106 protein-coding genes and 1 riboswitch (2 of these 107 only partly in view) are annotated in these 114,558 nt (G+C 70.1%); of the genes, 54 read left to right on the top strand and 52 right to left on the bottom strand.

All coding sequences use genetic code 11. From position 1 onward, the window contains the following. Positions 1–523 carry the 3' portion of a serine hydrolase gene (locus ACQVFL_RS01060; protein ID WP_396692081.1) on the top strand. It extends 416 nt beyond the left edge of the window, so 523 of the gene's 939 nt are visible here — the last part of the coding sequence; the start codon falls outside the window, past its left edge; it ends in the stop codon at positions 521–523. Between the two features lie 13 nt (positions 524–536). Here ACQVFL_RS01060 and ACQVFL_RS01055 read toward each other — a convergent pair whose 3' ends face one another. Next, positions 537–1,388, bottom strand: a complete 852-nt coding sequence (locus tag ACQVFL_RS01055; RefSeq protein ID WP_431728375.1) for a menaquinone biosynthetic enzyme MqnA/MqnD family protein — start codon at positions 1,386–1,388, stop codon at positions 537–539. Positions 1,389–1,665: 277 nt separating this feature from the next. On the opposite strand from ACQVFL_RS01055, the gene ACQVFL_RS01050 reads away from it, so the two are divergent. The 3 genes from ACQVFL_RS01050 (at position 1,666) to ACQVFL_RS01040 (ending at position 4,904) form a co-directional block, all read left to right on the top strand. After that, a complete protein-coding gene (locus ACQVFL_RS01050) occupies positions 1,666–3,720 on the top strand; it encodes a HelD family protein (RefSeq protein ID WP_431728374.1) in 2,055 nt (684 codons plus the stop codon). A gap of 54 nt (positions 3,721–3,774) precedes the next feature. After that, complete coding sequence (locus ACQVFL_RS01045) at positions 3,775–4,044, top strand: hypothetical protein (RefSeq protein WP_431728373.1); 270 nt, start codon at positions 3,775–3,777, stop codon at positions 4,042–4,044. A gap of 95 nt (positions 4,045–4,139) precedes the next feature. Next, positions 4,140–4,904 (top strand): VOC family protein, encoded by a 765-nt coding sequence (locus ACQVFL_RS01040; RefSeq protein WP_396692077.1) that lies wholly within the window; start codon positions 4,140–4,142, stop codon positions 4,902–4,904. Between the two features lie 23 nt (positions 4,905–4,927). Here the strand turns inward: ACQVFL_RS01040 and ACQVFL_RS01035 are convergent, their stop codons facing one another. The 7 genes from ACQVFL_RS01035 to mqnE all read right to left on the bottom strand — a co-directional run bounded on the left by ACQVFL_RS01035 (position 4,928) and on the right by mqnE (position 12,195). Next, the gene (locus ACQVFL_RS01035; protein WP_396692076.1) at positions 4,928–5,746 is read right to left on the bottom strand and encodes an ABC transporter ATP-binding protein; all 819 of its coding nucleotides are present in this window, start codon (positions 5,744–5,746) and stop codon (positions 4,928–4,930) included. Beyond that, positions 5,743–6,831, bottom strand: coding sequence for a FecCD family ABC transporter permease (locus ACQVFL_RS01030; RefSeq protein WP_431728372.1), 1,089 nt, complete (start codon positions 6,829–6,831; stop codon positions 5,743–5,745). Before ACQVFL_RS01030 ends, ACQVFL_RS01035 begins: the two co-directional genes overlap by 4 nt. Before the next feature lie 35 nt (positions 6,832–6,866). Then, entirely contained in the window at positions 6,867–7,802 is a 936-nt protein-coding gene (locus ACQVFL_RS01025; RefSeq protein WP_396692074.1) for an ABC transporter substrate-binding protein, read from the bottom strand. Positions 7,803–7,909: 107 nt separating this feature from the next. Continuing rightward, a riboswitch (cobalamin riboswitch) is annotated at positions 7,910–7,971 on the bottom strand. Positions 7,972–8,142: 171 nt separating this feature from the next. Then, complete coding sequence (locus ACQVFL_RS01020; RefSeq protein WP_431728371.1) at positions 8,143–10,020, bottom strand: M14 family zinc carboxypeptidase; 1,878 nt, start codon at positions 10,018–10,020, stop codon at positions 8,143–8,145. Between the two features lie 142 nt (positions 10,021–10,162). Continuing rightward, the gene (locus tag ACQVFL_RS01015) at positions 10,163–10,504 is read right to left on the bottom strand and encodes a DUF4229 domain-containing protein (RefSeq protein WP_396692072.1); all 342 of its coding nucleotides are present in this window, start codon (positions 10,502–10,504) and stop codon (positions 10,163–10,165) included. Between the two features lie 74 nt (positions 10,505–10,578). Continuing rightward, positions 10,579–11,001, bottom strand: coding sequence for a hypothetical protein (locus ACQVFL_RS01010; protein WP_396692071.1), 423 nt, complete (start codon positions 10,999–11,001; stop codon positions 10,579–10,581). Between the two features lie 24 nt (positions 11,002–11,025). After that, positions 11,026–12,195 carry an aminofutalosine synthase MqnE gene (gene mqnE, locus ACQVFL_RS01005; RefSeq protein ID WP_396692070.1) on the bottom strand — a complete coding sequence of 390 codons (1,170 nt, stop codon included), beginning with the start codon at positions 12,193–12,195 and terminating at the stop codon, positions 11,026–11,028. Positions 12,196–12,484: 289 nt separating this feature from the next. Between mqnE and ACQVFL_RS01000 the strand changes: the two genes are divergently transcribed. Beyond that, positions 12,485–14,038, top strand: a complete 1,554-nt coding sequence (locus ACQVFL_RS01000) for an NlpC/P60 family protein (protein ID WP_431728370.1) — start codon at positions 12,485–12,487, stop codon at positions 14,036–14,038. A gap of 782 nt (positions 14,039–14,820) precedes the next feature. On the opposite strand, the gene ACQVFL_RS00995 is transcribed toward ACQVFL_RS01000, so the two are convergent. Further along, positions 14,821–15,615, bottom strand: coding sequence for a hypothetical protein (locus tag ACQVFL_RS00995; RefSeq protein WP_431728369.1), 795 nt, complete (start codon positions 15,613–15,615; stop codon positions 14,821–14,823). Here ACQVFL_RS00995 and ACQVFL_RS00990 point away from each other — a divergent pair. The 3 genes from ACQVFL_RS00990 to ACQVFL_RS00980 all read left to right on the top strand — a co-directional run bounded on the left by ACQVFL_RS00990 (position 15,590) and on the right by ACQVFL_RS00980 (position 18,468). Beyond that, complete coding sequence (locus ACQVFL_RS00990) at positions 15,590–15,982, top strand: hypothetical protein (protein WP_431728368.1); 393 nt, start codon at positions 15,590–15,592, stop codon at positions 15,980–15,982. The genes ACQVFL_RS00995 and ACQVFL_RS00990 overlap by 26 nt on opposite strands. 211 nt (positions 15,983–16,193) lie before the next feature. Further along, positions 16,194–17,783 carry a DEAD/DEAH box helicase gene (locus tag ACQVFL_RS00985; protein WP_431728367.1) on the top strand — a complete coding sequence of 530 codons (1,590 nt, stop codon included), beginning with the start codon at positions 16,194–16,196 and terminating at the stop codon, positions 17,781–17,783. Positions 17,784–17,838: 55 nt separating this feature from the next. After that, the gene (locus ACQVFL_RS00980; protein ID WP_431728366.1) at positions 17,839–18,468 is read left to right on the top strand and encodes a putative glycolipid-binding domain-containing protein; all 630 of its coding nucleotides are present in this window, start codon (positions 17,839–17,841) and stop codon (positions 18,466–18,468) included. Between the two features lie 13 nt (positions 18,469–18,481). Here ACQVFL_RS00980 and ACQVFL_RS00975 read toward each other — a convergent pair whose 3' ends face one another. Continuing rightward, positions 18,482–19,573, bottom strand: a complete 1,092-nt coding sequence (locus ACQVFL_RS00975; RefSeq protein ID WP_431728365.1) for a PLP-dependent cysteine synthase family protein — start codon at positions 19,571–19,573, stop codon at positions 18,482–18,484. 22 nt (positions 19,574–19,595) lie between these two features. Continuing rightward, a complete protein-coding gene (locus tag ACQVFL_RS00970) occupies positions 19,596–20,054 on the bottom strand; it encodes an Lrp/AsnC family transcriptional regulator (protein ID WP_387258362.1) in 459 nt (152 codons plus the stop codon). A gap of 268 nt (positions 20,055–20,322) precedes the next feature. Between ACQVFL_RS00970 and ACQVFL_RS00965 the strand changes: the two genes are divergently transcribed. Next, positions 20,323–20,589 (top strand): BldC family transcriptional regulator, encoded by a 267-nt coding sequence (locus ACQVFL_RS00965; RefSeq protein WP_396692063.1) that lies wholly within the window; start codon positions 20,323–20,325, stop codon positions 20,587–20,589. Between the two features lie 29 nt (positions 20,590–20,618). Here ACQVFL_RS00965 and ACQVFL_RS00960 read toward each other — a convergent pair whose 3' ends face one another. Further along, positions 20,619–21,248, bottom strand: coding sequence for a UbiX family flavin prenyltransferase (locus tag ACQVFL_RS00960; protein WP_431728364.1), 630 nt, complete (start codon positions 21,246–21,248; stop codon positions 20,619–20,621). A gap of 175 nt (positions 21,249–21,423) precedes the next feature. Here ACQVFL_RS00960 and ACQVFL_RS00955 point away from each other — a divergent pair, with 175 nt between their 5' ends. Then, on the top strand, positions 21,424–22,410 hold the full coding sequence (locus tag ACQVFL_RS00955; protein ID WP_431728363.1) for a terpene synthase family protein: 987 nt from the start codon (positions 21,424–21,426) through the stop codon (positions 22,408–22,410). A gap of 94 nt (positions 22,411–22,504) precedes the next feature. Here ACQVFL_RS00955 and mqnP read toward each other — a convergent pair whose 3' ends face one another. Together mqnP and ACQVFL_RS00945 are read right to left on the bottom strand one after the other, a co-directional pair. Further along, positions 22,505–23,419, bottom strand: a complete 915-nt coding sequence (mqnP, locus tag ACQVFL_RS00950; protein WP_431728362.1) for a menaquinone biosynthesis prenyltransferase MqnP — start codon at positions 23,417–23,419, stop codon at positions 22,505–22,507. Continuing rightward, positions 23,419–24,879, bottom strand: coding sequence for a menaquinone biosynthesis decarboxylase (locus ACQVFL_RS00945; protein ID WP_431728361.1), 1,461 nt, complete (start codon positions 24,877–24,879; stop codon positions 23,419–23,421). Before ACQVFL_RS00945 ends, mqnP begins: the two co-directional genes overlap by 1 nt. 191 nt (positions 24,880–25,070) lie before the next feature. On the opposite strand from ACQVFL_RS00945, the gene ACQVFL_RS00940 reads away from it, so the two are divergent. After that, on the top strand, positions 25,071–25,943 hold the full coding sequence (locus tag ACQVFL_RS00940) for an alpha/beta fold hydrolase (protein WP_431728360.1): 873 nt from the start codon (positions 25,071–25,073) through the stop codon (positions 25,941–25,943). Between the two features lie 30 nt (positions 25,944–25,973). Here the strand turns inward: ACQVFL_RS00940 and ACQVFL_RS00935 are convergent, their stop codons facing one another. Together ACQVFL_RS00935 and ACQVFL_RS00930 are read right to left on the bottom strand one after the other, a co-directional pair. Continuing rightward, the gene (locus ACQVFL_RS00935) at positions 25,974–26,165 is read right to left on the bottom strand and encodes a DUF397 domain-containing protein (protein ID WP_431728359.1); all 192 of its coding nucleotides are present in this window, start codon (positions 26,163–26,165) and stop codon (positions 25,974–25,976) included. Then, on the bottom strand, positions 26,153–26,944 hold the full coding sequence (locus ACQVFL_RS00930; protein ID WP_431728358.1) for a helix-turn-helix domain-containing protein: 792 nt from the start codon (positions 26,942–26,944) through the stop codon (positions 26,153–26,155). The genes ACQVFL_RS00935 and ACQVFL_RS00930 overlap by 13 nt, the downstream gene beginning before the upstream one ends. Positions 26,945–27,298: 354 nt before the next feature. On the opposite strand from ACQVFL_RS00930, the gene ACQVFL_RS00925 reads away from it, so the two are divergent. Continuing rightward, positions 27,299–27,583 carry a hypothetical protein gene (locus tag ACQVFL_RS00925; protein ID WP_396692055.1) on the top strand — a complete coding sequence of 95 codons (285 nt, stop codon included), beginning with the start codon at positions 27,299–27,301 and terminating at the stop codon, positions 27,581–27,583. Positions 27,584–27,730: 147 nt separating this feature from the next. Beyond that, positions 27,731–27,931, top strand: coding sequence for a hypothetical protein (locus ACQVFL_RS00920; RefSeq protein ID WP_396692054.1), 201 nt, complete (start codon positions 27,731–27,733; stop codon positions 27,929–27,931). 34 nt (positions 27,932–27,965) lie between these two features. Here the strand turns inward: ACQVFL_RS00920 and ccsB are convergent, their stop codons facing one another. The 6 genes from ccsB to hemL form a co-directional block, all read right to left on the bottom strand. Then, positions 27,966–28,985: a c-type cytochrome biogenesis protein CcsB gene (ccsB, locus tag ACQVFL_RS00915; protein ID WP_396692053.1), complete on the bottom strand. Its 1,020-nt coding sequence runs from the start codon at positions 28,983–28,985 to the stop codon at positions 27,966–27,968. Then, entirely contained in the window at positions 28,985–30,679 is a 1,695-nt protein-coding gene (locus ACQVFL_RS00910; protein ID WP_431728357.1) for a cytochrome c biogenesis protein ResB, read from the bottom strand. Before ACQVFL_RS00910 ends, ccsB begins: the two co-directional genes overlap by 1 nt. Then, a complete protein-coding gene (locus ACQVFL_RS00905) occupies positions 30,679–31,539 on the bottom strand; it encodes a cytochrome c biogenesis CcdA family protein (RefSeq protein WP_396692051.1) in 861 nt (286 codons plus the stop codon). The genes ACQVFL_RS00910 and ACQVFL_RS00905 overlap by 1 nt, the downstream gene beginning before the upstream one ends. Continuing rightward, entirely contained in the window at positions 31,539–32,063 is a 525-nt protein-coding gene (locus ACQVFL_RS00900) for a TlpA family protein disulfide reductase (protein WP_396692712.1), read from the bottom strand. Before ACQVFL_RS00900 ends, ACQVFL_RS00905 begins: the two co-directional genes overlap by 1 nt. Before the next feature lie 55 nt (positions 32,064–32,118). Next, on the bottom strand, positions 32,119–32,766 hold the full coding sequence (locus tag ACQVFL_RS00895) for a histidine phosphatase family protein (RefSeq protein WP_396692050.1): 648 nt from the start codon (positions 32,764–32,766) through the stop codon (positions 32,119–32,121). A 66-nt stretch (positions 32,767–32,832) separates the two neighbouring features. After that, positions 32,833–34,167 (bottom strand): glutamate-1-semialdehyde 2,1-aminomutase, encoded by a 1,335-nt coding sequence (gene hemL, locus ACQVFL_RS00890; protein WP_431728356.1) that lies wholly within the window; start codon positions 34,165–34,167, stop codon positions 32,833–32,835. Between the two features lie 139 nt (positions 34,168–34,306). Between hemL and ACQVFL_RS00885 the strand changes: the two genes are divergently transcribed. Further along, positions 34,307–34,642: an STAS domain-containing protein gene (locus tag ACQVFL_RS00885; RefSeq protein WP_131053680.1), complete on the top strand. Its 336-nt coding sequence runs from the start codon at positions 34,307–34,309 to the stop codon at positions 34,640–34,642. 115 nt (positions 34,643–34,757) lie between these two features. On the opposite strand, the gene ACQVFL_RS00880 is transcribed toward ACQVFL_RS00885, so the two are convergent. Both ACQVFL_RS00880 and ACQVFL_RS00875 read right to left on the bottom strand, forming a co-directional pair. Beyond that, a complete protein-coding gene (locus ACQVFL_RS00880) occupies positions 34,758–35,318 on the bottom strand; it encodes a two-component system response regulator (protein ID WP_396692048.1) in 561 nt (186 codons plus the stop codon). Then, positions 35,315–39,685 (bottom strand): HAMP domain-containing protein, encoded by a 4,371-nt coding sequence (locus ACQVFL_RS00875; RefSeq protein WP_431729926.1) that lies wholly within the window; start codon positions 39,683–39,685, stop codon positions 35,315–35,317. Before ACQVFL_RS00875 ends, ACQVFL_RS00880 begins: the two co-directional genes overlap by 4 nt. 156 nt (positions 39,686–39,841) lie before the next feature. Here ACQVFL_RS00875 and ACQVFL_RS00870 point away from each other — a divergent pair, with 156 nt between their 5' ends. Continuing rightward, positions 39,842–41,920: a SpoIIE family protein phosphatase gene (locus ACQVFL_RS00870; RefSeq protein ID WP_431728355.1), complete on the top strand. Its 2,079-nt coding sequence runs from the start codon at positions 39,842–39,844 to the stop codon at positions 41,918–41,920. Between the two features lie 58 nt (positions 41,921–41,978). Here ACQVFL_RS00870 and ACQVFL_RS00865 read toward each other — a convergent pair whose 3' ends face one another. Beyond that, a complete protein-coding gene (locus ACQVFL_RS00865) occupies positions 41,979–43,322 on the bottom strand; it encodes an FAD-binding oxidoreductase (protein ID WP_396692045.1) in 1,344 nt (447 codons plus the stop codon). Positions 43,323–43,404: 82 nt separating this feature from the next. Here ACQVFL_RS00865 and ACQVFL_RS00860 point away from each other — a divergent pair, with 82 nt between their 5' ends. Then, positions 43,405–45,501 carry a S9 family peptidase gene (locus ACQVFL_RS00860; protein ID WP_431728354.1) on the top strand — a complete coding sequence of 699 codons (2,097 nt, stop codon included), beginning with the start codon at positions 43,405–43,407 and terminating at the stop codon, positions 45,499–45,501. Between the two features lie 72 nt (positions 45,502–45,573). Here the strand turns inward: ACQVFL_RS00860 and ACQVFL_RS00855 are convergent, their stop codons facing one another. From ACQVFL_RS00855 to ACQVFL_RS00845, 3 genes are read right to left on the bottom strand one after another with little or no spacing between them, the layout of a single operon-like run. Continuing rightward, the gene (locus tag ACQVFL_RS00855) at positions 45,574–47,097 is read right to left on the bottom strand and encodes an FtsX-like permease family protein (RefSeq protein ID WP_431728353.1); all 1,524 of its coding nucleotides are present in this window, start codon (positions 47,095–47,097) and stop codon (positions 45,574–45,576) included. Then, a complete protein-coding gene (locus ACQVFL_RS00850) occupies positions 47,094–47,795 on the bottom strand; it encodes an ABC transporter ATP-binding protein (protein WP_431728352.1) in 702 nt (233 codons plus the stop codon). Before ACQVFL_RS00850 ends, ACQVFL_RS00855 begins: the two co-directional genes overlap by 4 nt. Further along, on the bottom strand, positions 47,792–48,328 hold the full coding sequence (locus tag ACQVFL_RS00845) for a PadR family transcriptional regulator (RefSeq protein WP_396692041.1): 537 nt from the start codon (positions 48,326–48,328) through the stop codon (positions 47,792–47,794). Before ACQVFL_RS00845 ends, ACQVFL_RS00850 begins: the two co-directional genes overlap by 4 nt. A gap of 660 nt (positions 48,329–48,988) precedes the next feature. Between ACQVFL_RS00845 and ACQVFL_RS00840 the strand changes: the two genes are divergently transcribed. Beyond that, positions 48,989–49,255: a hypothetical protein gene (locus ACQVFL_RS00840; protein ID WP_396692040.1), complete on the top strand. Its 267-nt coding sequence runs from the start codon at positions 48,989–48,991 to the stop codon at positions 49,253–49,255. 60 nt (positions 49,256–49,315) lie between these two features. Here the strand turns inward: ACQVFL_RS00840 and ACQVFL_RS00835 are convergent, their stop codons facing one another. Genes ACQVFL_RS00835 through ACQVFL_RS00810 form a run of 6 tightly spaced genes read right to left on the bottom strand, consistent with a single transcriptional unit; the run spans position 49,316 to position 54,904 of the window. Further along, positions 49,316–50,851: a SpoIIE family protein phosphatase gene (locus tag ACQVFL_RS00835; RefSeq protein ID WP_396692039.1), complete on the bottom strand. Its 1,536-nt coding sequence runs from the start codon at positions 50,849–50,851 to the stop codon at positions 49,316–49,318. A 1-nt stretch (position 50,852) separates the two neighbouring features. Continuing rightward, positions 50,853–52,202, bottom strand: coding sequence for an ATP-binding protein (locus tag ACQVFL_RS00830; protein WP_396692038.1), 1,350 nt, complete (start codon positions 52,200–52,202; stop codon positions 50,853–50,855). Continuing rightward, a complete protein-coding gene (locus ACQVFL_RS00825) occupies positions 52,199–53,221 on the bottom strand; it encodes a SpoIIE family protein phosphatase (RefSeq protein WP_431728351.1) in 1,023 nt (340 codons plus the stop codon). The genes ACQVFL_RS00830 and ACQVFL_RS00825 overlap by 4 nt, the downstream gene beginning before the upstream one ends. Next, a complete protein-coding gene (locus ACQVFL_RS00820; RefSeq protein ID WP_396692036.1) occupies positions 53,209–53,628 on the bottom strand; it encodes an ATP-binding protein in 420 nt (139 codons plus the stop codon). Before ACQVFL_RS00820 ends, ACQVFL_RS00825 begins: the two co-directional genes overlap by 13 nt. Then, entirely contained in the window at positions 53,625–54,044 is a 420-nt protein-coding gene (locus tag ACQVFL_RS00815; RefSeq protein ID WP_396692035.1) for an STAS domain-containing protein, read from the bottom strand. Before ACQVFL_RS00815 ends, ACQVFL_RS00820 begins: the two co-directional genes overlap by 4 nt. Further along, a complete protein-coding gene (locus ACQVFL_RS00810; RefSeq protein ID WP_396692034.1) occupies positions 54,044–54,904 on the bottom strand; it encodes an STAS domain-containing protein in 861 nt (286 codons plus the stop codon). The genes ACQVFL_RS00815 and ACQVFL_RS00810 overlap by 1 nt, the downstream gene beginning before the upstream one ends. Positions 54,905–55,069: 165 nt before the next feature. On the opposite strand from ACQVFL_RS00810, the gene ACQVFL_RS00805 reads away from it, so the two are divergent. Continuing rightward, a complete protein-coding gene (locus ACQVFL_RS00805) occupies positions 55,070–55,426 on the top strand; it encodes an STAS domain-containing protein (protein WP_396692033.1) in 357 nt (118 codons plus the stop codon). A gap of 10 nt (positions 55,427–55,436) precedes the next feature. Here the strand turns inward: ACQVFL_RS00805 and ACQVFL_RS00800 are convergent, their stop codons facing one another. Further along, a complete protein-coding gene (locus tag ACQVFL_RS00800; protein ID WP_431728350.1) occupies positions 55,437–56,783 on the bottom strand; it encodes an MFS transporter in 1,347 nt (448 codons plus the stop codon). Between the two features lie 50 nt (positions 56,784–56,833). Here ACQVFL_RS00800 and ACQVFL_RS00795 point away from each other — a divergent pair, with 50 nt between their 5' ends. From ACQVFL_RS00795 to ACQVFL_RS00780, 4 genes are all read left to right on the top strand, one after another. Further along, positions 56,834–57,514 carry a FadR/GntR family transcriptional regulator gene (locus ACQVFL_RS00795; protein WP_431728349.1) on the top strand — a complete coding sequence of 227 codons (681 nt, stop codon included), beginning with the start codon at positions 56,834–56,836 and terminating at the stop codon, positions 57,512–57,514. Positions 57,515–57,553: 39 nt separating this feature from the next. Beyond that, positions 57,554–58,027 (top strand): large conductance mechanosensitive channel protein MscL, encoded by a 474-nt coding sequence (gene mscL, locus ACQVFL_RS00790; protein WP_396692030.1) that lies wholly within the window; start codon positions 57,554–57,556, stop codon positions 58,025–58,027. Between the two features lie 81 nt (positions 58,028–58,108). Further along, the gene (locus ACQVFL_RS00785) at positions 58,109–58,357 is read left to right on the top strand and encodes a hypothetical protein (RefSeq protein ID WP_396692029.1); all 249 of its coding nucleotides are present in this window, start codon (positions 58,109–58,111) and stop codon (positions 58,355–58,357) included. A gap of 224 nt (positions 58,358–58,581) precedes the next feature. After that, complete coding sequence (locus ACQVFL_RS00780) at positions 58,582–58,956, top strand: hypothetical protein (RefSeq protein ID WP_396692028.1); 375 nt, start codon at positions 58,582–58,584, stop codon at positions 58,954–58,956. 78 nt (positions 58,957–59,034) lie between these two features. On the opposite strand, the gene ACQVFL_RS00775 is transcribed toward ACQVFL_RS00780, so the two are convergent. After that, positions 59,035–60,354, bottom strand: coding sequence for a benzoate/H(+) symporter BenE family transporter (locus tag ACQVFL_RS00775; protein WP_431728348.1), 1,320 nt, complete (start codon positions 60,352–60,354; stop codon positions 59,035–59,037). A gap of 60 nt (positions 60,355–60,414) precedes the next feature. On the opposite strand from ACQVFL_RS00775, the gene ACQVFL_RS00770 reads away from it, so the two are divergent. Next, positions 60,415–60,957 (top strand): helix-turn-helix domain-containing protein, encoded by a 543-nt coding sequence (locus ACQVFL_RS00770; RefSeq protein ID WP_431728347.1) that lies wholly within the window; start codon positions 60,415–60,417, stop codon positions 60,955–60,957. A 56-nt stretch (positions 60,958–61,013) separates the two neighbouring features. Here the strand turns inward: ACQVFL_RS00770 and ACQVFL_RS00765 are convergent, their stop codons facing one another. After that, on the bottom strand, positions 61,014–62,126 hold the full coding sequence (locus tag ACQVFL_RS00765) for a LuxR C-terminal-related transcriptional regulator (RefSeq protein WP_431728346.1): 1,113 nt from the start codon (positions 62,124–62,126) through the stop codon (positions 61,014–61,016). Between the two features lie 62 nt (positions 62,127–62,188). Between ACQVFL_RS00765 and ACQVFL_RS00760 the strand changes: the two genes are divergently transcribed. The 5 genes from ACQVFL_RS00760 (at position 62,189) to ACQVFL_RS00740 (ending at position 66,111) form a co-directional block, all read left to right on the top strand. Further along, positions 62,189–62,908 (top strand): PP2C family protein-serine/threonine phosphatase, encoded by a 720-nt coding sequence (locus ACQVFL_RS00760; protein WP_396692024.1) that lies wholly within the window; start codon positions 62,189–62,191, stop codon positions 62,906–62,908. A gap of 92 nt (positions 62,909–63,000) precedes the next feature. Then, positions 63,001–63,339: a PadR family transcriptional regulator gene (locus tag ACQVFL_RS00755; protein WP_396692023.1), complete on the top strand. Its 339-nt coding sequence runs from the start codon at positions 63,001–63,003 to the stop codon at positions 63,337–63,339. Next, positions 63,336–64,154, top strand: coding sequence for an ATP-binding cassette domain-containing protein (locus ACQVFL_RS00750; RefSeq protein WP_431728345.1), 819 nt, complete (start codon positions 63,336–63,338; stop codon positions 64,152–64,154). Before ACQVFL_RS00755 ends, ACQVFL_RS00750 begins: the two co-directional genes overlap by 4 nt. After that, the gene (locus ACQVFL_RS00745) at positions 64,151–64,843 is read left to right on the top strand and encodes an ABC transporter permease (protein WP_396692021.1); all 693 of its coding nucleotides are present in this window, start codon (positions 64,151–64,153) and stop codon (positions 64,841–64,843) included. Before ACQVFL_RS00750 ends, ACQVFL_RS00745 begins: the two co-directional genes overlap by 4 nt. 38 nt (positions 64,844–64,881) lie before the next feature. Beyond that, positions 64,882–66,111 (top strand): hypothetical protein, encoded by a 1,230-nt coding sequence (locus tag ACQVFL_RS00740; protein ID WP_431728344.1) that lies wholly within the window; start codon positions 64,882–64,884, stop codon positions 66,109–66,111. A 1-nt stretch (position 66,112) separates the two neighbouring features. On the opposite strand, the gene ACQVFL_RS00735 is transcribed toward ACQVFL_RS00740, so the two are convergent. Further along, complete coding sequence (locus ACQVFL_RS00735; RefSeq protein WP_431728343.1) at positions 66,113–67,195, bottom strand: NAD-dependent epimerase/dehydratase family protein; 1,083 nt, start codon at positions 67,193–67,195, stop codon at positions 66,113–66,115. Between the two features lie 79 nt (positions 67,196–67,274). Beyond that, on the bottom strand, positions 67,275–67,760 hold the full coding sequence (locus tag ACQVFL_RS00730) for a DUF1772 domain-containing protein (RefSeq protein ID WP_396692019.1): 486 nt from the start codon (positions 67,758–67,760) through the stop codon (positions 67,275–67,277). Between the two features lie 138 nt (positions 67,761–67,898). Between ACQVFL_RS00730 and ACQVFL_RS00725 the strand changes: the two genes are divergently transcribed. The 9 genes from ACQVFL_RS00725 (at position 67,899) to ACQVFL_RS00685 (ending at position 77,136) form a co-directional block, all read left to right on the top strand. Further along, positions 67,899–68,981 (top strand): helix-turn-helix domain-containing protein, encoded by a 1,083-nt coding sequence (locus ACQVFL_RS00725; RefSeq protein ID WP_396692018.1) that lies wholly within the window; start codon positions 67,899–67,901, stop codon positions 68,979–68,981. 261 nt (positions 68,982–69,242) lie between these two features. After that, a complete protein-coding gene (locus tag ACQVFL_RS00720; RefSeq protein WP_431729925.1) occupies positions 69,243–70,580 on the top strand; it encodes a cytochrome P450 in 1,338 nt (445 codons plus the stop codon). A gap of 8 nt (positions 70,581–70,588) precedes the next feature. Further along, entirely contained in the window at positions 70,589–71,497 is a 909-nt protein-coding gene (locus ACQVFL_RS00715) for a terpene synthase family protein (RefSeq protein ID WP_431728342.1), read from the top strand. Between the two features lie 172 nt (positions 71,498–71,669). Next, the gene (locus ACQVFL_RS00710) at positions 71,670–74,015 is read left to right on the top strand and encodes a sensor histidine kinase (RefSeq protein ID WP_431728341.1); all 2,346 of its coding nucleotides are present in this window, start codon (positions 71,670–71,672) and stop codon (positions 74,013–74,015) included. Between the two features lie 17 nt (positions 74,016–74,032). Beyond that, positions 74,033–74,443, top strand: coding sequence for a roadblock/LC7 domain-containing protein (locus ACQVFL_RS00705; protein WP_396692015.1), 411 nt, complete (start codon positions 74,033–74,035; stop codon positions 74,441–74,443). A gap of 8 nt (positions 74,444–74,451) precedes the next feature. Continuing rightward, positions 74,452–74,823: a DUF742 domain-containing protein gene (locus ACQVFL_RS00700; RefSeq protein ID WP_396692014.1), complete on the top strand. Its 372-nt coding sequence runs from the start codon at positions 74,452–74,454 to the stop codon at positions 74,821–74,823. After that, positions 74,804–75,415, top strand: a complete 612-nt coding sequence (locus ACQVFL_RS00695; protein WP_396692013.1) for a GTP-binding protein — start codon at positions 74,804–74,806, stop codon at positions 75,413–75,415. The genes ACQVFL_RS00700 and ACQVFL_RS00695 overlap by 20 nt, the downstream gene beginning before the upstream one ends. Before the next feature lie 610 nt (positions 75,416–76,025). Further along, complete coding sequence (locus tag ACQVFL_RS00690) at positions 76,026–76,418, top strand: hypothetical protein (protein ID WP_431728340.1); 393 nt, start codon at positions 76,026–76,028, stop codon at positions 76,416–76,418. Positions 76,419–76,563: 145 nt separating this feature from the next. After that, entirely contained in the window at positions 76,564–77,136 is a 573-nt protein-coding gene (locus ACQVFL_RS00685; RefSeq protein ID WP_431728339.1) for a DUF2637 domain-containing protein, read from the top strand. A gap of 97 nt (positions 77,137–77,233) precedes the next feature. Here the strand turns inward: ACQVFL_RS00685 and ACQVFL_RS00680 are convergent, their stop codons facing one another. The 4 genes from ACQVFL_RS00680 to ACQVFL_RS00665 all read right to left on the bottom strand — a co-directional run bounded on the left by ACQVFL_RS00680 (position 77,234) and on the right by ACQVFL_RS00665 (position 84,671). Then, positions 77,234–79,078 (bottom strand): hypothetical protein, encoded by a 1,845-nt coding sequence (locus ACQVFL_RS00680; RefSeq protein ID WP_431728338.1) that lies wholly within the window; start codon positions 79,076–79,078, stop codon positions 77,234–77,236. 209 nt (positions 79,079–79,287) lie between these two features. Then, positions 79,288–80,124, bottom strand: coding sequence for a hypothetical protein (locus ACQVFL_RS00675; protein WP_431728337.1), 837 nt, complete (start codon positions 80,122–80,124; stop codon positions 79,288–79,290). Beyond that, positions 80,124–84,179, bottom strand: coding sequence for an AAA domain-containing protein (locus tag ACQVFL_RS00670; protein ID WP_431728336.1), 4,056 nt, complete (start codon positions 84,177–84,179; stop codon positions 80,124–80,126). The genes ACQVFL_RS00675 and ACQVFL_RS00670 overlap by 1 nt, the downstream gene beginning before the upstream one ends. A 342-nt stretch (positions 84,180–84,521) precedes the next feature. After that, complete coding sequence (locus tag ACQVFL_RS00665; protein WP_431728335.1) at positions 84,522–84,671, bottom strand: hypothetical protein; 150 nt, start codon at positions 84,669–84,671, stop codon at positions 84,522–84,524. Between the two features lie 140 nt (positions 84,672–84,811). Between ACQVFL_RS00665 and ACQVFL_RS00660 the strand changes: the two genes are divergently transcribed. Then, entirely contained in the window at positions 84,812–84,955 is a 144-nt protein-coding gene (locus ACQVFL_RS00660) for a hypothetical protein (protein ID WP_431728334.1), read from the top strand. A gap of 61 nt (positions 84,956–85,016) precedes the next feature. On the opposite strand, the gene ACQVFL_RS00655 is transcribed toward ACQVFL_RS00660, so the two are convergent. Both ACQVFL_RS00655 and ACQVFL_RS00650 read right to left on the bottom strand, forming a co-directional pair. Then, positions 85,017–85,391 carry a hypothetical protein gene (locus ACQVFL_RS00655; RefSeq protein WP_431728333.1) on the bottom strand — a complete coding sequence of 125 codons (375 nt, stop codon included), beginning with the start codon at positions 85,389–85,391 and terminating at the stop codon, positions 85,017–85,019. Then, the gene (locus tag ACQVFL_RS00650; protein WP_431728332.1) at positions 85,388–87,796 is read right to left on the bottom strand and encodes an AAA family ATPase; all 2,409 of its coding nucleotides are present in this window, start codon (positions 87,794–87,796) and stop codon (positions 85,388–85,390) included. The genes ACQVFL_RS00655 and ACQVFL_RS00650 overlap by 4 nt, the downstream gene beginning before the upstream one ends. Before the next feature lie 149 nt (positions 87,797–87,945). Here ACQVFL_RS00650 and ACQVFL_RS00645 point away from each other — a divergent pair, with 149 nt between their 5' ends. Genes ACQVFL_RS00645 through ACQVFL_RS00630 form a run of 4 tightly spaced genes read left to right on the top strand, consistent with a single transcriptional unit; the run spans position 87,946 to position 96,064 of the window. Continuing rightward, entirely contained in the window at positions 87,946–89,982 is a 2,037-nt protein-coding gene (locus ACQVFL_RS00645; protein ID WP_431728331.1) for an SAM-dependent DNA methyltransferase, read from the top strand. 20 nt (positions 89,983–90,002) lie between these two features. Further along, positions 90,003–91,619 carry a type I restriction-modification system subunit M gene (locus ACQVFL_RS00640; protein WP_431728330.1) on the top strand — a complete coding sequence of 539 codons (1,617 nt, stop codon included), beginning with the start codon at positions 90,003–90,005 and terminating at the stop codon, positions 91,617–91,619. Next, entirely contained in the window at positions 91,612–92,823 is a 1,212-nt protein-coding gene (locus tag ACQVFL_RS00635) for a restriction endonuclease subunit S (protein ID WP_431728329.1), read from the top strand. Before ACQVFL_RS00640 ends, ACQVFL_RS00635 begins: the two co-directional genes overlap by 8 nt. A gap of 31 nt (positions 92,824–92,854) precedes the next feature. Continuing rightward, on the top strand, positions 92,855–96,064 hold the full coding sequence (locus tag ACQVFL_RS00630; RefSeq protein ID WP_431728328.1) for a type I restriction endonuclease subunit R: 3,210 nt from the start codon (positions 92,855–92,857) through the stop codon (positions 96,062–96,064). A gap of 145 nt (positions 96,065–96,209) precedes the next feature. Here ACQVFL_RS00630 and ACQVFL_RS00625 read toward each other — a convergent pair whose 3' ends face one another. Beyond that, positions 96,210–97,160 (bottom strand): FAD-dependent oxidoreductase, encoded by a 951-nt coding sequence (locus ACQVFL_RS00625; RefSeq protein WP_431728327.1) that lies wholly within the window; start codon positions 97,158–97,160, stop codon positions 96,210–96,212. A gap of 15 nt (positions 97,161–97,175) precedes the next feature. After that, entirely contained in the window at positions 97,176–98,597 is a 1,422-nt protein-coding gene (locus ACQVFL_RS00620) for a carph-isopro domain-containing protein (protein ID WP_431728326.1), read from the bottom strand. 200 nt (positions 98,598–98,797) lie between these two features. Here ACQVFL_RS00620 and ACQVFL_RS00615 point away from each other — a divergent pair, with 200 nt between their 5' ends. Genes ACQVFL_RS00615 through ACQVFL_RS00585 form a run of 7 tightly spaced genes read left to right on the top strand, consistent with a single transcriptional unit; the run spans position 98,798 to position 105,351 of the window. Continuing rightward, on the top strand, positions 98,798–99,706 hold the full coding sequence (locus tag ACQVFL_RS00615) for a radical SAM protein (protein WP_431728325.1): 909 nt from the start codon (positions 98,798–98,800) through the stop codon (positions 99,704–99,706). Between the two features lie 19 nt (positions 99,707–99,725). Further along, positions 99,726–100,976, top strand: a complete 1,251-nt coding sequence (locus ACQVFL_RS00610; RefSeq protein ID WP_431728324.1) for a methionine adenosyltransferase — start codon at positions 99,726–99,728, stop codon at positions 100,974–100,976. Further along, positions 100,973–101,626 carry a class I SAM-dependent methyltransferase gene (locus ACQVFL_RS00605; protein WP_431728323.1) on the top strand — a complete coding sequence of 218 codons (654 nt, stop codon included), beginning with the start codon at positions 100,973–100,975 and terminating at the stop codon, positions 101,624–101,626. Before ACQVFL_RS00610 ends, ACQVFL_RS00605 begins: the two co-directional genes overlap by 4 nt. Then, positions 101,623–102,378: a phytanoyl-CoA dioxygenase family protein gene (locus tag ACQVFL_RS00600; RefSeq protein ID WP_431728322.1), complete on the top strand. Its 756-nt coding sequence runs from the start codon at positions 101,623–101,625 to the stop codon at positions 102,376–102,378. The genes ACQVFL_RS00605 and ACQVFL_RS00600 overlap by 4 nt, the downstream gene beginning before the upstream one ends. After that, entirely contained in the window at positions 102,375–103,361 is a 987-nt protein-coding gene (locus ACQVFL_RS00595; protein WP_431728321.1) for an NAD-dependent epimerase/dehydratase family protein, read from the top strand. The genes ACQVFL_RS00600 and ACQVFL_RS00595 overlap by 4 nt, the downstream gene beginning before the upstream one ends. 5 nt (positions 103,362–103,366) lie before the next feature. Next, the gene (locus tag ACQVFL_RS00590; RefSeq protein ID WP_431728320.1) at positions 103,367–103,990 is read left to right on the top strand and encodes an FkbM family methyltransferase; all 624 of its coding nucleotides are present in this window, start codon (positions 103,367–103,369) and stop codon (positions 103,988–103,990) included. Then, complete coding sequence (locus ACQVFL_RS00585) at positions 103,987–105,351, top strand: hypothetical protein (RefSeq protein WP_431728319.1); 1,365 nt, start codon at positions 103,987–103,989, stop codon at positions 105,349–105,351. The genes ACQVFL_RS00590 and ACQVFL_RS00585 overlap by 4 nt, the downstream gene beginning before the upstream one ends. A 47-nt stretch (positions 105,352–105,398) precedes the next feature. Here the strand turns inward: ACQVFL_RS00585 and gltX are convergent, their stop codons facing one another. Further along, positions 105,399–106,802 (bottom strand): glutamate--tRNA ligase, encoded by a 1,404-nt coding sequence (gene gltX / locus ACQVFL_RS00580; RefSeq protein WP_431728318.1) that lies wholly within the window; start codon positions 106,800–106,802, stop codon positions 105,399–105,401. A 288-nt stretch (positions 106,803–107,090) separates the two neighbouring features. Here gltX and ACQVFL_RS00575 point away from each other — a divergent pair, with 288 nt between their 5' ends. Next, the gene (locus ACQVFL_RS00575; protein ID WP_431728317.1) at positions 107,091–107,570 is read left to right on the top strand and encodes a GNAT family N-acetyltransferase; all 480 of its coding nucleotides are present in this window, start codon (positions 107,091–107,093) and stop codon (positions 107,568–107,570) included. Between the two features lie 75 nt (positions 107,571–107,645). Here ACQVFL_RS00575 and ACQVFL_RS00570 read toward each other — a convergent pair whose 3' ends face one another. Beyond that, positions 107,646–108,320 carry a hypothetical protein gene (locus ACQVFL_RS00570; protein ID WP_431728316.1) on the bottom strand — a complete coding sequence of 225 codons (675 nt, stop codon included), beginning with the start codon at positions 108,318–108,320 and terminating at the stop codon, positions 107,646–107,648. 41 nt (positions 108,321–108,361) lie between these two features. Here ACQVFL_RS00570 and ACQVFL_RS00565 point away from each other — a divergent pair, with 41 nt between their 5' ends. The 4 genes from ACQVFL_RS00565 to ACQVFL_RS00550 all read left to right on the top strand — a co-directional run bounded on the left by ACQVFL_RS00565 (position 108,362) and on the right by ACQVFL_RS00550 (position 112,006). Then, positions 108,362–108,913, top strand: a complete 552-nt coding sequence (locus tag ACQVFL_RS00565) for a hypothetical protein (RefSeq protein ID WP_431728315.1) — start codon at positions 108,362–108,364, stop codon at positions 108,911–108,913. A 1,243-nt stretch (positions 108,914–110,156) separates the two neighbouring features. After that, on the top strand, positions 110,157–111,050 hold the full coding sequence (locus ACQVFL_RS00560; RefSeq protein WP_431728314.1) for a DUF2637 domain-containing protein: 894 nt from the start codon (positions 110,157–110,159) through the stop codon (positions 111,048–111,050). Positions 111,051–111,212: 162 nt separating this feature from the next. After that, positions 111,213–111,596, top strand: coding sequence for an AAA family ATPase (locus ACQVFL_RS00555; protein ID WP_431728313.1), 384 nt, complete (start codon positions 111,213–111,215; stop codon positions 111,594–111,596). A gap of 23 nt (positions 111,597–111,619) precedes the next feature. Beyond that, positions 111,620–112,006, top strand: a complete 387-nt coding sequence (locus ACQVFL_RS00550; RefSeq protein ID WP_396699817.1) for a RidA family protein — start codon at positions 111,620–111,622, stop codon at positions 112,004–112,006. A gap of 9 nt (positions 112,007–112,015) precedes the next feature. Here ACQVFL_RS00550 and ACQVFL_RS00545 read toward each other — a convergent pair whose 3' ends face one another. The 3 genes from ACQVFL_RS00545 to ACQVFL_RS00535 form a co-directional block, all read right to left on the bottom strand. Further along, the gene (locus ACQVFL_RS00545) at positions 112,016–112,399 is read right to left on the bottom strand and encodes a winged helix-turn-helix transcriptional regulator (protein WP_396699819.1); all 384 of its coding nucleotides are present in this window, start codon (positions 112,397–112,399) and stop codon (positions 112,016–112,018) included. A 254-nt stretch (positions 112,400–112,653) separates the two neighbouring features. Further along, positions 112,654–113,562 carry an SDR family NAD(P)-dependent oxidoreductase gene (locus ACQVFL_RS00540; RefSeq protein ID WP_431728312.1) on the bottom strand — a complete coding sequence of 303 codons (909 nt, stop codon included), beginning with the start codon at positions 113,560–113,562 and terminating at the stop codon, positions 112,654–112,656. A 621-nt stretch (positions 113,563–114,183) separates the two neighbouring features. Continuing rightward, positions 114,184–114,558, bottom strand: partial view of a TetR/AcrR family transcriptional regulator gene (locus tag ACQVFL_RS00535; protein ID WP_431728311.1) — the 3' portion only. 369 nt of this gene lie beyond the right edge of the window; the window shows 375 of its 744 coding nt (coding positions 370–744); its start codon lies beyond the right edge, outside the window; the stop codon is at positions 114,184–114,186.

The following is a 114,558-nucleotide window of genomic DNA, read 5'->3' as shown; positions in this document are numbered from 1 at the left end:
GGGACAGACGCCGAGCGACGCGAAGCTCGACGACCTGACCAGGATCATCCGGGACAGCGACAACACCCGTACCGAGCAGCTCTACACCCAGATCGGGCGGGCCGCGTCGATCAAGCGGCTGCTGTCGGTCTGTGACCTGACCGACAGCAAGGTCTCCAGCGACCTCGGCTGGAGCCGCACCGAGCTGTCCCCCCGCGACACCGCACGGCTGGGCAACTGCATCGCCGACGGTCGGGCCGCCGGCCCCGAGTGGACCAAGTGGCTGCTCAAGGAGATGCGCCTGGTACGCGGTGCCGGCGACTTCGGTATCCGCAAGGCGTTCCCGGCCGACGAGGCGAAGCAGATCGCCATCAAGAACGGCTGGGTGGACCGCACCCGCGAGCAGGAGATCCACGTCAACTGCCTGGCGGTCGGCGATACCTGGACGATGGGCGTGATGCTCCGCTACCCCATCAGCAGGGGCTACGAGTACGGCATGGACAACTGCCAGGAGATCACCGAGGCGCTGCTGACGCGTACCTGATGGTGCGGAACGGTCAGCGGGTGAAGAAGGCCGGTCCACCGGCCGGCAGCGCGGGCGTCTCGCCGATCTCGGCGGCCCGACGGGCGAACTCCCGGAGCCCGGCGACCTGACGCTCGCCGAGCGAGAAGTCCAGGGCCCGGAAGTACTCGGCGAGGGTGGTCGCGTCGAACGGCTCCCAACGGGCCGCCGACTCGGCGACCTGGTCCAGCTCGGCCAGGCACAGGTCACGCGAGCGCAGGAACGCCTCGTGCACCTCCTTGACCAGGCCGGGATGAGCGGCGGCGAAGTCACGACGGACCGCCCAGACGGCGAACACCATCGGCAGCCCGGTCCACTCCCGCCAGGCCGACCCCAGGTCGGTCACGGTCAGCCCCTGCCGGGGCGCTTCGTACATGGCCCGCAGCGCCACGTCGCCGATCAACACTGCGGCGTCGGCCTCCAGCAGCATCTGCGTCAGGTCCGGCGGGCAGCGGAAGTACTCCGGGTCGACGCCGTACCGCTCACGCAGCAGCAGCCGGGCGAGCAGCACGCCGGTCCGCGAGGTGGACCCGAGCGCGATCCGCGCCCCGTCGAGATCGGCCAGCGGGCGGGTGCTGACCAGGTTGACCGACAGCACCGGCCCGTCGCTGCCGACCGCCAGGTCCGGCAGGAGCAGCAGTTCGTCGGCGTGCCGCAGGTACTCGACCAGGGTGATCGGCCCGATGTCCAGGTCACTGGCGACCAGCGCCGCGCTGAGCCGATCCGGCGAGTCCTTGTGCAGGTCGACGTCGAGCAGCGCTCCCGAACGCATCAGCCCCCAGTAGATGGGGAGGCAGTTGAGGAACTGGATGTGCCCGACCCGGGGGCGGGCGACGCGCTCGACCATGCCCCGACCGTATCGCCGCCCGACCCGATCGGCTCAGCGAGCCGCCCCGGAAGTGGCCAACCCCGCACCCGTCGGTAAGGAAGGGCCCCCTGCTATCGCCTGGTGTCGTACAGGGGACCCTTCCTTACATAAACCGGTTGCTGGCCGGCGGGCGGGGAGTAGGCTGTCCGCTTCCGCCTGACGGCCGAGGTGAGTAGCACCGGAGCGGACGTCCCGCGCCGACCCGTGGTCGGAAACGCGAGCGGCAGCCTTCTTCCCCGCGTCAAGGAGCACGTGGATGAGCCTGCACGCCCCACAGACCCCGCACCCGCCGACGTCCGGCCTCGACGACGAGCTGACCGCCGAGCGGGCCCACCTGACCCGGTCCCGAGCCGCCCTGCACCGGATGCGCGAACGCGCCGAGGCACTCTTCGCCACCGGCGACACGGTGGCCGGTGACTCGTACACCGCCGAGCAGCTCGGGCGGCACCTCGCCCGTCGGGTGGCCGAACTGGCCGACGACCCACGGACGCCGCTGTTCTTCGGCCGCCTCGACTTCGGCGACGCCGACGCCGAGCACTCCGGGCGGCGCTACCACGTCGGCCGCCGGCACGTCACCGACGAGCAGGGCGAACCGCTGGTGCTGGACTGGCGGGCACCGGTGTCGCGGTCGTTCTACCGGGCCAGCGCCCGCGACCCGCAGGGGCTCGCGGTGCGCCGCCGGTTCGGTTTCGGCGACGGCGTGCTGACCAGCTTCGAGGACGAACGCCTCGACCGTGGCGAGGAACTCGGCACCGCCAGCCGGATCCTCACCGCCGAGATCGAACGCCCCCGGATCGGGCCGATGCGCGACATCGTCGCCACCATCCAGCCCGAGCAGGACGAGCTGGTCCGCGCCGACCTGACCGACTCGATCTGCGTACAGGGCGCGCCCGGCACCGGGAAGACGGCGGTCGGGTTGCACCGCGCCGCATACCTGCTCTATCTGCACCGGGAGCGGCTACGTCGGTCGAAGGTGCTGGTCGTCGGGCCGAACCGGGCGTTCCTCGGGTACATCGCGGCGGTGCTGCCCGCCCTCGGTGAGGTGGAGGTCGCGCAGGCCACCGTCGAGGACCTGGTCGACCGGGTCGCGGTGCGGGCGACGGAACCGTCCGAGGTGGCGAGGATCAAGCACGACGCCCGGATGGCCGAGGTGCTGCGCCGGGCCGTCGACGCGTACGTGGGCGAGCCGACCGAGGCGATGACCGTCTCCGACGGCTCGTACCGCTGGCGGATCGGGTTGGAGCCGCTGCACCGGCTGGTCCACGAGACCCGCGCGGCGGAGCTGCCGTACGCCGTCGGCCGGGAACGGATCCGGGCGCGGGTGGTCGGGCTGCTGCAACGGCAGGCCGAGGCCCGGCGGGCGGAGTCGCCGAGCGACGCCTGGCTGCGCCGAACGGGCCGTTCGACGCCGGTCACCACCTTCCTGGACGCGGTCTGGCCCGCGCTCACCCCGGAGGGGCTGGTGCACGCCCTGCTCGGCGACCCCGCCCGGCTCGCGGCGGCGGCTGAGGACCTGCTCACCGCCGACGAGCAGGCCCTGCTCACCGCCGGGAAGGTGGCCCGTACGCCGAAGGCCACCCGGTGGACCGCCGCCGACGCCGTCCTGATCGACGAGGCGGCCGGGCTGATCGAGCGGCCGACCGGCTTCGGGCACGTCGTGGTCGACGAGGCCCAGGACCTCTCCGCGATGCAGTGCCGGGTGATCGCCCGGCGCAGCGAGCACGGCTCGCTCACCCTCCTCGGTGACCTGGCCCAGGCGACCGCGCCCTGGGCCGCCACCGACTGGCGGGACACCCTGCGCCACCTGGGCAAGCCGGACGCGGCGGTGGTGCCGTTGACGGTCGGCTTCCGGGTGCCGGCGGAGGTGCTCGCCTTCGCCAACCGGCTGCTGCCGGCGCTCGCCGTCGACGTGCCGCCGGCCGAGTCGCTGCGCCACGACGGCACCCTCACGGTGCGTACCGTGACCGACCTGTTCGAGGCGACGGTGGACGAGGTGCGCGCGGCGCTCACGCACGAGGGATCGATCGCGGTGGTCGCCGCCGACGACGCGGTGCCCGGGCTCCGCGCGGCGCTGGCGGCGGCGGGCATCGAGACGGCGACGGTGGACGAGCCGACGGAGGGTACGCGGGTCTCCGTCATGCCGGCCACCAGCGTGAAGGGCCTGGAGTACGACCACGTGGTCGTCGCCGAACCGGCCGCCATCGTGGCCGCCGAACCACGCGGCCTGCACCGCCTGTACGTGGTGCTCACCCGGGCGGTGTCCCGGCTGTCGGTGGTGCACGTCGCGCCGCTTCCCGCCCCGCTCGGCTGAGCGCGCGGTCGCGCCGACGCGTCAGACCGTCAAGGGAGCAACCCGGAAGGAGCCGTGATCCCGCTGGTGGTGATCGCCGCGACGCTGACCGCGGCCGAGATCACCCCGCTCCGGTTCCTGCTGGCGCTGGCCACCGTGTCCGTGGTCGCGGTGCCGTTCACCCTGCTGGGGCTCGCCATCGGATGCTCACTGCCGAGCATGGCGGTGACCGTGGTGGCCCAGGTCGTCTTCTTGTCGCCGGTCATGCTCGGCGTTTGGGTGGTGGCGCTGGCCGCGGTCGGCGGATGGGCGTACCGACGGGACGAGGGTCGCCGGTTCAGTTGACGTTCCGGCCGTTTCCCTCGGGCGGCGGCCGGGCGGTGCCACGATGCCGGTGAGGGTGGTCGAACGGCGGGCGCCCCGAGCCGAGAGGGGTGGCCGTGGTCGACATTCCGCCCGGCACCCCCTGCTGGGCCGATCTGGCCACCCCGGGGCTGGACGCGGCGCGACGGTTCTATCCCGAGCTGTTCGGCTGGACCGGCCGGGTCGATCCCGAACCGGAGGCGGGCGGTTACACGGTCTTCCTGCTGGGTGGGCGACCGGTGGCCGGAGTGGGGCCGCCGGCCGTACCGGACCAGGTGCCGATCTGGTCGACGTACGTCGCCACCGACGACGCCGACCTGGTCGCCGGCCGGGTGGAACGGGCCGGTGGGCAGGTGGTGGTGCCACCGTTCGAGGTGTTCGACCGGGGCCGGATGGCGGTGTTCAGCGACCCGGCCGGTGCCGCGTTCAGCGTGTGGCAGCCGATGACCTTCGGCGGTGCCGACGTCTTCGACGTACCCGGCGCGATGTGCTGGACCGAACTGGTCACTCCCGACCCGGACGGGGCACGGGTCTTCTACGAGCTGGTCTTCGGGTGGCAGCCCGAGGAGGAGCCGATGGGGCAGGTCGCCTACACCGGCTGGCGGCTGGGTGACCGCCTGGTGGCCGGGATGATGCCGCCACTGGGTGCCGAGTTCCCGGCCGACTCACCGGCGTACTGGACGCTCTACTTCTCGGTCGCCGACGCCGATGCCACCGCCGCCCGCGCCGCCGAACTGGGCGGCACCATCCTCGTGCCGCCCCGGGACATCCCCGCCGGCCGCGTCACCGCTCTACGCGACCCGCACGGCGCACTCTTCTCCCTCATCGCCCTGACCTCCTGACCGCCTCACCCCGTCGTCACCCGTCAACGGGGACGGGTGGGGAGGACCAGGGGGCCGTGCGGGCCGGGGACGACCGTGACGTGGGCCCGGTAGTAGCGGGCGAGCATCTCCTCGGTGAGCACCTCGGTCGGGGTGCCCTCGGCGACGATCCGGCCGTCGGCCAGCAGCACCATGCGGTCGGCGTACTCACCGGCGATGGAGAGGTCGTGCATGGTGGCCAGCACGGTCAGGCCGTGCGTCCGGCGTAACTGGTCGACGAGTTCGAGCACCTCCTGCTGGTGACCGATGTCCAGCGCGCTGGTCGGCTCGTCGAGCAACAGCAGGGTCGCGCCCTGGGCCAGCGCGCGGGCCAGGAAGACCCGCTGCCGCTCCCCGCCGGAGAGGGTGGCCAGTTCCCGGCCCTGGAAGCCGGCCAGGTCCAGCCGGCCGAGCACCTCGTGCACCACGGCCAGGTCGGCGGCGGACTCCCGGCCCAGCGGCGGGATGTACGGGGTACGCCCGAGCAGGACGTAGTCCAGCACCGCCATGCCGGGCGGTACGACCGGGGACTGGGCCACGGTCGCCACCACCCGGGCCCGTTCGCGGCGGCGCAGGGCGCTCGACGGCGTACCGAAGAGGTGCACGGCGCCCGGCGCGGCGAGCAGGCCGCCGACGGCCCGCAACAGGGTCGACTTGCCGGCGCCGTTGGGTCCGATCACGGTGACCCACTCGCCGGGCCGGACGGTCAGGTCGACACCGGCCAGGATCGGCGTGCCGTCCAGGCTGATCCGCAGATCACGCACCTGCACGGCGTCGGCACCGGACGCGGCCCGGTCGCCACCTGACGACTCGGGCGCGGTCATGTCAGCACCCGCCGGGCGGTCCGCAGCACCAGGACGAAGAAGGGACCGCCGAGCAGCGCGGTGACCACCCCGATCGGGATCTCCTGCGGCGCGGCGGCGGTCCGGGCCACCACGTCGGTCAACGCCAGGAAGGCGCCGCCGAACAGCAGCGACAGCGGCAGGATGACGCGGTAGCTCGATCCGGCGAGCAGTCGCACGGTGTGCGGCACGATGATCCCGACGAACCCGATCAGGCCGGAGGCGGACACCGCGGCGGCGGTGCCCAGCGAGGCGGCGGCGATCAGCAGGTACCGGGAGCGCTGCGGGTGCAGGCCCAGCCCGGCCGCCTCGTCGTCACCCACCGAGAGCACGTCCAGCTCCCGCCGGTGCAGCAGGATGACCAGGCTGGTGAGCAGGAAGTACGGCAGCACCAGCCGGACGTCGTGCCAACCGGCGGTGGCCAGCCGCCCGAGCAGCCAGGAGTACACCTCCTGGATGCTGTCCGCGTTGCGTTGCAGCAGGTACGTCTGCCCGGCGGAGAGGAACGCGGAGACGGCCACCCCGGCCAGGATCAGCGTGGCCGGGGAACGGCTGCGTCCACCGGCCACTCCGAGCAGGTACGTCATGGCGACCGCACCGAGCGAGCCGACGAAGGCGGCCAGCGGGATGGTGAGGGGGAGCCCGCTGAGCGCCCCGCCGGTGGCGGTGCCGAGGGTCAGTACGACGGTGACCGCCAGGCCCGCCCCGGCGGCCACGCCGAGCAGGTACGGGTCGGCCAGCGGGTTGCGGAACACGCCCTGGTAGGCGCCACCGGCCAGGGCGAGCAGTCCACCGACCAGCAGGCCCAGCACCACCCGGGGCAGCCGCAGCTCGGTGACGATGGCGATCTCGCGCTCGGTCAGCCCGCTCTCCAGGCGTACCCCGGGCAGCAGGTTGAGCAGTTCGATCGCGACGCTGCCGGGCGGCAGGCTGACCGGCCCCAGCGAGACGCCGGCCACCAGGGCGACGAAGACGGCGAGCACGCCGATGGCGAGCCAGCGTTTCCGCAGGCCCGCCGGACGGCTGACGGCCGGTAAGGAAGGGCCCCTTGCTAACGCCTGGTGCATAGGAAGGGTCCCCTGCTAACGCCTGACGACGTCGGTCACTCGGCAGCCTTGCTGGTGGCGTCCACGATGGTGCGGAGCAGGTCCACCACACGCGGGCCCCAGCGCGAGGCGATGTCGTCGTCCAGCTCGACGATCTGGTCGCTCTTGACCGCCTCGATGCCGGACCAGCCGCTGCGCGCCTTGACCGTGGCGGCGCTCTGCTGGCAGCACTTCACGTCGGAGAGGAAGACGAAGTCCGGGTTGGCCTGGACGATCACTTCCTGGGAGAGCTGCGGGTAGCCGCCGTTCTTGCCGTCGGCGTCCGCCGCGTCGGCGATGTTCTCCAGGCCGGCGAGGGCGTAGATCGAGCCGATGAAGGTCTTGCTGGTGGCGGTGTACAGCTCCGGCCCCAGCTCGTGGAAGTAGGTCGGCGCCTGGACCCGCTGCGGCACCTCGGCGACGATCTTGGTGATGTCGTCCTTCATCCGCTGCACCACGTCGGCCGCCGCGTCGGCGTTGCCGGTGAGCGTGCCCAGCTCGGTGATCTGCCGGTACGAGTCGTCCAGGGTCTGCGCCGCCGGGGTCAGGTACACCGGGATCTTGAGCGTGGTGAGCTGGTCGACGATCTTGTTGCGGTCGTCGCTGAGCACCACCAGGTCGGGGTTCTTCGCGGCGACCGCCTCGGCGTTCGGCTGGTAGCCGGAGAGGTCGGTCTTGGGCGCGTCGGCGGGGTGGTTCGACTGGTCGTCGACGGCGGTGACCTGCGGGCCGGCACCGATGGCGAAGAGCATCTCGGTGGCCGTCGCGGAGAGCGAGACGATCTTCTCGGGACGCTGCTCCAGGGTCAACGACCCGACGGTGACGGGGTAGGCGGCGCCACTCGGGCGCTCGCCGGTGCTGGGTGTCTCGCTGCTCGTCTCGGCACAGGCGCCGAGGGCGAGCGCGGCCACCGCGAGAGTGGCGGCGAAGACCCGGGGGGTACGGCTGAACATCGGTCCTCCTGTCGGTCGAGGAGTGCTGCTTCGCCGACAGGAGCCGGGGCGGCCCGTCCGCGAGGCGCCCTTCCTCGAGAGCGCGAATCGCGACGCGCCCCAGGCGACCTGACTCGTCCCCGACATCCGGGGCATCACAGTTGCGGGACAGCGCCGGTTTCGCACCGGCTTCGCTGCGGCGGGTCGGTACGACGGTAGCGCACGGCGGGACCGCGACCCGCTGAGCAGGTCGCGGTCCCGGTCGGGGGCCACCGCCGGCAGCCCGTCGAGTTCACTTTTGTCCGGTTGGTTGCCCGGGACGGGGCCCCGCGCGAGGGGGTGTGGCGGGGCCCCGCCGGTCTCAGGAGGCGGTGATCGTGACGTTGTCCACAGCCGCCTCGACCAGGCTGGCCGTCGACGCGTCGGCGGCCTCCACCAGGATCCGGACGGACTGTCCCGCGTACGGGGTGAGGTTGAGGTTGGCCTGCGTCCAGGCGCCGTTGCGGTTGGTGGCCGCACCGGCCTGGGTCAGCAGGGCCGTGGTGCCGCCGTTGTGCACCACGCTGACCCGTAGGTAGTCGGCCGACGACGAGTTGGATCCGTGTGCCAGGTACCAGGCCAGCGACAGGGTCAACGTACCGCTGGACGGCAGGGTGACCGCCGGGGACCGGGCGCTGGTCACGCCGCCGTCCACGTCGTAGTCCCCGGCGGCGCTGCCGGCCAACCGGCCGGTGACCAGGTCGTTGCTACCGGCGAACGGGGTGAGCTGCTTGGCGCCGCTGGAGTTGGTGGCCTGCGCCGCCCCCCGCTCCCACTGCCCCGAGGTCGCGGTGTCGGTGCCGTTGGGGTTGATCGTCCAGCCGGTCGCGGTCTCGAAGGTGTCCGACCAGACGGTGGTCCCGCTGCTACCGCCGCAGTACTGGGCCTGCTTGCCGATGGCCCGGTACGGGCAGTCGGCGTACTCGGAGAGGATCAGCACCGCCTCCCGGTTGCGCGAGGTCTGCGCCGGGATGACCTCGTCGGGCGGGTAGAAGCCGCCGCCGGAGGCCGAGCCCGGATACAACTCGAAGGTGTACGCCCAGATGCCGTGCGTCGCCCACATCCAGTCGATGCTGCTGCCGTCGGTGATGTACAGGTCGCTGGACTGCTGCGGGGTGAAGCCGTTGGTCGCCGCCATCTGCTGGCCGATGGTGGCGAAGGTGTTGTACTGGTCGGCGTTCATCCCGGTGGCGGTGTTGCTGGTCGTGTAGCCGTACGGCCAGAGCACCAGCTCGGAGTAGGTGTGGAAGTCGATGTTGGCCTTGATCTGCTGCACCCCGCCGACCACCCGGCTGTTGACGAAGTTACGCAGCGCCTGCGTCTCCGGAGCGGAGAACGCCGACGGACCCCGGTAGGTGTCCGAGGAGGTGGAGCCGGACGAGCCGCCGCAGCACCCGAAGTTGTAGCTCCAGTTGCGGTTCAGGTCGGTGCCGACGTACGACGAGCCGCTGTTGGGTTGCCGGTTCTTCCGCCAGGACCGGTAGGAGCCGGTGGCGATGTCGTACTCGCTGCCGTCGGGGTTGACGGTCGGCACGATCCAGATCTCCCGGTTGTTGACCAGGCTGGTGATCCGGGAGTCGGAGCCGTAGTTGTCGGTGAAGAGGTTGAGCAGATAGATCGCCATCTCGACGGTCAGGTGCTCACGGGCGTGCTGCTGGGCGTTGAACAGGATCTCCGGCTCGTTCTCGTCGGTGGCGACGTTGTCGGAGATCTTCACCGCCACCAGGTCCCGGCCCTCGTACGAGCTGCCGATACTGATCTTGCGGGCGATCGACGGATGGTCCGCGACGACCTGGTTGACCACGGCGGTCATCTCCGCGTAGTCGTGGTAGTTCGCGTCGGCTGGCGGGAAGGCCAACGCGCCGACCTGCCCGTCTGCGGTGCCCCGATCGGTGGGCAGGGCGGCGATCGCCTCCAGCCGGAACCCGAGGCGGGTGATCGCGGCGGCCTCGGCGCGGGTGGCCGAGACGTGCAGCACGCCGTGTTCGGAGTAGTCGATCGCGGCACCGGTGCCGGCGATCGCGTTGCGGTCGGCGAGCGTCTTCGGGCCCAGTACCCGGTAGGGCACGGCGGCCGGCTGCTCGTCCCGGTTCGGGGCCGGTTCGGCGGACACCGGTGGTGCGGAGACGGTGAGCAGGCCGAGCCCGGCGGCGACGATGAGCGCCAGGGCACGGCGGACGGGGATCGAACGGAAGGCCATGGACAACCTCCTGGAGGCGCGGGGGTTCCCCGCCCGGTAGCGGACAGCCCACCACCGGTCACATGGTCATATCAACATCGATCGCTGTCCGGCCCATCCCAGCCGGATCCTCATGCCGACGACATGGTCCCGTCGCGACTGGTCAGGAGGACGGGCCGCGCCCCGGCTCGGTGGCGGACCCGGGCTGGTCGGTCGTCCCGCCGTCGGCCTGACCGCCGGAGACGGTGTCGGTGTCGGCCTGGTCCTCGCCGGCCAGGGCGGACCGTAGCCGCTCCTTCTCCGACCGGCGCCGCTCGGCGGCGGCGGCCATCTCCTCGGCCATCTGGTCGCGTACGCCCTTGAGGAGGAAGAAGGAGACCGCGGCGGAGAACAGCAGGGCCAGGATCAGCTTGAGGAAGATGTCCATGTCGACCGGCCAGAGGGCCAGCATCACGACCACGAACAGGCCGATCCGGCCGAGGGTGTACTTGGCCGCCGCGCTCACGTCGTACTCCATTCTCCGCCGGGGGCGGCCTCTTCGCTCCTCCGTGCGGCCTCGCCGCACGACGCAGGGCGACCTCAGGTCGTCCGGTCGACCAGCCAGCGGACGCCGGGGAACCAGACCAGCGCGTACACGACGGTGAACGTCACCGCCGCCAGGCCACCGGAGAGCAGCGGCGACAGCCCGGTCACCACGCCCGCCACCAGCAGGCCGGAGACCACCGCCATCGCCAGCGCCACCAACCCGGCCACCACCCGGGGCGCGCCGAACTCCCAGGCCCGGAAGTCCTCCCAGAACAGCCAGACGGCCAGGATCACCGCCAGCCAGCCGTTGGCCTGACCGAAGTCTCCGGCGCCGAACCAGGCGAAAGCGGTGTCGAAGAGCACCAACACCAGCATCCCGATGACCACCCCGGCCAGGCTGACGCCGAGCAGGTCACCCAGGAACCGGATGCGCCCGTCGTCGTCCCGGCGCGGGAACGCGCCCTGCTGCTCGCTCATCGTCGTGCCAGGGTACGCGTCGACTCAGGCCCAGACCTGCTGCGGCTCGGAACGGCGTTCCGCCATGCTCGGCGCGGCGTCGTACTCGCGGACCACCTCGTAGCGGGTGTTCCGCTCGACCGGGCGGAAGCCGGCGTCCCAGATCAGGTGCAACAGGTCGTCCCGGTGCATCGTGTTCGGCGTCCCGTACGAGTCCGCGTCGTGGGTGATCTTGTATTCGACGACCGAGCCGTCCAGGTCGTCCACGCCGAAGTTGAGTGAGAGCTGGGCCACCGAGAGCCCGTGCATCACCCAGAAGCACTTGACGTGCGGCACGTTGTCGAACAGCAGCCGGGAGACCGCGAAGGTCTTCAACGACTCGGCCGGCGAGGCCATCGTGGTGCGTGCCTGGATCCGGTTACGGACCTTGCCGTCCGCCGAGTCCACGAAGTCGTGCTGGTAGCGCAGCGGGATGAAGACCACGAAGCCGCCGGTCTCGTCCTGTAGCTCACGGAGCCGCAGCACGTGGTCGACCCGGTGCCGTGGCTCCTCGATGTGGCCGTAGAGCATGGTCGACGGCGTCTTCATGCCCTTGCTGTGCGCCAGCCGGTGGATCCGCGACCAGTCCTCCCAGTGGCAGGCGTGGTCGACGATGTGCTGGCGGACCTCCCAGTCGAAGATCTCCGCGCCGCCACCGGTCAGCGACTCCAGACCGGCCTCCATCAGCTCGTCGAGGATGGCATCGGCGGTCAGCCCGCTGATCTTCTCGAACCACTGGACCTCGGTCGCGGTGAACGCCTTGAGCTTGACCTTCGGCAGCGCCGCCTTCAGCTCGCGCAGCACCTTCGGGTAGTAGCGCCAGGGCAGCGTCGGGTGCAGGCCGTTGACGATGTGCAACTCGGTGAGCTGCTCGTCCTCCATCTCCTTGGCCTTGCGGACCGCCTCGTCGATGCGCATCGTGTACGCGTCCTTCTCGCCCGGCTTGCGCTGGAAGGAGCAGTACGCACAGGAGGCGGAGCAGACGTTGGTCAGGTTGAGGTGCCGGTTGACGTTGAACATCACCCGGTCGCCGTTGCGCTCGGTGCGCGCGTGGTGGGCCAGCCGCCCCAACCAGGTCAGGTCATCGCTGGAGTAGAGCGCGATGCCGTCCTCACGGGTCAGCCGCTCCCCGGCGTACACCTTCGCTTCGAGCTCGCGCTTGAGTCCGGCGTCCATCGAAAGCCCGTCCCTTTCCCCTGCGTCCGCGACCGCTGCCGGCCGCAGTCAGAGCCTACGTCGCACACCCGGGCTGCTCACACCGTGGTCCTTCGGTGACCAGCGTCTCCCGAACTCACAGTTTTCTTTAACCCGTCCAAACATCGACACCGCGCACCAGGTGAGGTAAGACAGGATGGGGCACGCCACACCTCGCACCGGTGACCGCGATCCGGCGACACCTGGCAGTAGCGTCCCCACGTCCGCGTCCGACCCCCGGCGTGGCGTAGCAGGTCCGGACGGGAGCGCGATGGTCGACAGCACGGACGGACGACGGCGACGGCGACGGAGTCCGGTGGTCTCGCCGGTGCTGCGGCCGATGCTCTGGTCCGCCCTGCTCAGCGCCGTCGCGAGCGCCGTCCTCGCCGCGCCCGCGTACGCCGAGCCGGGCATCCCGGCCACGGTGCCCGACACCGGATCCCGCCCGGCCGTCGCCGGTCAGCTCCAGTTGCCCGGTGCACCGACCGGCGGCACCCCCGGCGTGGTCGCCCCGACCGTCACCCCCGCCGGCAACGCGCTCGAAGCCCAGATCAACGCCGTCGAGGCACGGATCGGCGAACTCGGCACCCAACTGCTCGACCTGCAACAGCAGCGCACCGAGGCCGAGTCGCAGCACACCGCCGCGCAACGCACCCTGGAGTTCGCCCGGGCCGCGGTCCAGCAGGCCCAGCAGCGCGCCGACCAGGTCGCCGCCGAGGCGATCAAGGTCGACGCCGCCCAACCGCCCGGCGACTGGGCGGCCACCCTGCGCGACCTGGAACTGCTGCACCGGGCCAACCGGGGCGAGCGCAGCGAGGGCGCCACCGGCCCGGCCGCCGGCCAGGTCAGTCGCGCCCGGGCCGAGGAGCAGGTGGCCACGCAGGCGTTCACCGCGGCCGAGCAGCGGCTGCGCGGGGTCCAGCAGCAGTACGCCGCCACGCAGCAGTCGCTGCGGGAGGAAGAGGCGAAGCTGGTCAAGCTGCGCGAGGAGAACTCCGCGCAGTTGATCACGCTGGCCCGCCAGCAGGAAGCCGCCGAGCAGCAGCTCGGTGCCGACTACGTCGACCAGTCGGCCGACGGGCTGGTCGCGCACCCCACCGCGCTGGCCGCCCTCGCGTACGCCCGCCGTCAGCTCGGCGACCCGTACGTCTGGGGTGCCACCGGTCCGAACTCGTTCGACTGCTCCGGTCTGGTCTGGTCGGCGTACCGGTCGGCCGGGTACAACAAACTGCCCCGGGTCTCCCGCGACCAGTACTACGCGACCCGGGCCCGTACCGTGCCGCGCAACGCGCTGCTCCCCGGCGACCTGGTCTTCTTCGCCTCCGGCAGTAGCTGGCGGACGATCCACCACATGGGCATGTACGTCGGCGGCGGCAAGATGATCCACGCACCCACCACCGGCGACGTGGTGAAGATCTCGACGGTGCGCTGGTCCCGGTTGTACGCCGCGACCCGGGTGGTCGGCGCGGTCCCGGCGCCCGCCGCCTCGCCCACTCCGTCGCAGCCACCGGCGCCCAAGCCCACGCCGAAGCCGACCCCGAAGCCCACCACCAGCCCGAAGCCGACGCCGACGCCGCGACCGACGTCGCCGTCCCCCACGCCGACGGGCTCGCCCACGCCGACGCCGACCAGCACCCCCTCGCCCTCGGTGACGCCGTCGCCGACCACCTCGCCGTCGGAGAGCCCGTCGACCACGGCCACCCCGAGCACGGAGAACAGCAGCCTCACCCCGACGCGCAGCAGTTCCACCCCGACCACGGCGACGAGCAGCAGGGCTGCCGAGGAGAGCGCCTCGGCCACCCCGTCCACCACCGGCGGTCGCTGACCCGGGCGGGGCCCGCCGAGGGCGTTCCGGCCCGTCCCACGCGTACACGAGGGACACTGTGCGGGCTACGGGTGTGCCATCCGGTCGGGATGTGGCACGGTGTCATCCAGGCACTGCCGGTCCGGTGGTACGGATCCGGGTGCGAGCGTGGCACGGAGGACGAGGATGACCGAACACGAGGTTCCGGCGAAGCCGGCCGACCCTGCGTCCACCGTCACGCCGACCGACGCCGCAGCACCCGCTCCGGCCGCCTCCTCCACACCTGAGCCTGCGTCCCCCACTTCGCAGTCCGATCCGGCCGTCCCGGAGGCCGCTCCGTCCGCCCCGGACCCGGTCGTACCTGCGTCGGTCGGACCTGCGTCGGCGGCACCGGGCGGCGCCGATCGGTCACCGGCACGCGGCCGGGCGGGCGTCGCCCGCGTACCCGTACCCGGGGACTCGGCCGTCGGCGCCGGACCAGCCGCCCCGGCCGCGCCCGGGTCCGGCGCTTCGGCGACGGGCGGCGGGACCACGTACCGGGCTGGCGTCCCGATGGCCCCCGAGACCGACCGACCGCCGGTCGGCACGGGTGTGAGCGGGCTCGTCGGCAACACGGGCATGAACCGGGCCGTCGGCAGCGCGGGCGTGATCGGGGCCGCCAAGGCCGGGACGGCCGGCGTTCCCGGGCAGCGCGAGCCGGTGCCGCCGACGTCGGCCCGAGCCAGCGTCCGGGTCGCCGGGACGGGCCAGGTCAGCGCGGACGAGGCCGCGTCCGCCGGTGGTGGCTCGCGGGCGGCCGGGGTCTACCGGTCGACGCCGATCGCCCCGAAGTCGTCCGAGCCCGCCCCGGATCCGTCCGAGGCCGCCCCGGAGTCGTCCGAGGCCGACCGGCCGGTCGAGCCACCGCAGCCGACGACGCCGGAACCGCAGCCCGTGCCGGAGCCGGTGGAGCCCGCGCCGACGCCGCCCGCACCGGTGCCGGGACCCAATCCGCCCTCGCCGACGCCGCCCGTCCCGGTGCCGGAACCACCCACGCCCGGGCCGTACCCGCCGGGGCCGGTGCCCGCGCCGCCACCCGCTCCCCGACCGGCACCGCCGGTGCCGGGTCCGCCCGCCCCGCCGCCCGGCCCACCCGTGCCGTCGCCACCGCCGCCGCCCGGTCCGATGCCCGCACCACCGTTCCCGCCGCCGCCGGCCACCGCCGCCCCGACCCCGTTCGGGTCGGCCCCAGCAGGGTCGGCCGCAGTCGGGTCAGCCTCCGTCGAGTCGGCCATGGGATCGGCTTCCCTCGGGTCCGCCACGGTCGGGTCGGCCAGGGCAGCAGCGACCCCGGCGGCATCGGCTGCGGCTGCCTCGACCACGGCGGCGTCGGCCCCGCCCTTCTCGGCACCCCCGGTGGTACCGGCTCCGGCGCTGCCGACCTGGCCGCCAACGACCACTGCGAGCGGGCGTCGGGACGAGCCGGTCGGCGACTCGCCGGGGGTCGCAGCCCGCCCCTCGGTACGGCCGGGGCTGTTGCCGTCCGAGCCGCCGACGGCGCCGCTCGGCAGCGACCCGGACCGGACCCGGCCGGTGCCGCTCAACGACCCGGAGATCACCAGGCCGGTCTCCCGGCCGCACCCGCCGTCGGCGGCCGGACCAGCGGCAGCAACCGGTCTCGGACCTCGGCCGGACACCGCCGGGTCGGCCGGGTCGGCGGCGTACCGTCCCGGCGGGTCCGATCTGAGCGCCTACTACGCGGGCGGTTCGGGGGCCAACACCGTGGCCTTCCCGGTCGGCGAGGAGAACTCCGGGTCACTGACCGGTCACATCCTGGCGCAGGGTTGGACGGACACTCCGGCCGAACGGTCCGGGAACACCCTGCGGGTGCTGATCGTGCTGGCGGTCGCGCTGGGCCTGCTGGTGGCGTTCAGCGTGCTCGTCGTGCTGTTGACGAACGACGCGCTGAGCGGTCTGACCGGCTGAACGACAGGTGAGCCCGCCCACTACCCCCATCCGGTCCCCGCGTGGTGACGACTCTCGCCGTACACTTGTGGGCGATCACTGACCTGGCGCGCGAACCGCGCGCCCATGGGCGTTCTTGCGGACGGATCCGGCGGCGCAGTGCCGTGGCGGGACATCGCGAAGGTGCGCCCCGCTCGAAAGGCATTTCTTGACCACCTCCGCTGCCTCTGGCATGCCCCTGTCCGCCTCCGAGGTTCCCACCGATCTGCCGGCCGACGCCGCCGGCCCCGACCAGTCGATCGACTTCGGCGCGCTGGGTCTGCCCCAGCCGCTCGTACGCGCCCTCGCCCGGCAGGGCATCACCGCTCCCTTCGAGATCCAGCGCGCGACCGTGCCGGACGCCCTCGCCGGCCGCGACGTGCTCGGCCGTGGGCAGACCGGCTCGGGCAAGACGCTCGCCTTCGGGCTACCGCTGCTGGCCCGGGTGGCCGAGGGGGGCCGGGCCCGCCCGATGCGGCCACGTGCCCTCGTCCTGGTGCCCACCCGAGAACTCGCCATGCAGGTCAACGACGCGCTCCTGCCGTTGGGCAAGGCGGTCGGCGTCTTCCTGAAGACCGCCGTCGGCGGGGTGCCCTACGACCGCCAGATCGACGCCCTGCGTCGGGGCGTCGAGGTGGTCGTGGCCACCCCGGGTCGGCTCGCCGACCTGATCGACCGTGGCGTCTGCCGCCTGGACGACGTCGAGGTCACCGTGCTCGACGAGGCGGACCAGATGGCCGACATGGGCTTCCTCCCCGAGGTCACCGAGCTGCTGGCGAAGACGCCCGCGAACGCCCAGCGGCTGCTCTTCTCGGCCACTCTGGACACCGACGTGGACGCGTTGGTCCAGCGGTTCATGACCGACCCGGTGACGCACTCCACCGCGCCCGCGACCGCTGCGGTCTCCACGATGGACCATCACCTGCTGCTGATCCCGCCGCAGGAGAAGTTCCCGGTGACCGCGTCGATCGCGGCACGGTCCGGCCGGACCATTGTCTTCGCCCGTACCCAGCTCGGCGTGGACCGGCTGGTCACGCAGCTCGCCGCAGTCGGCGTACGCGCGGGTGGGCTGCACGGCGGCAAGACCCAGCGGATGCGTACCCGCACCCTGGCCGAGTTCCGCGAGGGTCGGACCAACGTGTTGGTGGCGACCGACGTGGCGGCCCGGGGCATCCACGTGGACGGGGTCTCGCTGGTGCTGCACGTCGACCCGCCGAAGGATCCGAAGGACTACCTGCACCGGGCCGGACGTACCGCCCGGGCCGGTGAGGCGGGCGCGGTGGCCACCCTGGTGCTGCCGAAGCAGCGCCGTACCACGCTGGCGATGCTGGAGAAGGCCGGTGTGGAGCCGGAGCAGACCCGGGTACGCGTCGGTGACGCCGCATTGGCCGAGCTGACCGGAGCCCGCGAGCCGAGCGGGGTGCCGGTGCGCGAGGAGCGGGACGAGCCGCGTCGACCCGGCCGCCCGACCGGAGGCCCGCGTCGGTTCGGCGACCGGCCCGGTGGCGACCGTCGCTTCGGTGACCGCCCCGCCGGGGAGCGCCGCTACGGCGACCGCAGCTACGGGGACCGCTCCTACGGGGACCAGCCGCGTGGCGAGCGCCGCTACGGGGACCGCAGCTACGGCGACCAGCCGCGCGGGGAACGCCACTTCGGCGACCGTTCCTACGGTGACCAGCCGCGCGGGGAGCGCCGCTTCGGTGCCGACCGGGGCGGGCGCTCCGAGGTGCGGGGCGACGAGCGGCGCGGGTCGGTCGGGCGTCCCCGGGCGCACACCTACTGATCGTCCTTCGGCGCATGGCCTGCCGGGCCGGGCGCGGTGGCGTAACGTCCGAAACATGTCGACCATGCGGAAGTCGCTGCTGTGGACCCGGTCCGACACGGCCGGTGCCGAACACGCCGTGGTCGACGACGGTTCCGGACTGACCGCCCACGGCACCCAGATCGCCGCCGACCCGGTGCCCTACACCTGCCGCTACCAGGTGGCCACCGACTCCGAGTGGGTCAGTGTCCGCCTGGAGGTCGAGGTCGAGGGGGCCGGGTGGCGGCGGAGCGTACGCCTGGAACGGGCGACCGAGCGGTGGCGGGTGACCGCGGCCGAGCAGGGTGATCTGGACGCGGTCCTGACCGCCGCCGGGCGGGCCCCTGCCGGGCTGCCCGGCCTGGAGGATCCGGACCGCCTGGTCGACGCCCTCGACGTCGACCTGGGTGGCTCACCGCTGTTCAACACGCTGCCGGTGCGGCGACTCGGCCTGACCACCGCGCCCGCCGACACCACGCACCGGATCGACGTGGCCTGGGTGCTGCTGCCGAGCCTGACCGTGCTTCCCGCCGAACAGGTCTACACCGGGCTGGGCCCGCACCGGTTCCGGTACGCCAGCGACGGCTTCAGCGCCGAGGTCGACGTGGACCGGGACGGCTACGTGCAGCACTACCCCGGTCTGGCGGAACGCTCGACGCCCCGCTGAGGCGTCGGCCGGTTCAGCCCGGCCAGGAACCGTCTGCCAGGAACCGTTCCACCGTCGCCAGGTGCGGGGCCAGGTCGAGACCCTGCCCGGCCACCCACTCGTCGGCGTAGTACGTGTCGGCGTACCGGTCACCGGCGTCGCAGATCAGGGTGACCACCGAGCCGGTGCGCCCGGCGGCGCGCATCTCGGCGATCAGCCCGAAGGCGCCCCACAGGTTGGTGCCGGTCGACCCGCCGACCCGTCGGCCGAGGACGGCCGACCCGGCCCGCATCGCGGCCAGGGAGGCGGCGTCCGGCACCTGCACCATCCGGTCCACCACGCCGGGCAGGAAGGACGCCTCCACGGTGGGTCGGCCGATCCCCTCGATGCGCGATCCCCTCCCGGTGCGGACCGACCAGTCGGCCGCCTGCCAGGCCGGATAGAACGCGGAGTTCTCCGGGTCCACCACGCAGAGCTTGGTGGGCAGCCGCCGATAGCGGGCGTACCGGCCGATGGTGGCGCTGGTGCCGCCGGTGCCGGCGCCGACCACCACCCAGGCGGGTATGGGATGCCGTTCCAGGGCGAGCTGCGCGTAGATCGACTCGGCGATGTTGTTGTTGCCCCGCCAGTCGGTGGCCCGTTCGGCGTAGGTGAACTGGTCCATGAAGTGCCCGCCGGAGTCCTCGGCGAGCCAGCGTGCCTCGATGACCACCTTGGCCGGGTCCTGCACCAGGTGGCACCGGCCGCCCTGGAACTCGATCTGGGCGATCTTCTCCGGCGATGTCGAGGCGGGCATCACCGCGATGAACGGCAACCCCAGCATCCGCGCGAAGTACGCCTCGGAGACCGCCGTGGAGCCCGACGACGCCTCGACGATCGTGGTCTCCGGCCCGATCCGGCCGTTGCAGAGCCCGTACAGGAACAGCGAGCGGGCCAGCCGGTGCTTGAGCGAGCCGGTCGGGTGCACCGACTCGTCCTTGAGATAGAGGTCGATCCCCCACGACCGGGGCAGCGGGAAGGGCAGCAGGTGGGTGTCGGCGGACCGGTTGGCGTCCGCCTCGACGGCGGCGATCGCCTCGGTCACCCACCGCCGGCCCGCCTCGTCGCAGCGGTCGAGATGAGTCACGCTCGGAAAGGTAGCAAGCCGTTCAGGAGGAGGTCTGCGCCACCGGCTGGGGGCGGTTCTCCCACTTGGTCGACAGCGCGATGCCGGTGCGGGTGGAGGCCACCCCGGGGGTCCGGTTCAGCCGTACGATCAGCCGCTCCAACTCGACGATGGTGCTCACTCTGGCCTTGAGCAGGAAGGACTCGACTCCGGCCATGAAGTAGCAGGACTCGATCTCCGGTATCGCCCGGAACGCCTCCAGCACGTCGTCGGTGTCCGCGCCGGAGTCCTCGACGATGCCGATCAGGGCGGTGACGCCCAGCCCGACGGCCTCCGGCTCGACGTCGGCCCGGTATGCCCGGATGACCCCGCCGGACTCCAGTTTGCCGACCCGTTCGTGCACTGCCGGCGCGGATAGGCCGACCTGGCGGGCGAGTTCGGCGTACGACAGGCGGGCGTTGCCCCGGAGCAGGTCCACGAGGCTACGGTCGATGGCGTCCACGGACTGTGACCCTAGTCGGCGGCGCGTGACACCGGGACTCCGGTATCCGTTGGGCATGGCAGTGGGTGACAGTTCGCATACCCAGGGTCGGAAGGGCGCGCCGCCGGTACCATTTACTAACTTCTCACTCAGTGCGTTTTTCGCGTTTGGCGGACAGGCCAGTTCGCTGGTGCTGTAATTGCCATACGTCCCTCATGACGGCTCTGGGCTCGCACCGGCCGGGGGCAGTGTGTTCAGCCGGGGGCTTCGTCGACGCGAGGAGGGGGCTGTGGACACTGGAGATCGCCTGCTGACACCGGGTGAGGTCGCCGCGCTGTTTCGGGTTGACCCGAAGACTGTGACGCGATGGGCGGCAGCCGGCCGGATCGGCAGTATCCGGACTCCAGGAGGGCACCGCCGGTTTCGGGAATCCGAGGTGCGGGCCCTGCTTGAAGGGGAGGGCATGCTGGAAGAGGCGGACGAGATGGGCAGACCACGCAACAACGGCCCAGCCGCCTCGACCGGCCCGGGTCCGGCCAACGCCGGCATGTACTGAGTGGTGCGGGTCGGGACGCGGACCGGTCGTCAGGTCCGGTCCGCGTTCAACATCCCCGCCCACCTGCGGAACAGGGTGTGCGGTACGCCGAGGGCGTCGAGCACCTTGCCGGCCACGAAGTCCACGAGCTGAGCCGCCGAGGCGGCGGCTCCCGCGCCGTAGAAGCCGGGACTGGCCGGCAGGACCACCGCACCCGCGTCGTGCAACGCGATCAGGTGTTCCAGGTGGCTACGGGTCACCGGGGTCTCCCGAGGCACCACCACGACCCGTCGACGCTCCTTGAGGTTGACCTCGGCGGCGCGCTGCAACAGGTCCTTGGACAGCCCGATGGCGATGCCGGCGCAGGCCGCCGTGCTGGCCGGTACCACCGCCATGCCACGCACCGGGTACGAGCCGCTGCTCGGCCCGGCCGCCAGGTCACCCGCCGGCCAGTGCCGTACGTCGGCGCCGACCAGGTCGCGGCCGAGCCAGGCGCCCAGGTCGTCCGCCCAGTGGGCGTCCCGGAACGACCTGCCGGTCTCGTCCAGCACGGTCAGCCGGGCGGCCCGGGAGACGATCAGATCCACCGACTCCCCGGCGTCGAGCAGTCCGCGGACGACTGCGGCCGCGTACGGCGTCCCGGAGGCCCCGGAGACGCCGACCACCCATGGTTCACGCATCCCCCAAGCCTGCCTGGTCACCGTCGACACCGGTGCGGCACCCCCGGGACCTGCCCCGATCCGGCGGCAGTGCGTCGTTACGCCATCGATGTCCGATCAGCGTGCGAGGGTCATCGCGACCTGGCATGCTGCCTGGTGCCGCACGCGGTACGGCACCTCAGGGGGAGGGATCGGGATGAGTCAGGACGTCCTGCCCTCGCTGCGGGACGCCTGTCCGATCCCGTCCCGGCTGTCGCCGTACGCCGACGACGTGCAGGAGTGGTTGATCGACTGGTTGCCGCAGACCGGGCTGACGGTGGACACGGGGACCGTCGGGCTGCTGGCCGGTGCCCGCTTCGCCCGCTACGCCGGTCGGCTCTACCCGGACGCCGACGAGCCCGACCTGCGCGTACTCACCGCGCTGTTCACCTGGTTCTTTCTGGTCGACGACGCCTGTGACAAGCCCGGCCGGTTCGGCCTCGCCGAGATCCGTGGGCTGCGCGACGGCGTACCCGCGTTGCTTCTCGGACGGGCCCGGTCAACGCAGACCGGGCTGGTCGGGCCGATGCGCCGGCTGCTGGTGACCGCGTGGCGAGAGCCGCGCCGCCGGATGCCGGCCCCCTGGCGGGCCCGGTTCGCCGACGCGGTCGCCCACCACCTCGACGGCACGTGGCGGGAGGCGGCCAACAAGGCCGACGGTCACCGGCCCGGCGTCGACGAGTACGTCGAACTGCGCCGCGCCACCTCGGCCGCGTACGTGTCGTACCCGCTGGTGGAGTTCGTCACCGGTCGGCCGCTGCCCGACGCGGTCTACCACCATCCGGTGCTGAGCCGGTTCCGGGACCTCGGCAACGACCTGCTCTCCTGGTACAACGACCTCGCCTCGTTGGAGCGCGACGAGGCGACCGCAGGCGGGCACAACCTGGTGCTGGCGACCGCCACCGAACACCGGCTGTCCCGGACGGCCGCGATCGAGTCGGTGACCCGGCGCTGGCACACCACGATGCGGGAGTTCGTCGACCAACGGTCCCGGGTGCCGTCGTTCGGTCCGGCGCTGGACGAGGCCGTCACCGCCCACCTCGACGGGGTGTCCCGGGCCGTGCGCGGCACCATCGACTGGACGTTGGAGAGCACCCGCTACGCGGGTAAGGAAGGGCACCTTCCTAACGCCTCCGGTAGATAAGGGGTCCCTTCCTAACGCCCGAACCCCGCACCCGACCCCGCACCCGAACCCAGCCGGCACCTACGCACGGCAGGGCGCCGGACGCGCACGGGGTTCAGGGGCGCAGGCCGAGCCGGACGACCAGGTCGAGCACGGCGAAGGCGAACAGGGCGATGCCGACGAAGCCGTTGGCGGTGAAGAACGCCCGGTTGACCCGGCTCAGGTCGGTCGGCGTGACCACCAGGTGCTGGTAGCCGAAGGCGACTGCGGTCATCAGCAGACCGATCCACCAGAGCCAGCCGAAGCCGACCAGCACGCCGAACCATCCGAACAGCGCGAAGGTCACCACGTGCGCGACCGTGGAGGCGTGCAACGCGAAGCGCAGGCCGTACCGGGCCGGCACGCTGTGCACCCCGATCTCACGGTCCACCTCGGCGTCCTGGCACGCGTAGATCAGGTCGAAACCGCCGATCCACAGGCCGACGGCCGCACCGAGCAGCCAGGCCGGTCCGGAGCCGGCGAAGGTGCCGGTGACCGCCAGCCAGGCGCCGATCGGCCCGACCGCCTGGGCCACCGCCAGGATCGCGTGCGGCCAGTTGGTGAACCGCTTGCCGTACGGGTAGACCACCAGCGGCACCACGGCCAGCGGCGCGAGCACCAGACAGAGCGGGTTGAGCAGGGCGGCGGCGGCCAGGAAGACCACCAGGGCGACGCCCGCGCCGGTCCAGGCCGTGCGCAGGCTCACCGCCCCGGTGACCAGTTCCCGGTTGGCGGTACGCGGGTTCCGCGCGTCGATCCGGCGGTCCAGGATGCGGTTCGCGGCCATCGCGAACGTCCGTGCCCCGACCATCGCCACGGTGATCAGCAGCAGGTCGAGCCAGCGCACCCGACCACCGTTGACCTGCATCGCGGTCAACGCCGACAGGTACGCGAACGGCAGTGCGAACACCGAGTGCTCGATCGCCACGAGCTTGAGGAAGGACTTCACGCGCCCGGGATGTTCGGCCGGCTCCACTGCGGCGGTCGCCATCAGATGCCGTACTCCTTCCACCGCTTGTCGACCAGCGAGACGACCTCGGGCGACATGGTCATCTCCTCCGGCCAACCCCGGGTGTAGCCCTCGGTGGGCAGCTTGCGGGTGGCGTCGATGCCTGCCTTGCCGCCCCAGAACTGCTGGTAGGAGGAGTGGTCCAGGTGGTCCACCGGCCCCTCGGTGAGCAGCAGGTCGCGGGCGTAGTCGACGTTGCCGAAGGCGCGGAACGCCACCTCGCGGTAGTCGTGCACGTCGCAGTCCTCGTCGACGATCACGATCAGCTTGGTCAGCGACATCATGTGCGCGCCCCAGATCGCGTTCATCACCTTCTGGGCGTGCTTCGGGTAGCGCTTACGGATCGACACGATCGCGCAGTTGTGGAAGACCCCGGCGGCGGGCAGGTCGTAGTCGACGATGTCCGGGATGAGGAAGCGCAGCAGCGGCGCGAAGATCCGCTCGGTGGCCTTGCCGAGACCGTGGTCCTCCTGCGGCGGCTTCGAGGTGACGATGGTGTGGTAGACCGGGTCGCGCTGCATGGTCATCGCCTCGACGTGCAGCACCGGGAACGGCTCGACCGGGGTGTAGAAGCCGGTGTGGTCGCCGAACGGGCCCTCCGGCAGGCGCTCGCCCGGCTCCAGGTAGCCCTCCAGCACCACCTGGGCGTGCGCCGGCACCTGCAACGGCACGGTCAGGCAGTCGACCATCTCCACCCGCTCGCCGCGCAGGAACCCGGCGAACAGGTACTCGTCGATGTCAGCGGGGAGCGGCGCGCTGGACGCGTAGCTGACCACCGGGTCGCAGCCGATGGCGATGGCGACCGGCAGCCGCTGGCCCAGCCGCTCGGCGACGGCGTGGTGCGCGGTGGAGTTCTTGTGGATCTGCCAGTGCATGCCGAGCGTGTTGTGGCTGTGCTGCTGGAGCCGGTAGAGGCCGAGGTTGCGCTTGCCGGACTCCGGGTGCTTGGTGTGGGTCAGCCCGAAGTTGTGGAAGATCCCGCCGTCGCCCGGCCACACCTGCAGGCCCGGCAGCCGGTTCAGGTCGACGTCGTCACCCCGGTAGACCACCTGCTGACACGGCGCGGTCTTGACCTTCTTGGGCGGCATCGACTTGAGCTGCATCACCTTGCCCAGGCCGCCCATCATGCCGGAGAAGCCCATCGGCAGTTCCGGCTTGAGCATCTCGCCGATCCGGTTGCCGATCTCGTCCAGCGACTCGACACCGAGCGCCATCGCGGTGCGCTTCTCGGTGCCGAACAGGTTGATCGCCACCGGCATCTCGCCCCGGGTGGGCCGCTCGAAGAGCAACGCCGGGCCGTCGTCCCGTACGGTCCGCGTGACGACTTCGCTGATCTCCAGCGTCGGGTCGACCGGTACGCCGACGCGCCGTAGTTCGCCCGCGCGCTCCAGCGCCGCCAGGAAGTCCTTCAGATCGGTGTACGGGAACCCACGAGCCGCCATGCAGCAAGTCTGTCCTACGCACCTGCGAAGTGCCCACGCCGGGTGCTGTGATGTGAAAGGAAGGGCCCCTTATTAACGCCTCCGGTAGAGCACGGGTCCCCTGCTAACACACGGCGGCACGGAAATTACACACCGCGGCATAGAAAGGAGCCGGCGGGGTAGTCGAGCACCCGACGAGAGCGGAGTCGATCATGGCTGACGAACGGGTTCCGGCGGGGTTCACGGAGCAGCGAGCGAAGGTCGGCGACATCGCTGTCAACTACGTCCGAGGCGGTAGCGGCCCCACACTGGTGCTGCTGCACGGGTATCCGCAGTGCTGGTACATGTGGCGGCACGTACTGCCGGATTTGGGGCGGTCGTTCGAGGTGATCGCACCGGACCTACGGGGCTTCGGCGGCAGCGACGCCCCGCCGGGCGGGTACGACAAGAAGACCCTCGCTGGTGACCTGCACGGGCTGCTCACCAGCCTGGGCCTGAACCGCGACCTCCGGCTCGTCGGCCACGACATCGGGACCATGGTCGCGTACGCGTACGCCGCGGCCCACCCGGACCGGGTACAGCGGCTGGTACTCAGCGAGGCACCGATCCCCGACGAGGGCATCTACACCTTCCCGGCGCTCACCGCCGCCGGCCCGGGGGTGTGGAACTTCGGCTTCTTCAGCCTCACCAACGGGCTACCGGAACAGCTCGTCGCCGGTAGGGAGACGCTCTGGATCGACCGGTTCACCGACTCGCTGATGCTGCGCAAGGGCAGCCTGGACGCGACGGACATCGAGGAGTACGCCCGGCACCTACGTGACCCGGCCCACCTACGCGCAAGCTTCGAGTGCTTCCGCGCGTTCGGGCAGGACATCGCGGACAACGCCGAATACCGGAAGTCGATGCTGGCAATGCCGGTGCTCGCCATCGGCGCGCAGGCGAGCCTCGGCCGCCAGGTCGCCGAGCAGGTCCACCGGTACGCCAGTTCGGTGACCGGCGAGGTCGTCGAGGACAGCGGCCACTGGCTCTTCGAGGAACAGCCGACGGAACTCACCGCCCTGCTGCTGCGCTTCCTCCGAGCCTGACCGCCTCGCATGCGCTGCCTGCCTGGCAGGTCAGCGGCGGGCGGCCAGCGCCACGAACGCGCGCCAGGCGGCCGGGCCGAAGATCAGCACGTCGCCGTCCCGGTCCTTGCTGTCGCGTACGGCGACCACGCCGGTCAGGTTGTCGGCCACCTCGACGCAGTTGCCGCCGTTGGTGCTGCTCCTGGTGCTGGTGCGCCACCGGGCACCGGTCAGCTCCGCCATGACTCCGCCACCTCCGTCAACAACTCGATCGACTGCCGGGGCGGCAGCGCCTCGCCCTGGATCGCCTCCCAGGACGCCCGGATCGCCAGTACGTCCTCGGTGTCGTCGATGACCTGACCCTTGAGTTGGTCATCCAGGTAGGCGACGTCCTCCCCACCGGGAAGGGTAGCCAGCACGAAGGCCCCGGCGACACCTGGATACGCGCCGACCGAGGCGGGCACCACGTGCAGTCGTACCCGGGGCTGTTCGGTGGCCAGCTTGACCAGTCGGCCCAACTGCTCCCGCATCACCAGCGGGCCACCGACCGGGCGACGCAGCACGTGTTCGTCCAGCACCGCGACGAGCTGCGGCGGTCGCTCGCCGGTCAGCACCGCCTGCCGCTCCAGCCGGGCCGACGCCCGCTGCTCCACCTCCTCCTCGTCGTAGAGGCCGACGCTGCGGAACAACGCGCGGGCGTACGCCGAGGTCTGCAACAGTCCCGGCACCACCGTGTTCTCGAACGAGCGCAGCACGGTCGCCTGCCGCTCGTTGGCCTCCCACTCCCGCATCCACTGCGGCGACCCGAGCCGGACCAGCATCCGGGCGAACGCGCCGCCGGTGTCGAGGGCGGTGTCCGCCAGCTCCCAGAAGTCCGGCGGCGGTTTGCGCGCCTCCGTCTCGACCATGGCCACCGTCGACGGCGAATAGTTGATCGCCCGGGCGAGGTCCTCCTGGGTCATCTTCCGTGCCGCCCGCATGTGCCGCAGCTCGTCGATCAATACGCGCGACCGCTCGTCCATCCCCACGTCTCCTCACCAGCGCGTTCCGCGATCCTCACGCCTCTCACCGGCGACCCCGCCCGACGCACAGGGCGATCGGATGCCTTCCGACAGTAGTCGTCTCCTCACCAGACTGTCCCCATCGGAACCGTCCGGATCCGACCCGAAAGGACGGGCGGAACCGAGGCGGGGCCGTCCGGCACGTCGGCGACGGACGGCCCCGCTTCCACCCGCGACCGGCGGACCTGCGTCCTCGACGGAGCCGGTCCCGCGTCCACCCGTCACGGACCGGTCCCGCTTCTGCCATTCCGCCGCCGGCAAGCCGGAACGCGGCAGCCCGCCCCCCCGACGTGACACCCGTGAAGGGAGACGCAGATGAGTTCGGTGCCGCACGTCCACGTACCGCTCCGGCCGCTCTGGCTGTGCCGGGCCTGCGGTATGCCGTGGCCCTGCGCGACCGCCCGGCTCACCCTGCTGGCCGACTACCGGGAGAGCCGCGTCGCCCTGTCGATCTACCTGGCCGGGATGCTGTACGACGCCGTGGACGACCTGTATCGGCTCGATCCACACAACGTGCCGAAGCCCGCGTCGCTACACGAACGCTTCCTCGGCTGGGCCGCCCCGCGCACACCCCGTCCACCCGAGGCCCCAGCCCCTTGAGCCCGGAACGCGTCGACGTTTGATCTTGGCCAGTTGCCGTTCATCGATAACGAGAACTGTCCAAGATCTCCTCGGCGGAGGCAGAGCAGGGGCGGGACATCTCACAGGTGCTGGGGCGTCGGGCGTCGGAAACGGCAGGCTTGGCGCATGTCGGACGCGTACGTCGTCGGCGATCCGGACGGGTTGTCGCCGCTGCTCACCAGTCTCCGCGACGCGATCGCCCGCGAGCTGCACGCGCAGTTGGCGATGCGTGCCGAGCGCATCGACCTGGCCGACGTGCCGGAGATCGCCTACCAGATCACGTTGCGCGTCGACGAGGCCCTGAGCCGCCTCGGCAGGGACTGGTGACTACGGCCCGACCAGGGCGGGCAGGGTTCTGTCCTCACAGACCGCCGTAGGAGTGCAGGCCCTCGAAGAAGATGTTCACGCCGAAGAGGTTCATCAGCACCGTCAGGAAGCCGAGGATGGCCAGCCAGGCGGCCACGTTGCGCTTCACGCTCGGCGTCGCGCGGGCGTGCAGGTAACCGGCGTAGATCACCCAGGAGATGAACGACCAGGTCTCCTTCGGGTCCCAGCCCCACGGCCGACCCCAGGCCGCCTCGGCCCAGATCGCCCCGGCGATCACCGCGAAGGTGAACAGCGGAAACGCGAAGGCGTGCAGGACGAAGGTGAGCCGTTCCAGGCTGGCCGCCGCCGGCAGCTTCTTCGCCAGCGTGTACGGGAAACTGCGCTTGCCACGTTCGTAACCGGCCCGCATCAGGTACGTCGCGGCCGGTACCGAGCCCAGCAGGAACAGTCCCGAGGCGAAGACGACGGTCGACACGTGCACGATGAACCAGTACGAGTTGAGCGCCGGCACCAGCGGCACGATCGGGGTGTAGAGCACCAGCTCGGCGGTGGCCACCAGGAGCACCATGACCAGGGTCAGGAACAGCCCGAGGCGACGCAGCGACGGCACCTTCCAGAGCACCACCAGCCAGGCGGTGACCCCGATGAACGAAACCGTGAGCACGAACTCGTACATGTTGCCCCAGGGCATCCGCTCGGCGGCGATGCCCCGGGTGACCAGCCCGACCAGGTGCAGGGCCGCGCCCAGCGCGGTGAGGGCCACCGCGATCCACCCGGCGACTGCGGCCCGCTTCGCGGTGCGTTCGGCCGGAGTCCGTACCGCCCCGCCGCCGGTCCCGGTGGCGCCTTCGGCGTCGGCCGTGCCCGTCGTACCGCCGTCCCCGGCCGTGCCCGCCGCGCCGGAGCCGACCGCCGCGCCGACCAGCTCGCGGGCCGGGGCTGCCGCCACCTTGACCCGCGAGTTGCCGAGGGCGTACTCGACCGCGTGACTGATCATGGCCAGCAGGTACACCAGGGTGGCGATCGACACCACCTGGTCGGAGAGTGCGGACATCACTCGGCTCCTTCTCGCGCCCCGGCCCGCTCGTCCGGGTCGATGGCCTCGCCGGTCCGCCGGTCGTCGCCGATCGCGGCGACCAGTTGGCTGAACTCGGCGGCGAACCCCGGATGTTCGGTCCGGGGCAGGCCAGCCACCTCGACCAAGCTACTACCGCCCGTCGGAGATCTACTGTCGGGGGGGCCGGAACCGGCGGGCGCGGCACCGGCGGGCACGGCACCGGGGGGCACGGCACCGGCGGGCAGCAGCCGGACGAAGATCCGGCGTCGCCGGACGAACAGCGAGCCCATCAGCCCGAGCACCAGCCCGACGGAGCTGATCAGCAGCAACATGGTGCCCGGGTCGTGCCGGACCGACAGCACGATGTAACGCTCGGTGCCCACGAACTCGACCGTGGTGCCGTCGTCCAGCGTCCAGCTCTCGCCCTTGCGCAGCTCCTTGGAGCCGACCTCGGTCAGCCGGCCGTTGCGGATCTGCCGCTGGTCGAGCTGGTAGACCGAGCCGGGGATGCCGCCGTCGAGGCCCAGGTTGCCCCGATAGGCGATCAGGCCGAGCAGCGGATTCTGCTCCGTCGGGTACTCGGAGCGGGTGAACGGCGGCTCCTGCGGCGCGGTCGGGAGGTAGAGGCCGGAGAAGGCCATCTGGAGGTCCGCGTTCCGCTCGCCGGTCGCCGGGTCGACGTTGGCGTCCGGGAAGGCCGCCAGACCCTCGCCGGTCAGACCCATGTCGCCGGTGGTCAGGAAGGGCACCACGCTGGTCTGCGTACCGCCGAACCGGTCGGTGTAGCGGATCACCGGAGCGTAGCCGTGGCCCAGCAGGTAGACGTTCGCGCCGTCGAGACGCAGCGGCGAGTTGACCGAGAACTCGGCCGCCCGGGGTGCGCCGCCGTCCTCGTCCACGGTGACCTTGGCGTTGAAGTGCGAGGGCTGGCCGCTGGGCAGGAACTCGGCCTCGAACTCGTCGAGCTGCATGCAGAACCGGGGCAGGTCGTCGCCGACGCGCGGACCGAGTTTCGCCTCGGCGTACTGCTGGCGGGTGTTGCAGAAGACGCCGTCCGGGCCGGAGACGAGCAGGCGGTTGCCGTGCCAGCCGTACCAGGAGCCGAGGGCGACACCGATCAGCACCAGCACCATCGAGGAGTGGAAGATCAGGTTGCCGGTCTCCTTGAGGTAGCCCTTCTCGGCGGAGATCTCGTCACCGCGTACCGCCACCCGCCACCGGCGGCGTCGCAGCGTCTCGGCGACCGCCGCCGCGCCACCGGCGGGCACCGGCACCACCGCGTGCTGCGGCAACCGCTCCAACCGCTTCGGTACGGCCGGCGGCCTGGCCCGCAGCGCCCGGACGTGATCGCGCAGCCGGGGCGTGATGCACCCGATCAGCGAGGTGAACAGCAGCAGATAGATCGCCGAGAACCACACCGAGCTGAACGCCTCGAACGCGCCGATGCGGTCCAGCACCGGAGCGAGCTGCGGGTTCGCGGTGTAGAAGTCCCGGACGTCCTCCGGGTTGACGCCGCGCTGCGGCAGCACCGAACCCGGGATCGCGGCGACCGCGAGCAGGAAGAGCAACACCAACGCGGTACGCATGCTGGTGAGCTGCCGCCACGAGTTGCGCAGCAGCGCGAGCAGCGCGTGGGGGCGGCGTCGGGGTGACTCGGCCGGGGCGGCCGGCCGGTCGTCCACCGCGGTCATCAGATGCTCACCTCGAAATCGCCCACCCCGACGGTGGTCTGCAACCAGATCACGACGTTGGTCCACCCGCCGGTGAGCAGGGCCAGCCCGATCAGGATCAGCAGTACGCCACCGACCCGGGTGACCCAGCGGCTGTGCCGACGGATCGTGCGGAAGACCCCGAGCAGGCGGTTGAAGCCGAGCCCGAAGATGATGAACGGTATGCCCAGCCCGAGGCAGTACGCCACGGCGAGCACCACCGCGCGGTCGGTCTGCCCGCTGGTGGTGGCCATGCCGAGCACCGCGGCCAGTGTCGGGCCGGTGCACGGGACCCAGCTCAGGGCGAACACCGCGCCGAGGACGGGTGCGCCGAGCAGGCCGGCGTTCGGCAGGCGGTTGATCCGGAACTCGCGTTGGAAACCGGGCAGCGCCCCGAGGTAGCCCAGCCCGAGCACCACGATCAGCGCGCCGACGACGATCTCCAGCGCCCGTTCGTAGTCGAAGAAGACCCGGCCGATGCTGCTGAACAGAATCGCGGTGGCGGTGAACACCACGGTGAAGCCGGCGATGAAGAGCAGCGTCCCGGCGAGTACGCGCCCCTTGACCGCCGGGCTGACCCGGGTGCGTTCCCGCAGCGCCGTACCCCCGCCGGAGGTGTAAGGAGGGGACCCCTCCTCTACACCAGGCGTTAGTACGGGGCCCTTCCTTTCATCTCGGCCCTCCAGGTCCGCGCCCGCCAGGCCGGTCACGTACGACAGGTAGCCCGGCATCAGGGGCAGCACGCACGGGGAGAGGAAGCTGACCAGCCCGGCCAGCGCCGCCGCGCCGATCGCCAGCAGCAGCGGCCCCGAGACGGCGAGCTGACCGAAGGTCTCGCCCATCAGCGTGGGCCGGACGCCGCAGCGGACTCCGCGGCGATCCGCTCGACGATGGGTTGCAGGCCCTCCTGGCGTACCGCCGCCCGGATCACGGTCGCGATCCGGCCCTCCCGGTCCAGGACCACGGTCGCGGGGATGGTGTTCGGCGGGATGTCCAGGTCGAGAGCCAGGCGGCTGCCCGGGTCGAAGATGCTCGGGTAGCTGATCCCGAAGCCCTCCTCGAAGGCGATCGCCTTGTCCCGGCTGTCCTGCACGTTGATGCCGAGGAAGGTCACCCCGGAATCCTTGGTCGCCTGGTAGGTGTTCTCCAGGTCGTCGGCCTCGGCCCGGCACGGCGCGCACCAGGAGCCCCAGAAGTTGACCACGACGACCTGGCCCCGCTGCTGCGTCACGTCGTAGGAACCGCCGTCGAGCAGCTCACCGGCGAGACTCGGCGCGTCGGAACGCTGGTCCGGGGCGCATTCCACGATGCCGCCGGTGTTGTCGCAGGCCGCCTCCCGGCCACCGCCGGTGCAGCCGCTCAGCACCGTCGTGGCGGTGACGGCGGCGAGCAGACCCACGGCCCACCTGCGGAGCGCCACGTCAGGCTCCCTTGGCCGTCCGCGCGGTCGGCGAGATCGCCACCAGGTGCGCGGCCGGCTCTGAATAGCCGATCCCGACGATCTTGGCGCCGTCGAAGTGGAACGTGGTCAGCGAGGCCAGTCCGCACTGCCGGCGGCGCGGGTCGTGCCAGAGCCGCTTGCGTTCGACGTGCCGGCGCAGCGTCCAGATCGGGAGCTGGTGCGAGACCAGGACGGCCTCCCGCCCCTCGGCGGCGACCCGGGCGGCGTGCAGCGCGGCGAACATCCGCTCGGCGATCACCCGGTACGCCTCGCCCCAGGAGGGGGTCACCGGGTCGCGCAGCACCCACCAGTTACGGGGGTCGCGGAAGGAGCCGTCACCGGGCGAGACCTTCTTGCCCTCGAACCAGTTGGCGCTCTCGATGAGCCGTTCGTCGACTCCGACGGGGAGCCCGAACTGGGCGGCGATCGGTTCGGCGGTCTGCTGGGCACGTTCCAGCGGGCTGGCGACCACGTGCACGACCTCGCGTTCGGCGAGCCCCTGCGCGGCGGCCTTGGCCATCTGGACACCCAGTTCGCTGAGGCGGAAACCGGGCAGTCGGCCATAGAGAATGCCGTCCGGGTTGTGTACCTCGCCGTGCCGAAGCACGTGGACCACCGTCTTGCTCACTGTTGTGTCCCCTTCGTTCGCGACTGCGGGGCTCGCAACACCGGCTCACTCCTCGCGATCACTGCTCTACACCCCTGTCGTCGCTGCCGCCGCCTTGGCCGCCACCGGCAGAGCGGCGGCGATCTGTTCGAGAGCGGCGTCGTCGATCGCCGCCGAGACGAACCAGGACTCGAACGCGCTCGGCGGCAGATAGACCCCGGCCGCCAGCATCGCGTGGAAGAACGCCTTGAACGCGGGCACCTGCTGGGTGCGGGCGCTGTCGTAGTCGACCACGTCGGCGTCGGTGAAGAAGATCGAGAACATGTTGCCCGCGTACGACAGCCGGTGCGGGACCCCGGCGGCGGCCAGCGCGTCGGCGGCGAGCTTGCCCACCACGGCGGCGGTGTCGTCCAGCCGCCGGTACAGCGCCTCGTCGGCCAGCCGCAGCGTGGTCAGGCCGGCGGCGCAGGCCAGCGGGTTACCGGAGAGGGTGCCGGCCTGGTAGACCGGCCCGGCCGGGGCCAGTCGCGACATGATCTCCGTCCGCCCGCCGAACGCCGCGGCGGGCAGCCCACCACCCATGACCTTGCCGTACGTCCACAGGTCCGCGTCGACCGGATCGAGGCCGTACCAGCCGGAGCGGGAGACCCGGAACCCGGTCATCACCTCGTCCACGATGAGCAGCGCGCCGTTGGCGTGCGCGATCCGCGCCAACTGGCCGTTGAAGTCGTCCCGGGGCGCCACCACGCCCATGTTGCCCGGCGCAGCCTCGGTGATCACGGCGGCGATGTGCTCACCCTCGGCGGCGAACGCCTCCTGCACGGCGGCGAGGTCGTTGTACGGCAGCACGATCGTCTCGCCGGCCGCCGCGCCGGTCACACCGGGCGAATCGGGCAGGCCGAGGGTGGCCACGCCGGAACCGGCCGCGGCCAGTAGCGCGTCCACGTGCCCGTGGTAGCAGCCGGCGAACTTGATGATCTTCGAGCGTCCGGTGTACCCCCGGGCCAGCCGGATCGCCGACATGGTCGCCTCGGTGCCCGAGTTGACCAGGCGTACCTGCTCGACCGGCGTCCGCGCGACGATCTCGGCGGCCAGGTCGACCTCGCCCGGGGTGGGGGTGCCGAAGCTGGTGCCCTGCGCGGCGGCGGCCTGCACGGCCGCGACCACCTCGGGATGGGCGTGGCCGAGGATCAACGGGCCCCAGGAGCAGACCAGGTCGACGTAGCGTCGCCCGTCCGCGTCGTGGAGCCACGGTCCCTCGCCACGGACCATGAAGCGTGGTGTGCCGCCGACCGCTCGGAAGGCGCGCACGGGTGAGTTCACCCCGCCCGGCACGATGGCGCGGGCGCGGTCGAACAGGGCCTCTGAGGCCGGCGCGTCGACCGGATAGCGGTCGGTTCCGGCGGGAAACACCTCGGTCACGATGCCGCCATTGTGTCAGCGCCCGACGGCGGATCGGCAGGCACCCCGGATCGGGGTTACCAGGCTCACCCACGGCACGCTGGGCGGAGGCGGTTCGCCTCGACAGGCCGGGTGCCCGAGATCGCGATAGGCTGACCCGGTGGATCGTGCCGAACTGTCCATCACCGTACACCGGACTGGCGACGAAGCGGTGCTTCGCCTAGCCGGTGAGATCGACATGCTCACGGCCGCCCAGCTGTCGACCGTCGTCAACGAAGTGCTCACCGAACCTCCGCCACGGATCGTGCTCGATCTCGGCGGAGTCACCTTCTGCGACTCGCAGGGGTTGGGGACGCTCGTCGTCCTCAGCCGCAAGGCCAGCCACGCGCAGAGCCTGCTCCTGCTGACCAACGTGGGCGAGTTCCTGATACGCGTACTGGACATCACGGGCCTGCGCAGCGCCCTGATGATCCGGAACGACGCCCCCACGAGCTGAACCACTCCGCCGATCGGTCCGCACACGGACCACTGATCGATCGTGACGTCGCCGGGACGACCGGGCGGCAGCCCCGGCGACGTCACGATCGGCGGGGTGACCGGGGGGCGCGACGTCAGGAGGTGGTGCCCCAGCGGGCCTGTTCCAGGACGGCCACGGCGCGGGCCACCGCGTCCGCGTCCTTGTCGGCGGCCCGGAGCAGCGTGCTCGCCTCGTCCACCGCGTCGGTCAGCAGTCGCCACTGGGCGTCGCGCTCCCGCACCATCTCGGACTGCGCGGCCAACTGCCGGGTCTTCGTCCACAGCTCCACGAAGACCGAGACCTTGGCCCGCAGCACCCAGGGGTCGAAGGGCTTGGTCAGGTAGTCCACCGCGCCGACCGCGTAGCCGCGCAGCGCCAGTTGGGCGTCCCGGTCCGCGGCGGTCAGGAAGATGATCGGTACGTGCCGGGTCCGTTCCCGCCGCTTGATGTGACTGGCCGTCTCGAAGCCGTCCATGTCCGGCATCTGGGCGTCCAGCAGGATCACCGCGAAGTCGTCCACCAACAGTTGCTTCAGCGCCGCCTCGCCGCTCTCCACCGCGACCGTCTGCACCGGCAGTCCCTGGAGGATCGCCTCCAGGGCCATCAGGTTCTCCCGGCGGTCATCGACCAGCAGCGCCTTCGCCACCTGCGTCACGAGCCCTCCTCGGTACGGCTGCCACTGATCGAGCTGGTCATCAGTTCGATCAGCTCGTCCAGGTCGACCGGCTTGGTGATGTAGTCGCTGGCCCCGGCCGCGATCGCCGACTCCCGGTCACCGGGCATCGCCTTGGCGGTCAGGAAGACGATCGGCAGGTCCACGAAACGGTGGTTCCGGCGGATCTGTCGGGTCGTCTCGTACCCGTCCTGGTCGGGCATCATCGCGTCCATCAGGACGATGTCCACCTCCGGGTGTTCCGCCAACAGGCGTACCCCGTCGGTGCCGTTGTCGGCGTACAGCACGGTCATGCCGTGCAGTTCGAGCGCGCTGGTCAGGGCGAAGACGTTACGCACGTCGTCGTCGACGATCAGCACGGTGGCACCGTCGAGCTGACGGGTCCTGGGGGCCTCCGGCCGCTGCGGCAGCAGTTCCACCGGCGGCATCAGCAGCGACGACGGCAGGCCGGCCCGCTGGGGCGACGGTGGCGACGGTGCCACGACCGCGTCCGGCGCCAGCACGTCGGGCAGGTACAGCGTGAACGTCGAGCCCTGACCCGGTGCCGAGGTGACGGTGATCGTGCCGCCGATCAGACGGGCCAGGTCCCGGCTGATCGACAGCCCCAGGCCGGTGCCGCCGTAGCGGCGGCTGGTGGTGCCGTCCGCCTGCTGGAACGCCTCGAAGATGAGCGACAGCTTGTCGTCGGAGATGCCGATGCCGGTGTCGATCACCGTGAAGGCGAGCACCTGCCGGGCGTTGGTCAGCGCCGGTACGTCGAACACCGCGTGCTCCGGGGCACGCGAGATGCGCAGCGTCACCGCCCCGTTGTCGGTGAACTTGACCGCGTTCGACAGCAGGTTGCGCAGGATCTGCTGGAGCCGCTGGGCGTCGGTGACCACCGCCGCCGGCAGGTCCTTACCGACGCGTACCTGGAAGTCCAGGCCCTTCTCGTCGGCCTGCGGCGCGAACGCCTGCTCCACGTAGTTGCGGATCTCCGCGAACCGGATCTCGGTCGGCTCGACGTCCATCCGACCCGCCTCGATCTTGGACAGGTCGAGGATGTCGTCGATCAGAGAGAGCAGGTCGGAACCCGCGCCGTGGATGGTCCGGGCGAACTCGATCTGCTTCGGGCTGAGGTTCTGCTCGGAGTTCTCGGCGAGCAGCCGGGCCAGCAGCAGCAGCGAGTTCAGCGGCGTACGCAGCTCGTGGCTCATGTTCGCCAGGAACTCCGACTTGTACGCCGACGCCCGGGTGAGCTGCTGCGCCTTCTCCTCCAGGCCGAGCCGGGCGAGTTCGATCTCCCGGTTCTTGGTCTCGATGTTGCCCTTCTGCTCCGACAGCAGCGTGGCCTTCTCCTCCAACTCGGCGTTGGTGCGCTGCAACTCCGCCGACTGCTCCTGCAACTCGTGGGCCAGCCGCTGGGACTGGGCCAGCAACTCCTCGGTACGCCGGTTCGCCTGGATGGTGTTGACCGCGATGCCGATGGTGGCGACCAGCCGCTCCAGGAACGCCAGGTGCAGTTCGGAGAAGGGGGTCACGGTGGCGAACTCGATCACGCCGAGCAGTTCGCCCTCGAAGAGGACGGGCAGCACGACCAGGTCGGCCGGCGGGGTGTCGGCCAGACCGGAGCGGAGCGTGATGCGACCGTCCGGCACCGCGCCGACCCGGATCGTGCGCCGGGAGATCGCCGCCTGACCGACGAGTCCCTCACCCGGACCGAAGGTGACGTCGTGTCCCCGGGACACGTAGCCGTACGAGGCGGTCAGCCGCAGCCGCATCACCCCCTCGGAGTTGTCCGCCAGGAAGAACGCCCCGAGCTGCGCGTCGACCAGCGGCGTCACCTCCTGCATGATCATGCGGCAGACCTCGCCGAGGTCGCGCTGCCCCTGCAACAGACCACCGATGCGGGCCAGGTTGGAGTCGAGCCAGCCCTGCTCCGCGTTCTTGTGGGTGGTCTCCCGCAGGGTGACGATCATCTGGTTGATGTTGTCCTTGAGCTCGGCGACCTCGCCCTGCGCCTCGACCGTGATCCGTCGGGTCAGGTCGCCACGGGTCACCGAGGTGGAGACCCGGGCGATGGCCCGGAGCTGGGTGGTCAGCGTCGAGGCAAGCTGGTTGACGTTCTCGGTCAGGTCCCGCCAGGTGCCGGAGACCCCCTTGACCTGTGCCTGACCGCCGAGCTTGCCCTCGCTGCCGACCTCACGGGCCACCCGGGTCACCTCGTCGGCGAACGACGAGAGCTGGTCGACCATCGTGTTGACCGTCGACTTCAACTCCAGGATCTCGCCCTGCGCGTCCACGGTGATCTTCTGCGACAGGTCACCCTTGGCCACCGCCGTCGTCACCGACGCGATGTTCCGCACCTGACCGGTCAGGTTCGACGCCATCGAGTTCACGTTGTCCGTCAGGTCACGCCACGTACCCGAAACGCCCTTCACCTCGGCCTGACCGCCGAGCTTGCCCTCCGTACCCACCTCACGGGCCACCCGCGTGACCTCGTCGGCGAACGACGAGAGCTGGTCGACCATCGTGTTGACCGTCGACTTCAACTCCAGGATCTCGCCCCGGGCGTCGACGGTGATCTTCTGCGACAGGTCACCCTTGGCCACGGCGGTGGAGACCTGGGCGATGTTGCGGACCTGGGCGGTCAGGTTCGACGCCATCGAGTTCACGTTGTCGGTCAGGTCACGCCAGGTGCCGGCGACGCCCTTGACCTGTGCCTGACCGCCGAGCTTGCCCTCGGTACCCACCTCACGGGCCACCCGGGTCACCTCGTCGGCGAACGACGAGAGCTGGTCGACCATCGTGTTCACGGTCGACTTCAACTCCAGGATCTCACCCCGGGCATCCACCGTGATCTTCTGCGACAGATCGCCCTTGGCCACCGCCGTCGTCACCGACGCGATGTTCCGCACCTGACCGGTCAGGTTCGACGCCATCGAGTTCACGTTGTCCGTCAGGTCACGCCACGTACCCGAAACGCCCTTCACCTCGGCCTGACCACCGAGCTTGCCCTCCGTACCCACCTCACGGGCCACCCGGGTCACCTCGTCGGCGAACGACGAGAGCTGATCCACCATCGTGTTGACCGTCGACTTCAACTCCAGGATCTCGCCCCGGGCATCGACGGTGATCTTCTGCGACAGGTCACCCTTGGCCACCGCCGTGGACACCTGCGAGATGTTGCGGACCTGGCTGGTGAGGTTGCCGGCGAGCTGGTTGACGTTCTCGGTCAGGTCCCGCCAGGTGCCGGAGACACCGCGTACCTGGGCCTGGCCGCCGAGCTTGCCCTCGGTACCCACCTCACGGGCCACCCGGGTCACCTCGTCGGCGAACGACGAGAGCTGGTCCACCATCGTGTTGACGGTGTCCTTGAGTTCCAGGATCTCACCCTGGGCGGCCACGGTGATCTTCTGCGACAGGTCGCCCCGGGCCACCGCCGTGGAGACCTGGGCGATGTTGCGGACCTGGGCGGTCAGGTTCGACGCCATCGAGTTGACGCTGTCGGTCAGGTCCTTCCAGGTGCCGGCCACGCCGGGCACCTCCGCCTGACCGCCCAGCTTGCCCTCGGTGCCCACCTCACGGGCCACCCGGGTCACCTGCTCGGCGAAGAGGCGCAGCGTGTCGGTCAGCGAGTTCATCGTGTCGGCCAGCGCCGCCACCTCGCCGCGCGCGCTGACCGTGATCTTCTGCGACAGGTCACCCTTGGCCACCGCCGTCGCCACCTGCGAGATCGACCGCACCTGGCCGGTCAGGTTCGAGGCCATGGTGTTCACCGAGTCGGTGAGGTCCTTCCAGGTGCCGGCCACCCCGCGTACGTCGGCCTGGCCGCCGAGCTTGCCCTCGGTGCCCACCTCACGGGCCACCCGGGTGACCTCATTGGAGAAGGACGAGAGCTGGTCGACCATGGTGTTGACCGTGCGGCCGATGCGCAGGTACTCGCCGCGCAGCGGGCGACCGTCGATCTCCAGCGCCATGTGCTGGGAGAGGTCACCGTCGGCGACCGCCACGATGACCCGGGCGATCTCGGTGGTGGGCCGCCCCAGGTCGTCGATCAACGAGTTGACCGCGCGTTGGCCCTCCGCCCAGGAGCCGTCCAGCCCCTCCTCGTCCAGGCGTTCGGTCAGCCGACCGTCGCGACCCACGACCCGGCTGATCCGGCGCAGGTCCAGATGCTGCCGCTCCTGGAGCGACACCACGTCGTTGAAGGCGTCGGCCACCTCGCCGGCCGCCCCCGACCGCCGGGGCAGCCTGACCTTCAGATCGCCGCCGCGGACCCGCCGCAGCGCCTCGGCCAGCTCGGTGAGGACCGCCTCGTGGTCGGCGGCGGAGGTGTCCGCGATCGCCGACTGTTTCGCCGTGGTCATCATTCCTCGCACTCGGATCGGGGTACACCGGCTCGCGCCGGCCACCCCATCATTGTCCCCGTGACCTCGAAACCGCCACGGCGCACCGCCGTCCGTATTCCGGACCCGACCCGTGATCAGCTTGGCACGCGACCGGTGTCGGGGCACGATACGAGGGTGTCAGCGGCGGTGGGGCCAACGACGGACGGGGTCTCGGAGGAGCACGTCCGCCGGGTTCGGCTGCCCGCCGACCGGCGTACCCCGGCCGCCGCGCGGGCCGTCGTCCGGTCTGTACTGACCGAGGCGAACCTGGACGAACTTCTCAACGAGGCACTCCTGCTCACCACGGAGTTGTCCACCAACGCGGTCGAGCACGCCCGCACCGAACTCGACATCGAGGTCAGCGCCGACTCGTCCGGGTTGACCGTGACCGTGTCGGACTTCGCCTCCGGGCCGGTCGACGAGCTGACCGTCGGCGTCCGGAACGTGGCGACCGACATCACCGAGGTCGCCGAGCGCGGGCGGGGCCTGCTGCTGGTCGACCACTTCGCGAGCCGCTGGGGCACCACCTACCTGCCCAGCGGCAAGGGCGTGTGGTTCCGGTTGGAGCGCGACGGGCCACCGCGCGACACTGCGGCGCCCGCCGGCCCGACCGACTTCGCCCCGCCGACCGACCGTTCGGACGGCCCGCACACCTCGGTGCCGAGCGCCGGGGCGATGAGCGCCCTGATGCAGCCCACCCCCGACCCGTACGCGGACGATCCGCTGCCGGACTTCGCCACCAGCCTGCTCACCCGGGTGGCGGAGATGGTCGGCGCGGCCGGCGGGATGGTGCGCCTGGACCGGGGTGACGGGCACGGCCCGCAGGTGATCGCCCGGTACGGCCGGCAGCCCCGCCCCGGCAACGACCTGCTCCGCGTGCCGCTGGCGGTGCACCGCCCGTACGCCGGTGAGCTGGAACTCGACGCCGCTCCCACCGCGTACGCCCGGCCGTTGGCCCTGCTGACCGCCGAGCGGCTGTCGCTGCACCTGGAGAACGACCGGTTACGCCGCGCCGACGTCCGGCGGCAGGCGTGGCTGACCTTCCTCGCCGAGGCCAGTGAGCTGCTCGCCCAGTCCCTGGACGTGGAGCTGACCATGGCGCTCGTCCCGCAGCTCGTGGTGCCCCGGCTCGGCCAGTGGTGTGCGGTGCACACCACCGACGAGTGGGGTCGGCTCAAGCTGGCCGCGGCCAGTCACGCCGACGAGTCGATGCTGCCGCAGTTGCACGCCACGCTGCGCGAGGCGGGACCGGACTCGGTCCAGGCCCGGCTACGTGAGGCGAGCCGCAACGGCACCCAGACACCGCTGGGCGCGCCGATGGAGGGCTTCGCCGTGCCGCTGATCGCCCGAGGTCAGCGCCTCGGCACGCTGGCCGTCGGCCGACACCAGCGGCACCGGCACGATCCGGACGAGATCGCCGTGCTGGAGGACGTGGCCCGGCGTGCCGCCCTGGCGATCGAGAACGCCCGTATCCACGCCGAACGTCGCCGGGTGGCCCAGACGTTGCAACAGTCCCTGTTGCCGCCGGTGCTGCCGGTGGTGGAGGGCATCGGCTTCGCCGCCGAGTACGTGCCGACCGGCGACGACGCCGAGGTCGGCGGCGACTTCTACGACGTGGTGCCGTTGCCGGACGGCCGCTGGCTGGTGGTGATCGGTGACGTCTCCGGCAAGGGTGTGCAGGCCGCTGCGGTGACCGGACTGGTCCGGGACGTGATCCGGGTGCTGGCCGGGGACGGCAAGCCGCTGCCCGAGGTGCTGTCCCGGCTCAACGAGACGCTCGTCGAGCGGGGTGCCGGGCGCTACTGCACGCTGGCGCTGGCGGCGGTCGGGCCGGGCGAGAACGGGCAGCTCGACGTGGGGCTGCACCTCGCCGGTCACGACCGACCGGTGCTGGTCCGCGCGGCGGGTGGCCCGGCCACGTTCGTCGGCACCGGCGGCACCGCGCTCGGCCTGCTCGACGCGATCACCTCGCCGACCCTGGACATCGCCCTCGACCCGGGCGACTGCCTGGTCTTCTACACCGACGGGGTGACCGAGCGACGCCGGGGCCGGGAGCTGTTCGGCACCGGTCGGCTCCGGGACGCCGCCGCGCCGCTCGCCGGCTACTCGGCGGACGTGGTGGCGGCCCGGCTGCGCGCCACCGCGATCAACTTCTCGGTCGAGGCACCCCGGGACGACATCGCCATCCTGGTCCTGCGCAACGACGCCGTCTGACCCGGCCAAGCTCTCTGAGCAACCGGGCTGCGCGACGACGCCGTCCGGTCGACGGGGTTCAGAGGCCGCCGGGGAGACGGCCGGGGGCCAGCCGGTGGCCGGGGTCGAGATGCTGCTTGACCGCCCGCAACCGGGCCACGCCGGTCAGCTCGCCCCACAGGTCGACGGCCCGCCGGACGGCGGGCGGCGCGGAGAGGACCAGGCAGCGGCCCCGTCGGGCGAGCAGGACGCTGCGCACCGCGACCAGGATCGACGCCACCCGGTCGGGAGCCATCGTGCCGGGCAGGGCGGCGTGCACCACGCCCAGGCCGGCGGAGCCACGGACCGGCACCGGTGAGCCGGCCGCGTCCCGCAACGCGTAGACGGCGGCGTGCAGGTCGCTGATCGGCACCTCCAGCCGCAGCGCGGTGTCGCCGGGTGCGAACGGGTAGCTGCGCCACCAGGACGGCGCGGACCGGGCGACGGTGGCGCGGGAGCCGAGCATCGACCGGAGCCGGTCGGCGCGTTCCGCCACGTCGGACGGCCCTCCTTCGAGCAGCACCACCAGCGAGCCGGCCCCCGCCGGGCCGGTCGACGTGCGCCCCGTCATGGACGGATGGCGCGCCATCGCCTCGGCCCGGGGGTCCCTCGGCCGGGGTCCCGTGCCGGCCGGCAGGTCCACCTCGATGGCAGCCGGGTCGAGCCGGGCGGTGAGCACCGCCCGGACCAGGTCGTGCACCTCCAGCGGCGTCCACACCGGGCGGGTCACCCAGACCCGGCTGGCCGGCAGGGGTTGCACCCGCAGGGTGGCGCTGACCAGGACGCCGAGCGCGCCCTCCGACCCGCACAGCAGCCGGGCCTGGGCCAGCCCGGCCGCCCCGCCACCGGCCTCGGCCAACTCGCCGTCGGCGGCCAGGTAACGCAGACCGACGAGCTGGTCGCAGGCGGTGCCGTGTCGGTGTCGCAGCGGACCGGCCTCGTCCGCGGCGAGCACCCCGCCGACCGTGGCACCGGGTGAGGGGGCGTCCAGGGCGAGCCGCTGACCGGTGCGTTCCAGACTGGCCTGCACCGCGCGCAGCGGCGTGCCGGCGCCGACCTCGGCGGTGTCCCGACCGGACGGCTGGTGACCGATGCCGGCGAGGCGACCGGTGTCGAGCATGATGTCGACCCGTTCCGGCGCGGCACCCCAGTCGATCTTGGTGCCGGCACCGCGCGCCACCACCGTCAGATCGTGCCGCGCGGCGAGCCGCAGCACCTCGGCCGCCGCGTGGGCACCGCCGGGCACCGCCACCCAGCGGGCGGGCCGCCCGGCCACCTCGTCGGCCGGACCGGCGAACCGGGCGAAGCGGGAGCCGCAGATGTCGGTAAGGCGACGGGCGATGTCGAGGGCACCGGACCCGCCGGTGGAACGCGCTGGCACCATGGCTGCGATCGTACATGTGTTCGAACGGCGAAGTGGGGATTTGCGCCGCCCGAGACGCCCGGCCTGCCGGTAACGTGGCGCCGTGACCACCGAGACCCCCGTCCCCGTAGCCAGGCAGGTGCCGAGCGACCGCGTCCACCACGGCGACACCGTCGTCGACGAGTACGCCTGGCTGGCCACCAAGGACGATCCTGAGACGATCGAGTACCTCAAGGCCGAGAACACCTGGACCGAGACGCGTACGGCGCACCTGTCCGCGCTGCGCACGGAGCTGTTCGAGGAGATCCGCCGGCGTACCCAGGAGACCGACCTGTCGGTGCCGACCCGCAAGGGTGGGCACTGGTACTACTCCCGGACGGTCGAGGGTAAGCAGTACGGCGTGCACTGCCGTCGACCGGTCCGCGACGGCGAGACCACGCCGCCGATCAGCCCGGACGGCGCGCCGCTGGACGGCGAGGAGGTGCTGCTCGACGGCAACCTGCTCGCCGAGGGGCACGACTTCTTCTCCCTCGGCGCCTTCGACGTCAGCCCGGACGGCCGTTTCCTGGCCTTCTCGACCGACTTCTCCGGCAAGGAACGCTTCACCCTCCGGATCAAGGACCTCACCACCGGCGAGCTGTTGCCCGACGAGATCCCGGACACGTTCTACGGCACCGCCTGGGCGGCCGACGCCTCGGTGCTGTTCTACGTGACCGTGGACGACGCCTGGCGTCCGCACCGGGTCTGGCGGCACGTGCTCGGCACCGCCGCCGCCGACGACGTGGTGGTGCACTCCGAGGACGACGAGCGGTTCTGGGTCGGGGTCGAGCTGACCCGCTCGGAGCGGTTCATCCTGATCGACATCGCCAGCAAGATCACCAGCGAGGTACGCGTCATCCCGGCCGGCAACCCCACCGGCGAGCCGGCCGTGATCGCCCCCCGCCGGCAGGGCGTCGAGTACTCGGTGGAGCACCACGGGCACCGGTTCCTGATCCTGCACAACGACGGCGCGGAGGACTTCGCGCTGGCGTACACCTCGGCCGACGCGCCGGGCGACTGGGTGCCGCTGATCCCGCACTCCCCCGGCACCCGGCTGGAGTCGGTCGACGCCTTCGCCGACCACCTGGTCGTCACGCTGCGCGCCAACGGGCTCACCGGGTTGCGGGTGCTGCCGGTCGGCGGCGGCGACGGGCACGACATCGAGTTCCCGGAGCCGCTGCACACCGTCGGGCTGGACTCGAACCCGGAGTACCGCACCGGGCGGGTACGGCTGCGCTACACCTCGCTGGTCATCCCGGACTCGGTGTACGACTACGACCTGGTGACCCGCGAGATGACGCTGCTGCGGCGGCGGCCGGTGCTGCCCGGGCCGGACGGCCGGGAGTACCGGCCGGAGGACTACGAGCAGCACCGGGACTGGGCGCTGGCCGACGACGGCACCAAGGTGCCGATCTCGCTGGTCTGCCGCCGGGACACCCCCCGCGACGGTTCCGCGCCGTGCGTCATCTACGGGTACGGCTCGTACGAGGCCAGCATGGACCCCTGGTTCTCGGTCGGCCGGCTGTCCCTGCTGGACCGTGGCGTGATCTTCGCGGTCGCGCACATCCGGGGCGGCGGCGAGCTGGGCCGGAGCTGGTACGAGCAGGGCAAGCTGCTGTCCAAGAAGAACACCTTCACCGATTTCGTGGCCTGTGCCCGGCACCTGGCCAAGGCGGGCTGGACGTCGTCGGACCGGCTGCTGGCCCGGGGCGGCTCGGCAGGCGGGCTGCTGATGGGCGCGGTGGCCAACCTCGCGCCGGACGCGTTCACCGCGATCGTCGCGCAGGTGCCGTTCGTGGACGCGCTCAGCACGATCCTCGACCCGTCGCTGCCGCTGACCGTCACCGAGTGGGAGGAGTGGGGCAACCCGCTCGCCGACCCGGAGGTGTACGCCTACATGAAGTCGTACACCCCGTACGAGAACGTGGCCGACCGCGACTACCCGGCGATCCTGGCGATGACCAGCCTCAACGACACCCGGGTGCTCTATCACGAGCCGGCCAAGTGGATCGCCCGGCTGCGGGCCGTCGCGCCGCAGGGCGAATACCTGCTCAAGACCGAGATGGAGGCGGGCCACGGTGGGCCCAGCGGGCGCTACGACGCCTGGCGGGAGGAGGCGTTCGTGAACGCCTGGACCCTGGACCGGCTCGGCCGCACCTGACCGTCCCGTCATCCGGCCACCGGACGCGCATGGCCCAGGGCGCGCCTGCCCTGGGCCATGGTGGACGCCGTCTCAGGTGGTGCGCAGTTCCTCCATCGCCGTGCTGGCCCGCAGGAACAACAGCCCCAGCCCGACCGTGACCAGCACCGCGAGCAGCGCGCCGCCGCCGACCAGGGCGAGCTGTTCGAGCGGTACGTCCGGCGTGCGGACCACGCGTTCGATCACCATGTACTCGACGTGCAGCGGGCGGGTGGCCGGGTCCTGGCACAGCTCCGTGCTCGCCCGGCACACCTCCTGGGTGTAGCCGCCGCTGATCACGTCGCCGTTGAGCAGCCGCCCGATCGCGTACCCGACGCCGACCGCGAGCAGCACGGCGGGCACCACCGGCGCCAGCACCTGGATGAGGATCGAGGTGCCGATGGTGGCCCGGGGCACCCCGGTGGCCACCAGCGCGGCGTACGCCCGGCGGCGGGAGACGATGCCCTCCACCAGCGTGACCAGCAGGCCCGCCGTGGCGATGGCGACCGCCACGAGGACGGCCAGGTCGACCAGGTCCATGGTGTTCAGATAGAAGGACCGGTCGTCGCCCACAGCGCCGCCGTATCCGGCCGCCTGGTTCACCTCCTGTTCGATCCGCTGCCGAAGCCGGAAGTAGGCGCGGAACCCCGCCGCACCGGCACCGATGAGCACGCTGGCCAGCAGCGCCGCGAAGGTCCGGCTGCTGGTCCACGGGTCGTCGGTCAACCGGCGGGCGGCCAGCAGGGTCGCCGGTCCTCGGGCGAGGCGGTGCAGCAGCCGCCCGGCGGCGTACGACAGCCATCCGGTCCCGAGCACCACCCCCATCACGACGGCGAAGAGACCGAGGGTGAACAGGATCGCGAGCCAGTCCGCGCGGACGCCGTCGAACGCCTTTCGCAGCGGCTCGGCAAACGCGGCCGCCAGCAGCCCACCGCCGATCAGCAGCGCCGGCCAGGGCCGGGGCGACCGGGTCCGACCAGCCCGACGGAACACGCCCAACGGCGTGGTGCCGACCCGGCGCAGCAGCAGCGCGGTGCCCGCCGCCGCGAGCACCGGCAGCCCCAGCGTCAGCGCCACGATCGCCGGCACCGAGGGCAGCACGTCGGTGGGCAGGGCGAGCTGACCGTGGGCGTCCGGGCGGTGCAGCAGGTGCCGCCCGCCGAGGTACACCGCCAGCCCGACCAGGGCTCCGACCAGCGCGGCGAGGCCGGTCTCCAGCATCGCGACCCGGGTGACCTGGCCGGGGGTCGCACCGGCCAGACGCAGGGCGGCCAGGCGGCGGTCCCGCGCCGGAGCGCCGAGCCGGGCACTCTGCCCGGCCAGGGCCAGCACGGGTATGGCCAGCAGCAGCAGGGCGAACGCGGTGCCGCCGCGCAGCCCCGGTTCGCGTAGCAGCGCGTTCGCGTACTGCTGGGACTGCTCCCAGTCGCGGCCGGGCGGCTCCTTGATGGCCAGCACGGTCAACGCAGCCAGCCCGGTGAGCGTGGCCAGCGTGGCGCTCAGCGCGGTCAGGACCACCCGGGCGGCGTCGGTACGGTTGCCGGCCAGGGCCAGTCGGACCGCCGTCCCCGGTCTCACCGCGCGCCCTCGGCCAGCGGCGCGTCCAACCCCAGGCCGGTGTGGTCGATCACGCCGTCGCGCATCACGATCTCGCGATCGGCGTACGCGGCGATCCGGGGCTCGTGGGTCACCAACACCACCGCCGTGCCCTGCTCCCGGGTGAGCCGGACGAGCGCGGTGAGCACCTGCTCGCCGGTGAGCGTGTCCAACGCCCCGGTCGGCTCGTCGGCGAAGAGCACCCGTGGCTCGGTGACCAGGGCCCGAGCGGTGGCGCAGCGCTGCTGCTGACCGCCGGACATCTCGCCCGGCCGCACGTCGGCGTAGTCCACCACGCCCAGCCGGTCCAGCCAGGTGAGCGCCGCCGTCCGCGCTGCTCGCCGCCCCGTGCCGGCGAGCAGCAGCGGAAGCGCGACGTTCTCCGCCGCGGTCAGCTCCGCAACGAGCTGACCGAACTGGAACAACACCCCGAAGTCGGTACGCCGCAGGCGCGACCGGGCCGCCTCGGACCAGGTGTCGATCCGGTGTCCGCGCCAGGTCACCTCACCGGCGTCGGGCCGCAGGATGCCCGCCAGGCAGTGCAGTAGGGTGGACTTGCCGCAGCCACTCGGCCCGGTCACCGCGACGATCTCACCCTCGTCGATGTCGAGGGTGAGGCCGCGAAGCGCGGGTGTCGGCCCGTACGACCTAACCAGTGCGCGTGCCTGAAGTTGCGTCACGAGTGCACCTCCCGGTGCCAGTCGGCGACCCGCTCCAGGGTGGTGCGCAGCCAGCGCAGGTCGGCGTCGAGATGGGCGATGGCGTAGTCGGCTGCCACGACGTCGTCGACGGTGGCCTCCGGTGCCGTCTTGAGCGCGGTCAGCTCGCGGAGCCGATCGCTGTGGGCCCGCCGCTGCGCGACGAGGTAACTCCGGGCCCGGTCCGCGTCGGCGTCCAGGAGCGCCACCACCACCTTGGCGAACAGCGCGCTGTTGACGTGCGGCATGGGTGGGTCGACGGTGCCCAACCACTGGTCCAGTGCCGCCCGCCCCTCGTCGGTGAGCGCGTAGGCGGTGCGGTCCGGCCCGGCGTGGCGTTCCTGTCCCGCCGGGACCACCAGGCCGTCCCGGAGCAGCCGATTCAGCGTCGCGTAGACCTGCCCGAACGCCAACGGGCGGGCCTGCGGCAACCGCGCGTCGTACGCGCGCTTCAGCTCGTACCCGTGCATGGTGCCGGTGGCGAGCAACCCGAGCAGAACGTGCGACGTGGACACGAACCCACTATTCACTCAGCGAATAGCTGCCGTCAAGCTATCCACGCCAGGCCCCACGCCGGTGTCCTCGGCTCGGTCGCTCGGCTCGGCGACGGGAGCGGTCATTGGGCCGGATTGCGGACCCAGCCGAGAAACCGGACGTAGAAGTACAGCGGCTCGGGTGGCCCTCGGAGCCGGGTCAAGTCGGCGGTCGCCTCGGTGAGCAGGTCGGCCATGTCCAGCGCGAGTAGCCGACCGAGGCCGTAGTCGGCCGCCAGTTCGGCTCGGGCCTGCGCGCACGGCCAACCGTGCGCGCAGGCGGCACAGAACCAGAGAGGTTTGACGCCGTATCAGGTCCTGTCGGTCGGCAAGATCTGGCTACGCGCAGACGTCGAGGAATACATCCGCCAGTACCGGCGGTGGACGACGACGAGCAGGGGTAGAGGTACAGCGTGGGCGGCCGACGCGTGGGTGGTGCGCCTTCGCTTGGCTGGTTCGGAGAAGGCTCGTGCGCGGCAGCGGTGGGTGTCCCTGGAGAGCCGGAGTCACCCGCGAGACCACAACATCAGGGATAGTGCTGTCTTGCAGCGCACTCGAAGCAACAACAACAGGGATGTTGTGTGGATCTTGGCGGCTCTGACGGTTCGGCACGACGGGGCCACGCCGCAAACAGGCCACGGCGTGCCGTCGCGCATCCCGACCTCGACGCTCCGCTCTCGCGTACGCAGCCTCGTCGCCGCTGCCGCAGTCGGCGGCGGTCTGGTGCTCGACCTGGCCACGCTCGCCCGGGCGGACTACACCAGCCCGATCTACCCGACGCTGAAGGCGTGCAACGACGCCCGGCCGACGTACGCCTCGGCCTGGACCCGGCCGCAGGCGTGCTACCCGATGTACAACTGGAACGGCACGACGGTGGTCGGGTACGCCTTCCTGGTCAAGACCCGCTGACGCCGACGCGGCCACGACTGGAGGGCCTGCGGCGCGCACCGCCGTGGGGCCCGCCGTCGTTCAGCGACGACGGAGGGCGACGACGGCGACGTCGTCCTGGATCTCGTGCGGGGCGAGTTCGACGAGCAGGCGTTCGCAGAAACGGTCCAGGTCGTCGTCGACCCGGGACGCACTGACCGACAGGGCGGCCAGCCCGTCGTCGATGGTGACGTCCCGCCGTTCGATCAACCCGTCGGTGTAGAAGACGATCGTCGCGCCGGCCGGCAGGACGAACTCCAGGTCGGCCGGGCGGGGCGCGCGTACGCCGAGCAGTGGCGCGGAGTGCTGCACGTACTCGACCTTGCCGTCCTGACTGATCAACGGCGGCAGGTGCCCGGCACTGGCCAGCCGGACGTGCCCGGTGGACGGGTCCAGCAGCAGCAGGCAGATGGTCGCCAGCTCGTTGGGCAGCAGCGTCCGCATCAACTCGTTGACCCGGTGCAGGATCTCGCCCGGTTGGTGTCCCTCCACCGCGTACGCCCGCACCGCGTGCCGCAGCTCGGCCATGACCGTCGCCGCGTGCAGCGAGTGGCCCGCCACGTCGCCGATGGCCAGCAGCAGGTGGCCGTCGAGCATCACCAGCTCGTAGAAGTCGCCGCCCACCTCGGTCCGGGCGCTGGCCGGCTCGTAGCGGACGGCCAGGTCGAGCCCGGCGATCTCGGGGATGCGGCGCGGCAGCAGGCTGCGTTGCAGGGTCACCGCGATGCGGTGTTCCTCGTCGAAGGAGCGCTGTGCCTCCACCGCCGACGCCACCGCCTGCGCGAGCTGGACCAGCACCGGCGTACGGGCGGTCTGGGTGGCGGTGGGGACCACGATGTAGATCGGCGCGCGGTCCTCGCGCAGCCGGGCGGCGGCCACCGTGATCGTGTCGTCGGTCGGCCAGTCGGCGAGCGCCCAGCCGGCGGGATCCTGCACGGTGACGACGGTGCCGGTCGGCACGCCGGTGTCGTCGACCACCCAGGGCACGATGCGGCCCTCGGCACCGGGACCGTTGGAGACCCCGGCCAGGCAGTCACCGTCGAAGGTCTCGGCGACCACCGCGGCCGGGCTCTTGAAGATCTCGGCGGCACCCGTCGCCGCGGACTCCAGCAGCCGGGCGAAGTTCGGCGCCGAGTGCACCGCCAGGGTGGTGTCGGCCAACCCGGTGAGGCGTTCGGCGAGCAGCTCGGCCCGTTGCCGCGCCTGGTAGTAACGCAGCACCGCGTGGGCGGTGGCGATCAGTTCCTCGGGCTCGATCGGCTCGGCGAGGTAGGCGTCCGCGCCCCGGGTCAGCCCCTGGGTGCGGTCGGTGGTGTCGATCGCGTGTGCGGACACGTGGATCACCGGTAGCGCCGGATGCGCCGACTTGAGCTGCTCGCAGACCTCGAAGCCGCTCATGTCCGGCAGCCGGACGTCGAGCACCACCAGGTCGACCGGTTCCACCCCGACCCGGCGCAACGCCTCGCCGCCGGTCTCGGCCTCCAGCACCGTGAAACCGGCCCGGGTCAGCCAACTCACCAACAGGTAGCGCTTGGTCCGGCTGTCGTCGACCACCAGCACTGTCGCCGCGCCGTCCACGTCAGGCTCCGTCCGCCGGCAGCGACACCGTGAAGGTGCTGCCCCGGCCGGGCTCGCTGGCCAGGTCGAGGGTGCCGCCGAGCAGGGTCACCAACCGTCGGGCGTACGGCAGGCCGAGGCCGGTGCCGCCGGTCCGGGTCGGGCCGGGCGCCTGGTAGAACTCCTCGAACACCCGCTCGTGCAGCTCTGCGGGGATACCCGGCCCGGTGTCCGAGACGGACAGTCGCCAGCCGTCGTCGTGCCGCTCGGCGCGCAGCCGTACCTCGCCCTCGGAGGTGAACTTCAACCCGTTGTGCAGCAGGTTGCGCAGCACTTGGGCGAGCAGCACCTCGTCGGTCCGCACCGTGGCGGGCGCCGGTGGTTCCTCCACCACCAGCGTCACGTCACCGGCGGTGGGCAGCGCCCGCAGGGTGCCCCGCAGTTGCCCGAAGAGGGCCTTGAGGTCCACGTCCACGATGGCCGGCTCGATCCGGCCGGACTCCGCCTTGGCCAGGTCGAGCAGTTCGTTGACGAGGGACAGCAGATCCGAGGCGGAGCCACGGATCAGGCCCACCTGGCGCTCCTGTTCGCTGGTGAGCGGGTCGGAGGCGGAGTCACCCAACAACCGGGCCAGCCCGATGATCGCGGTGACCGGGGCGCGTAGCTCGTGGCTGACGTTCGCCAGGAACCGTGTCTTCGACTCGCTCGCGGCACGCAACTGCGCCGACTTCTCGTCCAACTCCGCGTAGAGCGCCACCACGCCCGTGTTCGTCGCCTCCAGCTCGTCGGTGAGCTGGTGGTACAGCGCCATCACGCCACGGTTGGTCTGTTCCAGTTCCTCGTTGAGCCGGGCCAACTCGTCGCGCTGGGTGCGCACCTCGTCGAGGGCCGCGATGAGCTGCGAATTCTGGGTGGCGAGTTCCTCCTCGGCGGTGCCCGGCGCGCTCTGCGCGAGTTCGGCGCGCAACTCGGCGAGACGCTCGGAGGTGAGCGCCTGTGCGGTGGCCGGGATCCGTCGCGACATCCTCACGACCGTAACTTGCTTCTCGGCAACGATGCCGAGTGTGTCCACCAGACGCGCCACCGCGCTGGACTCGGGCTGATAGCGGCCGTCCGGCAGCGGAGCCACCGGGACGAGGTCGACACGCAGGTGGTGGCGGCCGTCGTCGGTGCCGGTGACGGCGAAGACCACGTCCGCCCCGCCGACGGCCCGCAACAGATCCCGGGCGACCTCACTGATCGCGGTGGCGATCCGGACCTGGTCCTGGTGCTCCAGACCGAGCGCGTCGGCCACCTCACGGCCCCGCTGGCGGACCACGAAGATGTCCTGTTCGACCCGCAGCGCCATCTGCATCAGCGCGGCGGTGCTCATGACCAGGACCTCGCCACCAGAACCCCGGCGTCGTCACGTCGGGTCCCGGCGTCGCGCAACAGGGTGGCGGCCGTCACCAGCGGCGACCGCGCGACGAGGCCGGGATAGTCCTCGATCCGCCAGCGGTCCACCACCCCGTCGGAGTGCATCACCAGCAGGCTGTCCGGGCCGAACGGGTAGTCGTACTGCCGGATCGCGGGCCGCTGGTGCCCGGCGATGCCGGGCAGCGAGACCAGGCCACGCCGCCGGCTCTCCGCGTCGATGATTACGCCGGCGATGTTGCCCAGCCCGGCGTACCGCAGCACAGCGCCCGCCGGATCCGGCTCGGCGACCGCGAGCGCGGCGCCACGGGTGTGCGACAGCGACCGGTGCAGGTGGGCGACCACCTCGGCCGGGGCGGCGGCCGGGGCGGCGCGGAACGCGGCGAGCGCGGCGTCGGTGGCCGCCGCGGCCAGCGGGCCGTGCCCGAGACCATCCGTGACCAGCACCTGTCGGCGATCGCCGACGATCCGCCAGGTACAACCGTCCCCGCTGACCGTCTCACCGGTCAGCGGCCGGGTCAGCCCGCCGACCCAGGAATGGTCGGTGTCCACGCCGTCGAAGACGCGCACCGCGATGACGGTGCCCCGACCGGGCCAGGAGTACGCGTCGAACCAACTCGCCTGCCGCACTATCGCGCCGAGACCGATGCCCAGGGTGCCGGTGGTGGAGTGCCCGTCCCGCGCGGAGCGGGCCAGGTCGGCCATGCCCGGGCCGGAGTCCAGGGCGATCAGCTCGACACCGGCGTCCAGTTCGCGGCGTACCGGCCGGAGCAGCAGTACGCCGTCGTCGGCGTGCTTGATCAGATTGCTGGTCAACTCGGCGGCGACGATGGCCAGGTCGGCGATCCGGCCCTCGGACAGCGCCAGTTGGTCCCCCAGGCGCTCGGCCGCCCGCCGCACCGCACTTCCGGCGCTGCCGTTCTCCACGCGGTACCAGGTGCCCCGGTCGGAGACCGGCGCGGCGGTCACCGGGACCACTTGGTGATCGTGATCCGGGTGCCCTGTCCCGGCGCGGTCTGTATGTCGAACTCGTCCACCAGCCGCCGGGCGCCGCTGAGGCCGAGACCGAGGCCGCCACCGGTGGTGTAGCCGTCGGTCAACGCGAGGTCCAGGTCGGCGATGCCCGGACCGTCGTCCGCGAAGACGATCGTGATGCCGGACCGGCGACCGTTGTCGGCGGCGGACACCTCGACCGTGCCGCCACCGCCGTACACCAGGGTGTTCCGGGCCAACTCGCTGGCCGCGGTGACCACCTTGGTCTGGTCGACCAGTGACAGCTTGACCGCCACCGCCACGGTACGCACCAGTTGCCGGACGCGTACCACGTCCTCGTCGCTGCCGACCGTCTGAGCCTGGGGACGCCCCAGGTCGACGCCGCTGGTCATGACGACGCCGTCGGCTCGGGGTCCGGCCCGTCGTCGTGGAAGTCGTCGTCGTGGTCGTCGTAGGCGCGGTCGGCCGCGATCAGTTCCATCCCGCGCTCGACGTTCAGGGCGGTCCGGATGCCGTTGAGCGACAGACCCAGCTCGACCAGGGTGATGGCGACCGCCGGGCGCATCCCGACCACCACCGTCTCGGCGTCGAGCACCCGGGAGATGGAGGCGATGGTGGAGAGCATCCGGCCGACGAAGGAGTCGACGATGTCCAGCGCGGTGATGTCGATGATCACGCCGTGGCAGCCGGTGGCGACGATCCGCTCGGCCAGGTCCTCCTGGAGGGCCACGGCCGTCTGATCGGACATGTCCAACTGGATGGAGACCAGCAGGATGTCGCCGATCTTGAGGATCGGCACCCGCTCCATCACACCTCCCGACGAGGATGACGTCGGTTCGCCTCGACGCCGGTGAGCCGCAGCACGTGCCGCAGCGCGTCGGCGAGGCTCGCCTTGGTGGCGATGTCGCCGAACTCGATGCCGAGGGCGACGATGGTCTGGGCGATCTGCGGCCGGATGCCGGAGATGATGCAGTCGGCACCCATCAGGCGGGCCGCCACCACGGTCTTCAGGATGTGCTGGGCGACCTGGGTGTCCACCGCCGGTACGCCGGTGATGTCGATGATCGCGTACGGCGAGCCGGTGTCGACCAGGGTCTGCAGCAGCCGTTCCATCACCACCTGGGCGCGTGCCGAGTCGAGCGTGCCGACCAGCGGCACCGCCACCACGCCCTCCCAGAGCTTGACCACCGGGGTGGACAGCTCCAGCAACTGCTCCGCCTGGTCGGCGATCAGGCTCTCGCGGGTGCGGACGAAGGTCTCGAAGGTGAACAGGCCCATCTGGTCGACCAGCGCCGAGAAGGCGACGTAGTCGCGCAGGGTGCCGTCGCCCTGCGTGGTCTCCATGACCGCCAGCAGGGCCTCCTTGAGGGCGAACACGCCGCTTGCGGTCTCGGTGGCGGTGAAGCCCTGCCGGGCCTGCCCACGGGAGACCTCGGCGAGCACGGCCCGCAGCTCGGTCGCCTCCTCGGCGGCGAGGTCGCCCACGCCCTTGCCGAGCACGTCCACCAGTGCCCGGTGCAGTTCCTGCACATGCCGGACCAGTTCGGCCTGGCTGAGTCGGCCCCGAAGTTGTGCGGCGAGAACCTCGGTCCACCGTTGGACGATCTGTCCGGCCTGACTGGTGAGCAGGTCGGCCAAACGGCCACTCTCGTCAGCGCTCAACGCCATCGCACTACCCCCCTAGACCTGGACCGGCCGGACTCTATCACCGTGGACCCACAAACTACTTGTCGCAAAGCAAGGGAATGACGGTCGACACCTCATCGTGCTCCCGTTCTGCGTACCGGGCCCCGCGTGGGATACCGTTCCTCCGATAAACAGGAGGTCTGGCATATGTCCCTGACGGTGCACACGGAGCAACGCGGTGACGTGGTCGTGGTGTCGGTCGCAGGTGAACTGGACATGGCCACCGCACCACAACTGCAGGACCAGATCACCGACCTGCTCGACAAGGGGCGTAGCCGCCTCGTGTTCGACCTGTCGGAGGTCTCGTTCTGCGACTCCACCGGTCTGTCGGTGTTCGTCCGCGCGAAGAACAGCTCCGACGAGGCCGGCGGAGTGGTCCGGCTGGCTGCGCCGCAACGAGGCGTGCTGCGCATCCTCGAGGTGAGTGGCCTCGTGGAGGTTCTGCACACCTATCCGACGGTCGACCAGGCGGTCGCGGGAGAACCCACCCCGACCTCCTCCTGACCTGACCGCGCTACCCACCGGTCACGGCCGGGCCTCGCTCGTCCTCGATGTATCGGGGGCGAGCGATGACGATTCCGGCCCCGGTCTGCACGGCGAGTGCGACCAGCAGGAAGCCGAGAGGCGCGGTCCAGCCGCCGGTGGACTCGTGCAGGATCCCGACCAGCAGCGGCCCGAGCGCGGCGATGAGATATCCGACGCTCTGCGTGAAGGCGGACAACGCGACCGTCCCGTCGGCCGTCCGGGCCCGCAGCCCGATGGTGGCCAGGATGAGCGGGAAGGCGCCCTGCCCCAGCGCCAGCAGCACCACCCAGAGCACCGCCCCGCCGCGCGGCGCGAACGCCAGCCCCAGATAGGCCACGCTGGAGGCGGCGGTCAACCCCAGCACCAGCAGCCGCAGGTCACTCAGTCGGCCGGCCAGCGTCGGCATCGTTAGCGCGATCGGCACCCCGAGCGCGGTCACCCCGGCCAGCAGCAGCCCGGCGTCCTGCGGCCGGAAACCGGCGTCCCGGAACAGCACGGCCAGCCAGCCCATGATCGCGTACGCGCTCAGCGACTGCGCGCCGAAGTAGAGCGCCATCGCCCAGCCGAGCCGGGTGCGCGCGGGACTGATCCGGGCACGCGCCCGACCGCCGCGCAGACCCGCCCGCCGCGCGGCCCCACCGGTCCGTAGCGCCGCCGGCAACCACGGGAGTACGGCCACCGCCGCGAGCGCCGCCCAGACGCCGAGACCGGCGCGCCACGAGCCGAAGGCGTGCGCCACCGGCACCGCAGCGGCGGCCGCCGCCGTCGCCCCCACCGTCAACGTCATCATGTACACCCCGGTGACCAGGCCGGTCCGGTGCGGGAAGTACTGCTTGACCAGCATCGGCAGCAGGATGTTCGCCACCGCGATACCGGCCAGCGCGAGCGCGCTGGTGGCCAGGAACACCACGGCGGACCCGGTCAGCACCCGGAGCACCTGCCCGAGGGTGAGCGCGATCATCGCCAGCACCAGCAGTCGCGGCGCGGAGAGCCGGCGGACCAGCCACGGTGTGGTCGCACCCAGCCCGGCGAACGCCACCGCCGGCAGGGTCGTGACGACGCCCGCCATCGTGCCGGAGAGCGCCAACCCGACGCGTACCTCGTCGAGCAGCGCGCCGAGGCTGGTCATCGCGGCCCGCAGGTTCACCGCCACCAGCAGCATCCCGACCAGCAGCAGCCATCCGGTACGCGTCCGCTCCGACGTACCCGACGGTCCGTGCCCGCTCGGGGGGTTTCCGCTCCCGGCGGACCCGATCGTGTCGGTACCGCCCGGGGCGGGTGCGGCGCCGGCGGTCGGGGCAGAGGTGGCGGGGGTGCCGGCGGCTGGCGGAGTCATGACCTCGAACCTACAATCATGGGATGAATCTCGGCGAGTGGCTGTAACCAGTGCCACCAGCGATTGATTCCGCCGTCCCACCTCGGGGCCGACGGACGAACGAGACCATCGCCCGACTGCGGCGGCGGATCCTGGCCGGCGAGTGGCCGGTGGGCAGTCGCATCCCGACCGAGCCGCAACTCGTCGAGGATCTCGGCGTGGGACGCAACACCGTCCGCGAGGCCGTCCGGGCCCTGGCCCACGCCGGGGTGCTGGAGTGTCGGCAGGGCTCCGGGACGTACGTGCTCTCCACCGACGAACTGGCACCCGTGGTGGCCCGCCGCCTCACCGACGACCGGATGACCGAGGTGATCGAGGTACGCCGCGCCTTCGAGGTGGAGGCCGCCCGGCTCGCCGCACGCCGACGTACCGCCGAGGATCTGGCCGCCCTCGACGCCGCGCTGGCGGCCCGCGAGGCGGCCTGGCGCGGCGGCGAGGTCCCCGCGTTCGTGGAGGCCGACGTCGCGCTGCACACCGCCGTCGTCGCGGCGGCGCACAACGGCATGCTCGCCGAGCTCTACGCCTCGGTCGCCACCGCCCTGCGCAGCACCGTCGCGCAGGCCATGGGTGACGCCCTGACACCGGACCGGCACGTCGACCACGCCCGTCTGGTGGCCGCCATCCGGGCCGGCGACCCGGAGCTGGCGGCGCGGGAGGCCGGCGCTTTCCTGGAGTCCGCACCCAAGGCATAGGTTGTCCTCGACGAAAAACCGGACACCTCAGGAGTACGGATGCTCAAGGGCTTCAAGGACTTCATCATGCGCGGCAACGTCGTCGACCTCGCGGTCGGCGTCGTCATCGGCGCCGCGTTCACCGGCGTGGTCACGCAGCTCACCAAGTCGTTCCTGGAACCACTGATCCGCGTCTTCGTGGTGCTGATCACGGGAAGCGACAAGGGCATCGAGGGCTCGGCGCCAGATTTTCGGGGCATCCCGTTCGACTGGGTCGCCTTCGTCAACGCGCTGATCACGTTCCTGCTCACCGCAGCGGCGCTGTACTTCCTGGTCGTCTTCCCGATGAACAAGCTGGCCGAGCGCCGCAAGCGGGGCGAGGAGCCGCCGCCCTCGGCACCGAGCGAGGAGGTCAAGCTGCTCACCGAGATCCGGGACGCCCTGGTCGCCTCCGGCCGGACCACCCCGGCTCAGCAGCGCGGCGCCCTGGACGACGTACTCGGTCGCCGGGAGGAACCGCCCAGCGGGCGCTGAACCCGGCACCCGCACATCGGCCCCTGTGGGAATCCCGCAGGGGCCGATCCATGTCGAACACATGTTCGATAGAGTCCGGCCATGGAGCAGCGAAAGCACTGGTGGAACGGGAAATGGGGGCGGCTGGCCCGACGGGACGTCTTCCTCCGGGCGGACGCCGATCGCTGGTACGTGGAACAGCGTGCCGGCGGGGCCGAGGGCGCATCCCGGTTCTACGAGTACGACACCGTCGACGACGCCGAGGAGACGGTACGCGCGCTGCTCCAGGGCCCCGACACCTGGCGCGAACTCTCCCCCCGCCCCCCATCCCCCTGGACCACCCCCCACTGACCCCCACCCCGCCGCACCCACCCCCCTCCCGGCCCGCCGCCCCCGCCGCTCCCGCTGCCCCCGCTGCCCCCGCGACCCCTCCCGGCCCGCGTTGATCAAGAAGTTTTCGCCCTGTTACCACCGCGAACGCGACCCGAACTTCTTGATCAACGGGGCGGGAGGGGGTGGGTGGGAGTGGGGTGGGAGGGGTTTAGGGGGAGTGGGGGGCGGGAACCGCGCGGGGTATGGAGCAGCAGGGCATCGATCAACAGGCCACCGTTTCACGGGTCACCACCGGCATGCGGGTGGTGGACGCCGCCGGCCTCGACGTCGGCACGGTGGACCTCGTCCAGCGCGGTGACCCGAACGCCGTGACCGTGCAGGCCCCCACCGCCGATCCCGGCAGCAGCCTGGACGAGCTGATCGAGTCCGCCGCCACCGAGGAACCCGACGTGCCGGCGGACCTTGCCGCCCGCCTGCTGCGCACCGGCTACCTGAAGGTCTCCACCGAACTGGTCCCCACCGGCGCCGTCTACGTGCTCGCCGACCAGATCAACGCCGTCGTCGACGGAGAGGTCCGGCTCGACGTCCTCGCCGCCGATCTCCCCCCGGAGGACTGACCCCGCCGTCGCCTCGGCTCACGACTACCGGGTCGGGCCGAGAACAGCAGCCGGGTCGGACTTCGCAGTCAGCGCGGCCTATCCGGTCGGAGCGGACCCGGGCGACGCAGTCGGAGTAGACGCAGTCGGAGTAGACGCAGTCGACACGGCCGGAGCAGGCCCGGGCGACACGGCCGGAGCAGACCCGGCGGGCTCCCCGGTGGAAACGGACGTGACGGGTCCGGTGGCCGGGGCCGACGGAGCCGGTGTGGCGCGGCGGGCGCGGAAGAGCAGCAGCATCAACCAGCCGGCCACCAGGCCCCAGAAGGCGCCCCCGATGCCGACCAGCGACACCCCGGAGGCGGTGACCACCAGGGTCACCACGGCGGCCTCCCGCGCCGTGGGATCGGCCAGCGCTGCGGTCAGGGCGGTCGCCAGCGCGCCGAGCAGGGCCAGTCCGGCGACCGCCTCGATCAGTACGGGTGGCGCCCAGCCGACGAGCGTGGTGACCGCACCGGCGCCCAGGCCGAGCACCGCCAGCCCGATGCCGGCGGTCACCGAGGCGATCCAGCGGCGGTCCGGATCGGGATGGGCGTCCGGCCCGGCGGCCAGCGCGGCGGTGATCGCCGCCAGGTTGACCGCGTGACCACCGGCGGGCGCCACGGCCACGCTGGCCAGCCCGGTGGTCCGCAGCGCCGAGCCGAGCGGGGGCCGGTAGCCGTAGCCGACCAGGACGGCGGTGCCCGGCACGTTCTGCGCGGCCATGGTCACCAGGAACAGCGGTAGCGCCACGCCGATCAGCGCCGACAGGCTCCATGCCGGTGCGGTCAGCGCGAACACCGGGCGCAGTCCGCCGGTGCCGCCGCCGGTGGTGGTCAGCGCGATCGCGCCGGCCGCGACCACCAACGCCCCGGGGACCGCCCAGCGCCGGGCGAAGCGGTGCAGCACCAGCCAGGAGATCAGCACCGGAGCGGCGAGGTGCGGCACGTCGACGAGGGCGCGTACCGGTGCGGTGCAGAGCGGCAGCAACACACCGGCGAGCATGGCCCCGGCGATGGGTTTGGGGATGGCGGCGACGGCACGGCCGAGGACCGGGAACAGGCCGGCGGCGACGATGAGCAGGCCCGAGACGAGGAACGCGCCGACGGCGGCCGGCCAACCGCCGGGGATCGGGCCGGTCGCGATGAGCAGCGCCGCGCCCGGTGTGGACCAGGCGATACTCAACGGCATCCGGTGCCGTAGGCCGAGCCAGGCGGCGCAGAGCCCGGAGGCGACGCAGAGGACGAGCAGCCCGGAGGCGGCCTGTGCCTCGCTCGCGCCGGCCGCCCGCAGCCCGGCCAGCACCACCGTGAACGAGCTGGCGAACCCGACCAGCGCGGTCACCACTCCCGCGAGGATCGGCTGTGTCCGTCCCGCCATGGCCCCACCCCTTCCCGACCGTTCCGTTTACGGAACAGCGGCGTGTAGCACCATAGCGGGGTGTCGCAGCCACCACCAGATACGGACACCGTCGCGATCGGTCACCGGGTCCGCGCCCTCCGCGAGGCGCGCGGGATCTCGCTCTCCGCGTTGTCCCGGCTGGCCGGGGTGGGGAAGGCGACGCTCTCCGGGCTGGAGAACGGCGTCCGCAACCCCACCCTGGAGACGCTGTACGCGATCACCGCGCAACTCGGCGTACCGCTGACCGCAGTGCTCTCCGGGCCGTCGGCCGGGCCGACCGTACGCGGCGCGGCGGTCAGCGCGACGCTGCTGGAGGTCTTCGACGACTCGGACGCCACGTACGAGCTGTACCGGATGCGGGTGGTGCCCGGCACCGGCCAGCTCTCCCCCGCGCACCAACCCGGGGTGACCGAGCACGTGACCGTCTTCGCCGGGGTGCTGCGCGCCGGCCCGGTCGACGCGCCGCTGACCGCCGCCGCCGGTGGTCACCTGCGCTGGACGTCCGACGTACCGCACCTCTACGCCGCCGTGGGCGACGAGGAGGTGGCCGCCAGTCTGCTCCTGCGCTACCCCCGGCTGTAAGGAGGGGACCCCTGCTATGCACGAGGCGTTAGCAGGGGGCCCTTCCTTACACCCCCTCAGCGGTCGGCGGGAGTCGGCTCGGCAAGCCGTCGGCGTACCGCCCAGAGCGCCACCTCGGTCCGCGAGGCGGAGCCGGTCTTGCGCAGCAGGTTGGACACGTGCACGGTGACCGTCCGCACCGAGATGCCCAGCGTGCGGGCCACCTGCTTGTTGGACATCCCGGCGACCAGGCAGTCGAGCACCTCCACCTCCCGTCCGGTCAGCTCGGCCGACGACCCCGCCCCGCCCGGCGCCGCTCCCAGCCCGTCCCGGGCCTCGGCGGGCGGGACGGGGACGCCTCGACCGGAGGCCCGGGGCCGTACGTCGAACGGGGACGGGACGTCGGCCGGGCCGAGCAGCGCCTCGGGCGACTGTCCGGCGTACGCGGCGAGCAGCTCGGTGAGGGCGTACGGGTTGCCGCCGGTGGACCGCCAGACGCCGCGTACCAGTCGACCGGGCAGCGGGTGCCCGGCGTACACCTGGGTCAGCACCTCGGCCACCTCGACCGGGCTCAGCGGCCCGAGGTGCTGTCGTACCGCCCCGGGTACGCCGCAGAGGCGGGCCAGGGTGCGGCCGGCGAGTTCCGGGGTGACCGCGTGCGCGGCGGGTCGGGTCGCCACCACCAGCAGGGCGGGAAGTCCGGTGGCGGTGGCCAGTTCGCCGATCAGGTTGAGGCTGGCCGGGTCGAGCGCGTGCAGGTCCTCGACCACGAGGACGGCCGGGCCGGTGCCGACCAGCACCCGGACGGCACGTACGGCGAGACGCAGCAGCGTGCCGGGAGCGTAGCGCTCGCGGGGTGCGGTGGGTTGTTGGGCGAGCCAGGCCAGCGCGTCGGGCGGTACGGTGTCGACCGGCAGGTCGAGCCGGTCGGGATCACGGCCACTGAGCGCGGCGGCCAGCCAGTCGTACGGCGCCGGACTGTGCACCCGGGCGGCACCGCTGAGCACCACCGCCGGTCGCGGGTGGAGTTCGTCCAGTGCGGCGGCGACCAACAGGCTCTTGCCGACGCCCGCACCCCCGGTGATCACCGCGACGGCCGGTGTTCGACGCCTCCGACCAGCCACGGTGGACCACGTCCGGCCCAGCTCAGCCAGCTCGTCGGCGCGCCCGACCATGGACATCGGCAACATTCCTCAACCCTACGCAGTAGTGCGTAGAGACGCGGGAAGGGTCTTCTTGGCAAGCTTGACCCATGACGCTGATCCTCCGCTCGGCCATCCTCAACGACATCGGCCTGGTCCGCACCAACAACGAGGACTCCGCGCTCGCCGGTGAGCGCCTCGTCGCGGTGGCCGACGGCATGGGTGGGCTGCCCGCCGGTGAGGTCGCCAGCGAGATCGTCATCCGGATCCTGGACGAGCTGATCCCGCCCACCGTTCCGAACGCCGCCGCCGACGCGCTGCGGGCCGTGGTGAGCACCGCCAACCAACGCATCCACGCGGCGATCGCCGCCGAGCCCGCCCGGGACGGCATGGGCACCACGCTCACGGCCGCCCTGCTCGCGGGCGACACGCTGGTGCTGGCACAGGTCGGTGACTCGCGCTGCTACCTGCTGCGGGAGGGCAAGCTGCGGCAGTTGACCCGGGACGACACGTTCGTGCAGGCGCTGGTCGACCAGGGCACGTTGACCCCGGAGCAGGCCCGGCACCACCCGCAGCGGTCGCTGGTGACCCGCGCGGTGCAGGGCGCGGACGCGCCCCCGACGATGGGTTCGGTGCTCGTGGCGGCCGGTGACCGGCTGCTGCTGTGCAGTGACGGGCTCTCCGACTACGTGACCGACGACGCGATCTGCGCGGCGCTGAGCCTGCACTCCGACCGGCACCAGTGCGGTGAGCAGTTGGTGAAGCTGGCCCACCAGGCCGGCGCGCCGGACAACGTCACCGTGGTGATCTCGGACGTCGTGCCGAGCTGAGCTGCTGTCGCCTCGGGACCGATGGTCCCGGGGCAGAGCCGTGCGTAACTAGGTAGTTGTGCCATCTAGGTAGCACCACTAGTGTTCGGCGGGTGGATCCGGATCGTCGTGGGCAGTGGCTGCGAGGTGTGCTCGACCTCTGCGTGCTGGCCCTGCTGCGCGAGGGCGAGTCCTACGGCTACCAGCTCGCCCAGTCGCTCGACGCCGCGGGCGTCGGGCCGATCCAGGGCGGCACGCTCTATCCGGTGCTGCTGCGGTTGCAGCGCACCGGTCTGGTCACCGCGCAGTGGCGGGCGGGCGGGTCGGGTCCGGCCCGCAAGTACTACCAGCTCACCGACGACGGGCGGGCGGCACTGCACACTGGCGGTAACGCCTGGCTGACGTTCGTGGCACCGGTGACCGAGATCGTCTCGAAGGGGGTCGAGAGGTGAACTCCGACGAGTGGCTGCGGGCGTTCGCGGCCGAGTTGCACCAGCGCCGGGTGGCGACCGACGCCGCCCGGCACGTGGTCGCCGAGGCCGCCACCCACCTGCGCGAGGGCGGCGGCGACCCGTGGCAGGTCTTCGGTCCGCCGCAGGCGTACGCCGCCGCGATCGTGGAGAGCATCGGCACCGCACCCGGCCCGCGTCCCGGCCCGGTGCGGCTGTCCGCCCAGGGCATCACCAAGCGGTACGGCAAGCGGACGGTGCTGCGGGACGCGTCGCTGACCGTACGGGCCGGGCAGATCGCCGCCGTGGTCGGCGCGAACGGCTGCGGCAAGAGCACCTTCCTGCGGATCTGCGCCGGGTTGATCTCGCCGGACAGCGGCGAGGTGACCGTCTCCGGCCGCCTCGGCTTCTGCCCCCAGCAGGGCGGCACCGCCGACTTCCTGCTCCCCGACGAACACTTCGTGCTGGTGGGCGCCGGTCAGGGCGTGGCACGCGGACCGGCCCGGCGGGCCGGTCGCGAGGCCGCCCGCGACCTCGGCTGGGACGCCGAGGGCGCCGTGCTCGCCCGGCACCTGTCCGGCGGTACGCGCCAGAAGCTGAACCTGACCATGTCCACTCTCGCCCGACCGGACGTGCTGCTGCTCGACGAGCCGTACCAGGGCTTCGACCAGGGCAGCTACGTCAACCTCTGGGACCAGTTGACCCGGCTGCGCGACGAGGGGAAGGCCATCGTGGTGGTGACGCACCTGCTCAACCAACTAGACCGGGTCGACATCGTGCTGGACCTGACCTCCGTCGAGCAGGGAGGTCGGCCGTGAAGCGGCTGGTCACCGTCGCCGAGATGACGTTGCGGGAACTGGCGCGTCGCCGGGGCGTACTCCTGCTCCTGTTGTTGATGCCATTGGTCTTCTGGATGATCCGGCGGGACTCGCACGTCGGGCAGTCCATCCGGGCGTTGTTCCTCGGCATCAGTTGGGCGGTCAGCACCGCCGCGCTCTTCGCCACCAGCGCCGCCCGCGAGTTGGAACCCCGGCTCCGGCTCGCCGGCTACCGGCCACACCATCTCTACCTCGGCCGGATGCTCGGCCTCTGGCTGCTCGGGCTCGCCGTCGCGGTGCCGTTCTTCCTGCTCACCGTCCTGGACACGAGCAACCTGCGGTACGCCGGGATCGCCGTGGCGATGCTCTGCTGCGTGGTGGTGGCCGCGCCGTTCGGCATGTTGATCGGCGCCCTGCTGCCCCGCGAGTTGGAGGGCACCCTGTTGCTACTCACCGTGGTGGCGATGCAGATGCTGCTCGACCCGGCCAGCTCGGGCGCGAAATTCACCCCGTTCTGGTCCAGTCGCGAGATCGCCACCTGGGCGGTGGACCACGCCGAGGACGGCTACCTCGCCCGGGGCGTCCTGCACGGGCTGGCGGTGACGCTGTTGCTGACCGTGACCGTGGCAGGGGTGTTCAGTGTCCGGCTGCGCCGCCGTCGGCACCTGCACCACGTATCGATCACCTGAGAGGTCCGCGACCGGTCGCGGACCTCTAGCATCACCTGGTGCGTCTCAGATCCCTCGCTCCCGTGGTCGCGCTCGGTGTCGTCGTCGGTCTGACCGGCTGCGGCGGCCTGTCCGTACCCCGCCTCGACCCACGAAGCGCCCAGCAACCGGCGTCCGGCGGCGACCCCGTCGAGCCGACCGCCGAGGCACCTCCCGGCAGACACCAGAGCGCCGAGACCAGCCCGTCCGGCCCCGCCGCGCTGAGCACCGCCGCCGCCGGTGCCGACCCGACCGGGTCGTCCGGCAGCCCGGTCGTACGCGCCAGCGCGTCCCCGGCCGACGCGGCACCCGTGCCCGCCGTGGCCCGGGCGGTCGACACCTCGAACCCGACCCGCACCGTCGGCGACGGCACCCCGGCCAGTTGCACCTCGGCAGCGGTGGTACGGGCGGTCGCGGCCGGCGGGATCATCACCTTCGACTGCGGCCCCGACCCGCTGACCATCAAGATGGCGGCGACCGCGAAGGTGCGCAACGCCAACGGCCCCACGGTGGTGCTGGACGGCGGCGGCAAGATCACGCTCAGCGGCCAGGGCAAGCGCCGCATCCTCTACATGAACACCTGCGACGTCCTCCAGGGCTGGACCACCGCCCGCTGCCAGAACCAGGACCACCCGCAGCTCACCGTGCAGAACCTGACCTTCGCCGACGGCGACTCCACCGGCCAGCGCGCCGACGGTGGCGGCGGGGGTGCGATCTTCGTACGCGGCGGCCGGCTCAAGGTGGTCGACTCGCACTTCGTCGACAACCGCTGCGACCGCACCGGCCCCGACGTGGGCGGTGCCGCCATCCGCGTCCTCGACCAGCACGACGGCCAACCGGTGTACGTGACGGGCAGCACCTTCACCGGCGGCTCCTGCGCCAACGGCGGCGCACTGAGCAGCATCGGCGTCTCCTGGGTCATCCTGAACAGCGTGCTGCGGGACAACGCGGCCGTCGGCAACGGCGCCAACCCGGCCCGCTCCGGCACGCCCGGCGGCGGTAGCGGCGGCGCGATCTACACCGACGGCAACGAGTTCTCGGTCCGCGTCGCCGGCACCCTGATCGAGGGCAACGACGCCAGGGAGGGCGGCGGGGCGATCTTCTTCGTCAGCAACAACCGCACCGGCACCCTGCGCATCGAGAACTCGACCCTGCGCCGCAACCCCAGCCACGGCTTCCAGACCCACCCCGGCATCTTCTACCAGGGCGCCGGCTCCGCCCCCACCATCACCACCTCCACCGTCCGCTGAGTCAGTAGGGGTTGCCCTGGCCGACGGGGCGGGCCTTGAGGAGGGCGGCGGGACGGCCGGGCAGGTCGGGCGTGGCGGAGAGCGGCGGGCTGGCCGTGTGGGCACGCTCGGCCATCCCGGCCACCAACTCCTTGAGCGCGGTGACCGCGTCCACCCGTGGCCGCCAGCCCAACTCGGTCGCGGCCCGCTCGCTGGACATCAGCGGCGCGTTCAATGCCAGCTCCACCCACCCCGCGTCGACCGGTTGCAGCCGGGCCCGCCAGGTCAGCGCGGCAGCCGTCCGCAGCACCGGGGCGGCCACCGGCACCGTCCAGCCGTGAAAGTGCCGGGCCACCAGCTCCGGCGTCAACACCGGGTCCGCGGCGACGTTGAAGGCACCGCGCGCGTCACCCACGATCGCCCGGGTGTACGCGTCGGCCACGTCGTCGGCGTGCACCGCCTGCATCCGCAGCCGGCGGTTGGCCGGCACCAACGGCAGCCGCCCGAAGCGCAGCAGCCGCACCGGCACCAGCGGTCCCAGGAAGTAGCGGCTGATCTCCGTACCCGCCTCCCGCTGGAAGATCAGCCCCGGCCGCATCCGGACCACCCGCAGCCCCGGATGGGTCCGCTCGATCCCGTCGAGCATCTCCTCCACCGCCGCCTTGTCCCGGCTGTACGACGACGCGGCCACCCCGGTCGCCGGCCACCGCTCGCTGATCGGCAGGTTCTTCGGCCCCGGCGCGTACGCCCCCACCGACGACGCGTACACCAGCGCCGGCACGCCCGCCCGCAGCACCGCGTCCACCACCGCCCGGCTGCCGCCGACATTGGTACGCCGCAACACCTGCCGATCGTGGCTCGGCTGGATCTGCCAGGCCAGGTGCACCACCGCGTCCGCCCCGGCGAACACCTCGGTCAGCTCGTCGGCGGCACCAGCCCGCCCGATGTCGCACGAGTGCCACCGCACCCCCGCGTACGGCTCACCGGCCCCCGCGTGCGGCAGCCGCCGCGCCACCCCGACGATCTCCACGCCGCGCTCCCGCCACAACCGGCGCAGCAGTGCCGTACCCATGTTGCCGCTCGCGCCCACCACCACGATCCGCATGTCCGGTCCGTACCCGGTCAGCCGCTTTCCACGCGTCCCACCTGGCCACCCGGCCCGCTCGGGCGGTTCCCGCAGCCCGTCACCTGGCCAACAGCGCACCGATCAGGCAGGCGAAGGCCCCGACCGAACTGCCCGTCCGGACCAGGTTCCAGCGCACCCACGGCACCTCGAACCGACGCCGGGCCGCCGCCAGGTCGGTGATCCCGTCGACCGACCCGGCGGCGTCCAACTGATCATTGAGCGGCACGTTGCACCGCGCCGTTACACCGAACGTCACCAGGTGCAGGACCAGCGCGGCGACCAACCACCACCGCACCGCACCGCCGTCACCGAAGTACCCGACGACCGCCACCGCCACCAGCACCGGCCCGCCCAGGAACACCGAGACGAACCAGCCGTTGATGATCTTCCGGTTGATCGACCGCATCGTGCCGACCAGCGTCCGATCGTCGGTCGCGGCCAACCCCGGCATGACCGAGCAGGCGTACGCGAAGAACAGCCCCGCCACCAGTCCCGTGGCCGCCACGCCCCCGGCCAGCACCACCACCCGTACGCCCTCCGGCACGCTCGCCTCCCTCAGTCGAACCGACGTCCGAGCCGATCCTGCCAACCCCGATCCACCGGCCCCTACGCCTCGCAGCGGCCACATCGGATCCCGGCCCTCGCACTCCCCAGGGGTCGAAGGGACTGGCCGGACCGTCCCGTGCCACCCAAGGCGCCAGGTACCCTTTCCGTCGCCCGGCTGACAGGCGAATCGGCGAGGAGGCGGACCACCATTCTTCCCTCCCACACCTTCGACCTGGCGTCCTTCCCTGAGCGCGACCGGTTCGACATCTGGACCGAACTGATCTCCAAGGGAGTCTCGCCATCACAGTTCACCAGCCCGCATTCGGCGAACTTCGACGGATTCTCCCGGACGATCGACCTGGGAGTTCCGCAGATCACGATGTTCCGCTACCTGGGGCTGACGATGAACCGTTCGCACCGCATGATCCGCCGTGGCGACCCTGAGATCTACCAGCTCGCCCTGCCACTCATCGGCGGATGCGCGCTCGTTCAGGAACGTCGGGAGTCTGTCGTCCGCCCGGCGGAGTTCACCTTCATCTCAAGCTCCCGCCCCTACGAGTGCATCCACCTGCCGGAGACCGCGCCCGGGCGAGGGTTGCGCCCACCGCCGCGTCCCACAGCGAAGACGATCGCGATCAACATTCCGCAGTCGGCCATTCCACTGCCGCCGGACAAGGTCCAGCGGCTTCTCGCCACTCGTCTGCCCTCCGAGGGCATGGCGTCCTTGCTCGCCCAGTTCGTCACGCAGGTCGCCCAGCACCCAGAGCGGTTCAGGCCATCGGACGCCGGACAACTCGGCAGCATGACTCTTGACCTGGTGTCGGCGACTCTGGCCCAGCACCTCGACCTGGAGGCGGCACTTCCCGTCGAGGCGCGTCAGCAGGTGGTGCGGGCACAGATCGACGCGTTCATCAACGAGCACCTGGCCGACCCCGACCTGAACGCCCGTGCCGTCGCCGCCGCCCACCACATCTCCCTGCGCACCCTGTATCGACTGTGGAAGGGCGAGGACGCAAGCGTCGCCGAGCTGATCCGCCGTCGGCGGCTGGAGCAGTGCCGACGCGACCTGGCAAATCCACTGCTGGCCGACCGGCCCATCTATGCCGTCGCCAGCCGGTGGGGGCTCGGCGACAGGTCGCAGTTCGCCCGCCTGTTCCGCGCGAGGTACGGCATGTCGCCGCAGGAGTACCGGCAGCGGTCGACACCACCGCGTACGTGACGACATCGACATGACCCATCGATGCAAGCGGGACGGCCAGTCGAGTCGCAGCCGCTTCGCGCGCCGGCCGCTGCCCGGATGCGGCGGGCGCATGGCCACGTGACGAATCTGATCACCCATTGCGAGAGCGTCCTCACAACTAGCACACTGAACCAGTCCTGAGGGCTGGAAGTTGCGCGATCCGCTACTACGAGGCCGAGCCACCGGAAGGGGTCCACCGTGCGAGCACCCGAGGCTCAGGAAGCCGGAAGGCCAAGGACGGTGCCCGTGTGGAGGGCCCTGCCACGTGCTCTCCGTGACGCACACCAGTCTCTGGTGGACGTCGCCAATGCGGCCGACGGCGAAGTGGTCCGGATCGGACTCGGGGTCTCCAACCCGTACCTCGTCACTCACCCGGACCACGTGCAGCAGGTCCTGCAAGAGCGGTCGGATCTCTATCTACGCGGCGACGACACCGCGCTGTGGCGCTCGGTTCGCCGACTCGTCGGCGACGGCATCCTCTCCGAAGGCGAGAGCTGGAAGGTCTCCCGCAAGACTCTGGCACCGCTGTTCCGGCCGGCACGCATCAACCCGTTGGTCGACACGATGGCCGAGGCGATCGACAGCGCCACCGGTCGGCTCGACGAGGCAGCGGCGTCGGGCGCGATCGTCGACATCGGTGACGAGTTGTCCCGTCTCGTCTGTGCAGCGATCATGCGGGTGTTCTTCGCCGACCGGCTGAGCGTGGACGAGGCCCTACGCATCATGGCGGCGCAGGACTCCATCGTCACGGCCATGGCGCCCCGCCTGCTGGCGCCCGCGATGCCGTGGTGGGTACCCATGCCGGGCGACAAACAGTTCCTCCGTGGGGTGCAGACGATCGACGACATCCTGCTGCCCGTCCTCCGCAGGGCACTGGACGATTCGGGGACCGGAGAGGACGTCCTGTCGACCCTGGCCCGTGCTCGCCGCGACGGACATCCGCTCACCGAGCGACAGATGCGCGACGACCTGGTCTCCATGGTCGCCGTCACGACCGAGACCAGCTACGCCGCGCTGACGTGGCTGTGGCCCGTCCTCGCCACGCATGACCACGTCGCGCGCCGGCTCTACGCCGAAATCGACGACGTGGTCGGTGACGGGCCGGTCCGGGCCGACCATCTGCCCCAACTGACCTACACCCAGATGGTGCTCAGCGAGCTCCTGCGGCTGTTCCCCGCCGGATGGATCGTTCCCCGCCGGGCCGCCGGACCGGACACGCTCGGTGGGGTCCGGATCGGCAAGGGCGCGACGGTGATCCTCTCTCCGCTCGCCACCCACCGACTTGGGGCATTCTGGGGCACGGACGCGACGACGTTCGATCCCGAACGGTTCGCCCCCGAGAGAGCTCAAGGCAGACACCGCTACGCCTACTATCCGTTCGGACTCGGGATCCATCGGTGCCTGGGCGAGCACCTGTTCCAGATGGAGGCCCAACTGATCGTGGCGACGCTCCTCAGCAAGTATCGCTTCACTCTGACAGAACCCACGGTGCCCGGAATCAGGGTCGCCGCGTCGCTGCGCCCGCAACGGCGCGTCGAACTGACCCTCGCCCGTCGTGAAACCGCCGTCGCCCGCTAGGAGCCGGTGTGACCTCCCCAGCTCTGTCCGCCACCCTGACGCAGGCCGCCGACCAGGGACGAGTCTGTTCCGTGGCCGCAGCGAGCCAACGTGATCTACGGGCCTGCGTCGCCGCCTATCCCCGCCTGTTCCCCGATCCTCCGATCGACGCGACGATGCTGAACGCGCTCGCACTGTCCACGGCGTTCATCGCCCCGTGGTGCAGTGCCGACGACCTACGCACCGCGACCCGCGCCTCCCTGTGGGTGACCGCCGAGGATTGGCACATCGACTCGGTCGCCACGACCCCCGAAGCGGCCCGCGCGACCGTGGCGGCCTGCCTGTCCGTCGCCGCAGGAGACCCGCCGGCTGCCCGCGACGACCTCGGGCGATTCCTCGCGGACATCCGCACCGACCTCGCCACCCGTCCGGCGTTCCGCGACCTGCACGGACTGTGGCAGAGGGAGCTGCGTCGCATGCTCGACGCCGAACTGCGCGAGTGGCAGTGGAAGTCGGCCCGGGCCGCCGATCCCTCAGATCTCCCCAGCCCCGACGACTATGCGGCCAACGCCGCCGGTTACGGAGCCACGTGGGTCAACGTGTCCCACTGGATCGCCACCCAGGCCGTGGACAGCGGCGAACAGCTCGACGAATTGATCACCGCGAGCCTGGCCGTGGAAAGGATCCTACGGCTCGTGAACGACCTGGCCAGCTACCGTCGAGACCTCGCGGCGGGTGACTTGAACATCCTGATGTTGGGAGTCGACGAGAACAGCGTGCGCCGGCAGATCAGCGCGCGGATCCGTAGCTGCCACGCCCTGCTGGACTCGGTGCAGGCCAGACACCCGCAACAGGCCGTCTACCTCCGGCGTGAGATCGGCTTCACGGCATCCTTCTATGGCGTGGCCGACTTCTGGGGCGACGGCGACGATCACTGAACACGTGACGTACGGGCAGAGTAGGAGTCGTGTCCACTGTAGACTGTGCGACTGGCAACGGTCTTGAGTGGTTAGTCGGATAACTGCTAGCGTGCGTCGGTCTGCCTACACCGGCGGCTTGTTCGGCATGCCTCTGCCGGCAAGATTCCACTGCTCGGCATGGGACGGTCTAATGCGGTCTCGCAGCGCGAATCTGCGCACGAAGGTCATCGCCCTTCTCGCCTCGCTCATCGCCCTCTGGGCATTCGCCGCTTGGGTAACCCTACGAGACGGCGTCAACCTGCTCGGAGTCCAGACAGTCGACAGCCGGATCGTCGCACCCAGCGAACCGCTGCTACTCGATCTGCAGGTCGAGCGACGCCGCGCTCTGGCCTATCTCGGCGGCCCGGACACCGAACGCAAAGACGCACTTGACGCCGCACGCCGGGCCGTCGACGGACACGCTGCGAACTTCCGATCGACCGCCCGTAGTTGGCTGGGCAGGTTGGCGGTCGACAAGGAGGCCACGGCGCGAGTCGACGAGGCCATCGCCGAGTTGGACGAGCTACCGGCGCTACGGGAGTCCATCGATGACCGATCCGTCGACCGCGCCAGCACTCTCACCGCCTACAGCACGCTCGTCGAGTCGCTGTTCGAGGTCTACGACGCCGTGGGCTCGCTCGATGATCCCGAGATCGAGCAGGACACCCGCAACCTCATCGAGCTGTACCGCCTCCGTGAGCTGATCTCCCAAGAAGACGCACTCCTCTCCGGCGTCCTCGCCGCAGGACGAATGACGCCGGCCGAGCAGTATCAGTTCACCGAGTTGGTCATCTCGCAGCGGTTCCTCGCGGGCCGCACTCGGCTCAACGAGGCCGACCACGATGCCTTCGCCGCTGTCGTCGACGGGGAGGCGTTTCGGAGCCTTCGCGCTGTCGAGGACCGAATCGCCGGCAGCAGAGACTCCACCCGGCCGGCCGTCACCGCCGACGAGTGGAGCGGCGTGGCCGACCGCGCGCTGACCGATCTACAGGAGATGGTGCTCGCCGGCGGTGACGCCGTCGTCCAGCGGGCGGTGCCGGTCGCGATCGGCGTGGTCCTGCGACTGGTCCTGGCCGCAGGTCTCGGCCTGCTCGCGGTCATCGCGTCGATCGTCGTCTCGGTCACCACCGCCCGTGCCCTTGTCGCCCAGCTCCAGCGGCTACGTGACGCGGCCCATCAACTCGCCGACGAACGGCTTCCCACGGTCGTCGAACGGCTCCAGCGCGGCGAGCGGGTCGACGTCGCCACCGAAGCTCCACCACTGGACTTCGGAAACGACGAGATCGGGCAGGTGGGGCAGGCCTTCAACCGTGTCCAGGAGACTGCCGTCCGTACCGCGGTCGAGCAGGCTGAGCTGCGCCGCAGCGTACGCGAGGTCTTCCTGAGCCTGGCCCGGCGCACCCAGGTGCTGGTCCACCGTCAGGTGACCCTCCTCGACGAGATGGAGCGCCGTCAGGAGAACGCCGACGAGCTCGAAGACCTCTTCCGGGTCGACCACCTTGCCACCCGCATGCGGCGCAATGCGGAGAACCTCATCGTGCTGTCCGGCTCCACGCCCGGCCGCGGTTGGCGCAAGAACGTCCCCATGATCGACGTCGCACGCGCCGCCGTGCAGGAGGTGGAGGACTACACGCGGGTGAACGTCATGCCGTTCGGTTCGGTGGCGGTCGCCGGCCGTGCCGCCGGCGACATCATCCATCTCCTCGCCGAGCTCGTCGAGAACGCCCTGACCTTCTCACCGAAGAACACCGCCGTGGATGTCCGGGGGCAACTGGTGGCTCGGGGTTTCGCGATCGAGGTCGAGGATCGCGGCCTGGGAATGGCCGAGGAGGATCTCGCCGCCATCAACGAGAGCATCGCCGAGCCGAAGGGCGACTTCAACCTCGCCGACCACAACCAGCTCGGACTGTTCGTCGTGAGCCGCCTCGCCAGCAAACACGGAGTCGGGGTGCAACTGAAGTCCTCGCCGTACGGTGGCACCACCGCAGTGGTTCTCGTGCCCGAGGAACTCGTGGCCACGACCGAGGCCACCGCTGCCCCGTCGAGCAGCGCGGCCGGCACCGACCGGCGCACGGCGAACCCGCCCGCGATGCGGTCCACGGCCGTCGCGGTGGCACCGCCGCAGACGCTCAATCCACCAACCGTCGAATTGCCCGCCACCACTGTCAGCGGGCCAATGCGCAGGGCCTCGGATCGACTCGCCGAATACGAGGATGAGCCGCCCCGCGACCCCGCGCCGTCGCCGCGCCCGGTGCCTCCCACCGTCCACACGGAGGGCGGCCTGCCGATGCGCCAGCGTCAGAAGAACCTCGCGCCGGGCCTGCGGGGCGGTGCCACCGCGGATAGCCAGACGCCGACCGACGAGGTGGACGAGGGCAGGTCTCCCGAAGAGATTCGCGCGCTCATGTCCTCATACCAGTACGGCTCCCGCCTCGGTCGGGCAACCGCCGCCTCCGCAGACCCCAGCGCTGACGACGACCGAACCGACGAACGGTAAGGAAGAGGAACGGGCAAGTGCAGCAGCCGATCTCTGCAGGGTCTGATCTGACCTGGTTGCTCGACGATCTGGTCGGGCGCGTCAAGCAGGCAGAACATGCCGTCGTGCTGTCCGTGGACGGCCTGCTCCTGGCCCGCTCCACAGGGCTTCCCCGCGACGACGCGGAGCACCTGGCCGCGATGGCATCGGGCATTCAAAGCCTCGCCAAGGGGGCGGGGAAGCGGTTCGGTGGCGGACCTGCACGGCAGACCATCATCGAGATGCAGTCGTCATTTCTGTTCGTCATGGCAGCCGGCACCGGCGCCTGCCTGTCCGTGCTCGCCACCGACGACGCCGATGTCGGAATCGTCGCGTACGAGATGACCATGGTCGTGAGTCGAGCCCACAAGTTCCTCACGTCACCCACTCGGAACACTACCGACAGCTAGGGGCCGCCATGACGAAGCCCGGCGCAGACGATCTTTGGTTAGACGACGATGCCGGTCCTGTGGTCCGTCCGTATGCCATGACCGGCGGGCGGGCCAAAGCGGCCAACACCTTCAACGTGGTCGCGATCGTGATCGCGACCACGTTGATACCGCCGCCAGACGTTGCGCCCGAGCAGGCGACACTCATCGCACTCTGCCAACGTCCACTCGCGTTGGCAGAGTGCGCCGCGCACCTCGGCCTGCCACTCGGCACGGTCCGCGTCCTGCTCGACGGACTGATCGAACGCGGGCTCGTGAGGGTCAACGAGCCCCACCAGGCCGCCAACCTTCCCGACGACCGCGTATTCGAGGCGCTCATCCATGGACTCCGTGCACTCTGACCGGGAGGGCCGACCGCACCTCCCGACCGCCGTCAAGATCCTCATCGCCGGAGGCTTCGGCGTCGGTAAAACGACCATGGTCGGCGCGGTCAGTGAATCCGCGCCCCTGCAGACGGAGGAAATCCTCACCGAGCAGGGCATCGGTGTCGACAACACCTCCGGAGTCGAGGCCAAGTCGACGACGACCGTCGCCATGGACTTCGGCCGCATCACCATCAACGAGAACCTTGTGCTGTATCTTTTCGGCACGCCAGGCCAGGACCGCTTCTGGTTCGTCTGGGACGAACTGTCGCTCGGTGCCCTGGGCGCGGTCGTCCTCGCCGACACCCGTCGACTGGATGATTGCTTCCCGTCGATCGACTACTTCGAACGGCGGCGGCTGCCCTTCGTCGTCGCCGTGAACTGCTTCGACAACGCCCGCCGCTACGGCTTGGACGAAGTGCGCAAGGCCCTCGACCTTGATCCAGGCGTTCCCGTCATGCTCTGTGACGCCCGCCAGCGCCAATCGGCCAAGGAGGTCCTGATCGAGCTCCTCGAACATGTCAAGAAGGGGCGAGGGCTGACCCGCACACCAGAGCCGGTCGGACCCTGACCGAACCGCCCGAGTGGCAGCTACCGAGGTACGCCCAGCTCACGTTCGTACCGCGTCACGTCCGCGTCGCCGTGGTGCGCGACTGCTCCGGAGGATCCGCCTCGGCCCGAGTCGAGCCCAGCGGATCAGGGGGTTCCCCCTACCCCAAGGAACTGATCCGCGCGAATTGGCACAGGGCGTCACCCTGGAGGCACGGATCATCAACATCGCTACCACGAAACGACGAAGAATCTGAGTCGACGGGCGAACACGGCACGAGAGGGAAGCCGCCGGAACGGGGGTTGACGGGGTCTCGCTCACACCGACTCCAGGAGCTGCGTTCGTGCCCCGGAGCATGCTCGTCACAACTGGTCCCGCCCCGGACGCGTTCGTCTGGGGCGGGACCAGCCACATCCGGATTGCCGGCGCGCTTCTCGGCCCGGTTCGGCTGGCACGGCTGCTGCACTTCGCTGCCGTACGAGCCGTGCCGACGAGGCGAGCGATCCCGTAAAGGGCCGCTGCGCTGTGTGAGAGTGGGCCGGAGGCACCACCATACGAACCACACCGCCACGATCACCGGTGACCCGCTACCACTAAGTTTGCCCAGCCCACGCGGATCGGGCGGTGCCCGATGAACCGGGCCCGACCGACCGAACCGCCGGTGCGGTTCGCCGATGCGGAAGAGATCAACCCGTTCCAACCCCTTCTCGATCTTCATGACCATGCCGTCGCTCGGACGCCGGGAACCGGACTCGATGACGTCCTGACGGAGCTGGCGTTGTCCGCTGCGGTGGTGTCCTGGTGGACTCGCTGGCAACCCGCGATGATCCACATCGCGCTGCGGGCGGGTGAGGACCTGACGGACATCGCGAAAGCGACCGGTCCCGACGCGGGCGAAGTCGTCGACCGGTGGCGGCGATGGGTCGATGTCCAGACGCGGTTGGACATCGGTGGATGTCCTTCCGTGGACCCTGTGGAGGTTCAGACCATCGAGCGACGGCCCGGGTCAGGGGTGGTTCGATGACGCCGACCCGGGTTGCCCGAGACGTGAGCACGGTGGCGGTAGCCGGGATTGCTGCGTGGTCGTCGTGCAGTCACATGGTCGCCGTGGCGTTGAGGTTCGGTGAGCGTCCCGAGGTCGCCTACGTGCCTCCGCTGTCGGTCGACGGATGCTGGTCGTCGCGTCGGCAGCCATGGTCGAGGACAAACGCGCCGGCCGGAGGGTGCGCTGGTCGGCTCGTACGGCGTTCGCGGTCGGGGTGGCGGCCAGCGTGGCGGCGAACATCGCCGCCGCCGAGCCAAGCCTCGGAGCGCGGATCGTGGTGGCCTGGCCAGCGGTGGCGCTGCTGCTGGTCGTGGAGATGCTGACCAGAACGCAGCCGGTCCCAGGCAACGGCCATCGGACGTTAGACACCGCCCAGCCGCCTGCCTCTGACGCTGCGTCTGCGTTGCCACTGGTGTCGCCTTCGATGGAACTTGTGACCGAGATGAAGGAGGCGCAGCCGGCTGGGGCCTCCGACGGTCCGGCGACGAACCAGGTGTCGGCGCCCCTCCGGCGGCAAACCTCACGACGCAAGGAGGTGAAGGGGCGCGCGGAGCCGACAGCAGACGTTGTAGCCCGGCTGCGTGCCGAGCGTCCGCAGGCCAGTCCGGCCGAGCTGGCTCTGGCCGCCGGCGTGTCCGAACGTCATGTCCGACGCCTTATGGCGGGGAAGCCCCCGCCGAATGCCAGCGGCGGGTAAAGCTTTACCGCGCCACCAGCTGACTGGTGCACGACCCGAGCCAGCCGTGGATACCGCAGCCGCCGACGTCGTGGCTCAGCGATTTCCTTCGGGGCCGTCAGTTCGTCTGTCCGGTCGGTAGGTGCCGGCCGATGTAGCCGACATAGATCCGTCCGCCCTGCGCCGTACCGTCGTAGTAGTGCATGCGGGGGCTGATCATCGCGAACTGAGCGATCTTGAAATGCGCACCCATGAAGATCTCGCCCGCCGGAATGACGGAGACCGGCACGGGTAGCACCCGCTTCCTCCAGAACGCCGGGTTGGTTCGGACCTCCTCGCTCTCGTCACGGGCGTGTCGACGCGTCGACCACTGGTGGCAGCCATCCGGAGTGTTCTCCAGGTAGCCATTCACGTCCCGGGCCCAGCGCCCGTCTGCCTTCGCCGCTGCATAGTCCTGGAGCACCAACAACGCATCCCAGGTCTTCGAAGCCCAGGCGCCCAGGGGGTCGTTGCTGTCGAGTTCCTCAGCGCAGTCAGGATCGCCCGTGAACACGACGTGCTGGAGTCTTGGCAGCCAACGGAGCAACTCACCAAAGCTGTCCGGCCGGGAGACATCCGCTTCCGATGGCTGTGCCGTCCAGGCCACCTCTGCTTGCCCCATAGAGGCGAGCCGGTGGCGCAGCGTCCGTTCAGTCTCCGCGGACCGGGTCAGGCGTTCAACCGCGTCGCGGTTCTCGATCTGCTCATCATCCAGCTGCCATTTGACGTCGTGATACGCCTTCTGTGTCTCATCGAGTTCGGCCTGGAGCTGCGCGAGTCGGGCTGCGATGTCTTTCTGCGCCTCCTGCGATGACCGACCGACCTCGATCAGACGCACGATCTCGTCGATCCGGTCGACGGTCAGGTCATCGACCCCTACCTTGATCTTCAGGTAGTCCAGCAACATGCCTTGCTGCGCACTGACGTCGTCTTGCCGGCGATCACTCTCTCGCGTCTCGACGGCCGCTGCCTGGGGCTGCGACGGAACGAGCGATGGCCGCTTCGATCTGACGTCGCCGAGTCGGTGCACCAACATGTCGTCGGCGATACGTTCCAGCATCCGGTGTACCCGCGCCACCGACGCGGGTAGCGGCTGTTCGAGAGCCTGGAGTTGGGCATTGGAGGCGAGGACCCGCGCGAGCCGGGGCTGTTCGTTGTCGTCGGCGATCCGTTCGGCGCTCAGCACCCGGTGCCGCAGCCCGTCGACGACGGAGTCCGGTTGAACCTGAGAGCGATAGGTACGAAGCCGGCCGGGAAGTACGGCGTGGGCCTGGCCGAGCCGGTCGTTGAGCAACTGCGTGGCCTCCCCGTCCAGCACGTAGCACGAGGCCATACCGATGGTGAACCGGGTCAGGTTGGCGATCCGGTTAGTCCATGGAACCGAAGGCAGGGAGTCGTCGTTGCCTGCGACGAAGACGACACCTCGTCGCTCGGTGTCGATGAGGGCTCGGTGGACCTCGTCGACTTCGCCGCCGCGGATGACGATTGGTCGCGTCGTCAGACGTGCGGCACCGTCCCAGGCATCGATGATTTCGAGCACAGGGGCGAGAAAGCGGGGGGTGCCTGCGAGTCGAGGGCGGCTGCGGGGGTCTGTGCTGTCGGGGTCGGGGGATTCGATGTCGATCCAGGCCCACGCCGCCCGCTCTCTCGCGTTGGGCGAATGTACGGTCAGTTGGATGATCCACTGCCCGTCCGGCTTCATTTCGACGATCCGTACGCGCGTTGACGTCGATCCATCCTGCCCCTCGTGCTGAAGCAGGAGGGCCCTGACGTTGTCGCCGATGGTTGCCCACCGATTCTCCTGGAGCGCAGACGGATCCCAGCCCTTGGGGTCCGCGATCCAACGGTCGAGTTGTTCCCGTACCAGTGATTGCAGATGGTTCCGTTCGCGGCGAGTCGTGAACACAGACCTGAAGCCGAGCATTTGCGCCGTCCCGAGGGGGTTACAGGCGAGAGGGCTCCGCCAAACGCGTCGCCGCACCCGCTCGATGCGGCCCCGCTGACCTCCGCCTGCTACTCCAGCACCTGGTCCTGGTGCGGAAGCTGGGAGTAGCAGGCGCAGGTGTCGAGGGCGGCATCTGGACAAGGAGAGGTCAATCGGATTGCATGCTGGTCACCGTGAAGAGCTGTTGATTATGGTGCGGATTCCAGGTCATTGAGGAGCGCGTGCACAGGAGCCCAGCACATCCGCACTGTGTCCAGGTCGGGTACGAGCCCGTAGTCGATCTGGTGGCGGGGGTGGACGAAGTTGCGGTAGTCCCGGACCTTTTCCATGAAGTCCTTGGCGTCGGTCTGAACCCACTTTCGTTGGTGCGCGTACTCGAGAAGCAGGTGGAGGCCTGCTCGTTCGGCCGGGATCCGTCGACCGTTTCGGCCGCTCAGGCCGTTCCTACGCACGGTCTCGTCGCGATCAGTCACCACGACGTGCAGCAGGCCTTCGACGAAGCTGCCGATGCCGATAATCGCCAGTGCGTAGGCTCCGTTGTTCTGGCAGATCGACGCTTCGTCGGCGCGGGCCATGAGGATGTCGGTCGCCTTGCTGTTGGGAGATAGTCGTCGCACCCGCTGGTGGAGGTCCGGCGGCGGCCCGTACAGGGGAACGTCGCTGCTCTGGCTGATCTGACCGAGCACGGGGCGCCCACCGACGTAGGTGATGGTGAGCTGCTCGGGAGCCAGGATGCGGTTCAGCTCCTGCGCGATCGGTTCGGCGGCCTCGACGCCGCCGTCGTACTCCAGCGGATCACCGATGCGACAGAGCAGCCGGTCGAGTGCGGCGGCATCATCGGCACGGGAACGGAGTACTTCTGTCAACCAGGGGATCCGCGGAGAGCCGTCGTACTGCGGTTCGCCGGGCCACCGGACCCTGTGCAGGAACCGCTCGATCTGCGTGCCGGTTCGCTCGTAGGGACCATCGACGTCGCAGATCAGGCGGGCGACGCGTTCCAGAGTGAGCGGGTCGAGGTCAACCATCAGGACACCTTCCGGTCGGCGCGCTGCTGCGCGATGTCGAGTGCTTCGGTCAGACGCTGGAGGATGGTTGAGCCCCGTTTACGGAAGCCGAGCTCGGCCATGGCCTCCTGGAGACGCTCATCCCGATCACGCTGGAGTTGGTCGCTCACCAGCCAGGTGCAGATCTGTACCAGCTGTTCCCGCGTGTAGTCGGTGATCCGTAGGCCGATCGGCACGTCGGGGCGCGGGCCACGGTGGATCGCCGGCGGCGACGGTGGCTGAGCGGGCCGGCGTGCCGCCGGTACGGGGCGGCTCCTCGGGGTGTGGTTGGCGCGGTCGACCGCCTGCTTCCAGCGGGCGACGAGCCGGGCTGTCTGGCCTGCCGGGTCCACATACCAGTCGGTCGACCAGATGCGGTGGAACTCCCACCCGAGGCGCTCGAGGTGCTGCTGGCGCAGCCGGTCCCGGTCCCGGGCGCTGTGTGCCTGGTGGTACGAGTGACCGTCGGTCTCCACAGCGAGGACCATGCGGCCGGGCTGGTCCGGATGGGCGAGGGCCAGGTCGATGCGGTAGCCGGAGACGCCCCACTGCGGCACGGCGTTGATGCCCTGCTGCTGGAGAGCCTTCAGGACGCTGCGTTCGAGGCCGTTGAGCTCGACCCCGGTGTGCTGTCGCGCGCCGAGGTCGCCGCCGAGGTCAACGAACTCCAGGTAGCGGCGGAGCAGTTCGGGTCCGCGGTTCCGTGTCGCCGCGGTCTGGTTCGGGTCCATGTCGTGGTGGGAAAAGGCGCTCACCACGGTCATCCGACTCCGCGCTCGGGTTACCGCGACGTTGAGGCGCCGCTCACCGCCTTCTTGGTTGAGCGGTCCGAAGCGCAGCGGAAGTCGACCGTCTCTGGTCTTGGCGTAGCCGATGCTCAGGATGATGGCGTCCCGCTCGTCGCCCTGAACGTTCTCCAGGCTCTTGATGAAGAATCGCTGGCTCGCGGCCTGGTCCTGGGAGAAGAAGTCGTCGAGATGCTCGTACTCGCGGCGTCGGCTGCGCAGAGTGGCTTCAATCCGCAGGGCGTGCTTCTGCCCCATGGTGATGACGCCCAGGCTCTCGTTCGGTCGCTGCTCGGCGTGCTCGAGGATCAGCTCGACCGCCCGGTTGACCTCCTCGGTTGATGAGCCGCTCTGACCTGGGGCCACACGGCCGTCCACCGTCTCCAAGCGCAGCGGGCTGTCGACCTGCACGCCAGGGAAAGTGACGAGGGACCGGTTGTAGATCTCGACGTTCGAGAACGCGATCAGGCGCTCGTCTCGACTGCGGTAGTGCCAGGTCAAGCGGTACCGGTCCGAGATCAGGCCGCCGAGGACGTCAAGAACGGACTCGTAGTCCTCGAGGTTCTCGTCGCCGAGATCATCGTCTTCGCCAGCAGGGTTCTGCTGAACGAGGCGCCGGAAGAACGGCGTGGGTGGGAGCTGCTTCGGGTCGCCGGCCACGACGAGTTGGGCGCCCCGCATGATCGAGGCGACCGCGTCGTGCGGCTCGATCTGGCTCGCCTCGTCAAAGATCACCACGTCGAACGACCGCTCGGGCGGCAGGGTGCGGCTGACCACGAGTGGTGACATGGCCCAGCACGGGAACGCGGCGAGGAGCACCTCCGGTGCGCTGCTGAGCAGCTTCCGAAGAGGGAGGTGCCGGCTCTTCTTGGCCGCCTCCCGCCGGACGAGGCCGTTCTGGTCGGGATAGGCGTCTCGTGCCTTCCGGAGATTCACCGCCACGTTGCGGCGCACGTGCCGGGCGGCCATCTCGATGTGCTGGCTGTCCGCGGCGCGGAAGTCCTGGACCACCGTGGCATGCTGCTGCCCCACGAACTGACCGAGGTACGGAACCCGCATGCGCATCTCGTCGAGGACCACCTGCAGCCAGGAGCGCAACAGGGTGTCGGCTGCGTCATCGCTCAAGACCTGCCGGGTGGCCAGGTCATCGAGCATGTGACTCAGCCCCAACGAGCGGAACAGCTGCTGCTGCTTGTTCAGGTCGGGCATCAGGAACAACGTCTCGCGGTCGGCGTTCAACTCGGCGAGCGTGTTGGCCGCGGTGGTGGTCGGTCCACGCTCAAGGCCGTCGATCCGGGCACATGCCGCCACCGCGGCGAGGTGGTTACGCACCTCTCTGAAGGACGACATGCACAGGTCGGCGCCTGCCAGAGCGGTAGGTGCGCTGTCCTGACGGCTGAGCTTCCGCCACCGCTCACGCTGCTCCGCCGCAGCGACCAGGCCCTGGTAGATCGCGGATCGCTTCCGGGGAGCGACCGGACAAGTCCGCCGCAGCTCGCGGCGCAGTTGGAACCGGCGGAAGATCCCGAGCGGTTCCGGCCGGCGCGGCCGGGATCGCCCTGGTGCTGTCGCGTAGACGAAATCGTCCAGACCAGGGCCGAAAACCTGCTCGCCGTAGCTGGCGATGGTGAGGTCGACCTCGCTGAGCAGGTCGAACAGGTCCCTCCACGCAGCGAGGTCGTCTGGCACGTCCAGCCCTGCGCGGTCGACCAGGTCCCGGATCTGGCGCTGTGCGCCCTGCAGGGCACCAGCCGCGAGCTCGTCGAGATGCACCAGCACTTTGCTGACATCGTCTGGGGTACGGATAGCGGCCTTCGCCCACGGCGACTCCCCGCGCCAGATCCTCAGCCCGCCACGATCCACGAACGTCCGAAGGTCCTCCCGCGCGGACTCAAGCTTCGACCGGTCAAGGTTCCGCAGCTCGGACGCGCGCAGGTTGTAGCCGCTGACGTCGCAATTCGGAAGCGCGAGGAGCTGCTCGATGACCTGAAACGCGCTCACCCCCCAGGGCTGCCGTACCTCGTGCAGCTCGGCCGGGTGCCGTTTCGCCGCAGCCCGGCGGCTGTGCAGGCGGCGGTGCAGCTCGTCGGTGTCGACGGGTGGTTCGCTGCCGGCTTGAGTGAGGACGTTGGCGATGCGCTGGGCGACCTGCCGTTTACTGATCTTGCGGTCGTGCAGGTCGAACACCAGATTGTCGAGCCCGACAACGCCAAGGCGGTTCATCACCGCTTCGATGGCCGCCCGCTTCTCGGAGACGAACAGCACGCTACGACCCATCGCGGCCATGTACGCGATGATGTTCGCGATCGTCTGACTCTTCCCCGTGCCGGGTGGACCCTCAATGACCACATGCCGGCCGGACAGCACCGCGTCGATCGCCGACTGCTGAGACGAGTCCGCGTCGTGGACCAGGAACTCCTTGGCCGGATCGACCCGATCGGCACTGGAGCTTGACCCTTGCGCTTGCTCAGTGCGCAACTGTTGCCGAGCGTCGCGGTCGCCCGCCATCGCGCCGATCACCGGATGTGATGCCAGCAGCTCGGCCGAACTACGCAGATCCTTGACCATGGCGAGCTTGTCGAAACTGAAGACGCCGGCAACCACCGCAGGCTCGAGCCGCAGAGACAGGCCGCTGGGAGCTACTGCCTCGGCGATCAGCTCGTAGGCGGCGCTCAACTGCTGGTCCGGGTCAGCGATCTCGGACAGCATCGCGCTCAGCTTCTCGCCGAGGGCGCTGACGTCCGCCTCCACGCCGTACTGCCGTTCCAGCGCGTACAGGAGGACGGGGTTGATCTCGGGGCACTCCGACAGCTCCAGCGTGAAGTCGTTCTCGGTCGCCGTCCTGCTGTCCAGCGCAAGCTGTTGGAGAATCAGCGGCGCCCGCAGCGGTTGCATCGGCACGGACCCCCGGGTGTACTGGCCGACCATGCAGAGCAAGCCGCGGGTCACCCAACCGGCCTGGATGCCCTGCTCCTCCTCCAGCTCGACCAGCTTCCGGCGGAGGCTGCGGGCAGTGTTGCAGGCGGTGTTGTGCCGGTCCTGGTCTGAGAACAGCGTCCGTAGACGAACTTTCTGTCCCTGGATCAGATCGGCGACCGCACCAGGAGCCGCCTCGGCGAGATCGAGGGTGGTGGTCTGTCGCTCCTTGAAGTAGAGCAGCGTGTTGCGCGGGCCGAAGTCGATCAGTTGGTCTGCCCATCGACCGGCGGCCTGCTGGATGAGGTTAAGTACATCGGGTTGGGTCAACAGCATCTTGTCTCCAATTCAGTCGATGTATGCCAGTGCTGATCCCCCTGGCCAATCGGCCCGAGGCAAAGCCCTCCAGGATAAGGCGCATGACGCGTGCATCTATGCATCGGTTTTCCGACAGCGGTGTCATCGGAACGACCCCACTCAGAAACCTGCACTGCCCTTGCCTGGCGTGCCGCCGCGCTTTGTCGATCCACCGAGCAGGTCGAGATGTTGCAATGCCGGGGCGGGGCTTCTTGGCGCAGCGGAAGCCACTCGCACAGGAGCTGGGTGGTGCGGGAAAGGCCGCGACGCGCAATCGCTCGCCCGAACCTGGTCTTCGATGCGTGGACGGGAAAGTCAGGGTCAGCGGGAGACTGCGGCTGGCGGCTTCGGCGCATCCGATGTGCGAAGAAGGTTGGTGGCATCGACGGTGGCACTGACCAGGGCGCACGTCGTCGCGGTGAGGGCGAGCCAGAACGCCACGGTGCTCTTCCAGTCCTCGGCGATCTTCACCCGTCACCACCTCGGTGACCTCCACTGCCTCGGCAGACCGACTCCGCCGACTACTCGGGTCAGGCGGACGACGCCAGCCGAACCGGGCGAAGAACTTGGCCCAGGTGTGGTTCGACCGGCCGCAGCCGAAGATCACTCCGTTGACCTTGCGTCCGCACCGGCCGCCGTTCTGGGTGGTCACGCCGCACATCGTCGGCGCCTTCACGGCGAGCAGCCAGGCCGGGATGGCGATCGCGATCGACGCCGACCAGGCGAGGCTGATGAGGTCGAGCGTGATGAGGTAGTAGACGACGCCGACGATGGCCAGCGCTTCAACGCCGAGGATCAGCATGGCCTGATCTCGCTTCAGCATGTAGGGGCCTCCGAGTCGTCAAGGAGCGCGACGATGTCGACGAGTTCGGTACGGAGCCGGGTCATCTCGGCTGCGGTGACGCCGAGTTCGTAGTGGTGGTGGTGTCCGGCGCGGGACAGCGCCCACCACAGGTAGCTGGCCCGGTGCCCAAGGTCGGGGCCGGCGTAGTGGGCGAGTAGCAGCAGCTTCGGCCGCTGCACCCGGGTCCGTCCGATCTCGGGGCAGACGCGAGCCCAGTACCGGTCCATCGCTGCTTCCAGTTCGTGGCGCAGCAGCCATGCGCACGCACGGGGCCAGGCTCCACGGGTGCCTCGGATGACGCTGCCGAGCATCCGGTCGGCGGTGGCGAGGTACAGGGACGTTGTCATCGCAACCGCCCCACGAGCGCAGCGGTGTTGGCGACCATCGCCCGGACGGGCATGCTCCGGTGGCCGTGGACCGCATCCGCCACCGCTTTGACCGTCCGGGTGGCCTGCGTGCCGTAGTCACGGTCGAGACGAGCGAAGAGCTCCGGTCGGGGTACGAGGCGGCCGAAGAGCCCGAGGCTGAGCCGGTCCTTGACGGTGTGCGCCCGACTGAGCCCTTCCTGGATCTGCTGGTAGGGCGTGCCGCGCCGATGCTCGGCGGCCCGGTAGCGATCCATACTCACCGACTCGATCGCGGACCGGCAGAACCCGGCGACCATTAGATACTTCGCCTCGTCCGCGATGTCCGCGGCGACCAGGGCGCGGGCATCGTCGAGGTAGCGGTCCGCCGGGTCGCAGACCTTGCGGACCTCGACGATCGAGCCCTCGCGGCGAGTGACCTCCCGGACGTCGGCCTCGACGTCGAGGCGACGGATCGCCTCCGGCAGCCGGTCATCGTGGGTAAACACGATGACCTGCCGGGTCAGGGCGATCTCCCGCAACACCTCGGCCAAGCCGTCGATCTTGGTGGGATCCATGCTCTGCACCGGGTCGTCGATGATCACGAACCGGTACGGGCTGGTCTCAGCGCAGGCACGGGGCAGGAAGACCGCGAGGCCGAGGGCGTGCAGCTCACCCTGGCTCATCACCGCGAGCGCGCTGGTCTCGACGCCGTCGGCGGCTACGGGGAACAGGACCCGGCGGGTGTTGTTCACCCCTTCCATCCGCAGCCGGCGCAGCTCGACGTTGCTCTCCTGCCGCAGCTTCTGCCAGATCCGGTCCGACTGGGCGACGAAACTGCCCAGCCGATCGGCACGCATCGCCTTCTCGGCGGTGTCGAGAGCCGCACGAGCCTTGGTGAGCAGAGCCAGGGCCGGTGCCTCGGCGCGGACCACGACCCCCGCGTCGACCCACCGGCGGATCGCGGCGCCGGGCTCGCGCCAGGCGTCGTGACGCTGGGCGAGCCAGCCGGCCGCCGCCTTCACGAGGGTGGTGTGCGCCGCGACGACACTGTCCCAAGCTGCCCGATCGGGGCCGAGCCCGGCGAGTGCTTCGCGCATCGCCGCGCTTTCCCCGGGGATGTGGGGTGCCAGCGCTGCGGCGGCCGGTTCCAGCAGCCGGTGGATGTCACCGAGCAGCCCGTCGACCGTACGCCGGGCGTGCGCGTGAGCCTGCTGGGCCGCGCGTGCTGCCGCGGCGACCGCAGCCATCGTGGCGAGTTCCTCTTCGGCCTGCGTACGCCAGTCCTGGTCCAGGGTCCCGACGCGGCACACCGGGCACGGGCCGTTCCCACGCTCGTGGTGCACGTCGAGCGCTGCCCGCAGCAGCCGAGCGCTGCGATCCGCGGCGCCGCTGTCGGTCGCGGTCGCCTCACGCATCGCCGCCGCAGACTCGGCGAGGGCGACCAGCGCCCCACCGAGGTCGGGCAAGTCCTGCTCGGCGAGCCGCCGGGCGGCTGCCGCTGCAGGTTCCTCCGACATGGCGGTGTCGCTGCAGGCCAGCTCGGCCAGCAGGCTCAGGTTTGCGCGGGACGGACGGGCACCGAGCGCGCTCAGGGCGTCGCGGGCACGGTCGTCGTCGATCTGGCCGAGCTGTTCGCGCAGCTCGGTGAAGGCCACCTTGAGCGCCTTGACCCGGTCGTCGTAGATCTTGCGCCGCTGCTGCAGTCGAGCGTCGGTGTCGCGTAGCGGCTCCATGCCGAGGATCGGCGCGATCGCGTCGTACAGTTCGGCCGGCTTCGCGGTGATGACCCGTTCGAGATCGCGGGCGGACAGGAACGGTCGGTACCTGGCGGCCTGACCGACCCACTGCGGCACCTGACCGGGCGGCATCGCGGCGCCGTCCGTGGTCGTGGTGACCGTCGCGGAGGTCAGATCGGTGGACCCGGCCGGCCAGGTGTACTGGGTCGCCACCTGCTGGCCGGAGTCGAGCCGAAGGCTGAGACGGATCTCCGACGCGCCGTCGTGGTGCAGGTTCCGCCAGCCCTCGCGGAAGGCCGGCGGGCGCTGCGCCCAGCGCAGAGAATCCTCGGTCAGCGCGTACTCGACGGCCTCGGCGATGCTGGACTTCCCGGAGCCGTTGCGGCCCACGAACACGGTCAGCCCGGTCTTGGGTAGCCGCCCGACCGTGACCTGCTGGCCGATACCGCGGAAGCCGGCAACCCGGACCTCTTCCAGGAATGCCTGCGGCGCGGCGTCGCTCGTCTCACCCGGTTCGGGCGACGGCGGAAGGGCTTCACCTCGCAATACGTCGTCGAGAACCTGCTCGCCGTGGAAGGCGGCAAGAACCAGGTCGTTGACCGGGCCGGGCACCTGGGACCGCTGGAGACGGTCCACAAGCTCCTGATAGAGCGTGAGCGTGTCGTTCATCAGACCCCCTGATGTCGTTGGCGCATCGAGGGAACCGCAGATTGATCGCCTACACTTCCCTACACGCTGTTATCCGGGGATAACAGATCTGTACTCGTCTTCGAAACTCCAGGGCTCGTACCGTGACCGCCAGAGCGAGGAGGTGAGCCGTGGAGACGGAGTTGATGTCGCAGCGCGAGATCGCGCTGCTCGCGCGAGTCAGAAAGCCTGCGGTCACGACTTGGCGCCGGCGGCACCCCGACTTCCCTGCGCCCGTGCCGGGCAACCATGGACAGCCCTTGTTTCCCGCGGACGCTGTCGTGTCGTGGCTACTCCGGACCGGGCTCGGCAACGCCGACCGGGACACCCTGCGTGCCGAGCGGTCCCTGCACACGCTGGCGGCGTACGCCCGGCGGCACGGCGGTCGACGCACGATCGTCGTCCTCGGCGCCGCTCTCTGCCTCCGCCATCTCACCGGCGAGCCACTGCCCGCCGATCCTCTGCTGATGGCTCGACGCCTCGATCCCGAGGACGAGTTTCTGCTGCACGAGTTGGCCGATGCCCCGGAACCGACCGGGCTCGCCCAACTGGTCGAGCAACTGATCGAAGGAGCCTTCGACCCCTGGCACAGCTGTCAGTTCCTGCTCAGCTCCGCCAACCGCCTCGGCTGGCCTGAGCTGACAGCGGATGCACTCACCCCGGAGACGGTGACCCTGATCCGTCGAGTGGCCGACGTGCCGACCCGGCTGCGCGCCCATCGCACCGTCACCATCGCCGACGGCAACGCGGGCGCAGGCGACCTACTGGCAGCGCTGGTGAACGACCAGGACCGCGACAATCTGCGAGTCAACGCGGCCGTCGCCGACGAGGAGCTCGCCCGTCTGGTGCGCCGGCAATTACTTCTCGCCGAGTTGCCCGAATTCCAGTTCGACGTGCGCGCCGATGAGCTGAACGAGGAGTTCGCCGAACCGGACCTCATCGTCACCCGACTCCCCTACCAGCCGGCGGAGAGCCGAAATGCCCTCGTCGACCTCGACCGGGTCGAAGCGATCGCCGATCTGTTAGGTCCGGGCCGTACGGCCATCGTCGTCGGTCCCGCCAGCAGCCTCGTCGACCAACTACGGGACGGGCCAGCGGCGTTACGGCGGTCTGCGCTGCTGAGTAGCGGCATCGTCGAGGCAATTGTGCAACTGCCGGGCGGCGTCTACCCGGCCAGGCCTGGGCATCGCGCCGCTCTCTGGCTGCTGACACGGGACCCGCTCCCCACCACCAAGGGCCGAGTGCTAATCGCCGACCTCAGCGGTCACGCCCTTGACCACACCACTGTCGAGTCCGCAGCCGAGGACATCCTCCTCTGGCGCGCGGAAGGGCACCGCAGAGACGGCCATGATCCGCGCACCGGCCGAATCGTCCTACTGGAGAGCCTCGACCTGCGCCGGGCTGCCGCGCTCCGGCCGCCCGGTCCAGCGTCAGTCACCCTGCGTGCCCGCCTGGCCGCCGACCGCCCCGCACTCGTCGGCGAGGTCGAGGGGCGTCTGACCGACGCTGAGCAAGAGGCCATCCGGTACGGAAAGGAGCACGGCTTCCTAAACCTCGCAGCGGTGCAGCGCGAGGGAATCAGGCCGAAGGAGCTTTCTTGCGAGGCGCTACGAACGGCTCGCCGGGTCCGCCCCCTCACCGGACACCGCCTGAACCCCGAGCATGTCGGCCCGCGGGGCCACCATCGGGTCATCGGCGCGACAGAGGTACTGGCGCAGTCGTCCAAGCGCTGGATGGACCGACTGACCCTCGCCGCGCAGTACCCGCAGGTCGCTCTTACCGAACCGGGTGACCTCGTGGTCACCAGCGTCCCCCAGTTCGGGGTTCTCCTCGATAACGAAGGCTTTTCGGTGATCGAGTTTCCGGCCAGCGGCCTACGTATCTCCTCTAGCGACCCGTTCACTCCCCGAGTACTGGCGGCACTCCTGGGCACTGCCCGCAACATGGTGCGCAGCCCTGGTGCAGTGCGGGGGCCGCGACTGATGGACGCCACGATCCCCGACCTGGCTCGTGAGGAGGCGGCCCGCTTGGACGAGGCGCTTCGCCGTCTGGAAGAACGCGAGCACCTACTGCAGCGGCAGGCCGACCTCCTGGCGGCGTTGCGCGAACTCATCGTGACCGGCTTCGCCGACGGCACCCTCACGACTCTGTACGGTACGAGCTCCTGAACGAGAGAACGGAACACCTAGTGCCCCCACGTAGACGTGCCAACGGCCAGGCCGAGCTCTTCGGCGTGTCCAGCACCAAGCAGATCCAAGACATCCTGTGGAAGGCCGCCGACAAGCTGCGCGGCTCCATGGACGCCGCCCAGTATAAGGAGTTCGTCCTCGGCCTGGTCTTCCTCAAGTACGTCTCCGACGCGTTCGCCGAGCGCCGCGACCAGATCGCCGACAGCCTCTCCGACATCCCGGAGAACCGCCGCGCCGAGTTCCTCGACGAACGCGACGAGTACACCAGCGCCAACGTGTTCTGGGTTCCAGAGAACGCCCGCTGGGACTACCTGGTGGAGAACGCCCCCGGCGGTGTCGGCGAGCTGCTCGACAACGCCATGGACGCGATCATGCGGGAGAACCCGGCGCTGACCGGCGTCCTCCCGAAGATCTTCAACCGGGACAACGTCGACCAGAAGCGGTTGAAGGAACTCGTCGACCTGATCAGCGATGCCCGCTTCACGGGCCACGGCGATCGGAAGGCACAGGACGTCCTCGGCGAGGTGTACGAATACTTCCTGGAACGCTTCGCCCGCGCCGAGGGCAAGCGGGCTGGCGAGTTCTACACCCCGTCCAGCGTGGTGCGGATTCTCGTCGAGGTGCTGGAGCCCTACGAGGGCCGGGTCTATGACCCGTGCTGCGGGTCCGGGGGCATGTTCGTACAGTCGAAGAAATTCGTCGAGGCCCGCGCCGGCCGAAATCACACCCACGACATCGCCGTCTACGGGCAGGAAGCCAACGAGCGCACCTGGCGGCTGGCGAAGATGAACCTCGCCATCCACGGCATGGACCCTGCGGGCATCGCCGACCGTTGGGCCGACACGTTCGCCGACGACAAGCACCCGGACCGGCGGGCCGACTTCATCATGGCGAACCCGCCGTTCAACATGAGCGACTGGGCGCGCAAGGTGGGTGACCCTCGCTGGCGCTACGGGACGCCGCCACAGAGCAACGCCAACTACGCCTGGCTCCAGCACATCCTCTTCAAGCTCGGCGACCGGGGCAGTGCAGGTGTCGTCCTTGCCAACGGCTCGATGTCCTCCAAGCAGTCCGGCGAGGGTGAGATCCGCCGCGCGATGGTCGAGGCGGATGTGGTGGCCTGCATGGTCGCCCTCCCGCCGAATCTGTTCCGCACCACCGCGATCCCCGCCTGCCTCTGGTTCTTGACCAAGGACAAGACCCCGCAAGGCGCCAAGGCGCTGACCGACCGGCGCCACGAGATCCTCTTCATCGACGCTCGCGCTCTCGGCACCATGGTTGACCGCACCGAGCGTGTCCTAACCGACGACGACATCGCCAAGATCGCCGACACCTACCACGCCTGGCGCGGCACCAGGTCCGCCAAGACCAAGGGTCAGACATACGAGAACGTGCCCGGCTTCTGCTACTCCGCGAAGCTCGACGAGGTGGCCGCCCACGACCACGTCCTTACCCCTGGCCGCTACGTGGGCGCTGCCGAAGCCGAAGAGGACCCGGACGCCGAGCCGCTCACCGACCGCATCGAACGCCTCACCAAGGAGCTGTACGCCCACTTCGACGAATCCGGCCGCCTTGAGACGGTCATCCGGGAGCAACTTAGGAGGGTAAATGGCTGAGTACGGCGAGATCGCAGCCGGGCTCCCACAAGACTGGCGGGTTTCCACCCTCGGTGAACTTGTCGAGGATAAGGGAATCTCATATGGAATCGTTCAGCCCGGCAATCATATCGCTCAAGGCATTCCAATCGTTCGGGTGAAGGACCTAAAGAACGGGCGGATCGACACAACCGATCCGATGCGCGTCGCCCCTGAGGTCGAGGCGGCATACGCCCGCACACGGTTGAGTGGAGGTGAGGTACTCCTCTCCTTGGTCGGATCGGTGGGAGAGTCCGCCGTTGCGCCAGCAAGCCTTGCAGGCTGGAATGTCGCTCGCGCCATCGGTGTCCTAAGGGTCAACAAATCCATCCCCGCACAATGGCTCAACCTTTGCCTCTCCACCGAACTAGCCCAGCACTACATCGGGATGTTCCTGAACACCACCGTGCAGGCAACTCTCAATCTAAAGGATGTCAGGCGCTTACCGATCGTCATTCCTCCAACAGAAGACATGAAGGCGATTACAGCTGTTCTGACTGCAGTGGATGACAAGATTGCGGTCAACGACCGCATCACCTCCACAGCCGACGGCCTTCGTTCATCGCTGCTGCAGGACGCACAGAAACAGAGGCCAGACGACTTCGTGGCCCAGCCTTTGTCGCAGGTTGCCGAGTTTATTAACGGCCGAGCCTTCACAAAAGATGCGACCGGGAACGGCCGCATGGTAGTCCGCATCGCGGAAATCAACTCCGGCCCCGGACCGTCAACCGTGTACAACGACATAGCGGTTGATGAGAAGCACCTCGCCCATCCCGGCGATATACTATTTTCTTGGTCTGGGTCTCTTACAGTCACGCGCTGGTTCAGACCCGAAGCAATTATCAATCAGCACATCTTCAAGGTAATCCCGCACGGCGACAATCCGAAGTGGATTGCCTTCGAAGCCGTGAAATCAAAACTAGCCGATTATCGCACCGTCGCCGCGGACAAAGCAACCACAATGGGGCATATTCAGCGACGCCACCTAGACGAAGAGGTGGTCGTGCCGATCCCTGAAGCCATCGACCGTCTCGACCGGCAGGCAGGCAGCCTGTGGCAGCGCGCGTTAGTAGCCGAGCAGGAGTCTCTGACGCTGGCCGCGCTGCGGGACAGCTTGCTGCCGGAGTTGATGTCGGGGCGGTTGCGGGTCAAAGACGCCGAAAAGTTTGTCGAAGAAGCGGTTTAGGTAGGTAAACGGTTCACGGGGAGGGGTTGTGATGGGTGCGGGTGGGTGGATGAACGAGGCCGACTGGGAGGGGCTCGCGCTGGATCAGCTCGGTGAGCTCGGGTGGGAGCCAGGTGCCGGGAAGGATTTCGCGCCGGGGTCGGGGCAGCGGCAGACTTGGGCCGATCTGGTGCTCGTCGAGGACCTGCGGGCCGCGGTCGAGCGGCTCAACCCCGACCTGCCGCCCACGGCGGTCGCCGACGCGGTCCGGGCCGCCACCGACGTCGCCTCCCGGGAGGCGTTCGCCGAGAACCGGGCGGCGCACGGGCGACTGGTCCACGGCGTCCGTTCCATTACGTACACCGACGCGTTCGGTGCCGAGCACAACCCCACCGTGCGCCTGGCCGACCTGGACGACCCCGACCGCAACGTCTACCGGGCGATCAATCAGGTCACGATCGTCGACGGCGACTTCCGGCGCCGGTTCGACATCGTGCTTTACCTCAATGGTCTGCCGGTCGCGATCGTGGAGCTGAAGAACGCCGCCGACGAGAACGCCACCCTGACGGGCGCGCACGCCCAGCTTCAGGCGTACCTCGCGGAGTTCCCGCTCGCCTTCCGGCATGCCGTCCTGTGCCTGATCTCCGACGGCATCACCGCGAAGTACGGCACCCCGTTCACCCCCTACGAGCACTTCGCGCCGTGGAACGTCGACGACGAGGGGGAACGGGTCGACACCAGCTCGCCGGACTACGACGGCCCGGAAGCGCTCACCGTCGCCCTCCACGGCCTGTTCAACCAACGGCGCTTCCTGGAGCTCACCGGCGGCTTCGTCAACTTCACGTCGAAGGCGAAGCGGATCGCGAAGGCGCACCAACACTTCGCGGTTGTCCGGGCCGTCGAGTGCATCGTGCGGGCTTCGCAGAGCGACGGGAAGGCGGGCGTAGTCTGGCACACCCAGGGCTCCGGCAAGTCCGAGGAGATGGTGTGCACGGCGGCGATGACCGCCCGTCACCCCGCCTTAAAAAATCCGACCATCGTGGTGCTCACCGACCGCAACGACCTCGACGACCAGCTCTTCGACACCTTCCTCGACAGCCAGACGCTGCTGGGCCAGGAGCCGGAGCAGGCCGACACCCGCGCCGAACTGCGGGACAAGCTGTCGAACCGCAACGCCGGCGGCATCATCTTCACCACGCTGCAGAAGTTCGGACGTACGAAAGAAGAGCGCGACGCCGGGAGGCCGCATCCGCTCCTTTCCTCCCGGCGCAACATCCTGGTGATCGTCGACGAAGCGCACCGCAGCCACTACGACAGCCTGGACGGTTACGCTCGCCATCTCCGCGACGCGCTGCCGCACGCCACGTTCATCGCCTTCACCGGCACCCCGATCGCCACCGCCGAGGTAAACACCCAGGCCGTCTTCGGCAACCATATCGACGTGTACGACCTCAAGCGTGCCGTTGACGACGAGGCGACCGTGCGGGTCTACCACGAGCCGCGGATCATTCCGGTGTCGCTGCCGCCGGACATCGACCCGGAGAGCATCGACGAGCAGGTGGAGAAACTCACCGCCAGTCTGGACGATGCGGAGCGGCGTAGGGCCGAGGCGTACGCGGCCACCATGAACACCGTCTACGGCGCCCCCGACCGAATCGATACCCTCGCGAAGGACCTCGTCGAACACTGGGAGAAGCGGCGGGAGCTGATGCGACCGCAGCTCGGCGGGCCGGGCAAGGCGATGCTGGTCTGCGCGACCCGGGAGATCTGCGTTCGCGTCTTCGACGCCCTTAGGGAGTTGCGACCCTGCTGGGCGGACCCTGCCGTCGACAAGGGCAAGATGAAGATCGTCTTCCATGGGGTGCCGAGCGACAAGGAGGTGCTACGCCCGCACCACCTGCGCCCGTCACAGCAGAAGACCATCCAGGCACGCGCCAAGGACCCAGACGACGAGCTGGAGTTGCTGATCGTCCACTCGATGCTGCTCACCGGCTACGATGCCCCGCCGATACACACCATCTACATGGACCGGCCGATGAAGGGCGCCAACCTGATGCAGGCGCTGGCCCGGGTCAACCGCCGGTTCCGGGAGAAGCAGGACGGCCTGCTGGTCGGCTACGCCCCGTTGACCGAGAACCTGCGCAAGGCGCTCACCGAGTACACGCCCAGCGACCAGGAGGACCAGACCCTCGGCAGGGAGATCGACCGGGCAATCAGCGAGGTGTACAACGAGATCGCTGTCATTGAGGCCATGCTGACCCCAGTCAAGTGGCGGAAGATCCTGGACGACGAGACCGACCCGACCCGCTGGCGCCGGGCGGTGAAGAAGGCCGCCAACTTCCTGCGCAACCCACGTACCCCCGGCAACGACGTCGAGCCCGGCACGAAGCCGCTGCACCGGCGATTCCGTGACTCGGCGGGCCGATTGGAACGCTTCTACACGCTCTGCGCGACCAGCCGCGACTTCGTTGAACGCGCCGGTGACATCCAGCGGATGCGCCGCGACATCCACTACTTCCGCGACGTCCGGGTCTGGATCGTCAAGGAGGAGGCCGCCGACCGGGAGGCCAAAGGCCTGCCCAACACAGCCGAGGTGGAACGCTACCTGTCCCAGCTCGCCGCCGAGGTGGTCGACGCCGCCGACATCACCGACATCTACGAGGAGGCGGGCCTCGGCAAGCTCGACATCACCGAGCTCAACGGGGTGGCGTTGCAGCGCCTGCAGGAATCGGAAACCCCGCACCTGGCCGCCGCGGCGTTGCGCCGGCTGATCGAGCGGAAGATGCGTGAGGTCACCAAGCACAACGTGGTCCGTCAGGAGCGCTTCTCCGCACAGCTCGAAGACCTGATGAACCGCTATATGCGTCAGCAATTGACCAGCGCGCAGCTGATCGTCGAGCTGGTCGAGCTGGCCAAGCAGGTGTCCGCAGACGCCCGCCGCGGCCAGCAATTCGACCCCCCGCTCAACCACGCCGAACTGGCCTTCTACGACGCCGTCGCCCAGAACGGGGCGGCCACGGAGCTCATGGGTGTCGGCACCCTGGCGGAGATCGCCCGAGAACTGGTCAAGTCGATCCAGACCTCTATTACGGTGGACTGGTTCTCCCGTGAACCGGTACGCGCCAAGCTCCGCAGCCACATCCGGCGCCTGCTGGCCCGCTACGACTATCCACCGGACCACGAGCGCGCCGCCGTCGACCTGGTCATTCGCCAAATGGAGACATTCGCCAATGAGTGGTCGCCCGGAGCGGCCGGGAGATAGCCACAACGAGCTCGCACCTCGGCCGGGTGGCAGGGGCAGCCGCGAACACCTACGTTGCTCCCCATTGGCTTCGGCCGAGCTTTTCCTGTCCGTTGCGAGGGCATTGCGGCGTTGGTGGTCGAAGCCGTAGCGGCAAGCCCTCCCGTCAGAGTCTGGCTACGACCTCGGCGGCGCAGCCCCAGGAGAGCGTGATGCCAGCACCGCCGTGGCCATAGTTATGAATCACCGTGACGCCATCAAGGCGCTCCTCTTCGACCCGGACGCCCGGCCGCGTAGGGCGTAGCCCGACGCGGTGCCCGATCACCTTTGCACCGTGGAGACGTGGTTCGACATCGCTGCACCGGGCGATGATCGCTACAGCAGCGCCCTGATCGGGCTCCCGGCTCCACTCGCCAGGCTGGGCGGTGCCGCCGAGAACCATGGTCTCGCCTTGCGGGTAGAAGTGCAGCAGGTCGGGAGACAGCCCGGTGTCTTCGGAGAAGAACTCGGTTATGCCAGGGTTCTCGACAATGACGAGTTGCCCGCGGATCGGGGTCAGCTCGGGATCCAGCACCAGGTCCCGCGCGCCCATGCCGGCGCAGTTGACGACAACAGGCGCGACCCCGGCAGCTTGCTCGAGTGCGTCGATCCGCCGGATCTCGACCTGACCGCCGCAGGCAGCGAACCGTTGTTCGAGGTAGCCGAGGTACGTAGGCATGTCGATAATCGGCGCGGTGTAGCGCCATCCAGCGACGAAATCGTCCGGCAGCTCATCCGCCTCGCAAAGCCGAAATCCGTCGAGCTGGTTACCCCACTCTGGTGGTGCGACGGGCTCGCGAGAGGCTTCGATGCCAGAGACGAGCCGTACGCCGGTCTGCGGGTCGGTGGCGAGTTGCCATAGCACATCCAGGGTCTGGGCACTCCAGACGCGTACCCGGTTGACGGGTTCGACGAGGTACGGACCCCACATCGCGCCTGCGGCGTTCGAGGTGGTCTGCTCGGGTGGCTCAGCGGCCCAGATGGTGACGCGTAGGCCAGCTTCGGCGAGGCAGATGGCGGTGGTGAGGCCGGATACGCCAGCGCCGATAACGAGGGCGTCGAGGTCGCGGCGGCTCATTGCTCGACCGTAGTGTCAGGTGGGCTGGCGCGCGAGGGCGTTCTCCAGGTCGGGCAGGAGGTCGGCGACGGCGTGGTTGCGTTGGCGGCGGCGTAGCTCGTGGGCGAGAGTGTTGAGCAGGGCCGTGCTGCGCGGTGAGCGGACCTGATCGAGGCGAGGTAGGGCCATCCGGGTGACGGCACAGGCATCGTCGAGTTTGCCATGAGCGGTGTAGCCGAGGGCGAGCCAGGCGCCTTCGTAGAGGGCTCGTCGCTGGTAGGGCACGTCCGGTCGGCGAGCGTATGCCCCGGTGCGCAGGAGTGCTTCGCCCTTGCGGAGCAGGGCGCGTCCGTCGATGCCTCGGCCGGTGGCGACGGTTTGGCGGCCGGCGAGGATCATCGCGTATCCGGTCTGGCAGTCGAGGTGGTTCGGGGTGAGGTAGTACATCCACTCGGGGTCGCGGTCGGGTTGCCGGGCGGCGAGCCGGTCGCGGGATTCCGTCCAGGCGCGTTCGCAGTCGTTGACTTGGCCGGCAGCGGCGTAGGCGTACGCGAGGCGGGACAGCACGGACGCCTGGACGCTCGCGGCGGATCGGCCGGCGACCCGGCGGGCGGCGGTGCCGAGACGCAGACCGTCGTCGGCGTCGCCGAGGGAGGCGGCCTGGAAGGACAGATCGGCCAGGATGTGCGCTTCCATGGAGCGGTAGCCGGCGTCGTGGGCGGCGCGAAGTCCGGTGAAGAAGTAACGCTGGGCCAGTCCGTGCTGGTCGGCGTCGAAGGCTTTCCAGCCGGCGAGTTGGGCGAGGTCGGCGAGGGCGACCAGGAGGCGGCGGGTGGTGGCGTCGGTGTGCCCACCGTCGCGGAGGACCAGGAGGACGGCGCGGACCTGGGCGCCGACGTAGCCGAGGCCAGCGGCTCCGCCTTGTTCGTCGTCGAGGAGTTGAAGGCGGGGCACGCTGGCTTCGATCTGTTCGACGAGTGGGTCGTCGGGTGCGGCGGCCGGGGGCGCGGTGCCCGCAGGTAGCTGGGCGTCCAGGTAGATGTTCACCGCCTGGGCGAGGGCGGCCCCGGATACGGAGAGAAACATCCTCCGGTCCACCAGACCTCCCAGCAGCCAGTCCTCGGCGACCAGCATGGTGCTCGCGCGGGTCCACGGGCCGTCCATGCCGGTGCTGGCCGTCATTACCAGAGTGCCATCTACCGCGCCGGGTCGCCCGTGCCAGAGGTCCCCGGCGGTCACGACGCGGCCGAGTCGGCGGGAGAGGACGTACGCGGTCAGCGCCGGCAGCGGTGAGCGCGGAACTCCGCCGGCATCGCGCCAGTGGTAGGGCGCGGTCTCGGCGAGCGTGCCGGCACCGAAGAGTCGGTTGATCTCACGGGCGAGGGTACGCGGGGTGAGCCCGGCCTCGGCCATGAGCGCGGCGAGGGTGTGGTTGGTGCGGTCGGGACGCGAGGCCATCTGCTCCTCCGCAGGGTCGACCGACAGTATCGCGGAGGTATCCCCCCGTGGTGGTGCTGTCGGTCGATGAATTGACGGTGTTGACGCTTCTATCCCCTGCCCGGGATGGGTTGGTCCGGGGTCTGCTGGACGTGGCCCCGCCGGCGTACCGCCATCAATGGCTGCGTCGGCGGGTGATCCGACCGGCGAGCGGAGGACCGATGCGCACCTCAGCGATGACCCAGGCGAGGCCGCCGTGGGAGTGGGAGTTCGACTGGCACCTGACAAACCGCTGCAACTTCTTCTGCGAGTACTGCCACCCGCAGATCCGGTTCGTGCTCAACCGGAAGCATCTCGACGAGCCGGCACCCGAGCTGGTGGTACGGCGGTTCGACGAGTTGGGCAAGGTGTGCCTGGTGCACATGTCCGGCGGCGAGCCGTTCATGTACCCGGGTTTCGTCGAGCTCTGTGAAGGGTTGACCAACAACCACTTCATCAGCATCAACACCAATCTCGCTTCCGACGACGTGCAGGGCTTCGCCGACAGCGTTCCGGCCGAGCGGGTGGCAAAGATCGTGGCCGCGATCCACCAGCCGGAGCGGGAGTTGCGCGGGCTGGAGCTGGACGCGTACGCCCGCAACTATCTGGTCCTGCGGCGGGCCGGGTTCGACGTGACGGCGCTGTACGTGCTGTACCCGCCGCTGCTGCCCCGACTGGCCGGCGACCTGACACGGCTGCGGAACCTGGGTGTGGACCACGTGCGGGCCAAGGTGTTCAAGGGCGTTCACCAGGGTGTGCGTTATCCGGAGGGTTACACCGAGGATCAGAAGGCGCTGGTCCTGGCCAACTCCGGTGAGTACGTGTTCAACCGGCCGTACCTCGACGGCATGCTCTCCTTCCGCGGCCAGGCATGCACGGCGGGGGTCACCTCGTTCAAGGTGACCGTCACCGGCGATGTCCGCCGCTGCGCCTCCGTGCCGACCGGCTACGGGAACCTCTACGACGGCACCTTCCGGCCCGTCCACGTCAACGAGGCGTGCCCGGCCAAGCGGGTGCTGGTCCTGTCGCAGTGCCTGTCCTACCTGGTCGATCCGCCATCTCGGGCGGACACCGACGCCGACGACCTCTGAGCCCGAGGGACCTCTTCACATGCAGATCTCGATTCGTCATGCCTGCGTGGCACCCGACGACCAGCCCTTCGATGTGGCCGAGCGCAAGGGCGTCGGACATCCGGACAGCCTGGCCGACCTTGTCGCCGACGCCTTCTCCCAGCGGTACTCGTCGTGGTGCCTGCGCGAGTTCGGGGCGATCCCGAACCACTGGGTCGACAAGGTGAACCTGGTCGGTGCCGCCGCCGACGTTCGCTTCGGTGGCTTCGACATCCGCAAGCCGGCCGATTGCTACCTCTTCGGAAAGATCACCGACCGGGTCGGTGGCGTCGAGGTGCCGGTCGAGGAACTCTTCCGCGACGTGGTCCTGGACGTGCTTCCGGCCGCGCTCGGCGACGGTCGGATCCTCGAACACCTACGCCTGCACATCAACAACACCCGAGGTAGTGCGGTCGACCACGATCCGAGTTTCTATCGCCCCGGCACGGCACGAGACATCCACAGGGTGCTGGAGGTCGAGACGGTTTCCAACGACACCGTCGTCTGCGTGGGCACCAGCCGGCGAGGACTCGCCGCCGACCTCGCGGTGGGACTGGAACGTCGACTCACCAGCGCCGCCTTCCGGCAGTCCGTCCCCACCGCCGGCACGGACGTGAAGGTCATGGTCGTACGCATCGGCTCGATGCTGGAGGTCACCGCCGCGCTGCCCATGCACCCGGAATCGGTCGGTTCGTGGGCGGCGTACCGGGACGCGCTCAGTGAGGCGCAGGGGGTCGTCTCGGCCGAGTTGAAAGCGCTGCTCGACCAGGATGAGCGAGCGCGGGACGTCACCGGCCTGGCGTTGCACCTCAACACGAAGGATGTGCCCGGACGCGGATACCTGGCACCGTTCGGCACCTCGCTGGGCAAGGGCGACTGCGGTGCGGTCGGCCGGGGCAACCGATACAGCGGGGTCATCGAGCCGCTGCGGCCGGCAAGTGGTGAAGCACCCGCCGGCAAGAACCCGGTCCACCACAGCGGGAAGATCTACACCACCGTCGCCGCCGAGGCCGCGCGGCGTGTGCTGGCAGAACTGTCGGTGTACGCCGAGGTCACCATCGTCGCCCGCAACGGTGGCGACCTCGATACCCCCGCTCACGTCCTCGTCTCCGTCGACCGCGCCCTCGACACCGCGACCACGGCTGCCATCGAAGAGGTCGTCCGGCGGGCGATCTCCACCACCGTGACCTTCGCCGCCCGGTTCCTCACCGTCTCTCCGCTGGCCCGCTTTCGCGACGGAGTCCGCCTGTGAGACCACCGGCCCTCTCCGACGTGCACCGGCGGCACATCGCACGGCTGCGCGCCCAACCCGCCACCGTCGATGCGGAAGGGCTACGCATCGGGGCGCAGTACGTCATGTTCTTCGCCGAGGCGGACCTGATGCGTGAACACGCACTCCTGCTCACCCGAGGATGCAGCCGGCCACGCGTGCTGGAGGTCGGCCTCGGTCTGGGCGTCTTCGCCACCCAACTGGGCCGCGTCGACTCGTACACCGCGATCGAGCCGCACCCGGGCGTCGCCCTGCTGGCCCACGATCGGGTGCTCGACCACTTCGCCGCGCCCGTACGCGTGCACGCCGAACCCTGGCAGTTGGTGTCCCTGCCCGCCGGGGCGTTCGACGCCATCATGTACGACACCTGGCCGCCGGACGGACACGCAGATGCCGACTTCGCGCAGTTCGTAGCCCAGGTCGCGATCCCCTGCCTGCGACCGGGTGGCCGGCTCAGCTTCTTCCACAGCGGCACCTCGATCAGCCCCGCCCGCCGGCAGGTCCTCGACCGGCACTTCGCCGAATGGACCACCCACCCCTACACGATGCCGGCCGAGCAGACCCCACCGCACTGGACCAAACCCACCCGCGACTTCCTCATCCCGATCGCCACGAAGGGCGGTAACGCATGACCTCGCCACTCGCGCCGGCCATCTCCGCGCAGCAGGTCGACCGCTTCGCCAGCCACGGATACCTCGTCCTACCCGACCTGATCCCCGCCGCCACGATCCAGGAACTGCGAGTCGAGGCCGACGACCTCCTCGACCAGCGGCTCGCCCAGATGGTCGCCACCAGATCCGCCGACCCTCGGGTGACGTGGTGGCGCCTCCCCGACGGCACCCCGTACGTCCTCAAGGTCAAGCCAGTGGTCGACCTGTCCCCGACCGCCGCCGCCGTGGCCGACGATTCCCGGCTCTGCGGAGTGGTCGGAGACCTGCTCGGCGCTGCGATTCCGACCTTGATGGACAACAAGCTCATGTTCAAGCGGACCGTCGACATCTCCGCCGGGTGGGCGACGTTGCCGGTCCTCGGCGAAGAGGTCCGCAAGCACACCGACGCCGCCTACTACGCCGCCCGTGGCTACCCCCGGGTGCTCACCGTCGCCGTCTGTCTCGACCCCTGCACGGCAGCCGCCGGTGCGCTGCGGGTCTGGCCCGGCAGCCATCGACGAAGCATCGAGATGGCCCCGACCCTGAACCAGGGGCCTGTCGTACCCGACCAGGACGCCCCCGACGACGCAGCCGTGACCCTCGTTGCCAAGCCCGGCACCGTGCTGATCTGGGACGCCGCACTGGTCCACGCCAGCGGACCGAACACCTCCGGCCATCCCCGCCGCCTGCTCGTACTCGGCTACAGCCCCACATCGGCGGGCAGGTCCCGATGAGCAGAATCCTCGTCCTCGGCGGCACCCGCTTCATCGGCCGCCACATCGTCGAGCAGTGCATCACCCACGACGACGACATCACCCTGCTCTACCGGGGCCGGTCCCCGTCACCGTTCAGCGGGATCGCCCGGCACGTCCTCAGCGACCGCCGGGCGCCCACCTCCGAGGCAGCAGCCGCACTGGCCGAACCGTGGGACGCCGTCATCGACACCAGCGCACAGGACCTCGAGGACCTCCGCGCCGTGCTGCCACTCCTCGGCGACGTCGGCCGGTACGTCCTCATCTCCAGCTGTGGCGTGTACCGCCGCGACCCTGGCAGCAACGGCCTCACCGAACGCTCACCCACCATCCCCGCCGACGCCGCCCACCCTGTCCGCGCCTCCGCCACCCGCAAACTGCGCTGCGAGCGCTACCTCGAACGACGCTTGGCCAGCATGGCCGTACCACTCCTCATCGCCCGCCTCGGCCTGGTCATCGGCCGACACGACGACAGTGAACGCCTCGCCTACTGGCTCGAACGCGCCCTGCGCGGCGGCGACGTCCTCGTCCCGATGCCCGACCACCAGCCACTTCAACTCGTCGACGCCGCCGACGTCGCCCGGTTCATCCGCACCGCCATCGAGCAGCAGCTGACCGGGATCGTCAACGTCGCCGGCCCCACCACCACCGCCCGCGTCCTAGTCGACACCGTCCTCACCCACGCTGGCCGCTCCGTCACCGCATGCCGCGTCGGCGAGGAGTTCGCCCTCACCCACGGCATCCGCCCCTGGACGGAGATCCCGCTCTGGCTCCCCGCCAGCAGCCCGGAAATCGCCCTCATGTCCGTCAACACCACCCGCGCCGTCAGGGCCGGCCTGACCCACCGCCTGCTCAAAGACTCCATCGCCGAGGCCCTCACCTGGCAGGCACTGCGCCGCCGCTGGTCCCAACGCTGGCTCGACCGGAGCCGCGAGCAGCATCTCCTGCGCGAGTGGCACGGGTGAGCGTCATGCTTCCGTACACCCAACCCGCGCCCTACCACTCGCAATGGGGCGAGGACCGCTGGATCGCCGAGAACCTCCGGTTGCCCGCTCACGGCGTCTTCGTCGACATCGGCGCCGGCGACGGCGTACGCGGCAGCAACACCCTCTACGTCGAGAACCTCGGCTGGCGCGGTCTCTGCGTCGACGCCGATCCCCGCAACCACCAGCGCCTCCGCCAACGCTGCTGCGCCGTCGACACCTGCGCCGTCTCGGCCACGCCCGGCCTGTGGCCGTTCGGCATGTACCGCCACAAGCCCTCCTGGTCCGGGCTACACCGCACCGGCACCGACTACCAGGAAATCGTCATCACCTGCCGCACCCTCGAAGACCTCCTCGACCAGTGGTGCATCAACCACATCGACCTGCTCAGCATCGACGTCGAAGGCACCGAACTCGACGTCTGGAACTCCTTCGCCCCTGACAGACACCAGCCCGAAATCGTCATCATCGAGTACGACGACAGCCACCCCGACCGATATCGCCGTAAGATTCACGACCGGTTGGGGCGGGAGACCTACGAGCTGGTGCATACCACCCCGGCGAACCTCGTCCTGCAGCGCACGGACCACTCCGGGCGGCATCGCCGATGAGCGTCCGAGCGCACGTCACCGATCATCTGCCTCCCGGCGCCCGGATCATCGTGATCTGTGGCCGGGCCGACGACGCATCGGCATGGCGGGAACTACTCGGCTCGCACCGATGCCTCGCCCTCGCTCTGGATGACGTTCCGCCGCAGGCGCTTTCCCGTCCGATACGAGGTGCCTCCGACCAGCTCGCCTGGCAGCATGACGCCATCGCGGGCCTCGACGGTTCAGGCTGGCTCGCCGCCCTGGCCGATGCCTTCGACCCTGAGCACAGTGCTTCGCTCCTGTTACCCGACCCGCTCGACCCACCCCGAGCCGGCGACCGGCGACGCATCGGGGCGCGGCAGCCCGCGTGGCGGATGTTCGAGGACAAGACGACAGTGGACGCGCTCTGGGACGCCGCCAGCATCCCCCGCGCACCCTCGATCATTACCGACAACCCTGCCCGCCTGGCGGAGCTAGGAAGGCTTGTCGACCAGGGCAGCGGCGTCGTCTGCTCCTACCAACCCATCGGCACCGGCCCGACAGCGGGCGGCGATGGAATCTGGTGGTGGCGCGACGGAACCCCACCGGCACGAATGCCCACCGACGAGGCCGGATCATGGCGCATCCGACTCATGCCCCTACTCGAAGGAACCCCGATACGCCTGCACGGCATGGTCCTCGGCAGCGCCGTGATCCCGTTCCCGCCCATGGAACTCGTCACGCTTCCCCGCCCCGAACACGGAACCTTTCTCTGCGCCGGCGCCGTACCCACCCTCAGCCACGCCGCCGACCTCGTCACCCAGACCACCCGTCTGGGAGCTGGCCTACGCGCGCATCTCGGCTACCGGGGCGGGTTCTCCGTCGACGGCATCCTCACCGCCAGCGGGTTCCTACCTACCGACTTCAACGCGCGGCTGACGTCCGCCATGGAAGCGGCACCCACCGGACTTCGCGTCCAGCTCCACACGGTCAACCTGCTCGCACGCGAGTACATCGAGCCCGACCTCAGTGCTGTACCACAACTGGCGGCGGAGACTTTCGCGGCCAGCACCACCTACACGCTCTTCGGTGCTGCCACACACGTCGGCCGGACGAGCCCCCGCGAGACGGCAGCCCGTTGGCGCGGCGATCGACTGGTCGCTGCCCCAAGCGGTGCCGCAGACGGCCGTCTCGTTATTGCTCCGTCCCCGCGTGGCTGGCTGCTGACCGCGACCCTCGCTCCCGACCGGCTTCCGAGCGGTAGCCGCGTCGGCCCCTGGGCGCCCGAGGTGTTCCGGCTCAGCGACGAGGTGTTCGGCACCAACTTCGGCAACCTCGCCCCACCCTTCGAGGTGTCTGGTCTACTTCCGAGTCAGGTGCATAAGGCCAGCTGCCACCGGTGATCAAGATTGAGTTGACCGGCGGGTCGATCCGCCGGTCGCAACAGAGATCAGCTCAGGCGGTCGAGTGCGGCCCGCAGGCGAGCCAGGGTTCGCTCACGCCCGAGGATCTCGATCGACTCGAACAGCGGCAGACCGACGGTGCGCCCGGTCACCGCCACCCGTACCGGTGCCTGCGCCTTACCGAGCTTGAGCCCTCGCTCGGCACCGATCGCCTCCAGCGAAGCCTTGAGCGCCTCGGCCTGCCACTCGCACGTCTCGTACGCCTCGACCACGGCCGCCAGCAGCGCCGGGGCATCGACCTTCATGGCCTTCGCCCACGCCGTCTCATCGGTGACCGGCTCGTCGAGGAACAGGAAGTCGACCATCGGCACGATCTCGGAGAGCACCGCGATCCGGGTCTGCGCCAACTCGGCGACAGCGGCGAACGCCTGGGCGTCGTACGCGTCCGGCCGCCACGGCGTGGTCTCACCGGTCAGCCACGGCTGGCACGCCTCGACGAACGCCTCCACCGACAGAGCCCGGATGTAGTCCCCGTTGAAGGCACGGAGCTTCTTCACGTCGAAGAACGCCGGCGAGGGGTTGACATCCTCCAGCCGGAATTCCGCCACGATGTCGTCCCACGGCAGGATCTCCCGGTCGCCGGAGGGTGCCCAGCCGAGCAACATCAGGTAGTTGCGCATCGCCTCTGCGAGGTAGCCCTCGGCGCGGAAATCCTCCAGAGCGACCCGGTCGCGGCGCTTGGAGAGCTTCTGGCGCTTCTCGTTGACCAGGATCGGCGCGTGCACCCACACCGGCGGCTCTGCGCCCAGCGCTTCCCACAGCAGTTGCTGCTTCGGCGCGTTGGGCAGGTGCTCCTCGGCCCGGATTACGTGGGTGATGCCCATGACCATGTCGTCGACCACGTTCGCCAACAGGAACACCGGCGAGCCGTCGCCACGGGCGATGACGAAGTCCTCGATCAGGGCGTTCTCGAACGTCGGCTTACCGCGCACCAGATCGACAATCACAGTCGAGCCCTCATCGGGGGTACGGAAGCGCAGCGCGCAACCGTCCCCGGTGGGCAGACCACGGTCGCGGCAGTAGCCGTCATAGCCCTTGTGCTCGCTGCCCGTACGTGCGATGACCTGACCCCGAGCGCAGTCGCAGTAGTAGGCGAGCCCGGCGGCAAGGAGCCGATCGATGGCCTCGCGGTGATGCTGCACGTAGTCGGACTGGAACAGCGGGCCTTCGTAGTCCTCTGGGCCAACGCCCAGCCACGCCATTGCGTCGACGATGCCCTGCACCCATTCGGGCCGGTTGCGGGCGGCATCCGTGTCTTCGATCCGCAGAACCATCGTCCCGCCCGACTGTCGGGCCAACACCCAGTTGAACAGCAATGAACGAGCATTGCCGACGTGGAACATCCCAGTCGGCGAAGGGGCGAAACGGACACGAACCGCAGGACTACTCACGGCCCACAGCCTACCGGGCACGCAACGATCACCGGCGCTGATATCCGCCCGTCCACACCCGCCAACGGGCGCGCCAGCAGATAAATCTGACAGCGCCTCCCGACGCGGGCGTTCCCGAGTTGACAAGCTGCGCAGCGACCGCGAGGGATAGCGGTGTACCTTCGCGGTCGAGTCATGCCGGGCTTCCTACTCAGTCCCACGATTGGCGACGGCCCGTCCCGCTGGCGCCGCCGATCGCGGGGCACCTGACCTCGCCGCACCGATCAAGATCACCGGAGGGCAGCGCTAATGATCATCGCTCCGCTCACGGTCGACCGGATTTCCGACCTCGAGAAACTGTTGGCGCTCGGAGAGCCGTACATCAGGCTGCGGGCCTCATCGGACTACTGGCTGTACGCCACGCTGTTCGGGAACACCTGCCCGATCGCCATCGTCGACGGGCAGGTCGTCGGCAACGTGATCGCCTTCCGAAGCCAGGTCGACCCGTCCGAGATCTACCTCCAGGACGTAATGACCCACCCGAACCACCGCCGCGCGGGGATCACACGGGCGCTCATCGAGGAGGTGCATCGCCAGGCATCCCTCTGGGCATGCCAGCGCCTCTTCCGCACCTCGGAACCCGACAACCAGGCCGCGCACCGGGCCTGGCTCGCCCTGGGCTTCACCAACGTCCCCGGCGATGCCGTCGAGCACGGAGTATCAGTGATCCACGACTACAAGGGGCCAAGGAAACATCGCGCGGTGTACGAACGGCGAATAGAAAGCTGACGTCGCTGCTTCGTCTTATGCAGCCCGGGCGAGGCTCAATCCTCTACAGGGGCGATGTACTCCGCTTGGGTGCACCTACTTGCGCCACCAGGTGGCTCGGCCGCGCATGCCGTGGTGCCAAGTATCGGCTTGGTGTCGGGTGTTGTCGATGGCCTGTTGGTCGCGGTCGGAGCGGTATTCACGGCGGGGTTCGTGTGGGCTCCAGTCGCCGATGAAGGGCCGTAGGTCGCCGGGCTTGGGCTCGATGTCGAAGTCGATGTCGGCGAGGGCCCGGTCTCCTCGGGTTGGGTCGAGGCGGTCGGCGGCGGCTCGCGCCCAGTCGATCCATCGGGTGCGGTTTGCCGAGTGTGCCGGTTCGTCGGGCGCGGTTTGTTCGAGGGCGTCGCAGAAGGCGCGGATCTCGTTGGCGGAGGTCCAGGAGTCGTAGGCGCGCCGGAATGCCTTCTTGCGCAGGAGTTCGGCGGCCTGGGGGTGAGCCTCGTCGATAACCGCCTGCCAGCGGCGACGCTCTTCGGCCTCCTGCCGCTCGATCTCGGCGACGCGTTCGTCGTGGGCGCGCTGGGCGGCCAGCTTGGCTTCCTCGTCAGCGGCGACGCCGGCCTCGACGTCTCGAATGATTCGGGGGAGGCGTTTCTCCAGCGTGGTGCGTTTGTCGTCGGTCCAGGTGTCTTTCTTGTCCCAGCCAGCCGGGCGATCTCCAGCCGCAGGCGGCCGGAGGCGACCGTGTCGGTCTTGGGGATCACCAGCCACCGGTTGCGTCGCAACTGGCGGGTCTCCTCGGCGGTGGGGACGTGGGGGATTTCGTCGTACTCCTCGACCAGGCTGACCCTTCGGCGGGTCTTGTCGACCTGCAGGTAGACGGAGGGGTTCTTGGTCTTGGTGTTCACTCCGACCCGGTGGCCTCGTCGTCGGGCTTCGGCGGCGAGGCCACGGATCAGTTCCAGCGCCCTGGGGACGGATGCCTCCGTGACTTCCAGCCTGGCTGGGTTCTTTTCGAGGGCGGCGAACACGAGGTCAGGGTCGGCGGTGACGCGACGGGTGTTGAGTCGGATCCGGTTCCAGTCCGTCTCGTCCGGGTTGTTGTCGTTGGACAGGCGGATGATCAAGTCGCCGGCGGCGCGGCCGGTGTGCTTGAGGTGGAATCCGGTGGGTACGAGGCTGTGCTGTTTGGCGGCGTGGATGACGCGCCGATACCAGGCACGTTCCTCGGGATCGGGACTCTCCACACGCACGGTTCCGCCCTCGGCTTGGAGGCGTTCGACGAGTTGTCGGGCCTGCTCGACCGTCACGGTGGCGGGGGACGGCGTCGAGCCGTCCATCTCGCTGGGGTCGTCGGTCCCTGAGGGGGCCGGGGTCGGCTTGCCTTGCTTGGCGGTGGCGGTGGTCCGGACGCGCTGACGGGGTGGCGTGGTGTCGCCCGAGAGACGGTCGGGGTGGTCGGGGTGGATGCCGTTGTCGAGGTAGAAGCGGCCGGCGTCGGTGATCTGGGCCCGCCACACGCCACCTCGACGGCTGATGTCGACGAGGCGACGGGTCTGCAAGGCCCGGGCTGTGTGACGCTGGTCGGCCCCGTCGGGGCCGCTGAGGTCGTCCCCGTCGCCGATTCGCCGCAGCACCAGCAGTTGATGTTCCTTCAGCGGATCCCATCTCTGCATGCTGTCGACCTTCGACGGCTACGACCTGATCCGCAAGGAACGACACTCACTACTGCATGGAGACGGGCGGCAGTGCCCCGACCAACTGCAGACGGTCCTACTCGCTGACCGCCTCCGCCCGCATCGCCTGAATGATGAGAAGACCGTCCCAAGGAGTGAGTGGAACAGCAGGGGATTTCGCGGTGGCTGGGCGGACGCAGAGGTACTGCCGGTCATTAGAGGCGATGGTCCTGGACTCATCCGGGCTGACGGCGCAGGGCGCGCGGGTTGCCCGTCGAATTCGGGGTTGACTCGGCGGGTGGTGCCGGGGCGTACTGGTTGTGCGTTCTCGTGCCGGCGCTTGGCGCGGTGGGCAATGGAGAGGCAGGCTTTCCCGGAGTTGGGGTGCCTGCTGTCCTTCGTGTCGACGTCGGGGGCGTGGAGTGATGGGAGGACCCACATGAAGGTTCGGCTGTCGGCGAGTTGAGCCGCCGCTTCACCTCGGGCGCTCTGCGTGTGCGCTGCTGGTGACTTCTGCCCCCGTGTGGCCCTGCTGACCCTGTCCCGTGTCCGCTGCTGAGCGTGGTCTGCCGTACAGGCGCGACGCGCGTTCTGCCCTTTTTGCCTGCCCCTGCGCGGGTTTCGGCTTGTTCGTTGATTCGTCCACAGTGTTTCTACGACCTCTGCGTGCGAATGAGGTCCGCCCGGCCGGGCGTCACCCGGCAGGAACACGCCTGCCCGGAAGCGTGGTCGCAGGCGGTCTTCCCGGGCGGCCTTCATTCACCTACCTCGAAACCTACGACCATTCATGGAGCGAACGAAGCGACTTCATTCAACATCAATTTGGCGGGGCTGGCGGCGGTGTCCGTCGAGCCCGCGGTTCCGGTCCGCGCTGGCCTGGCCGTCTCGGCTGGGGCTGTGCGCGGGCTGTCTGTCGACGGGTGGTGGGCCGTTGGCGAGACCTGAGCATCGACCGGATGACTGGTCCGGCGAACTGCGGTCGGGGCGGGAGCGGCTGGAGGATCGCGTCCAGGTGCTGATCATGCTGTTGATCGGTGGCGCGGCGGGCGCGGCGTCCTTCCGTCACGTCCATGACGTGGCCGCCGCTCACGGGCAGCCGGGTTGGCTGGCGTGGGCAGACGCTGTCGTGCTGGAGTTGACGTCGATCGCGGCGGGCCTGGAGCTGCGCCGTAACCGGCGGTTGGGCAAGAGCGTGGCGTTCCCGGCGACCGTGTTAACGGTGGCGGTGTTTTTGTCTCTGGCGGCTCAGGTGGTCGGGGCGGAGCCGTCGGTGATCGGCTGGATCGCCGCCGCGTTGCCGGCGCTCGGCTTCCTGGCGATGGTGAAGATCGCCCTCGGCCGCGCCGACCCTGCCCCGCTCCACCAAGGGACCGCCCCGCCAGCCCCGAGCAACCGGTCCGAGCGGTCCGGGTGCTCCGGGCCCGTTTCCGGCACCGATGCCACGGTCCCGGACGCCGCTGAGACGGTCCCCGGACCGTCTGCGCCGGTCCACGCCGGCACGGCGACGGTCCCGGACTCCGCCCCGGCGGTCACCGCCACCGCTGTGGGCGGGCAGTCGACGGTCCCGGACCGCCGCAACCTCCACAGGCGGGTCCGGGACGGTGGGCCGGAGGTCGCGGCGTTGGTCCCGATCGCCCGGACCGCCGCCCGTGCTCTCGCGGCCCAGGGGACACCGTTGTCCCGTAAGGCCCTCGCGCGACAGCTACGCGCTGACGGGCACCAACTGTCCAACGCCACCGCCTCAGCGCTCGTGCGTGTCCTGCGCGCCGAACCCACCCCGCCCCGACAGCTCTCGCCGGATCTGTCCCCAGCGGATATCGCGTGACAGAACGCGAGTTCTGTCAGTCGAAGCCCTTCGCGGGCCCGGTCAGGTTCTGTCAGGAAGTCCGTGTCTGACAGAACCTGACCCGATCCGACGAGCGTGCGCCCGCCGTCCGTCTCGCCGGTACGACCAAGGTGCACCATCCAACACTTCCGATCAAGGAGCATGAACGTGTTCACCCAGCTCAACGTTCACTATCCTCACGTCGTGCGAACCATCCGCGGCGGTGCCAGCCCAGTGATGATCGGGCGGGAAAGCGAGCTGCGCCGGTTGGCGCAGCTCGCTTCGGCGCGTGAGCCGGCGGTTGCGCTGATCGCGGGCGAGCCGGGCATCGGGAAGACCCGGCTGGTGCACGAGCTGCTGACCACCGTGTCGGCGGAGACCGTCGTGCTGGTCGGCCAGGCGGAACCCGGCTCGCTGTCCCGGCCGTACGAGGTGTCCGTAGGCCGCCGTCCTCCTCGGGGTCGATCCGATCCGCGCCGTAGCGCCGACCGACGCGGTTACCAGAAGGTGCCCTGGGCTCGACAAAGTGCTCTCTTCCGGGCCTGACGTCTTCCTCGTACGGTCGGTTCATGGCTGTTCACTTGATCGATCCACCCGGATTGCCCGAGATCCCGATCTACAAGCAGGTGTCGGTGGCAACGGGTTCGAAACTTGTCCACATCGCCGGTCAGGTCGCGTGGGGAGGCGGTGACCTGGCCACACAGGTCGAACAGAGCTACCTCAATGTGGGCACGGCGCTGGCCGGCGTCGGGGCTACGTTCGCTGACGTGGTCAAGCTGACGATGCACGTGGTCGACTGGGAGCCCGGGCTCATGCCGCAGGTGCTGGACGGGATCGCCCGCGCCTCGGCGAAGTTGGGTGTCACCATCGAGGCGCCCGCATCACTGTTCGGCATCGTGGCCTTGGACGTCCCCGAGCACCTGGTCGAGATCGAGGCGACGGCCGTGATCGACTAACCGCATCGATCAACTCGGGAAGCGTGCGCGCGAGTCCTCGATATGGCTCAGGTATGTCTGGGTCCAGTCGCACATGCCGTCGACCACCTTGCGTAGCGCCTGGCCAGCCTCGGTGAGTGAGTAGTCGACGCTGGGCGGCACAGTCGGGTGCACGGTGCGCTCGACCAGGCCGTTGCGCTCCAACGTACGGAGGTTCTGCGCCAACACCTTGTGGCTGATGCCGCCCACCTCGCGGCGTAGCTCGTTGAACCGCATGGTCCGCAGACCGAGAAACTCGATGATCAGAAGAGGCCACTTGTTGGCGATGTCCGAGAAGATCTCCCGCGCCAGCGAATCGGCCCGAGCCAGGTCGGCCTCGGGCGGCACCGCGCCGATCTCCTGCCTGCTCCCCATCGCGCCCACCCTAGTTCACCCGAGAAAGGGCGCCCGAATCCGACGCCTGGGTGCCCTTGTCGACCACCCGTCGGCCTCGACGACTGGTCCCGCCGCCGCGGCTGCCCCAGGGCTGCCCGGACCGGCTTGTCCCCGAGTGACCGGCTGCTGCCGGAACCCGGTGAGCAAGATCGTGCTCCCGTCCCGAACGACGATCAGCCTGATGCGGTCGTAGCCGGCTCCATACGCGGCGGTTGTCGGCTGTCAGCACCACGTCACGGCTCCATGCCGACCAGTTCAGCGCTACGCTCCCAGAGCGCCTCGCAGCGTTCGACGGAGAGCGTGTGGTCGGGCGTGGTGACCTGTTTGCGGTCCACGAAGAAGCGTCCGTTCACGCCGTCCAGGCTGGGATCGGTCGCCACCCACACCGGGTTGTCGGCTCCCTGGTCGGGTGTCTTCCGCAAGGGGTTGAGGTTCACCATCGTGTCCAGCATCTTGCCTAGTCCGCGCGCGTCACGGGAGAGGCCGGTCTGGGCGATGATCCCGGGGTGGGCTCCGTTGACGGTGATGCCACTGTCCGCCATCCGTCTCGCCAGGCTGTAGACGAACATCGTGTTCATGTTCTTGGTGCGTGCATAGGCGGCGAAGGGGCGAAAACTGGAGAAGCGACCGAGTGCGCGGGCGTTCTGTGCATGCAGATCATCCAGGTCCACCGGGTAGGACTTCAGCACGGTGGGGCTCGCGCCGACCACGACGAATCGGGCGGGGGCCTCAACCGACGCGGCGAGGGTGCGCATCAGCACGTAGGGCGCCAGGTGGTTGGTGGCCAGGGTGAGCTGGATACCCTCGTCGGTGCGACTGCCGATGTCGGCGGTGACCGCGGCGTTGTTGATCACCACACTGGGTGATGTGCTGTCAGCGAGTCGGTCGGCCAGTGCGCGGACCTCCCGGATCAGCGACAGGTCCGCGCTCTCCAGGCGAAGTTCGGCGTCAGGAACCGCCGCGCGGATCCTGTCGGCGGCCTGTCGCAGCGTCGCGTCGCTACGACCGACCATGACCACGCTCATCCCTGCGGCGGCGAGTCGGCGGACGGCGGCCTCTCCGATGCCACGGGTACCTCCGGTGACTATCGCTTGCCTGCCCTCGTACATCTGTGATTTCCAGCCGTCGGCTCTCTCGGTCATGGTTCTCCCTTGTCTTGTCATGTGGATGGCCCGATCGGCCGTCAGCCATTCGCGTAGCAGCCCGATCTTGAGCCGGGCGCATGGACGCTTCCCCAGGCCGGTCGGAACGCGGCCTGGATCTGTATCTGTCACGCCGTGTGGCGTGCCAGGAAGTGGGGTTCTTGGGTTGCGGGTTCCGCTGGACTGAGAGCGGCTCAGGGGCTCAGCACAACGAACGTCCTCGAACTCGCCGGGTTTCCGGCAATGGTGAACATCGTGGCGTTCATGCCCTGGCACCGGCTGAACAGACCGATGGCCATCCTGTGGTTCCAGGGTCCGCGCGAGCGAAGTCATTCCCGGTCGGGGCGCCGATCGACTTCCACGGTCCAAGGTGCGCGGGCAGGTCGTAGCGGCTGAATCACAGCGGATTACTGGCGATGATGGGCTTCGTGGACCCTTCGCGGGGGAGCCACCAGGCCTTTAGCGGCGTACCGTCGAGGGACGGATGTTCTCGTGGTCGAGCCCTTAATCACCGGGATTTCTTCAGGAGTGGTGACCGCAATAGCGTTCCGTATCCGGCATCGAGGGCGTTGATGGTCTCCGTCACGAGATCACGCGTGAGGCTGCTTTCGGATGTGTCGGTCATGTGGGGGTCCTTTGTTGTGGCGGGCTGCCTGCGAGGGAGGTGAGCCATTCGCGCAGGAGCGCGACTTCCGTCGCACGCAGGGGCCCCAGGAAATCCGGCGGCAACGCGTCCAGGAGAAGGCTGGCGGGCCGGGATGTGCCTGTGGCGACCTCGTCGCGCGCGTACTGAGGATGGAACAGGGCCTGGGCGACGGTGTCGCGTACGTTCGTCGAGATCGGGTGCGTGCTGTCGGCCTGTAGCGCGATCAGCTGCATCACCACCCCGATCGCGGCAGCCGACATCGTCTGCGTCGCGGTCTCGACGGGGACCTTGAGATAACCGCCGACACCCCATTGGGTGACCTGGCGGGCGAGCTCTTCCTGCGCCACCAA

Origin of the sequence: Verrucosispora sp. TAA-831, assembly GCF_050780145.1 — a bacterium.
Lineage (GTDB): Bacteria > Actinomycetota > Actinomycetes > Mycobacteriales > Micromonosporaceae > Micromonospora.
This window is presented reverse-complemented; position numbering and strand designations above follow the sequence as displayed.

Coding starts and splice junctions, on each gene's coding strand:
- ACQVFL_RS00670 (WP_431728336.1), bottom strand. CDS start 84,179: ATGCTGTTGACCCAACCCGATGTACTTAACCTCATCCAGCAGGCCGCC.
- ACQVFL_RS00980 (WP_431728366.1), top strand. CDS start 17,839: ATGTCGACCATGCGGAAGTCGCTGCTGTGGACCCGGTCCGACACGGCC.
- ACQVFL_RS00590 (WP_431728320.1), top strand. CDS start 103,367: ATGCTTCCGTACACCCAACCCGCGCCCTACCACTCGCAATGGGGCGAG.
- ACQVFL_RS00910 (WP_431728357.1), bottom strand. CDS start 30,679: ATGACCGCGGTGGACGACCGGCCGGCCGCCCCGGCCGAGTCACCCCGA.
- ACQVFL_RS00680 (WP_431728338.1), bottom strand. CDS start 79,078: ATGCTCGGCTTCAGGTCTGTGTTCACGACTCGCCGCGAACGGAACCAT.
- ACQVFL_RS01025 (WP_396692074.1), bottom strand. CDS start 7,802: ATGTTCAGCCGTACCCCCCGGGTCTTCGCCGCCACTCTCGCGGTGGCC.
- ACQVFL_RS00945 (WP_431728361.1), bottom strand. CDS start 24,879: ATGGCGGCTCGTGGGTTCCCGTACACCGATCTGAAGGACTTCCTGGCG.
- mqnE (WP_396692070.1), bottom strand. CDS start 12,195: ATGGACGCCGGACTCAAGCGCGAGCTCGAAGCGAAGGTGTACGCCGGG.
- ACQVFL_RS00905 (WP_396692051.1), bottom strand. CDS start 31,539: ATGGGCGAGACCTTCGGTCAGCTCGCCGTCTCGGGGCCGCTGCTGCTG.
- ACQVFL_RS00805 (WP_396692033.1), top strand. CDS start 55,070: ATGTCCCTGACGGTGCACACGGAGCAACGCGGTGACGTGGTCGTGGTG.
- ccsB (WP_396692053.1), bottom strand. CDS start 28,985: ATGTCCGCACTCTCCGACCAGGTGGTGTCGATCGCCACCCTGGTGTAC.
- mqnP (WP_431728362.1), bottom strand. CDS start 23,419: ATGGCGACCGCCGCAGTGGAGCCGGCCGAACATCCCGGGCGCGTGAAG.
- ACQVFL_RS01035 (WP_396692076.1), bottom strand. CDS start 5,746: ATGACCGCGCCCGAGTCGTCAGGTGGCGACCGGGCCGCGTCCGGTGCC.
- ACQVFL_RS00700 (WP_396692014.1), top strand. CDS start 74,452: ATGACGAAGCCCGGCGCAGACGATCTTTGGTTAGACGACGATGCCGGT.
- ACQVFL_RS00615 (WP_431728325.1), top strand. CDS start 98,798: ATGCGCACCTCAGCGATGACCCAGGCGAGGCCGCCGTGGGAGTGGGAG.
- ACQVFL_RS00555 (WP_431728313.1), top strand. CDS start 111,213: ATGAACGTGTTCACCCAGCTCAACGTTCACTATCCTCACGTCGTGCGA.
- ACQVFL_RS00655 (WP_431728333.1), bottom strand. CDS start 85,391: ATGACAACGTCCCTGTACCTCGCCACCGCCGACCGGATGCTCGGCAGC.
- ACQVFL_RS00620 (WP_431728326.1), bottom strand. CDS start 98,597: ATGGCCTCGCGTCCCGACCGCACCAACCACACCCTCGCCGCGCTCATG.
- ACQVFL_RS01020 (WP_431728371.1), bottom strand. CDS start 10,020: ATGGCCTTCCGTTCGATCCCCGTCCGCCGTGCCCTGGCGCTCATCGTC.
- ACQVFL_RS00875 (WP_431729926.1), bottom strand. CDS start 39,685: ATGACCACGGCGAAACAGTCGGCGATCGCGGACACCTCCGCCGCCGAC.
- ACQVFL_RS00820 (WP_396692036.1), bottom strand. CDS start 53,628: ATGACCAGCGGCGTCGACCTGGGGCGTCCCCAGGCTCAGACGGTCGGC.
- ACQVFL_RS00930 (WP_431728358.1), bottom strand. CDS start 26,944: ATGGACGAGCGGTCGCGCGTATTGATCGACGAGCTGCGGCACATGCGG.
- ACQVFL_RS01010 (WP_396692071.1), bottom strand. CDS start 11,001: ATGAGCGAGCAGCAGGGCGCGTTCCCGCGCCGGGACGACGACGGGCGC.
- ACQVFL_RS00575 (WP_431728317.1), top strand. CDS start 107,091: ATGATCATCGCTCCGCTCACGGTCGACCGGATTTCCGACCTCGAGAAA.
- ACQVFL_RS00810 (WP_396692034.1), bottom strand. CDS start 54,904: ATGGCGTTGAGCGCTGACGAGAGTGGCCGTTTGGCCGACCTGCTCACC.
- mscL (WP_396692030.1), top strand. CDS start 57,554: ATGCTCAAGGGCTTCAAGGACTTCATCATGCGCGGCAACGTCGTCGAC.
- ACQVFL_RS00960 (WP_431728364.1), bottom strand. CDS start 21,248: ATGCGTGAACCATGGGTGGTCGGCGTCTCCGGGGCCTCCGGGACGCCG.
- ACQVFL_RS01050 (WP_431728374.1), top strand. CDS start 1,666: ATGAGCCTGCACGCCCCACAGACCCCGCACCCGCCGACGTCCGGCCTC.
- ACQVFL_RS00815 (WP_396692035.1), bottom strand. CDS start 54,044: ATGGAGCGGGTGCCGATCCTCAAGATCGGCGACATCCTGCTGGTCTCC.
- ACQVFL_RS00955 (WP_431728363.1), top strand. CDS start 21,424: ATGAGTCAGGACGTCCTGCCCTCGCTGCGGGACGCCTGTCCGATCCCG.
- ACQVFL_RS00695 (WP_396692013.1), top strand. CDS start 74,804: ATGGACTCCGTGCACTCTGACCGGGAGGGCCGACCGCACCTCCCGACC.
- ACQVFL_RS00935 (WP_431728359.1), bottom strand. CDS start 26,165: ATGGCGGAGCTGACCGGTGCCCGGTGGCGCACCAGCACCAGGAGCAGC.
- ACQVFL_RS00635 (WP_431728329.1), top strand. CDS start 91,612: ATGGCTGAGTACGGCGAGATCGCAGCCGGGCTCCCACAAGACTGGCGG.
- ACQVFL_RS00940 (WP_431728360.1), top strand. CDS start 25,071: ATGGCTGACGAACGGGTTCCGGCGGGGTTCACGGAGCAGCGAGCGAAG.
- ACQVFL_RS00780 (WP_396692028.1), top strand. CDS start 58,582: ATGGAGCAGCAGGGCATCGATCAACAGGCCACCGTTTCACGGGTCACC.
- ACQVFL_RS00540 (WP_431728312.1), bottom strand. CDS start 113,562: ATGACCGAGAGAGCCGACGGCTGGAAATCACAGATGTACGAGGGCAGG.
- ACQVFL_RS00690 (WP_431728340.1), top strand. CDS start 76,026: ATGAACCGGGCCCGACCGACCGAACCGCCGGTGCGGTTCGCCGATGCG.
- ACQVFL_RS00585 (WP_431728319.1), top strand. CDS start 103,987: ATGAGCGTCCGAGCGCACGTCACCGATCATCTGCCTCCCGGCGCCCGG.
- ACQVFL_RS00610 (WP_431728324.1), top strand. CDS start 99,726: ATGCAGATCTCGATTCGTCATGCCTGCGTGGCACCCGACGACCAGCCC.
- ACQVFL_RS00685 (WP_431728339.1), top strand. CDS start 76,564: ATGCTGGTCGTCGCGTCGGCAGCCATGGTCGAGGACAAACGCGCCGGC.
- ACQVFL_RS00830 (WP_396692038.1), bottom strand. CDS start 52,202: ATGAGCACCGCCGCGCTGATGCAGATGGCGCTGCGGGTCGAACAGGAC.
- ACQVFL_RS00625 (WP_431728327.1), bottom strand. CDS start 97,160: ATGAGCCGCCGCGACCTCGACGCCCTCGTTATCGGCGCTGGCGTATCC.
- ACQVFL_RS00925 (WP_396692055.1), top strand. CDS start 27,299: ATGAGTTCGGTGCCGCACGTCCACGTACCGCTCCGGCCGCTCTGGCTG.
- ACQVFL_RS00785 (WP_396692029.1), top strand. CDS start 58,109: ATGGAGCAGCGAAAGCACTGGTGGAACGGGAAATGGGGGCGGCTGGCC.
- ACQVFL_RS00675 (WP_431728337.1), bottom strand. CDS start 80,124: ATGGTTGACCTCGACCCGCTCACTCTGGAACGCGTCGCCCGCCTGATC.
- ACQVFL_RS00735 (WP_431728343.1), bottom strand. CDS start 67,195: ATGCGGATCGTGGTGGTGGGCGCGAGCGGCAACATGGGTACGGCACTG.
- ACQVFL_RS00985 (WP_431728367.1), top strand. CDS start 16,194: ATGCCCCTGTCCGCCTCCGAGGTTCCCACCGATCTGCCGGCCGACGCC.
- ACQVFL_RS00650 (WP_431728332.1), bottom strand. CDS start 87,796: ATGAACGACACGCTCACGCTCTATCAGGAGCTTGTGGACCGTCTCCAG.
- ACQVFL_RS01030 (WP_431728372.1), bottom strand. CDS start 6,831: ATGCACCAGGCGTTAGCAAGGGGCCCTTCCTTACCGGCCGTCAGCCGT.
- ACQVFL_RS00920 (WP_396692054.1), top strand. CDS start 27,731: ATGTCGGACGCGTACGTCGTCGGCGATCCGGACGGGTTGTCGCCGCTG.
- ACQVFL_RS00545 (WP_396699819.1), bottom strand. CDS start 112,399: ATGGGGAGCAGGCAGGAGATCGGCGCGGTGCCGCCCGAGGCCGACCTG.
- ACQVFL_RS01055 (WP_431728375.1), bottom strand. CDS start 1,388: ATGGTCGAGCGCGTCGCCCGCCCCCGGGTCGGGCACATCCAGTTCCTC.
- ACQVFL_RS00595 (WP_431728321.1), top strand. CDS start 102,375: ATGAGCAGAATCCTCGTCCTCGGCGGCACCCGCTTCATCGGCCGCCAC.
- ACQVFL_RS00600 (WP_431728322.1), top strand. CDS start 101,623: ATGACCTCGCCACTCGCGCCGGCCATCTCCGCGCAGCAGGTCGACCGC.
- ACQVFL_RS00865 (WP_396692045.1), bottom strand. CDS start 43,322: ATGGTGCCAGCGCGTTCCACCGGCGGGTCCGGTGCCCTCGACATCGCC.
- ACQVFL_RS00775 (WP_431728348.1), bottom strand. CDS start 60,354: ATGGCGGGACGGACACAGCCGATCCTCGCGGGAGTGGTGACCGCGCTG.
- ACQVFL_RS00765 (WP_431728346.1), bottom strand. CDS start 62,126: ATGTTGCCGATGTCCATGGTCGGGCGCGCCGACGAGCTGGCTGAGCTG.
- ACQVFL_RS00630 (WP_431728328.1), top strand. CDS start 92,855: ATGGGTGCGGGTGGGTGGATGAACGAGGCCGACTGGGAGGGGCTCGCG.
- ACQVFL_RS00550 (WP_396699817.1), top strand. CDS start 111,620: ATGGCTGTTCACTTGATCGATCCACCCGGATTGCCCGAGATCCCGATC.
- ACQVFL_RS01000 (WP_431728370.1), top strand. CDS start 12,485: ATGGTCGACAGCACGGACGGACGACGGCGACGGCGACGGAGTCCGGTG.
- ACQVFL_RS00710 (WP_431728341.1), top strand. CDS start 71,670: ATGCGGTCTCGCAGCGCGAATCTGCGCACGAAGGTCATCGCCCTTCTC.
- ACQVFL_RS00800 (WP_431728350.1), bottom strand. CDS start 56,783: ATGACTCCGCCAGCCGCCGGCACCCCCGCCACCTCTGCCCCGACCGCC.
- ACQVFL_RS00760 (WP_396692024.1), top strand. CDS start 62,189: ATGACGCTGATCCTCCGCTCGGCCATCCTCAACGACATCGGCCTGGTC.